This window comes from Acetobacter ascendens (assembly GCF_001766235.1).
Taxonomy (GTDB): Bacteria; Pseudomonadota; Alphaproteobacteria; order Acetobacterales; family Acetobacteraceae; genus Acetobacter; species Acetobacter ascendens.
Map to the genome: position 1 here is coordinate 2,049,964 of NZ_CP015164.1, position 115,343 is coordinate 2,165,306.

The 115,343-nt window shown below is 55.2% G+C and carries 103 protein-coding genes, 6 pseudogenes and 1 riboswitch (2 of these 110 only partly in view); of the genes and pseudogenes, 42 read left to right on the forward strand and 67 right to left on the reverse strand.

Going from position 1 to position 115,343, the window contains the following annotated elements:
• The 3 genes and pseudogenes from A4S02_RS09935 to A4S02_RS09950 all read left to right on the forward strand — a co-directional run.
• Window positions 1-30, forward strand: the 3' end of a protein-coding gene (locus A4S02_RS09935; RefSeq protein WP_070323664.1) for a hypothetical protein. Its footprint begins 405 nt before the window's first position; 30 of the gene's 435 nt are visible here — the last part of the coding sequence; the start codon falls outside the window, past its left edge; it ends in the stop codon at window positions 28-30.
• 81 nt (window positions 31-111) lie between these two features.
• Window positions 112-866 (forward strand): IS5 family transposase gene (locus tag A4S02_RS15215; RefSeq protein WP_087651418.1). Its coding sequence is split into 2 segments (ribosomal slippage): window positions 112-451 and window positions 451-866, totalling 756 coding nucleotides; the frame shifts between segments, so codons are not numbered across the junction.
• 9 nt (window positions 867-875) lie between these two features.
• Window positions 876-2,363, forward strand: a pseudogene (locus A4S02_RS09950) (Hint domain-containing protein); the annotation flags it as partial.
• Window positions 2,364-2,444: 81 nt separating this feature from the next.
• Here A4S02_RS09950 and A4S02_RS09955 read toward each other — a convergent pair.
• From A4S02_RS09955 to msrB, 5 genes are all read right to left on the reverse strand, one after another.
• On the reverse strand, window positions 2,445-3,218 hold the full coding sequence (locus A4S02_RS09955; RefSeq protein ID WP_157885544.1) for an FkbM family methyltransferase: 774 nt from the start codon (window positions 3,216-3,218) through the stop codon (window positions 2,445-2,447).
• Between the two features lie 303 nt (window positions 3,219-3,521).
• Window positions 3,522-5,138: a bifunctional aspartate transaminase/aspartate 4-decarboxylase gene (locus A4S02_RS09960; RefSeq protein ID WP_070323667.1), complete on the reverse strand. Its 1,617-nt coding sequence runs from the start codon at window positions 5,136-5,138 to the stop codon at window positions 3,522-3,524.
• 116 nt (window positions 5,139-5,254) lie between these two features.
• Window positions 5,255-6,463, reverse strand: coding sequence for an AI-2E family transporter (locus A4S02_RS09965; protein WP_019088095.1), 1,209 nt, complete (start codon window positions 6,461-6,463; stop codon window positions 5,255-5,257).
• A gap of 196 nt (window positions 6,464-6,659) precedes the next feature.
• Window positions 6,660-7,097: a DUF4112 domain-containing protein gene (locus tag A4S02_RS09970; protein ID WP_070324239.1), complete on the reverse strand. Its 438-nt coding sequence runs from the start codon at window positions 7,095-7,097 to the stop codon at window positions 6,660-6,662.
• Window positions 7,098-7,128: 31 nt separating this feature from the next.
• Entirely contained in the window at window positions 7,129-7,596 is a 468-nt protein-coding gene (gene msrB, locus A4S02_RS09975; RefSeq protein ID WP_070323668.1) for a peptide-methionine (R)-S-oxide reductase MsrB, read from the reverse strand.
• A gap of 168 nt (window positions 7,597-7,764) precedes the next feature.
• On the opposite strand from msrB, the gene A4S02_RS09980 reads away from it, so the two are divergent.
• Complete coding sequence (locus A4S02_RS09980; protein WP_228142362.1) at window positions 7,765-8,634, forward strand: deoxyribodipyrimidine photo-lyase; 870 nt, start codon at window positions 7,765-7,767, stop codon at window positions 8,632-8,634.
• Here A4S02_RS09980 and A4S02_RS15225 read toward each other — a convergent pair.
• A protein-coding gene (locus tag A4S02_RS15225; protein WP_099046877.1) for an IS5 family transposase occupies window positions 8,627-9,381 on the reverse strand; the annotation gives its coding sequence in 2 pieces (ribosomal slippage) (window positions 8,627-9,042 and window positions 9,042-9,381; 756 coding nt in all). The two genes, A4S02_RS09980 and A4S02_RS15225, sit on opposite strands and share 8 nt — an antisense overlap.
• A gap of 98 nt (window positions 9,382-9,479) precedes the next feature.
• Between A4S02_RS15225 and A4S02_RS09995 the strand changes: the two are divergent.
• Window positions 9,480-10,052, forward strand: a pseudogene (locus tag A4S02_RS09995) (FAD-binding domain-containing protein); the annotation flags it as partial.
• A gap of 69 nt (window positions 10,053-10,121) precedes the next feature.
• Here the strand turns inward: A4S02_RS09995 and A4S02_RS10000 are convergent.
• Window positions 10,122-12,047: a Hint domain-containing protein gene (locus A4S02_RS10000; protein WP_228142363.1), complete on the reverse strand. Its 1,926-nt coding sequence runs from the start codon at window positions 12,045-12,047 to the stop codon at window positions 10,122-10,124.
• A 137-nt stretch (window positions 12,048-12,184) separates the two neighbouring features.
• Between A4S02_RS10000 and A4S02_RS10005 the strand changes: the two genes are divergently transcribed.
• On the forward strand, window positions 12,185-13,009 hold the full coding sequence (locus A4S02_RS10005) for an IS5-like element IS12528 family transposase (RefSeq protein WP_082246712.1): 825 nt from the start codon (window positions 12,185-12,187) through the stop codon (window positions 13,007-13,009).
• Here A4S02_RS10005 and A4S02_RS15950 read toward each other — a convergent pair.
• The gene (locus tag A4S02_RS15950; RefSeq protein WP_228142364.1) at window positions 13,000-13,854 is read right to left on the reverse strand and encodes a hypothetical protein; all 855 of its coding nucleotides are present in this window, start codon (window positions 13,852-13,854) and stop codon (window positions 13,000-13,002) included. The two genes, A4S02_RS10005 and A4S02_RS15950, sit on opposite strands and share 10 nt — an antisense overlap.
• Window positions 13,855-13,859: 5 nt before the next feature.
• Window positions 13,860-15,070, reverse strand: a pseudogene (locus A4S02_RS10015) (autotransporter strand-loop-strand O-heptosyltransferase).
• A 449-nt stretch (window positions 15,071-15,519) separates the two neighbouring features.
• On the opposite strand from A4S02_RS10015, the gene A4S02_RS10020 reads away from it, so the two are divergent.
• The 4 genes from A4S02_RS10020 to A4S02_RS10035 are packed head-to-tail and all read left to right on the forward strand — an operon-like array spanning window position 15,520 to window position 21,168.
• A complete protein-coding gene (locus A4S02_RS10020) occupies window positions 15,520-16,986 on the forward strand; it encodes a sodium:solute symporter (RefSeq protein WP_070324241.1) in 1,467 nt (488 codons plus the stop codon).
• Between the two features lie 20 nt (window positions 16,987-17,006).
• Entirely contained in the window at window positions 17,007-17,939 is a 933-nt protein-coding gene (locus tag A4S02_RS10025; protein WP_070323669.1) for an N-acetylmuramic acid 6-phosphate etherase, read from the forward strand.
• Window positions 17,939-18,925 carry an N-acetylglucosamine kinase gene (locus tag A4S02_RS10030; protein ID WP_070323670.1) on the forward strand — a complete coding sequence of 329 codons (987 nt, stop codon included), beginning with the start codon at window positions 17,939-17,941 and terminating at the stop codon, window positions 18,923-18,925. The genes A4S02_RS10025 and A4S02_RS10030 overlap by 1 nt, the downstream gene beginning before the upstream one ends.
• Window positions 18,922-21,168 carry a beta-N-acetylhexosaminidase gene (locus A4S02_RS10035; protein WP_070323671.1) on the forward strand — a complete coding sequence of 749 codons (2,247 nt, stop codon included), beginning with the start codon at window positions 18,922-18,924 and terminating at the stop codon, window positions 21,166-21,168. The genes A4S02_RS10030 and A4S02_RS10035 overlap by 4 nt, the downstream gene beginning before the upstream one ends.
• 46 nt (window positions 21,169-21,214) lie before the next feature.
• On the opposite strand, the gene A4S02_RS10040 is transcribed toward A4S02_RS10035, so the two are convergent.
• From A4S02_RS10040 to A4S02_RS10065, 7 genes are all read right to left on the reverse strand, one after another.
• Entirely contained in the window at window positions 21,215-21,976 is a 762-nt protein-coding gene (locus tag A4S02_RS10040) for an ABC transporter ATP-binding protein (RefSeq protein WP_070323672.1), read from the reverse strand.
• The gene (locus A4S02_RS10045; protein WP_070323673.1) at window positions 21,970-22,983 is read right to left on the reverse strand and encodes a FecCD family ABC transporter permease; all 1,014 of its coding nucleotides are present in this window, start codon (window positions 22,981-22,983) and stop codon (window positions 21,970-21,972) included. The genes A4S02_RS10040 and A4S02_RS10045 overlap by 7 nt, the downstream gene beginning before the upstream one ends.
• Entirely contained in the window at window positions 22,980-23,891 is a 912-nt protein-coding gene (locus tag A4S02_RS10050) for an ABC transporter substrate-binding protein (RefSeq protein ID WP_070323674.1), read from the reverse strand. Before A4S02_RS10050 ends, A4S02_RS10045 begins: the two co-directional genes overlap by 4 nt.
• Window positions 23,891-26,062, reverse strand: coding sequence for a TonB-dependent receptor plug domain-containing protein (locus A4S02_RS10055; protein ID WP_070323675.1), 2,172 nt, complete (start codon window positions 26,060-26,062; stop codon window positions 23,891-23,893). Before A4S02_RS10055 ends, A4S02_RS10050 begins: the two co-directional genes overlap by 1 nt.
• A complete protein-coding gene (locus A4S02_RS15695) occupies window positions 26,052-26,189 on the reverse strand; it encodes a hypothetical protein (RefSeq protein WP_157885545.1) in 138 nt (45 codons plus the stop codon). Before A4S02_RS15695 ends, A4S02_RS10055 begins: the two co-directional genes overlap by 11 nt.
• Before the next feature lie 8 nt (window positions 26,190-26,197).
• A riboswitch (cobalamin riboswitch) is annotated at window positions 26,198-26,431 on the reverse strand.
• Between the two features lie 52 nt (window positions 26,432-26,483).
• Window positions 26,484-28,196: a Na+/H+ antiporter gene (locus A4S02_RS10060; RefSeq protein ID WP_070323676.1), complete on the reverse strand. Its 1,713-nt coding sequence runs from the start codon at window positions 28,194-28,196 to the stop codon at window positions 26,484-26,486.
• Window positions 28,197-28,261: 65 nt separating this feature from the next.
• A complete protein-coding gene (locus tag A4S02_RS10065; protein ID WP_019088077.1) occupies window positions 28,262-29,185 on the reverse strand; it encodes a LysR family transcriptional regulator in 924 nt (307 codons plus the stop codon).
• Window positions 29,186-29,341: 156 nt separating this feature from the next.
• On the opposite strand from A4S02_RS10065, the gene A4S02_RS10070 reads away from it, so the two are divergent.
• The 3 genes from A4S02_RS10070 (at window position 29,342) to A4S02_RS10080 (ending at window position 33,226) form a co-directional block, all read left to right on the forward strand.
• On the forward strand, window positions 29,342-30,115 hold the full coding sequence (locus tag A4S02_RS10070; protein WP_070323677.1) for an SDR family oxidoreductase: 774 nt from the start codon (window positions 29,342-29,344) through the stop codon (window positions 30,113-30,115).
• Window positions 30,116-30,334: 219 nt separating this feature from the next.
• A complete protein-coding gene (locus tag A4S02_RS10075; protein WP_019088075.1) occupies window positions 30,335-32,584 on the forward strand; it encodes a TonB-dependent receptor in 2,250 nt (749 codons plus the stop codon).
• Window positions 32,585-32,713: 129 nt separating this feature from the next.
• On the forward strand, window positions 32,714-33,226 hold the full coding sequence (locus A4S02_RS10080) for a hypothetical protein (RefSeq protein WP_019088074.1): 513 nt from the start codon (window positions 32,714-32,716) through the stop codon (window positions 33,224-33,226).
• 103 nt (window positions 33,227-33,329) lie between these two features.
• On the opposite strand, the gene A4S02_RS10085 is transcribed toward A4S02_RS10080, so the two are convergent.
• Window positions 33,330-33,866: a DUF1269 domain-containing protein gene (locus A4S02_RS10085; RefSeq protein ID WP_070323678.1), complete on the reverse strand. Its 537-nt coding sequence runs from the start codon at window positions 33,864-33,866 to the stop codon at window positions 33,330-33,332.
• Between the two features lie 379 nt (window positions 33,867-34,245).
• On the opposite strand from A4S02_RS10085, the gene A4S02_RS10090 reads away from it, so the two are divergent.
• The 3 genes from A4S02_RS10090 (at window position 34,246) to A4S02_RS10100 (ending at window position 36,910) form a co-directional block, all read left to right on the forward strand.
• Window positions 34,246-34,713, forward strand: coding sequence for a hypothetical protein (locus A4S02_RS10090; RefSeq protein WP_208858881.1), 468 nt, complete (start codon window positions 34,246-34,248; stop codon window positions 34,711-34,713).
• A 194-nt stretch (window positions 34,714-34,907) separates the two neighbouring features.
• On the forward strand, window positions 34,908-35,327 hold the full coding sequence (locus A4S02_RS10095; RefSeq protein ID WP_019088071.1) for a hypothetical protein: 420 nt from the start codon (window positions 34,908-34,910) through the stop codon (window positions 35,325-35,327).
• Between the two features lie 143 nt (window positions 35,328-35,470).
• Window positions 35,471-36,910, forward strand: coding sequence for a hypothetical protein (locus A4S02_RS10100; RefSeq protein ID WP_070323680.1), 1,440 nt, complete (start codon window positions 35,471-35,473; stop codon window positions 36,908-36,910).
• A 3-nt stretch (window positions 36,911-36,913) separates the two neighbouring features.
• On the opposite strand, the gene A4S02_RS10105 is transcribed toward A4S02_RS10100, so the two are convergent.
• Together A4S02_RS10105 and A4S02_RS10110 are read right to left on the reverse strand one after the other, a co-directional pair.
• Entirely contained in the window at window positions 36,914-37,516 is a 603-nt protein-coding gene (locus tag A4S02_RS10105; protein WP_070323681.1) for a histidine phosphatase family protein, read from the reverse strand.
• A gap of 12 nt (window positions 37,517-37,528) precedes the next feature.
• Complete coding sequence (locus A4S02_RS10110; protein WP_026019222.1) at window positions 37,529-38,461, reverse strand: ribose-phosphate pyrophosphokinase; 933 nt, start codon at window positions 38,459-38,461, stop codon at window positions 37,529-37,531.
• Between the two features lie 123 nt (window positions 38,462-38,584).
• On the opposite strand from A4S02_RS10110, the gene A4S02_RS10115 reads away from it, so the two are divergent.
• From A4S02_RS10115 to A4S02_RS10140, 6 genes and pseudogenes are all read left to right on the forward strand, one after another.
• The gene (locus tag A4S02_RS10115) at window positions 38,585-39,616 is read left to right on the forward strand and encodes an ABC transporter permease (RefSeq protein WP_019088099.1); all 1,032 of its coding nucleotides are present in this window, start codon (window positions 38,585-38,587) and stop codon (window positions 39,614-39,616) included.
• Between the two features lie 170 nt (window positions 39,617-39,786).
• Window positions 39,787-40,428: pseudogene (locus A4S02_RS10120) on the forward strand (ABC transporter ATP-binding protein); the annotation flags it as partial.
• A gap of 144 nt (window positions 40,429-40,572) precedes the next feature.
• Window positions 40,573-42,069: an MATE family efflux transporter gene (locus A4S02_RS10125; RefSeq protein WP_019088067.1), complete on the forward strand. Its 1,497-nt coding sequence runs from the start codon at window positions 40,573-40,575 to the stop codon at window positions 42,067-42,069.
• Window positions 42,062-42,271, forward strand: coding sequence for a hypothetical protein (locus A4S02_RS10130; RefSeq protein ID WP_019088066.1), 210 nt, complete (start codon window positions 42,062-42,064; stop codon window positions 42,269-42,271). Before A4S02_RS10125 ends, A4S02_RS10130 begins: the two co-directional genes overlap by 8 nt.
• Window positions 42,272-42,284: 13 nt before the next feature.
• The gene (locus A4S02_RS10135; RefSeq protein ID WP_070323683.1) at window positions 42,285-42,863 is read left to right on the forward strand and encodes a YqaA family protein; all 579 of its coding nucleotides are present in this window, start codon (window positions 42,285-42,287) and stop codon (window positions 42,861-42,863) included.
• Between the two features lie 134 nt (window positions 42,864-42,997).
• The gene (locus A4S02_RS10140; RefSeq protein WP_070323684.1) at window positions 42,998-44,005 is read left to right on the forward strand and encodes an SDR family oxidoreductase; all 1,008 of its coding nucleotides are present in this window, start codon (window positions 42,998-43,000) and stop codon (window positions 44,003-44,005) included.
• Between the two features lie 202 nt (window positions 44,006-44,207).
• Here A4S02_RS10140 and A4S02_RS10145 read toward each other — a convergent pair whose 3' ends face one another.
• From A4S02_RS10145 to A4S02_RS10155, 3 genes are all read right to left on the reverse strand, one after another.
• The gene (locus A4S02_RS10145) at window positions 44,208-44,603 is read right to left on the reverse strand and encodes a hypothetical protein (protein WP_070324242.1); all 396 of its coding nucleotides are present in this window, start codon (window positions 44,601-44,603) and stop codon (window positions 44,208-44,210) included.
• Between the two features lie 89 nt (window positions 44,604-44,692).
• Complete coding sequence (locus tag A4S02_RS10150; protein WP_070323685.1) at window positions 44,693-45,598, reverse strand: 4-(cytidine 5'-diphospho)-2-C-methyl-D-erythritol kinase; 906 nt, start codon at window positions 45,596-45,598, stop codon at window positions 44,693-44,695.
• The gene (locus tag A4S02_RS10155; RefSeq protein ID WP_070323686.1) at window positions 45,595-47,457 is read right to left on the reverse strand and encodes a tetratricopeptide repeat protein; all 1,863 of its coding nucleotides are present in this window, start codon (window positions 47,455-47,457) and stop codon (window positions 45,595-45,597) included. The genes A4S02_RS10150 and A4S02_RS10155 overlap by 4 nt, the downstream gene beginning before the upstream one ends.
• Before the next feature lie 156 nt (window positions 47,458-47,613).
• On the opposite strand from A4S02_RS10155, the gene A4S02_RS10160 reads away from it, so the two are divergent.
• Together A4S02_RS10160 and A4S02_RS10165 are read left to right on the forward strand one after the other, a co-directional pair.
• Entirely contained in the window at window positions 47,614-48,468 is an 855-nt protein-coding gene (locus A4S02_RS10160; protein ID WP_070323687.1) for a uracil-DNA glycosylase, read from the forward strand.
• A gap of 224 nt (window positions 48,469-48,692) precedes the next feature.
• Window positions 48,693-50,654, forward strand: coding sequence for a lytic transglycosylase domain-containing protein (locus A4S02_RS10165; RefSeq protein ID WP_070323688.1), 1,962 nt, complete (start codon window positions 48,693-48,695; stop codon window positions 50,652-50,654).
• A 142-nt stretch (window positions 50,655-50,796) separates the two neighbouring features.
• On the opposite strand, the gene A4S02_RS10170 is transcribed toward A4S02_RS10165, so the two are convergent.
• Both A4S02_RS10170 and hpnH read right to left on the reverse strand, forming a co-directional pair.
• Complete coding sequence (locus tag A4S02_RS10170; protein WP_082246815.1) at window positions 50,797-52,179, reverse strand: hemolysin family protein; 1,383 nt, start codon at window positions 52,177-52,179, stop codon at window positions 50,797-50,799.
• A 160-nt stretch (window positions 52,180-52,339) separates the two neighbouring features.
• The gene (hpnH, locus tag A4S02_RS10175) at window positions 52,340-53,551 is read right to left on the reverse strand and encodes an adenosyl-hopene transferase HpnH (RefSeq protein ID WP_070323689.1); all 1,212 of its coding nucleotides are present in this window, start codon (window positions 53,549-53,551) and stop codon (window positions 52,340-52,342) included.
• Between the two features lie 423 nt (window positions 53,552-53,974).
• On the opposite strand from hpnH, the gene dxs reads away from it, so the two are divergent.
• From dxs to murA, 9 genes and pseudogenes are all read left to right on the forward strand, one after another.
• Window positions 53,975-56,002 (forward strand): 1-deoxy-D-xylulose-5-phosphate synthase, encoded by a 2,028-nt coding sequence (gene dxs / locus A4S02_RS10180; protein ID WP_070323690.1) that lies wholly within the window; start codon window positions 53,975-53,977, stop codon window positions 56,000-56,002.
• 3 nt (window positions 56,003-56,005) lie between these two features.
• Window positions 56,006-56,659 carry an ABC transporter substrate-binding protein gene (locus A4S02_RS10185; protein WP_070323691.1) on the forward strand — a complete coding sequence of 218 codons (654 nt, stop codon included), beginning with the start codon at window positions 56,006-56,008 and terminating at the stop codon, window positions 56,657-56,659.
• Between the two features lie 76 nt (window positions 56,660-56,735).
• Window positions 56,736-57,905 (forward strand): bacteriohopanetetrol glucosamine biosynthesis glycosyltransferase HpnI, encoded by a 1,170-nt coding sequence (hpnI, locus tag A4S02_RS10190; protein ID WP_019088454.1) that lies wholly within the window; start codon window positions 56,736-56,738, stop codon window positions 57,903-57,905.
• Between the two features lie 132 nt (window positions 57,906-58,037).
• Window positions 58,038-59,468, forward strand: a complete 1,431-nt coding sequence (hpnJ, locus tag A4S02_RS10195; protein WP_019088455.1) for a hopanoid biosynthesis associated radical SAM protein HpnJ — start codon at window positions 58,038-58,040, stop codon at window positions 59,466-59,468.
• A gap of 99 nt (window positions 59,469-59,567) precedes the next feature.
• The gene (gene hpnK / locus A4S02_RS10200) at window positions 59,568-60,455 is read left to right on the forward strand and encodes a hopanoid biosynthesis-associated protein HpnK (RefSeq protein ID WP_003624956.1); all 888 of its coding nucleotides are present in this window, start codon (window positions 59,568-59,570) and stop codon (window positions 60,453-60,455) included.
• Window positions 60,456-60,743: 288 nt separating this feature from the next.
• Window positions 60,744-62,550: pseudogene (locus tag A4S02_RS10205) on the forward strand (carbohydrate porin).
• Window positions 62,551-62,656: 106 nt separating this feature from the next.
• Window positions 62,657-62,887: a hypothetical protein gene (locus A4S02_RS10210; protein ID WP_019088457.1), complete on the forward strand. Its 231-nt coding sequence runs from the start codon at window positions 62,657-62,659 to the stop codon at window positions 62,885-62,887.
• Window positions 62,878-63,432, forward strand: a complete 555-nt coding sequence (gene dcd, locus A4S02_RS10215; RefSeq protein ID WP_012812446.1) for a dCTP deaminase — start codon at window positions 62,878-62,880, stop codon at window positions 63,430-63,432. The genes A4S02_RS10210 and dcd overlap by 10 nt, the downstream gene beginning before the upstream one ends.
• Window positions 63,433-63,440: 8 nt before the next feature.
• Complete coding sequence (gene murA / locus A4S02_RS10220) at window positions 63,441-64,703, forward strand: UDP-N-acetylglucosamine 1-carboxyvinyltransferase (protein ID WP_070323692.1); 1,263 nt, start codon at window positions 63,441-63,443, stop codon at window positions 64,701-64,703.
• Window positions 64,704-64,769: 66 nt separating this feature from the next.
• Here murA and A4S02_RS10225 read toward each other — a convergent pair whose 3' ends face one another.
• The 7 genes from A4S02_RS10225 to budA all read right to left on the reverse strand — a co-directional run bounded on the left by A4S02_RS10225 (window position 64,770) and on the right by budA (window position 73,332).
• Window positions 64,770-65,774, reverse strand: coding sequence for a multidrug resistance efflux transporter family protein (locus tag A4S02_RS10225; protein ID WP_070324244.1), 1,005 nt, complete (start codon window positions 65,772-65,774; stop codon window positions 64,770-64,772).
• A 195-nt stretch (window positions 65,775-65,969) separates the two neighbouring features.
• Window positions 65,970-66,560, reverse strand: coding sequence for a LutC/YkgG family protein (locus tag A4S02_RS10230; RefSeq protein WP_070323693.1), 591 nt, complete (start codon window positions 66,558-66,560; stop codon window positions 65,970-65,972).
• Window positions 66,557-67,960, reverse strand: a complete 1,404-nt coding sequence (locus A4S02_RS10235; RefSeq protein ID WP_019088461.1) for a lactate utilization protein B — start codon at window positions 67,958-67,960, stop codon at window positions 66,557-66,559. The genes A4S02_RS10230 and A4S02_RS10235 overlap by 4 nt, the downstream gene beginning before the upstream one ends.
• Window positions 67,957-68,700, reverse strand: a complete 744-nt coding sequence (locus A4S02_RS10240; RefSeq protein ID WP_019088462.1) for a (Fe-S)-binding protein — start codon at window positions 68,698-68,700, stop codon at window positions 67,957-67,959. Before A4S02_RS10240 ends, A4S02_RS10235 begins: the two co-directional genes overlap by 4 nt.
• 31 nt (window positions 68,701-68,731) lie before the next feature.
• Entirely contained in the window at window positions 68,732-70,426 is a 1,695-nt protein-coding gene (locus A4S02_RS10245; protein ID WP_070323694.1) for a thiamine pyrophosphate-dependent enzyme, read from the reverse strand.
• A gap of 329 nt (window positions 70,427-70,755) precedes the next feature.
• A complete protein-coding gene (alsS, locus tag A4S02_RS10255; RefSeq protein WP_070324245.1) occupies window positions 70,756-72,444 on the reverse strand; it encodes an acetolactate synthase AlsS in 1,689 nt (562 codons plus the stop codon).
• An 81-nt stretch (window positions 72,445-72,525) separates the two neighbouring features.
• Window positions 72,526-73,332, reverse strand: coding sequence for an acetolactate decarboxylase (gene budA, locus A4S02_RS10260; protein ID WP_019088466.1), 807 nt, complete (start codon window positions 73,330-73,332; stop codon window positions 72,526-72,528).
• Between the two features lie 96 nt (window positions 73,333-73,428).
• Between budA and A4S02_RS10265 the strand changes: the two genes are divergently transcribed.
• Window positions 73,429-74,370: a LysR family transcriptional regulator gene (locus A4S02_RS10265; RefSeq protein WP_070324246.1), complete on the forward strand. Its 942-nt coding sequence runs from the start codon at window positions 73,429-73,431 to the stop codon at window positions 74,368-74,370.
• A 5-nt stretch (window positions 74,371-74,375) separates the two neighbouring features.
• Here the strand turns inward: A4S02_RS10265 and A4S02_RS10270 are convergent, their stop codons facing one another.
• From A4S02_RS10270 to A4S02_RS10305, 8 genes are all read right to left on the reverse strand, one after another.
• Window positions 74,376-75,254 carry a sulfurtransferase gene (locus A4S02_RS10270; protein ID WP_019088468.1) on the reverse strand — a complete coding sequence of 293 codons (879 nt, stop codon included), beginning with the start codon at window positions 75,252-75,254 and terminating at the stop codon, window positions 74,376-74,378.
• Window positions 75,255-75,365: 111 nt separating this feature from the next.
• Entirely contained in the window at window positions 75,366-75,821 is a 456-nt protein-coding gene (locus A4S02_RS10275; protein ID WP_070323695.1) for a 23S rRNA (pseudouridine(1915)-N(3))-methyltransferase RlmH, read from the reverse strand.
• A 55-nt stretch (window positions 75,822-75,876) separates the two neighbouring features.
• Window positions 75,877-76,338, reverse strand: a complete 462-nt coding sequence (gene rsfS / locus A4S02_RS10280; protein WP_003624991.1) for a ribosome silencing factor — start codon at window positions 76,336-76,338, stop codon at window positions 75,877-75,879.
• A 95-nt stretch (window positions 76,339-76,433) separates the two neighbouring features.
• Complete coding sequence (locus tag A4S02_RS10285) at window positions 76,434-77,153, reverse strand: nicotinate-nucleotide adenylyltransferase (RefSeq protein ID WP_070323696.1); 720 nt, start codon at window positions 77,151-77,153, stop codon at window positions 76,434-76,436.
• An 11-nt stretch (window positions 77,154-77,164) separates the two neighbouring features.
• Window positions 77,165-78,490 carry a glutamate-5-semialdehyde dehydrogenase gene (locus A4S02_RS10290; RefSeq protein WP_070323697.1) on the reverse strand — a complete coding sequence of 442 codons (1,326 nt, stop codon included), beginning with the start codon at window positions 78,488-78,490 and terminating at the stop codon, window positions 77,165-77,167.
• An 89-nt stretch (window positions 78,491-78,579) separates the two neighbouring features.
• Complete coding sequence (gene ychF, locus A4S02_RS10295; RefSeq protein ID WP_070323698.1) at window positions 78,580-79,674, reverse strand: redox-regulated ATPase YchF; 1,095 nt, start codon at window positions 79,672-79,674, stop codon at window positions 78,580-78,582.
• On the reverse strand, window positions 79,674-80,255 hold the full coding sequence (gene pth, locus A4S02_RS10300; RefSeq protein WP_070323699.1) for an aminoacyl-tRNA hydrolase: 582 nt from the start codon (window positions 80,253-80,255) through the stop codon (window positions 79,674-79,676). Before pth ends, ychF begins: the two co-directional genes overlap by 1 nt.
• 96 nt (window positions 80,256-80,351) lie before the next feature.
• A complete protein-coding gene (locus A4S02_RS10305) occupies window positions 80,352-80,969 on the reverse strand; it encodes a 50S ribosomal protein L25/general stress protein Ctc (RefSeq protein WP_019088473.1) in 618 nt (205 codons plus the stop codon).
• 159 nt (window positions 80,970-81,128) lie between these two features.
• Between A4S02_RS10305 and A4S02_RS10310 the strand changes: the two genes are divergently transcribed.
• From A4S02_RS10310 to A4S02_RS10320, 3 genes are all read left to right on the forward strand, one after another.
• Window positions 81,129-82,196, forward strand: coding sequence for a threonine aldolase family protein (locus tag A4S02_RS10310; RefSeq protein WP_070324247.1), 1,068 nt, complete (start codon window positions 81,129-81,131; stop codon window positions 82,194-82,196).
• Window positions 82,197-82,318: 122 nt separating this feature from the next.
• On the forward strand, window positions 82,319-84,106 hold the full coding sequence (gene aspS, locus A4S02_RS10315; RefSeq protein WP_070323700.1) for an aspartate--tRNA ligase: 1,788 nt from the start codon (window positions 82,319-82,321) through the stop codon (window positions 84,104-84,106).
• Between the two features lie 96 nt (window positions 84,107-84,202).
• Window positions 84,203-85,219 carry a cell envelope integrity EipB family protein gene (locus tag A4S02_RS10320; RefSeq protein ID WP_070323701.1) on the forward strand — a complete coding sequence of 339 codons (1,017 nt, stop codon included), beginning with the start codon at window positions 84,203-84,205 and terminating at the stop codon, window positions 85,217-85,219.
• Between the two features lie 64 nt (window positions 85,220-85,283).
• Here the strand turns inward: A4S02_RS10320 and A4S02_RS10325 are convergent, their stop codons facing one another.
• The 10 genes from A4S02_RS10325 to A4S02_RS10365 form a co-directional block, all read right to left on the reverse strand.
• Window positions 85,284-85,832 carry a hypothetical protein gene (locus A4S02_RS10325; protein WP_070324248.1) on the reverse strand — a complete coding sequence of 183 codons (549 nt, stop codon included), beginning with the start codon at window positions 85,830-85,832 and terminating at the stop codon, window positions 85,284-85,286.
• Entirely contained in the window at window positions 85,829-87,121 is a 1,293-nt protein-coding gene (locus tag A4S02_RS10330) for an aminopeptidase (RefSeq protein ID WP_070323702.1), read from the reverse strand. Before A4S02_RS10330 ends, A4S02_RS10325 begins: the two co-directional genes overlap by 4 nt.
• A 150-nt stretch (window positions 87,122-87,271) precedes the next feature.
• Complete coding sequence (locus A4S02_RS10335) at window positions 87,272-87,838, reverse strand: DUF1643 domain-containing protein (RefSeq protein ID WP_070323703.1); 567 nt, start codon at window positions 87,836-87,838, stop codon at window positions 87,272-87,274.
• A 96-nt stretch (window positions 87,839-87,934) separates the two neighbouring features.
• Entirely contained in the window at window positions 87,935-88,897 is a 963-nt protein-coding gene (locus tag A4S02_RS10340; protein WP_228142366.1) for a thylakoid lumen protein, read from the reverse strand.
• A 30-nt stretch (window positions 88,898-88,927) separates the two neighbouring features.
• A complete protein-coding gene (locus A4S02_RS16180; protein WP_228142367.1) occupies window positions 88,928-89,083 on the reverse strand; it encodes a hypothetical protein in 156 nt (51 codons plus the stop codon).
• Between the two features lie 41 nt (window positions 89,084-89,124).
• Window positions 89,125-90,387 carry an MFS transporter gene (locus tag A4S02_RS10345; RefSeq protein ID WP_070323704.1) on the reverse strand — a complete coding sequence of 421 codons (1,263 nt, stop codon included), beginning with the start codon at window positions 90,385-90,387 and terminating at the stop codon, window positions 89,125-89,127.
• A gap of 227 nt (window positions 90,388-90,614) precedes the next feature.
• Complete coding sequence (gene acs, locus A4S02_RS10350; RefSeq protein WP_070323705.1) at window positions 90,615-92,603, reverse strand: acetate--CoA ligase; 1,989 nt, start codon at window positions 92,601-92,603, stop codon at window positions 90,615-90,617.
• A gap of 55 nt (window positions 92,604-92,658) precedes the next feature.
• A complete protein-coding gene (prpB, locus tag A4S02_RS10355; RefSeq protein WP_070323706.1) occupies window positions 92,659-93,591 on the reverse strand; it encodes a methylisocitrate lyase in 933 nt (310 codons plus the stop codon).
• Window positions 93,588-94,754 carry a bifunctional 2-methylcitrate synthase/citrate synthase gene (prpC, locus tag A4S02_RS10360; protein ID WP_070323707.1) on the reverse strand — a complete coding sequence of 389 codons (1,167 nt, stop codon included), beginning with the start codon at window positions 94,752-94,754 and terminating at the stop codon, window positions 93,588-93,590. Before prpC ends, prpB begins: the two co-directional genes overlap by 4 nt.
• 32 nt (window positions 94,755-94,786) lie before the next feature.
• Window positions 94,787-96,349: an MmgE/PrpD family protein gene (locus A4S02_RS10365; protein ID WP_070323708.1), complete on the reverse strand. Its 1,563-nt coding sequence runs from the start codon at window positions 96,347-96,349 to the stop codon at window positions 94,787-94,789.
• Window positions 96,350-96,479: 130 nt separating this feature from the next.
• Between A4S02_RS10365 and A4S02_RS10370 the strand changes: the two genes are divergently transcribed.
• A complete protein-coding gene (locus A4S02_RS10370; RefSeq protein WP_070323709.1) occupies window positions 96,480-97,895 on the forward strand; it encodes a helix-turn-helix domain-containing protein in 1,416 nt (471 codons plus the stop codon).
• 288 nt (window positions 97,896-98,183) lie between these two features.
• On the opposite strand, the gene A4S02_RS10375 is transcribed toward A4S02_RS10370, so the two are convergent.
• The gene (locus A4S02_RS10375) at window positions 98,184-98,864 is read right to left on the reverse strand and encodes a YfdX family protein (RefSeq protein WP_070323710.1); all 681 of its coding nucleotides are present in this window, start codon (window positions 98,862-98,864) and stop codon (window positions 98,184-98,186) included.
• A gap of 206 nt (window positions 98,865-99,070) precedes the next feature.
• On the opposite strand from A4S02_RS10375, the gene A4S02_RS10380 reads away from it, so the two are divergent.
• Both A4S02_RS10380 and A4S02_RS10385 read left to right on the forward strand, forming a co-directional pair.
• Window positions 99,071-99,895 (forward strand): IS5-like element IS12528 family transposase, encoded by an 825-nt coding sequence (locus A4S02_RS10380; RefSeq protein WP_082246712.1) that lies wholly within the window; start codon window positions 99,071-99,073, stop codon window positions 99,893-99,895.
• Complete coding sequence (locus A4S02_RS10385) at window positions 99,896-100,390, forward strand: DUF2501 domain-containing protein (protein WP_070323711.1); 495 nt, start codon at window positions 99,896-99,898, stop codon at window positions 100,388-100,390.
• 76 nt (window positions 100,391-100,466) lie between these two features.
• On the opposite strand, the pseudogene mazG reads toward A4S02_RS10385, so the two are convergent.
• The 3 genes and pseudogenes from mazG to A4S02_RS10400 all read right to left on the reverse strand — a co-directional run.
• Window positions 100,467-101,171 (reverse strand): annotated as a pseudogene (gene mazG / locus A4S02_RS10390) (nucleoside triphosphate pyrophosphohydrolase); the annotation flags it as partial.
• 501 nt (window positions 101,172-101,672) lie between these two features.
• Window positions 101,673-102,044, reverse strand: coding sequence for a hypothetical protein (locus A4S02_RS10395; RefSeq protein WP_070323712.1), 372 nt, complete (start codon window positions 102,042-102,044; stop codon window positions 101,673-101,675).
• A gap of 327 nt (window positions 102,045-102,371) precedes the next feature.
• Window positions 102,372-102,773 carry a hypothetical protein gene (locus A4S02_RS10400; RefSeq protein ID WP_070323713.1) on the reverse strand — a complete coding sequence of 134 codons (402 nt, stop codon included), beginning with the start codon at window positions 102,771-102,773 and terminating at the stop codon, window positions 102,372-102,374.
• A 204-nt stretch (window positions 102,774-102,977) separates the two neighbouring features.
• Between A4S02_RS10400 and A4S02_RS10405 the strand changes: the two genes are divergently transcribed.
• Window positions 102,978-104,363: an IS1380 family transposase gene (locus A4S02_RS10405; protein ID WP_082246816.1), complete on the forward strand. Its 1,386-nt coding sequence runs from the start codon at window positions 102,978-102,980 to the stop codon at window positions 104,361-104,363.
• 142 nt (window positions 104,364-104,505) lie between these two features.
• Here the strand turns inward: A4S02_RS10405 and A4S02_RS10410 are convergent, their stop codons facing one another.
• Window positions 104,506-104,856 (reverse strand): hypothetical protein, encoded by a 351-nt coding sequence (locus tag A4S02_RS10410; protein WP_070323714.1) that lies wholly within the window; start codon window positions 104,854-104,856, stop codon window positions 104,506-104,508.
• Between the two features lie 69 nt (window positions 104,857-104,925).
• Here A4S02_RS10410 and A4S02_RS15260 point away from each other — a divergent pair, with 69 nt between their 5' ends.
• Entirely contained in the window at window positions 104,926-105,141 is a 216-nt protein-coding gene (locus A4S02_RS15260; RefSeq protein ID WP_082246817.1) for a ribbon-helix-helix protein, CopG family, read from the forward strand.
• A 57-nt stretch (window positions 105,142-105,198) separates the two neighbouring features.
• Here A4S02_RS15260 and A4S02_RS16415 read toward each other — a convergent pair whose 3' ends face one another.
• The 13 genes from A4S02_RS16415 to A4S02_RS10475 all read right to left on the reverse strand — a co-directional run.
• A complete protein-coding gene (locus A4S02_RS16415; RefSeq protein ID WP_408736033.1) occupies window positions 105,199-105,324 on the reverse strand; it encodes a hypothetical protein in 126 nt (41 codons plus the stop codon).
• A 231-nt stretch (window positions 105,325-105,555) separates the two neighbouring features.
• Entirely contained in the window at window positions 105,556-106,140 is a 585-nt protein-coding gene (locus tag A4S02_RS10415; RefSeq protein ID WP_208858882.1) for a hypothetical protein, read from the reverse strand.
• Entirely contained in the window at window positions 106,127-106,525 is a 399-nt protein-coding gene (locus A4S02_RS10420; protein ID WP_070323715.1) for a hypothetical protein, read from the reverse strand. Before A4S02_RS10420 ends, A4S02_RS10415 begins: the two co-directional genes overlap by 14 nt.
• Window positions 106,525-107,115 carry a hypothetical protein gene (locus A4S02_RS10425; protein ID WP_070323716.1) on the reverse strand — a complete coding sequence of 197 codons (591 nt, stop codon included), beginning with the start codon at window positions 107,113-107,115 and terminating at the stop codon, window positions 106,525-106,527. Before A4S02_RS10425 ends, A4S02_RS10420 begins: the two co-directional genes overlap by 1 nt.
• A 53-nt stretch (window positions 107,116-107,168) precedes the next feature.
• Window positions 107,169-107,516: a hypothetical protein gene (locus tag A4S02_RS10430; protein ID WP_070323717.1), complete on the reverse strand. Its 348-nt coding sequence runs from the start codon at window positions 107,514-107,516 to the stop codon at window positions 107,169-107,171.
• Between the two features lie 4 nt (window positions 107,517-107,520).
• A complete protein-coding gene (locus A4S02_RS10435; RefSeq protein ID WP_070323718.1) occupies window positions 107,521-107,952 on the reverse strand; it encodes a cell wall hydrolase in 432 nt (143 codons plus the stop codon).
• Window positions 107,949-108,455: a hypothetical protein gene (locus A4S02_RS10440; RefSeq protein WP_070323719.1), complete on the reverse strand. Its 507-nt coding sequence runs from the start codon at window positions 108,453-108,455 to the stop codon at window positions 107,949-107,951. Before A4S02_RS10440 ends, A4S02_RS10435 begins: the two co-directional genes overlap by 4 nt.
• Window positions 108,456-108,492: 37 nt before the next feature.
• On the reverse strand, window positions 108,493-108,831 hold the full coding sequence (locus tag A4S02_RS10445) for a hypothetical protein (protein ID WP_070323720.1): 339 nt from the start codon (window positions 108,829-108,831) through the stop codon (window positions 108,493-108,495).
• 187 nt (window positions 108,832-109,018) lie between these two features.
• Window positions 109,019-111,613: an SGNH/GDSL hydrolase family protein gene (locus A4S02_RS10450; protein ID WP_070323721.1), complete on the reverse strand. Its 2,595-nt coding sequence runs from the start codon at window positions 111,611-111,613 to the stop codon at window positions 109,019-109,021.
• Window positions 111,614-111,658: 45 nt separating this feature from the next.
• Window positions 111,659-111,979, reverse strand: coding sequence for a hypothetical protein (locus A4S02_RS15700; protein ID WP_157885546.1), 321 nt, complete (start codon window positions 111,977-111,979; stop codon window positions 111,659-111,661).
• A 76-nt stretch (window positions 111,980-112,055) separates the two neighbouring features.
• Window positions 112,056-113,242 (reverse strand): IS3 family transposase gene (locus tag A4S02_RS10460; RefSeq protein WP_099046895.1). Its coding sequence is split into 2 segments (ribosomal slippage): window positions 112,056-112,984 and window positions 112,984-113,242, totalling 1,188 coding nucleotides; the frame shifts between segments, so codons are not numbered across the junction.
• Window positions 113,243-113,683: 441 nt separating this feature from the next.
• Complete coding sequence (locus tag A4S02_RS10470) at window positions 113,684-114,964, reverse strand: hypothetical protein (RefSeq protein WP_070323724.1); 1,281 nt, start codon at window positions 114,962-114,964, stop codon at window positions 113,684-113,686.
• Window positions 114,964-115,343 carry the 3' portion of a hypothetical protein gene (locus A4S02_RS10475; RefSeq protein ID WP_070323725.1) on the reverse strand. 232 nt of this gene lie beyond the right edge of the window, so the window shows 380 of its 612 coding nt (coding positions 233-612); its start codon lies beyond the right edge, outside the window; the stop codon is at window positions 114,964-114,966. Before A4S02_RS10475 ends, A4S02_RS10470 begins: the two co-directional genes overlap by 1 nt.

Genomic DNA, 115,343 nt, shown 5'->3' on the forward strand with positions numbered 1-115,343 from the left:
GGTGGCGTGCTACGGCGTGTCGTCAGTTAAGCCCTGAGAGTGGCACGTGAGGGTTGTACTTTGTGTCTGCGTGTGCTGACTGTTTTCCCGTTTTTTTGGGGAGACAGACAGATGCGGCGCTATAGTTTACGCGATGACCAGTGGGAGCGGATAAAGGATCTTCTTCCTGGTCGAGAAGGCTATGTCGGCGGCACTGCGGTGAACAACCGTCTGTTCGTGGAGGCGGTGTTGTATCGCTATCGCGCGGGTATTCCATGGCGCGACCTTCCTGCCCGTTTCGGTGACTGGAAAAACGTGCACCGGCGTCTGCGCCGCTGGTGTGAAAGCGGCGTCATCGAACGGATATTTCGTTATCTGGCCGCTGATTACGACAACGAATACATGATGATCGACAGCACAATTGTCCGAGCGCATCAGCATAGTGCCGGAGCTCTCAAAAAAGGGGCACGGATCAGGCCATCGGACGATCACGAGGCGGGCTAACTACAAAGATCCATGCCATCTGCGACGCTCTGGGCAATCCAGTGGAACTCGGCATCACACCGGGACAGGATGCCGATATCACCCAGGCAGAACCACTTCTGGAAAACATCGAACCGGATGCTTTCCTTGCTGACAAGGCGTATGACGCGGACAGGTTGATCGATCGGCTGATACAGCGCGGGATTACCCCGGTCATCCCGCCAAAACGCAACAGAACGACACGACGGAAAACCGATTTTTCTCTCTACCGCGAACGGAACCTTGTTGAGAGGTTCTTCAATAAACTCAAGCAGTTTCGCGCTATCGCAACCCGCTACGATAAACTGAAATCGACCTTCCTCGCAGCCGTGCAGTTCGCCTCAATCATCATCCTGCTTAACTGACGACACGCCGTAGATGCCGGCACCAATTACTCCAACATCAATGCTGGGCGCTTTAATATTGAAGGCGGCACGGTTATATTTTCTGACATTGCCAATATTGATGGCGGCAACAAGATTGATTTCCATAACATCCCCGGTGGGCAGCTTGTTATTGGCAGCACATCTTTAAGCGATCTTTCAGGGGATTCCCTGAATGTCGAAAACTTTGTGCATGGAGATCAGATTAAAATTGCCTCCAGCACATCTTATAGTGATGATGCGCTGTCCACTGCCATCAGTGGGAATGACCTGCTTATCCAGTCCACCGTGGATGGTAAAACCACCACGGTTGTCACCATTAAAGGGTATGCAACATCTTCCGCCGCCAATGTAGACCCCGCCCCTACCGTAACCTACAGCGATGGCTACATTCTGTTTGGTGAACAAAGCGATACAGGCGCATGTTTTCTGGCAGGCAGCATGGTGCGCACCCCGCAGGGTTCTGTTGCTGTAGAAGACATTCAGGCAGGCACACATATTTTTGTATATGACTGGAAAAACAAGACAGAAACCACACAGCCAGTTAGCTGGGCTGGGCAGGCTTTTACGGTTGTAAATTCCAGCCTGCCGGATGATGAAGCCGGATACCCCGTACGTATTTTAAAAGATGCTCTGGCAGACGGCGTGCCTTACAAGGATATGCTGGTAACGGCAGAACATTGCCTGTTCTTTAACGGGCAGTTTGTGCCTGCGCGTATGCTGGTAAACGGTGCTTCCATTTTTTACGATAAGTCCATCACCTCTTATCCGTATTACCATGTGGAAACAGCAGAACATGCCGTTATCTCTGTGGATGGCGTGCTAACAGAAAGCTATCTGGATACAGGTAACCGCCGCAACTTCCGCCAGAACAGCAAGGTTGTGCAGTTGCACGGCAAAACACGCACATGGGAAGAAGATGCCGCAGCCCCATTGTGTGTAGATGTTGCTTTTGTAAAACCGCTTTTTGATAACCTCAAAAACCGTGCAAGCCATGTGGCTGGCAGCCAAACACCCGCCGCGCCCAGCACACTGACAACAGACCCCAACCTGCATCTGGTTACGCAAACAGGTGCAGTTATTCGGCCTGTGCGCTGCGCCAACCAGCATTACAGCTTTATGCTGCCACCGGGCACACTGTCTGTTCAGATTGTTTCACGCGCAAGCCGCCCGGCAGATGTCATTGGGTCTTTTGTGGATGATCGCCGACAGTTGGGGGTTGCTGTGGCTGATATTCAGCTTGTAACTGCCCGTAAGCGCGCAACCCTCATTACGGCGCATCTTCAGCCTAACAAACCGGCTGGCTGGCATAATATGGGTTGGGCCGAATGCGCATGGACAAACGGTAACGCCACGCTGCCGCTAGGTGCACAAACAAAGCATAACGAAATTGCCATGCTTTCCATCACCCTTCAGGCAACGGGTTCCTATCCGCTTGCGCCAGAAGCACAGGAAAACGCGCAGATACGTTCTGCCTGATAGGTTCTTAAACCTTTCAGATACAAAAAGAGGCCCTGCTTTTATAAACAGGGCCTCTTTTATTTTGTAATCTTTCTATAATTACACTGTTGGAATGACTTTTTCCTGCGGTACCCACATATGGTTCCATGCCTGTGCTTCGTACACCACACGGTTACCGGGTTGAGAAGCCCCGTTGGGAAGCAGGGCAACATCCTGATACCCACACCGTTGCAGCAGGTCTGTCAGCCCGGTTTGATCTGCGCGCGGAAGCACTTCAACAAAAACTATAGGCCTATCGCGCTTTATCAGGGTTTCTGCACCTAGCAGAACATCCAGATCATGCCCTTCTGCATCCACCTTCACAATGGCCACCTTAGAACCCCGTGGGTGCAAATCATCCAGTTTGCGCACAGTAACACTCTGATGGCCGCCGATATGCTCCTTGAATTCCGCATTCAGCGAGGCACTGGTTTCTACCAGCCCATGCCCTGCATCTGGCACATACAGGGTAGAAACCGCATTGGCGTTGCTGACTGCGAAAGGGGAAATCGTGACCCTTTTTGAAAAACCATTTTGAATAATATTTTCTTGCAGGATCTTAAAAACAGGAGGGAAAGGTTCATACGCACAAACCTTCATACGCCGAGAAACACAGAGTGAAAGCAGGCTGTAAAAGCCGGTATTGGCCCCCACATCTACAATCAGCCCTTTTTGCGCCTGCTTTACAGCCGCGGCAAAATACTGAGGCATTGGGGTTTCAAAATGTTTCCACCCCCCTGCCTGCACGGCATTTACCACTTGGTCCCGGCCTGCGCAGGGGTCCATAAAAAAGGTGGGAATGTCCCAATCCTTATCCCCACGAATTTCAACCATACCTTCCTTAGAGCCCTTTTGGAAATTCGTAATCTGACGCCAAATCAGCCTCACTGAGCGCACATATAGCATCAGGAAATAACGGATTTCCGTCATTCTCGTGTTAATGTAGAGGTCTCGTCCATACTTATTTCGGCGTCATCGGCCTTTTCCAAAAGGGCTCTTAGGCTTTGGCCGAAAAACATCTTGCAGGCGATTTATAAGTGCGCGCACTTTTTAACGCTCCCACGCATAGTAAAGAATTCCGCAAACACAACACATTTTCCACCTGCAAGACGTAACACAGTTTTACAGGGGAACAGCCTATTCCCCTTTGCTGTTCAGCCCTTTTTCCTGTCGGTAGCGGTCATAATACTCACCGGCCATGCGGCGTAAGGCGGCCCCTATGGCGGCGTATTGATACTCGTTCAGATTAGCCAATGAGGCACGGGCCGAGGGGCGTTTAACGGCAAAGCCATCACCCGGCAGCAGCACAACGCCTGTTTCCTCTGCAATACGGAACAGGATTGTCTGGTAATCCATGCGCGTCATCAACCAGCGGGCAAAGCGGGTGCCGTAAAGCTGGGTAACCACATTTACCAAATCTATCAGCGTATAATAATGCGTGCTGCCAGCATCATCCGGGGCTTTTACGCCTAAGTCACGATACAGGGCGAGTTCGCGCCGGTGCAGCAGGCGTTTGAGGGCGTTTTTATACGCATCGCGCCCATCTATCAGCGCAAACAGGGCAAACAGCACCATCTGCACCTGCTGCGGGGTAGAAAGCCCTGCCGTGTGGTTTAATGCCACGGTGCGGCTATCTGCCACCAGCCTGTCCAGAAATTTCAGGCCACGCACATCTGGCGTGAGCGAGGCATAGCGTTTGTCCAGCTCAACTTTTTCGGCTTCTGGCAATGCGGCCAAGGCCTCATCCAGCACGTTCTGCTCGTGCATGGCAATAACGCCCAGCCGCCAGCCCGTAGAACCAAAATACTTGGAGAAGGAATACACCAAAATGGTGTTGTGCGGGCAGATGGCATAAATGGAGCGGAAATCATCTGCAAACGTGCCATATACATCATCTGTTACGATAATGAGGTCTGGCCGCTTTTTAACAATCTCGGCAATGCGGGCCAGCCCTTCATCACTTATCCGCACGGATGGCGGATTGCTGGGGTTGACCACCAAAAAGATCTTAACGGAGGGATCAAGCAGCTTATCCAGCTCTTCATCCGGGTATTGCCACCCCTGTTCCGGGCTGGCGTTAATGGCCACTTCCTGCAACTGGTAATCACGCAGTTCGGGAATTTCCACATACGGGGTAAATACCGGCATACCAATGGCCGCTTTATCACCCGGTTTAATCAGCCCGTTTTCACGCAGTGATGCAAAAATATAGCTAATGGCCGCCGTGCCACCTTCCAGCGCAAACAGGTTTGTTGTGCTTTCTGGCATGGTGCCGCCTGCCATTTCGTGCAGCAGGTAATGGCGTACCACTTTTTCCGTATAACGCAGCACGCGCGGCGGTGTGGGGTAATCACACCCTAAGATACCGGATGTAATTTCCAGCAAAAATTCATCTGCTGGCAGGCCAAGCTGGTCTCGCACATAAGATACGGCGCGGCGCAAAAAGGAAATGCCCGGCACATTCTGGTTATCTGCCAAAAAGGCCTCAAACCGTGCCTCTATGCCCTCACGCCGGGGCACACCGCCCACGCCTTCTGCCATATAGGAAAAGGTAAGCGCAGAATCTGCCGCAGCAAACATGCCAAGCTGAAAAAACCCTTGCCGGGGCAATGTTGCCAGAAAATTGGGGTTGCCACGCCCGGCGTCCAACATGGCGCGCTGGGCACGGCCAGAGGCCAGTTTTATCAGTTCATCTTTCAATTCAAACGGGCTGAGATGACGAAATTTTTGATACGCATCCGGCGTGGTAGACATGCGGGGTTTCCTTCCTGCGGAACTTCTTGCCACCATCAGCTTGCATGTCCTGTTCTATTATGACCAGTGGGGGAGTGTAAAAAAAACAGCGGTTTTGCCCCGCGCATAGGGCAAAATCATACTTCCTCGTTCGGGGGGAGAGGTGCGGAAAGGCGGCTGGCCACAGCCAAAAGCACCGCCGTAATGGGGGAGGCAAAAATAAAGCCCCACATGCCCAAAAACGCACCAAAAATTGTTTGCGAAAGAATGGTGAGCGCAGGCGGCATCCGCACCGCACGTTTTTGAATGAAGGGAGACATCACATACCCTTCAAACGTCTGGATAGCGGCATACAGCCCCGCCACCATCATGGCTTCACGCGGGCCAACGGAAAGCGCAATCAGCAACGCAGGCACGGCCCCAATAAACGTGCCCAGATACGGCACAAAATTGGCCAGTCCGGCCACCAGCCCCAAAGGCAGCGCTAGAGGCATACCCAACAGAGAAAGGCCGCTCCATGTCAAGCACCCCACAACCGTCATATCCAGCATCTGCCCCGCCACCCAAGCGGTAAGGGCGTGGCCGGTTGTTAGCAACACGGTGCGCATGGTGCTGCGGTAAGCCACAGGCGTTATGCGCAAAATGCCATTGGCATACAGGTGGGGAGAAAGCGCAAAATATACCCCAGCAATAATAATTACCACCATGGTGCCAACCGAACCAAAGGTGGAGGTGAGCACGTTGGTCATGGACCCTGCAAAATCCATGCCGTTATCTGTGCCGGCATGGCCATCGGGCACCATGTTGCCACCCAGAAAACGCGGGAAGTGGTCTAGCACCGCATGGCCCAGCGGGTTGCTGTCCAGCATATTGTGCAGGGCATCGCGCTCACTGGTTAAAGCCTCATGCAAGTGCGAAAGCTGCACCATCAGTTCTGGGCCAGACACATGCACCACAAGGGAAAGCGCGCCCACAAGCACCAGCACAAACAGCATGACAGAAAGCCACTGCGGAATATGCAGTAAGCGAGAAATAATGCGGGCCGCAGCATGTAGCACCACTGCCACCAAGGCAGAGGCAAACACCACCATCACCACCGCCCCGCCGGAGCTGACAAACAGCCCTGCCGCTGTAACCGTTACCACCATAACGGCCAGCCGGTAACAACGGCGCACCGTGCTTTCCAGCTTGTGAACAGATGCCTCTAGCCCGGCAAGCTGCGGTGCCTCTGGCACATGGGGCGCAGAAGCTGCTGGCGTTGTAATGGATGGGGTTGGGGCGCTGCTATCTGGCGGTTGCACGGCGTGTTTTCTCCTGCCTGCGGGGCGGAAGAACGGAGGGCGCATTGCACCTTCTGCCTACCACCGGCATTTGTGCCGTTGTGCTGCAAAATGGCGCCGCCCACACCCTTTTTTCTTGCAACGCAGGCTAAACGTGGCGGGCCACCCTGCCTGTTTTACCTGTTAACGTGCCAGACGCATAAAAGGGCCACCCACCGGGCAGTCCTTATTATGATCAGACATATTTTTTATAAAATAATGCTTATTTTTTGCGTGTGGCAGCAGAGGACGGCACACCCAGCCAGTTTTCCATAACGGCCACGTTACGCATGTTGGCCTTAAAGGCAATGTCCAGCAGATCACCCGCCACGGGCACCACATCCACTGCGGCTTCTATGGCAATATTGCCCACCATGCGCAGTAACAGTTTGAGCGGCAGGCCCATGCGCCAGGCCTCCCACACCACATAAAAGGAAAGCAGGCCCATAACCGTGCTGCCACCGCCGGGCACTAGCCCCACAATAGCATCCGCCCCTACGCGCACGCGAGTGCCAGGCAGCCTGATGGCGGCATCCAGCAGCCACGCAAAACGCCGCGCCCTTTTAAGGCGGCGCAGCGCATCCGCAGAGGGCTGCCCGTTAGCAGACTGCCCACTTTGAAAAGAGGAAAACCCGGTATGAGCCAGAGCGTGTGTTGTCATGCCTTTTACGTAAGCAGGAGGCATGACGCTTTCAAGATGCCCAGCCGCTTGTATGATCCATAGCGGTGGCGCCACCAGCAGAAGTAGCCCGCTGTGGATCTGGCCTAAAATCCAGCGCCAGACCATTCATGCAGTAGCGCTGGCCTGTGGGGGGTGGGCCATCGGGAAATACATGGCCCAGATGCCCTTCACACTGTGCACAATGGGCTTCTGTCCGCACCATGCCGTGGCTGGTATCTTTGTGTGTGGCCACGGCGTTGGGTTCCGCCGCCCAGAAGGAAGGCCAGCCGCTCCCGCTTTCATACTTGGTAGTAGAACGGAACAGCAATGCCCCACAGGCCGCACAATGATACGCACCCTCGCGCTTTTCATGGTTTAGTGGGCTGGAACCGGGATACTCCGTTCCGTGGCCAAACAGAATCTGCTCCTGCTCTGGAGTAAGCGGGCCACGCGGGCCGCACCCACCGGCACCGCAGCTGCCTGATAAAGAATCTGACATGGCTAATCGCCTTTCCTGCCGTGTTTACAGTGACACATTATGGCACCAACAACGTGCATGGCCATAGTTTGGTACCTTCACACTCTAGCGACCATCAGAATAAGCGCCGTTACAAAAATATAGCCCGCCCCATTGCATGTGCATCTCTATACCGGCACCACATTGCATATGGTTGATGCACCCTCCCCCGCCCCTGTTCTGGTTTTGCTACGAGATGATTACCGCGTGGCCGATAACCCTGCCCTGCACGCAGCTTGCGCAACTGGGCAGCCCGTACTGTGCGCATATGTGCAAGATACCGCTTTGCAGGATGCCCCTATCACCCGCATTGCAGATTGGGCACAGGCGGCTTGTGCGCAACTGGCCGCCAGTTTGCACACACAAGGGCTGGCTTTATTTATGCTATCCGGCCCAACGCGGCTTGCTGTTCCCGCATTGGCGCACGCCGTAAATGCCACAGATGTGTTCTGGAACCGCAGGTACGATGCCCCCGGCATTGCCGTAGATACGGATGTACATGCCAGCCTGAAACAACTGGGGGTGACCGTACATTCCTGCACCGGCCGCCTGTTGTTTGAACCCTGGGCCATATGCACGCAGGCGGGCCAGCCTTACCGTGTGTTTACTGCATGGTGGCGCGCCGCGCGGGATTTGCCGGAGCCACCGCCTCCATTACCTGCGCCAGACATACGCGGGAAAGACTATGTGCCAGCACGCGCCCTCAACTTGCCAGACGGCGTGCGCCTTGGCCGTGTTGGCACGCAGTTGCCAGCTTTACCGCCCGGCTGGACAAGTGGAGAAAAAGCCGCCCACGCCAATCTGCACCTGTTTATAGAAAACGCACTAGAGAATTACGAAACACAGCGGGACAGAGCAGATGCCACGCATGGCACATCGCTGCTTTCACCTTATATTCGGGTGGGGCAAATTTCTGTGCGGCAAATCTGGCACGCCATCCGCCACGCTGCCGACCAGAACCCGCAAATGGCCACCGATACCGAAAAGTTTTTAGCAGAACTACGGCGTGTCGTCAGTTAAGCAGGATGATGATTGAGGCGAACTGCACGGCTGCGAGGAAGGTCGATTTCAGTTTATCGTAGCGGGTTGCGATAGCGCGAAACTGCTTGAGTTTATTGAAGAACCTCTCAACAAGGTTCCGTTCGCGGTAGAGAGAAAAATCGGTTTTCCGTCGTGTCGTTCTGTTGCATTTTGGCGGGATGACCGGGGTAATCCCGCGCTGTATCAGCCGATCGATCAACCTGTCCGCGTCATACGCCTTGTCAGCAAGGAAAGCATCCGGTTCGATGTTTTCCAGAAGTGGTTCTGCCTGGGTGATATCGGCATCCTGTCCCGGTGTGATGCCGAGTTCCACTGGATTGCCCAGAGCGTCGCAGATGGCATGGATCTTTGTAGTTAGCCCGCCTCGTGATCGTCCGATGGCCTGATCCGTGCCCCTTTTTTGAGAGCTCCGGCACTATGCTGATGCGCTCGGACAATTGTGCTGTCGATCATCATGTATTCGTTGTCGTAATCAGCGGCCAGATAACGAAATATCCGTTCGATGACGCCGCTTTCACACCAGCGGCGCAGACGCCGGTGCACGTTTTTCCAGTCACCGAAACGGGCAGGAAGGTCGCGCCATGGAATACCCGCGCGATAGCGATACAGCACCGCCTCCACGAACAGACGGTTGTTCACCGCAGTGCCGCCGACATAGCCTTCTCGACCAGGAAGAAGATCCTTTATCCGCTCCCACTGGTCATCGCGTAAACTATAGCGCCGCATCTGTCTGTCTCCCCAAAAAAACGGGAAAACAGTCAGCACACGCAGACACAAAGTACAACCCTCACGTGCCACTCTCAGGGCTTAACTGACGACACGCCGTAGGTTGGCGTGATTTTGCATGGATGCAGATGTTTACCACGCCAGATATAACCACCCGCAACCTGCGCGCAGAATTTGACCACATGCCATGGCGCACAGATGCCGCAGATTTGGCCGCATGGCAGCAAGGGCAAACGGGGTTTCCACTAGTAGATGCCGGAATGCGCCAACTGGCCCGCACAGGCTGGATGCACAACCGCGTGCGCATGGTTGTGGCATCCTTTTTAACCAAACATCTGCTTATAGATTGGCGAGAAGGCGAACGTTGGTTTTACGCACAGCTTTTGGATGCAGATGCCGCCGTAAACGCCATGAACTGGCAATGGGGCGCTGGCACGGGCATTGATGCGGCACCGTGGTTTCGTATTTTTAACCCGGTGGGGCAATCTGAAAAATGTGATCCACTCGGCCAGTATATCCGCACATGGGTGCTAGAACTGGCGACGCTGGATAACAAAACCATTCATACACCGTGGAAAAGCACAAAATATTTAAAGTACCCAGCCCCCATTGTAGACCTTAAACTGGGCCGCCTACGTGCATTGGAGTGTTGGAAAAACCTACCCAAATAATATGGGACCATTATAAACAGGCCCTACCCCGATAGAGGTAGAGCCCGTTATTGCCGTTAACTTTTAGAATCAGGCAGAAAGAACCTGTACCTGTTTGTCTGCTTCATGCAGCAGGTATGGGCCAGCGGCACGAATGGTCATGGACAGAAGGCCCATTTTACCTTTGGTGAAATTACCCATGGGCAGCACGGCGTTACCGTTTGTCCATGCGCAATCTGTCCAATCTGTATCATGCCAGCCTTCGGGCTTTTCTGCCTGAAGATGTGCTGTAATAGCATGCAGGTGTTTAGCTGTGATGAAATGTACATCTGCCACAGCAACACCCATCTGGCGCCGATCATCCACAAACGGTCCGATAACATCAGCCGGGCGGCTTGTGCGGGAGACAATGCGCACAGACTGCGTATTGGCTGGCAGCATAAAGCTATAACGCTGGCCATCCTGCCGCACTGGGCGAATAACTGCCCCTGCCTGCGTAACCAGATGCAGGTTGGAATCTGTAACCATAACGGCCTGATCTGCAGAAATCTGGCAGCCTGTTACGCTGTTTTCACGCGCTTCCAGCTTGTGGAACAGAGGTTCAACAAAAGCGCGGTCCACACAAAGTGGTGCACCTGCATCTTCCACCCAGCTTTGCACTGCACCACGCAGCGTTGCCACTTTACCTTCCTGACGGAAAGCGCGGCGGTTGCCGGTATCCAGATAGCTTTCTGTTAGCATGCCATCAGCCGTGATAACGGAATGCTGTGCTGTTTCCACATGGTAGTAATCATAGGAGAGGAAGGATTTGTCGTAAAAAATGGAGACACCATTTACCAACATCCGCACCGGCACAAACTTGCCATCAAAGAACAGGCAATGTTCTGCGGTAATCAGCATATCCTTGTAGGGCACGCCATCTGCAATGGCATCTTTAAGAATACGCACCGGGTAGCCTGCCTCATCATCCGGCAGACCAGCGCGCACCATGGCATGCGCTTTGCCAACCCATACAACCGGACGTGTGATTTCCTTGTTGTTTTTCCAATCGAACGTAACAACCTGATCACCAATCTGGATATCTTCAACAGCCACATCACCATTGGGCGTGCAGATCATACTGTCCGCCAGGAAGCAGGTCACGATTGTAATACCGCCCTGGTTATCATTAACCAGATTGAAACCCGTTTCTTCAACATTCGGTATGTTCAGCGTGACAGTATATGTATCACCTGTTGTGGCATCTTTTGTTGTGATCGCAACAGTATTTTTGTCAGAATATACCCATTTTGCATTATCAAATGTCACATACTGCAGATCAATCTGGCTGTCCTTGGTCCAACCGTTAATAGTTGTCGTAACATTTGTATCTGTAGAGGTATTCAGCCCGGTAATTGTTAAACCACTTGTATAGCCGTCTCCCAGATCAACCGTGCCGCCTGTATTGCCCGTGATAGAAGCCGTGGCACCACTTGAGAGTGTGAGTGTGTCCGTTAATGTCGCGCCGGAACTAAAATTAACCGTGCCACCGGATGAGACAGTAACATCAGCAACAGATCCGCCCGTAATCGCCCCGGAACCACCAGAGGCAATGTTGATATCGGAAACTGTTCCGCCGCTTACGTTGGCATGTCCATTATTATTAATGTTAATAATGCCATCTACTGTGCCAGCAGACACAGTCATGGTAGCGCCACTCTGGAACGTGCCACCAGACAGTGTGCCGCCGGTCATTGTAATACCACCGCCTGTTGCGGAAAGGTTATTTACAGTACCGCTAATAAGGGTGACGTTACCGTAATCGTGCGTTGTGGCATCTGTAACCGTGCCGCCATCAACCTCAATGGTACCTTGTGTGCCGTAATCAGTACCTGAAGCAAATACACCAGAAGCTGTAGCGTCAGAATCAATCTGGATTTTTCCATCATAGATGGAGCCGCCAGAAATATATCCATCAACCTGCGTGAAACCCGATACGATTGTTGTATCGTAAGCAGAGCCCCAGCAGAAACCCACAGGCTGCCATCCGTTGCGTTTATGCTGGAAATAACACCGCCACTAGAAACCCGTATCTGACCGCCATTGCTTAGAGCCCTTTTGGAAATTCGCTATGATAGGTTTTCAAGAGGTTTTGAGCGTGATTCAAAGGCAGGATGTGGACGCCAGCACAACGAGGCCGCATGGCCGGAATTACACGCAAGACGAAACGCTATCCGTCTGATCTGACAGATGAGGAATGGGAGCGCATAGCGCCTCTGATGCCCCCTGCGAACCGGCGTGGTCGGAAACGGACAACCGATTTCCGTGAGATCATCAATGCTCTGCGCTATCTCGTGCGCTCAGGCTGCGGTTGGGAGATGCTTCCGGTTCATTTTGGCCCATGGCAAACGGTTTACTGGTGGTTCCGCAGGCTGATGCGCCGTTTCCTGTTCCAGACCATTCATGATGTCTGTCTGATGCTCGATCGTGAAGCGACAGGACGCGAAACCAGTCCATCGGGTGGTGTCATTGATAGCCAGAGTATCAAGGCACCCCACGCAAAGACACGTGGTTATGACGCAGGCAAGAAGATCGTCGGTCGGAAACGTCACATCGCAGTTGATACGGATGGCCGCCTTCTCCTGGTCCAGCTGACAACAGCCGATATTTCGGACAGTGCAGGAGGACAGATGATCCTTGATGCCATTCGTAAACGCTGGCCTTGGGTGAAGCACCTGTTTGCCGATGGAGCCTATGACCGTCTCCAGTTGATGGATAAGGCCACGTTTCTCGACTTCACAGTCGAGATCATCCGGCGGTCAGAGACAGCAAAAGGGTTTGAAATCCTGCCGCGTCGGTGGGTTGTGGAACGGACCTTCGGTTGGATGATCCGCTGGCGTCGCCTTGTGAAGGACTACGAACAGCGGATCGACGTCGCAGAGGCCATGATCCACATCGCCATGGGAAGCCTCATGCTACGCCGAAACGCTCATCCGTGAATTTCCAAAAGGGCTCTTAGCGTTCCGCCTGAAAAAATGCCATCTACAAAAACACTGCCACCATCAATGGTGTTTCCGTAAGCACTTGCATTGCTATTCACATACAATGATGCACTTGTACCGTTAACGGTCGTGCCTGAGGCCGTTCCACCATCAAGAACTGTCAGCTTACCATCGTTAAGAGTGGTTCCAGAAACATACCCGCCTGCAGACATGTCCCCACCAGATGCAACCGTGGTGGTTGTGGCACTCCCGTTGGCATCGACATAAAATGCGCCACCATTGATTATTGTATTCGTTGCACTTGCTGGGCCACCACTTAGAGCAACTTCAAATGTAGCCCCGCTTTCCACGGTGGCATGGTCAACAGTTCCCTGTTCTGCCAAAATTTTACCACCGGATGAGGCAGTAATTCCGCTGGCAATAGCGTTGGTGCCCTTGGCATCAATTGTGCCTCCAGAATCAACTGTACCACCATTTACGGTGCCATCATTAATGATAAGGTAACCCTTGCCATCAAGATTGCTGGTATTGGAAACGTCTGCCGTATTAACGGTAGCGCCGTCATTTACATCAACGTATCCGCCATCTAATGTCAGCCCGTTAAGGGTGGCGCCACTATCTACCGCAATATATCCACCGCTATTGGCTGTCCAATTTGAGGCCGTGCCACCATAGACATACCCATTGCCACCTGCGGCACTAATGTTTGTGGCCGTTCCACCAGCATCTACTTCAATACTATCGCTGCCGGTTACGTAAACATTACTGATAGAGTCACCATATGTATCGCTGGGGATTTTTGCATTCCCAGTAATCTGAGATGGATTTGTTGTATCACTCATTTTCATTAGGCTTTCTGTGTCAGGATATGCTTGCACTGCTCAATCACCTGTTGCGCCGTGATCAGTCGGGGGCATTCGAACTGCCTTGGCGTTCCCGCATGACGCGGGCACCACAGGAAATCTTGGTGATTGAAGCGTTCTTTGGGATCATTCCAGCACGAATTGCAGGTGTGCCAGCTGACCACGCAAGCCATGACAGGCCAGAACCAAGGCCAATAAAAAACGCAGCGTGCTTGAGCCAACGGGCACGTTCTGCCAACGGGCGGTTGCCTGTCTGGTCTTCCACCCCATAGGGAATGTGGTTCCAGACAATACCTGCACCGTGGACTTTTTCCCGATCAATGCAGATAACCCGATAGCCCTGCGCCTTTAACCAGGAAACAACTTCCCCCCACCCATTCGGATTATTCCAGTATTTGGCCTGAGATGAAGCCTGCGCAGCAATACAGACATAAGGCTCTGCAATGGGGTGGCCTTCATCCGGAAAGCTGATACGCGCTGGTTCTTCATCCGGGTTCACACCCAAGATGTAAGCTGCTGTTTTATGCAGCCCAACCAACCTGAAATCTGTGGGTTGCCAATCACAGGCTACATCATCGAAAAACAGGCCCAGATAATAGGTAGCGTAAGCGTTTTGCGTGAGCGCTTGCTGTGTGACCTCTTCTGGCGTGAAAAATTCAATATCTGGATACGCCTCTTTAAAAAGAGGTCTGATCAGATCTGAAAGAGCGCAGGTTACGCGGGCCTGATGCTTGGTTGCAAAGCGGGCCGCGTATGGCATCCATGCCAGGGTATCTCCCAGCGTGCCAACCGGGAAAAGAATGAGAACGTTTTGCCCCGTCACATCCATTTCATGCGAGAAAACAAGCTGTTCCTCAGCCTGTGTTTCTTTCCAAACCTGTATGCCAAAACGCACAAACCAACGCTTGGCAGAACGGACAAAGGCATCTGCCAGACCACCTTTTTCAAAAAGGATATTGCCCGTATCCAAATCTGTTAAACGGATATGCCATGTTCCGTTATCGGGTTTGGGCAACAAAACCCGGCACCCCTCATTAAAATCATACAAAATGCCTTCGGGGCCTGCCTGTGTCGGGGTTGTGGCCACGGGAGGATAAGGTGATTTTGCTGGTTTTGGATTTTCGGCTTTTGGTGCGGAAGACGCAATTTGTTCTGCATTAGAAATAGAAATTACATCCGAATTTTCCCTCATCATAAATTATGCCTGCTTCCAAAACTATTATGTGCGCAAAAGCCCGCGAAAAATCAGGCACTTCGTTAAAATATCTTTGCACCCTAGAATCTAAATTCTTGTTAGACAAACAAAAACCACAATGCAACCAAAAAACAAACACATTTCCTGATATTAATAACGTACCAAAATAGTCCAATATAACTTTGCTGTTCTTAACTATAAAAAATAAGGAAGGGTGTGTTCTGCAGTAGAATCACCTATCAACATATCACCTAAATATTACGTACAATAATGCGCAACACCCCTTGGTTTGTCTGCATGGCAGATATGGTGCCCAACATTACTGACTGCCACCACACAACAACATGCGCCTAAGCGGTTGATCTTTTACAGCGGCAAAACTACGCTTACCTTGTTTTTCCAAAACAGCTTTAGTGCAGCTACATCATGCCAAAACCCTTACGCCTGATATGACATTTTCCGATCTGCTGGTCATGCTGGCGTATCTGACTGCCCTGCCCCTTCTGGCGCTGGGGCTTGCTGGCCGCCAAACCTCCGCCACCGCATACCTTGAAGGACATGGTGATCTGCCATGGTGGGCACTGTGCCTTTCCCTTGTGGCAACAGAAACCTCTACCCTTACACTTATCAGCGTGCCGGGCATTGCTTACGGCAGCGGCATGGTTTTTGTGGGGTTGGCACTGGGGTATCTGATAGGCCGCGCCATTGTGGCATGGAAGTTTTTGCCCCTGTATCAATCTGGCAAGATGCTGAGCGCGTATGATTGGCTGGGCCAGCGCTTTGGCGCTTCCATGCAGCGTATGGCGTCCTCCACGTTTCTCATAACGCGTTTGCTGGCCGAGGCTGTGCGTCTGTTTGCAGGCATGTTGCCTATAGCCGCTATGCTGGATGCCGCACATATGGGCCTGCCCCATGCCGTGCTGCTGGGCGGCATTATGCTTGTCACGCTGTTTTATACGCTGTGCGGTGGCCTGCGCGCTGTTGTGTGGTCAGACAGTATTCAGTTCGGGCTGTATCTGTTTGGCTCTGCGGCCTGCCTTGCGCTGCTGTGGCACGCAGCTCCTGCTGGCGTGCTGCACACACTGCATGCTGCTGGGCGGTTTGATTTGTTTGTTATCCACACGTCACCTTTCACAAGTTCCTTTACACCTCTGGCTGCACTTTTGGGCGGCACGGTGCTTTCCGTGGCCTCACACGGAACAGATCAGCTTATGGTGCAGCGCGTGCTGGCCGCCCGCTGCCTGCGTGATGCACGGCTGGCCCTTATGAGCAGTGCTGTGGGTGTGGGCCTTTTGTTTGCGCTGCTTTCTGGCGTGGGTGTGCTGGTATGGGTGCATCATGGTGGCGCCACCTTGCATCAGGCCGGATTTGCCACGCCGGATGCTATTTTCCCCGCCTATATCGTGCAGGAACTTCCCTCCGGCTTGCGGGGGCTGATGCTGGCTGGTGTTCTGGCAGCCACTATGGGCTCTCTCTCCGCCACACTTTCCGCCATGACAGCCGCCACAATGGGAGACTTTGCGGCCCCCTGCGCATGGGTTGCCCGCAAACTTGGCCTTTCTGGTCTTGGGTTTGCACGGGTTGTCACTTTGGTTTGGGCCGGTGCGTTAGTGCTTTGCGCAGGCATGTTTGCACAGGGCAGCCAGTCTGCCGTGCTGGTGGGGCTTTCCATTGCCGCATGTGGGTATGGCCCCATGCTGGCCAGCTTTATAGCGGGTATGGCGTGGCCGGGGCTGAAGGCCCGTACACTGGCCCCCGCCTTTGGCCTGAGCGTACCGCTTATGGTGCTGGCCATGATGTATCTGCACCCCTACGGCAAACCGCTGGCCTTTGTCTGGCTGATTGTGCTGGGCATGATCACACTGTTTGGGCTGGTCGGCCTGCACTATGTGATACAGAAGAAAAATCACCGTTAGCTTTATAAAGGTTTCCGCTTATGCTCCAGCCTGCCTCTGTTCCACTTACCCACACAGAAATGCTGGATGCCCGCTACACGGATCTGGACATATGGCCCACAGGCACAGTGCTGGAAGCCCTGCTGGAAAGCCAGCTTGGAGCCGTGGCGGCTGTAAAATCCGCCCTGGCCCAACTGGAGGCCGCCATTACAGCCGCCGTGCCGCGGTTAGAAGCCGGAGGCCGCCTGTTTTACGTAGGTGCAGGCACATCGGGTCGTATTGGATTGCAAGATGGGGTAGAGCTTATTCCCACCTATGGCTGGCCTGCCGCACGGCTGGTGTTGATGCTAGCTGGGGGCGATGCCGCGCTGTTCAACCCCGTTGAAGGCGCTGAGGATGATGAGGCCGAAGCCCGCCGCGCCATAAGTGCCCACGCGCCCACAGCGCAGGATGTTGTCATAGGTGTGGCCGCCAGCGGGGGCACGCCTTACACCTGCGCCGCGCTGGAAACCGCGAAGGAAGCAGGCAGCCTATGCATTGGCATGTCGTGCAGCCCCAACACACGCCTTTTGAATGCTGAATACCCGATACTGATCCAAACAGGGCCAGAAGTGGTGGCAGGTTCTACCCGCATGAAGGCCGGCACAGCGCAAAAAGTAACCCTCAACCTGCTTTCCACTACATTGATGATCCGCCTTGGCCATACGTGGCGGGGGCAAATGGTGGATATGCGCATTGTTAACGCCAAGCTGGTGCGGCGTGCGCACCGCATGTTGCGCCATCTTACGGGCTGCACTCAGGCGCAGGCGGAAGACGCCCTGCAACAGGCCAATGGCAGCATTAAACTGGCTGTGCTGCTGCGCCACGGGTTGGATGTTGCGCAGGCTCGGCAACTTTTAGCTTTGTGTGGTGGGCATTTGCGCAAGGCTCTGGCCCGTATTGCGGCAAAAACACCCGCAAAGGCCCATGCCTGATGCCCGCCCAACCCACCATTCTGGCGCTGGATGGCGGCGGCACCCATACGCGTGCGGTGGTGATAGCGCCAGATGCCACAGTGCTGGCACACGCCACCGGCCCCGGTTGTAACCCGTTTGACCGGCCAGAATGGGCCGAAAACCTGCGCCACCTTTTAGAACAGATGCCACGCACCACGTTGCAATCCGCCGTGCTGGGCATGGCGGGGTATGATGCCGCCCGCCCTTCCTCCGCCCAGCAGGAACAGGTGGCGCAGGCTGCCCTTGACCCTGATGTGCAGCTCTGGTTAGAAAACGATGTAGAAACCGCACACCGCGCCGCCTTTGCGGGGCAAGCTGGTGTTTTTGTGCTGGCAGGCACTGGGTCTGTCGCCATGGCGGTGGGGGCAAACGGGCACACAGCACGCGCTGGTGGCTGGGGCTGGCTTTTGGGGGATGAAGGCGGCGGATACTGGATAGGCCGCAAAGCTCTAGGCTGTGCCACGCGATATCTGGATGATCCTTCCGTACCCTTTGCCGCTTTTGCGCAAGAACTGCTGCACAGTCTAAACCTCCCCACCACAGGCCCCACCGCGCCAGATGCCCTGCGAGAATGGCTACGCACCCGCATACACCCGCGTTCTGCCGTGGGCGATGTAGCCGCAACCGTGCACATGCTAGCCCAGAATGAAGAAGCTTACGCCATAGCCCTACTGCGTGCCGCTGGCGGGCACTTGGCAGAACTGGCCCACACAACGGCCAAACAGGTCAGCAACCTGCCGGCTTCTCCTCTCCCCTTGGCATGGAGCTACGGCGGCAGCGTGATGCACAACCCCGTTGTGCTGCAAACCGTTACATCCCTGTTGGGTGCAGAACCGCACCTCGCCACGCTGCCCCCTATTGGTGGGGCGGTATTAAAAGCAGCAAAACTGGCCGGATGGCACAGTGATGCCACATGGATCTGCCAACTTGCCCGCAATCTCACGCACGGAAAGGCGATTGCATGATAACGGGGTTTTCCATCCGCACTGGCTTACGTGTTCTGGCTGCCGGGTGCGCCATTGGTGTGCTGGCAGGTTTGGGTGCACATCTTGCCCCTGCCAAAGCAGATACCGCACCACCCGCAGCATTTAATGCGCCGCAGCCTCCGGTTATCATGCCGGCCCCCAGCACCCTGCAAACGGATGGATCTGCCTTTGCCTTACCCGCCAAGTGGCAGGTTATCTGGCAAAGCCCGCCCACCCCGCTTTTAAGCCGTGCCACACAACGCTTTGCAAACCGCATGAGCGTAGTGGCCGGGCAGGCTGTTTCTGTCGAAAGCGCGGAAAAGGACAAAGATACCTTCTCCCTCCACATTCAGTATGCGCATGAGGCCAGTTTTCCCGCCCCCACTATGCGGGAGGATTATACGCTGGATGTAAAGCCAGATGGCATAACCCTTACCGCGCAAGGCCCTGCCGGTGTGCTGCACGGCTTGGCCAGTATTGTGCAGCTTGTCCGGCGTGAAGCCGCAGGCCCCGTTATGGCGCAAGCGCATATTGAGGATAGCCCGCGTTTTGCATGGCGAGGGCTGATGCTGGATGTAAGCCGCCACTTTATGTCCATTCCCACCATTCAGCGGCAACTTGATGCCATGGAAATGGTAAAACTGAACGTGCTGCATCTGCATCTTTCAGATGGCGCAGCGTTTCGGGTAGAAAGCAGACACTACCCACGCCTGCAAAAAATCAGCAGCCATGGGCAGTATTACACGCAGGCCGAAATCCGTAATCTGGTGCAATATGCGGCAGAAAGGGGCATTCGCATTGTACCGGAGTTTGATACGCCGGGGCACAGCTTTGCCATGCTGCTGGCCTACCCTCAATACGCCTCTGTCCTGCCCATGAACACAACAGACCGCGCCGAGATCAACCGCGCAGCGTTGGACCCCACAAACCCTGCCACCTACAGTTTTGTGCGCGGCCTGTATGCTGAAATGTCTGCCTTGTTCCCAGATCCCGTGTTCCATATTGGTGGAGATGAGGTGGTAGCCAAACAGTGGACACTCACACCCCGCATCGCGCACTACATGCAAGCACACCATTTTGCCACACCGGCTGATCTGCAAGCCAGTTTTACAAACCGCGTGGCACAGATGCTCAAAGCCGATGGCAAAACCGTTATGGGGTGGGATGAAGTTCTGGCCGCCAGCGTGCCGCCCCACACCATTATAGAAAGCTGGCGCGGCCCGGCCAACACGGCAAAAGCGGCAGAGGCTGGCCTGCCTGTAGTCATATCCGGCCCCTATTATCTGGACAGGCTGCTCCCGGCCTCTGCCTATTATGAAACAGACCCGCTAGACATTCGCAAAGATGCTGCAGAGGCACAGGCCGCAGCCCAAACAACCGGCCCCGGCGGCACCATTCCCCCCCCAACGGATACCAAGCCCGAAGCCCCCATACCCCCGCTAACAAAGCAGCAAAAAACTCTGATACTGGGGGCTGAAGGCGCGTTATGGACAGAGGTGGTGGATGAAGACATGCTGGATGCTCGCCTATGGCCCCGCATGGCCGCTGTAGCGGAGCGTTTTTGGTCCATCCCGCAAAACTGCGTGCCCCAAACCCTGTATGGCAGGCTGGCCGTAACACAGGACAAGCTGAACCTTCTGGGCCTGAAAAGCCAAGAAGATGCAGATGCCCTGCTAGACCGCTTGGCAGCAGGTGAAACACAAGCCCCGCATGTGCTGCTAAGTGCTGTTTCCCCCATCCGCAATTACGCCCATAATCACGAGTTTTTACAAATTCGCCATAAACAGACGGCTACGGAGCAGGATTTAAACACTCCATCAGACATTGCCAGCCCAGATAGCTTTGAGGCTGAAAAGTTTAATGCCGAGGCCATTGCTTTTGTAAACGGCAAGGTGGTGCTTAAGCCGGAACTGGAGCGGCAGCTTACCATTTGGGCGGATAATGATGCCGCTTTTAATCAGGTTGCAGCCCGCCATGCCGCCCTTACCCCGGCACTGGCTGCATCTGCCCGGCTGGCTGCTTTGGCCCGTGCCGGACTGGCCGCCTTGGGTGCAGAACGCACACCCGGCTGGCGTGAACAGGCACGGCAAACATTGGATGCCGCGCGCAAGGAAATTGCGGCTTCATCCTCTATCCATGTTGTCACCAACACTCCCCAACCCGCAGGAGATCTGATCCAGCGTATTGTGCCGGGTGTGGACGCTCTGGTTGCGCATGAGGGCACACTCACATTACTGCCCTAAGCGCGATTTTTTACAAATCAGGCACAGAGCGCCACGCCTGATAATGCTACTCTGGTTGTGCCGTGCATAAATCCCACGGCACAACAGCGTTTTCTACCCGGCGGGTGGTTACACCGTAAGTTTGGCGCACCATCTCATCCGTTAAACTAACAGGCGGGATGGTGTGGCGGATACGCCCCTGCTGCATCAGCACCAATGTTTTGCAAAAACGTGTGGCCAAAAGCAGATCATGCAGCACCACCACAACACACGTGCCCTGCGCTGCCAGTTTGCAAAACACCTGCATAACGGCCAAGGCATGCGCTGGGTCTAGCGCTGCTACGGGTTCATCCGCCAGCAAGATGGGGGCCTGCACTGCCAAGGCGCGCGCCAGCATTAGCCGTGCACGCTCCCCGCCAGAAAGATGGCTGGCCGGGCGATCTGCCAAATCCTGCAAGCCCACTTCTGCCAAGGCCCGTGCCACCGCCGGATGATGCAAGGCTTGCGCTGAAGATTCCCCATAAGGCAGACGCCCCAGTGATGCCACCTCCCTTACTGGCATGGGTGGAAACGGTGGCACATCCTGCGGCATATACGCCATAAACCGCGCACGCTGGACCAATGTAAGCTGCTGCAACGGTGCGCCATCACACATCACCTGCCCCTGCGTGGCGGGTAACAAGCCCGCCATAATGCGCAACAATGTGCTTTTACCTGCACCATTTGGGCCTATCAGCGCCGTAACACTCCCAGCCTCAAACCGCACATTGGCGGATTGAAGAAGCTGTGCGCCTTCTATGCTGAAACCAACATTTTGCACATTCAGCATGACAGCATATTCCGTTTTCTAAACAGGATAACGCGGTGGAAAAACACAGGTGCACCCACCAACGCCGTAACCACGCCCAACTGCAATTCTGTACGCCCAGCCATAAGCCGCACGGCCAAGTCTGCCGCTAGCAAAAGCGCAGCACCGCCAAAAAATGCAGGCAACATCAGCCGAGATGGCCGATGCCCCGCCAAAGGCCGCAACAAATGTGGCACCACCAACCCTACAAACCCGATAGCGCCAGAAACCGCAACACAAGAACCCACAGCCAACGCCGTACCCACAACCACGCGCATTTGCACGCCCCTTACACCACCCAGCCGAAAGCCGAGGCTCTGGGCTACGTCTTCCCCCATTGTTAGGGCATCTAATGCGCGGCCACTGCCCATAAGCAGGGCACAGCCCGCCACCACACCGGGCAAGGCCAGCAGCACATCATTAAGTGTGCGATCTGTTAAAGACCCCATAAGCCAGTGCATAATTTCAAACGTGGCATAGGGGCTGGGCACCAGGTTGAGCACCAATGCCGTAAGGGCTGCGGTAAAACTGCTTACCGCCGCACCAGCCAGCAGCAACACCAATGCACCACCACGCCCTACCAATGCTACCAACAACATGGCTGTTATCAGCGCACCGGCCAAACCACCCAAAGGCAGCAAAGCCGAGGCAATTTGAAAAAGCCCTGTATAAAACACGCAAACAGCCCCAAGGGCGGCCCCGCCAGAAACACCTAAAAGCCCCGGATCTGCCAGCGGATTGCGCAAATAACCTTGCAGCACCGCACCACTTAGCCCCAACGTGCCGCCCACCATAAGGGCTAGCAACATGCGTGGCAGGCGCAACTGCCCCATAATCACCGCGCCTATGGAATGTGCACCGGCCCACCAATCTGCCAGCGCCGCGGGCACGTTAATGCTGCTTTCCCCCCACCACAAAGAGGCCACAGCCATAACAACCACCAGCAGCGCCAGCAGCGTGTTCAGCACAACGGGGCGCAGGAGCTTCATGGTTGGGTGTCCTTTACAATGGGCTGCAAGATAGGTGTGTTTTGAACATGCCTTGCAGCATCAGGCACAACACCATCGCGCGCATGGCGTAATGTGGCCACGGCATCCAGCGTTTGCGGCAGCCCACATAGCCACAGGCGGGCTGGCACATCCACAACATGCGGCGGCGCAAACATGGCCAGCATAACCGGGTTGGCCAGCATAGCCTGCGCAAGGGAATGGCCGGGACCGGAGGGGTCTCTCACCAGTAAATCCGGGTGATAGGCCAAAAGCACCTCCAGCGGCACGCGCCCACCTAAAGGGGATGTGCCTGCCGTGGTGGCAAAGTTGCGCAAACCGGCATGGGCCAGCACATCATCTGGCAAGCTATGGGCATGCACTACAAAACCATTGGCCTCATACACCACGGCTATGGGGTCTGATACTTGGCGGGTTGTGGCTATTTCTGCCAACCGGGCCTGAAAAGCCGCCACAAGTTGCCGCCCGCGTTCTGGGTGCCCCACTGCATTGGCAACTTGCATGATCTGGTCAGGAATATCCGCCAAAGAGGATGCAGGTGGCAACGTAAGCACCTTGGCCCCTACCTCCTTGGCGGCACGCACAGCCAAGCGGGCTGTAAAGCGGCCTGCCAGCACCACATCTGGTTTGGCGGCCAGCACTGTTTCTGCTGTGGATTGCAACACCGGCACATCCTGCGCCTGCAGGCACAACACGGATTCCGTACAATCCCGCGCAAGGGTGGATACGCCAATAATATCCTTGTGGTCTGCCAACATAAGGGCAAGCTGATCTGTGCACAGGTTGAGCGATGCCACACGCTCTGCCCATGCGGCATTGGGTGCAGGCACCGCAAAGGCTGCCCCCAATGCCCACACAACCACCCGGCGAAGGAATACGGAAAAGCGCATCAGTAATTCAGTGTAAAGCCGCCATAGCCTGCACGGCCGGGCTGAAGGTAGCCTATGGGGCTTTCATACTGGCGGTTGAGCAAGTTATCCGCCCGTGCAAACACCGTAACATAACGATTGATTTTATAACTGGCCGCCAGATCTATGGTGAAATATCCATGATCTTTGCCGCATGTGCTGCAATACTGGTACGTATCGGAAATAACCGGCGTATCGCGCGAACCGCTGACATACAGAATATTGCCCGAAAGCGAGAGCCCATCCACCGGCTGCCATGTGGTGTTGAAGTTGAACTTGTGCTGCGGGCGGCGCTGGAGCGCCTGCCCGGTAGAGGCATCTCGCGCGTGGGTCCATGTATAGTTCAGGTTGAAATCCAGCGTATCCAGCGCTTTCCAGTCCAGATACGCTTCCACGCCATACATGCGGGCACGGGCTACGTTATTGTAGGAATAAGTGGAATAGTAATTTTCGTAGGAACTGACAGACTGAATAAGATTGCGCACGTGGTTTTCATACCATGTGGCCCCAAAATGCAATTTGTCATGCGCCAAGGTTTGTTCCACGCCCACATCATACCCTATCAGACGTTCGGCCCGCAGGTTGGGGTTGCCCTTTTCCGCATAGCTGGTGGAAATCTGGTTGGCAAAAAGCTGATACAATGAAGGGCCATGAAAACCACTGCCCGCACTGGCCTTGATAACCGTGCCGCTGTGCGGAATATGAATGGCCGGGGCCACGCGCCATGTGACGTAATTGCCGTAGCGAGAATTGGCATCATACCGGATATTGGCTGCTCCATATAAAATCTTGTTCCAGTTACCCTGATACTGCCCGTAGCCTGCCGTGGTATCCATGCCCGCGCTGGTGCTGAAGGGCGTGGATGATGCCGCGCTATTTCCTTGGCTAGAATTAAACGTATCATGAAAATGCTCTGCCCCCACAAGCAGAGATCCGTATTTGTCCAGATTAACAGTGCCGTGCCAATCTATTTTAATGCGACTGGTGCGGTAATATGTGGGATCATACTGCAAGGCATCGCCTTCCAGCGTGGTGCCAGTTTCTGTCCAGCTTCTGCGGCCTGCCATATACCCCAGACCAATCACCTGATCGAACTTACCCCCGAATGAGGACAAATGCGCTGTGCCCCGCACAATGGCCTGATTTTGCGTGGTATGTTCGCGCTCGCTCCCCACGTCACCGTAATATCCCAAGCGGCTGTAATATTCATCTTCCATATTATAGGCACTGTAGGTGTGCAGGTTGCTCTGGATTAGCCGGGCCGTGAGCCCCAGATCAAAATTATGGGTGACATCATAGCCAAGGCGAATGTTGGCAGAGCGGTTATCGTTTCTGTCCCCCCGATGGCGCTGTTCCTTGTCCGCGCCAAAATAGCGACCGATATAACGCGGGATTTCATGAAAGCCATCCTGCCGGTAATGGGAAAGTTCAACATTATAATGGAACTTTCCCTTACTGCCACGCGCGCCCATAACCTGATTGAACGTGCCGTAAGATCCTCCTTCCACCCGCACAAAAGACGTAAACCTGCCCTGCCCCTGTGCTGTGGTCATATCAATAACCCCAGCCATGGCATCTGCCCCGTACAGGCCGCTTTGTGGCCCACGCAGAATTTCTATGCGGCCCATACCATCGGTTACAAACTGCGCAGCATCAAACGCGCCGGAGGTGGAACTGCCATCGTTAATATCCATGCCATCCAGCCGCACCTTGACCTCGTTGGCATTGTTGCCGCGCATGAAAATGGAGGTGGTGCCGCCAAAGCCGCCTGAACGCACCACATTAAGCCCCGGTTGGCGGGCCAGAATATCTGTAAGCGTGCGGCGCTGCTGGGTGAGGATCTGCTTTTCTGTCACGATCGTCATGGCTGTGCCAATTTCATCCGCCCGCATGGGGCGCCGTGCGGCACTTACCGTAACGTAATCCGGGTAGGCCTGCGTGCTGCGGGCCTGCACAGGCTGCGCGCCCTCCGCCCCGATAGAGATAGGTGCATTTTGTGCCGGAACAGTAGCGGCAGGCGTGGGTGCCAGTTTGGTGGCAACGGTGTTTTTACCCGTTGATGTATGGGGGTTTGCGGCATCGGCTGCCATAGCGGCAGTGGTTTCTACCAGCAGCAGGGAAGAACCGGTAAGCAAAAGGGTTTTAAGACGCATGGGTTAAGGCAATCTCGCGGTTTAACAGCGTTGCCACGAGACTTGGCCCGGCTTTTTCCACCACAGGGCACAAACCACCCCATTGGCTGACCGCTAGCCCAGCCTGCCAGCACACCCCGGCTGACATGCCCCGTCTGCAACTGTGTGCTGATGGCAGGTCTCCTGGCTTGCGGTTTTTCGGTTGTGGCACCCCTTCCCGGAAAGGTTTGTTCCAGTGGGCCAGCGCCTTAGCGCTGTGCGTGCACATCCATGCCGCTTACAGTTGCGGGGACAGCCCGGGAATACCGCTTGATCCATTGCTGGCAATGGCGCGGGCACCCGGTTCCCTTTTCATTCCCCTAGGGGGAAACCATCATGCGGTGTGGTTTACAGGCTGGGGGTGGCTTGTCAACAAAAGCACACCCCAGCGCGGCGGCTGCCTTTAGGCTTCACGCGGGAGGCGTTGAGACTGGGAGCGAATAACCTGCTCCTCATAATCCAGTTCCTGCTGGAGCTTCCATTCTGTTTGATCGTTAATCTCGCTGCGTGATGTCATATCCCGCATAGCCTGCCGCTCTGCCCGCAGCAGTTGCAGGCGCAGGGCTAGTTCCGTACGGGCGTGGCGTAGCGCACGGCTGCGGTCCAGCGGCGTGATGCGCGGCGTTTCATCCTCTTCTTCCAACCGGCTATGATAAAGCTGATACAGGCGGTCTATTACCTCCTGCCGCAGGGCTTCATCTGCGGCACTTTGCCCCTCCGGCTTGGCAAGTGCTGTGCCCTTGGGGTTGGGGGCTGGCGGTTGCGCCCGCGCTTTTGTCAGCACCGCAAGGGCTACGCGTATCAGCTTCTGGCGGGCCATATTTTCTTCCTGCGCGTTCTTGTCCACCGTCTCCTGCGGCAAAAAGCGCAGGCACAGCGGAATGAACACACTGGCCGCCAGCAGCGAGAGCACAATCACGCCTGTAGCTGCCACCACCACGGCATCCCGCATGGGAAAGGCATCTGTGCCATCTGTGCCTTCGGGCAGGGAAAGCACAGCCGCCAGCGTAACAGCCCCGCGCACCCCGGCAAATGTCAGCAACATGCTGCCTGCAAAACCTGTGGGTTCAAACGGCAGGCTGCCAATGCGCGCCACCACCCAACGGCCAAAAACGGATGTCCACACACCTGCAAAGCGCATGGCCAGCATAATGGCGTATATCTGCACCACAAACAGACCAACCTGCCACAAGGCCACATCGTATTTATGGCCCAACGCCACACCATGTTGCAGCAGTTCTGGCAACTGCATACCCAGAAACAAAAAGATAAGCGCGTTAAAAACGTAGCTGACAATGTTCCAGACCGTTGTGGCCTGTAAGCGGGTAAAAGTGGCGGTGTCCTCTATCATGCCGGAGAGCTTGAGCACCATGCAGCCTGCTACGGCGGCCAAAATGCCCGAACACTCCACCGCTTCTGCCGCGGCATACATTAAAAACGGCAAGAGCAGCACAAAGATAATTTGGGATTGCGGATCATCATACCCACGGCGCACCAGCACGCGGTTGAGCTTAACGGCCAGCCATGCCACCGCAGCCCCCACCAGCAAGCCACCCAAGGCTACCATTAAAAATGTGCCAAAAGCCTGCCTGTAGGAGAACTCCCCCGTAAGGGCATCGGCCATGGCAAAACGAAAGCACACAAGGCCGGAGGCATCGTTAAACAGTGCCTCGCCCGATAAAATCTGCAACAGCCGGTTGGGCACTTTGCGCCCTTCAATAAGGCTGGAAACCGCCACCGTATCTGTGGGGGAAAGTGCGGCCGCCAGTGTGAAGCAGATGGGCAGGCCCAGCTCTGGCACAATCCAGTGGATGGCATAGCCACATACCAGCGTGCTGAGTGCCACAAGCCCAAAGGCCAAAAACAGAATAGGGCCGCGCAGTTCTGCAAACTCACGCAATGGCATGCGGAATGAATCTGCAAACAACAAAGGCGGCAGAAACACAAACATGAACATATCTGGCTGCAAGCTGACATGCATGCCCGCCATCGCAGCAAACACACCCAGAATGATAAGAATAACCGGCTGCGGCACCTTCTGTTTAAACAGGGCAACAAGCAGGCTGCTTACTGCCGCCAACAAAAGCAGCAGCAGAATGTTTTCTATGGTTAACATGGCCTGCGCTCTTTGGGCGTGTTTAGGCGTTTATGCAACGAACATTCTGCATATACACGCCCGCTTTACGGAACGGCACAAACAGGGCGTAAAACCTGCTGGCGCACCAGTTTTTCCAACCATGCCGCAAATACCTGCACCCGCATGGAAAGATGCCGCCTGTGCGGATAAAGCAGCGCCATAGGCAACGGTGCCGCACGCCACTGGGGCAGTATTTCCACCAATTGGCCGGTATGCAGGTAAGAGCGCACATCATAAGCGGGTATCTGAATAGCCCCCAGCCCAGCCAGTGTGCAGGCTATTAAGGCCTCTGCACTGTTTACCGTTACGCGGCCCGGCACATCCAGCGTGTGGGTGTGGCCGTTTTCTTCCCACTCCCACTGCTCTACCCGGCCATTCTGGGGGGAGGCATAACGCACAGCCTCGTGCCCTTTCATCAGGTCTGTGGGGCATTGGGGCATACCATGTTGCTTAAGGTATGTGGGGCTGGCCACGTTTATGAGTTCAAGCTCCCCCATACGGCGGGCAATCAGGCCGGAATCCTGCAAAGGGCCAACACGCAGCACGCAATCCAATCCATCTTCCACCAGATTAACCGCTCTATCCGTTACCCCCAATTCTACCGAAAGACCGGGATATGTGGCCAGAAAATCTGGCAATGCCGGGGCCACAATCAGCCGCCCAATGCGGCCGGGCATATTCACGCGCAGCACACCTTGCACAGCGCTTTCGCTCTGGCGGAACAGATTTTCCGCTTCCTCCACATCTGCCACAAGGCGCAGGCAGTGTTCGTAAAACGCGGCACCATCTGGCGTGGGGGTAACAGAGCGTGTTGTGCGCGTAAGCAAACGTGCACCCACGCGGCTTTCAAGCTGCTGCACGGCGGCAGATACGCTGGAACGCGGCATACCTAAGGTTTCTGCCGCGTGGGTAAAACTGGCAGCCTCCACCACGCGGGCAAAAATGCGAAAAAGATCTATCCTGTCCATACGCGTTAGCCTTTAGGGCTGCACCCTATTGTTCGGGAAATCTGGCAAGTGTTGTCAGAACAAGCAGCTTTATCCGCCTACTGTAGCTGATACGGTAGCAATAGAAAACGGGAGCCACATCTATTGGCCCCCGATACACGCAAGGGAGCAACCGACATGGTAGACCTCAGCATTAAAGGCAAAACCGTTCTGATAGCCGGCGGGGCCAAAAATCTGGGCGGGCTGATTGCGCGGGATCTGGCAGAACATGGCGCCAAGGCCATTGCGATCCATTACCATAGCGCAGCCAGCAAGGCGGAAGCAGATGCCACAGTGGCCGCTGTAAAAGCAGCAGGCGCGCAGGCGGAGGCTTTTCAGGCCGATCTTACACAGCCGGGCGCTGTTGCCAAACTGTTCGCAGATGCAAAATCTGCTTTTGGCGCACCAGATATTGCCATTAACACCGTGGGCAAAGTGCTAAAAAAGCCGATTGCAGACACCACGGATGAAGAATTTGATTCCATGTTCGCCATCAACACCAAGGTGGCGTATCAGTTTATCCGTGAAGCCGGAAAACATCTGGCCGATAACGGCAAGCTGCTTACACTGGTAACATCTCTATTGGGGGCATACACGCCGTTCTATTCCACCTATGCGGGTTCCAAGGTAGCGGTGGAACACTTCACCCGTGCGGCCTCCAAGGAATATGGCGCACGTGGCATTTCTGTTAACGCCATTGGCCCCGGCCCCATGGATACACCGTTCTTTTACGGCCAAGAAGGTGCAGATGCCGTGGCTTACCACAAAACGGCTGCGGCACTTTCTCCCTTTAGCAAAACAGGCCTGACAGATATTGAAGATATTGCACCATATGTGCGCTTTATTGTTTCTGAAGGCTGGTGGATGACAGGCCAGACCATTCTGGTAAACGGTGGTTACACCACAAAATAAAACTGACTTTGTGCCCATTACGGTACAACGCCATGTGCAAGGAGGCCACGTGCAGAACGTGGCCTCCTTTTTTGTGCCCTGCTCTAGATGCAAAGCTGTTGCGCGCGTGCAACAGCCCACAAAAAGCTGAGCGCACGCGGCTCATTCTTATTGTAATGTTATAGTGTTACATAATACATGCTGCGTCCTCCGCCACACTCAACCAAGGCAGCGCACAGCATGATGGTTCGATCAGCCGCTCTTCTTCTCTGCTCCACTGTTTTTACTGCTCTGGGCAGCAGCATGGCCCTGGCTGAAACCACAACGTCCACGACAGAAACGAAGCAGCAGCAGAAGCCCTCTGAAACAAAGCCGCAAACCGTAAAAGTACTTGCGCATGACAAGAACGATGCCGAACAGGTGATTGTAACCGCGCATCTGGACCGCATGCGTTCAGAACTTTCGCCCTCCACCGGGGCCACGGTGCATAAGTTCAGCCGGCAGGCGCTGGAAACCATTCCGGGGGGTGATAACGCACCGCTTAATCAGGTTCTTCTGCAAGCTCCCGGCGTAGCGCAGGACAGTTACGGGCAGATCCATGTACGTGGGGACCATAACGAGGTGCAGTTCCGCCTAGATGGCGTGCAGTTGCCGGAGGGGCTTAGCGTGTTTGGGCAAGCGTTGATGACACGCTTTGCCGATAACATGTCCCTCACCACAGGGGCGTTGCCTAGCCAGTTTGGGTTTTTGCAGGCGGCTGTGGTGGATATCAACACCAAGAACGGCACCACCAATTCTGGCGGCAATCTCTCGCTTTACGGCGGGGCGCGGGATTACTTCTTTCCTTCCCTGCAATATGGTTTTCATAAAGGGAAGTGGGATTTCTTTGCCACGGCAGATTATGTGCATGACCGCACGGGCATTGAAAACACAACATCATCCTTTAACGCCATTCATGATTTAAGCGAGCAGTATCACTTTTTGGGCCATCTGCGGTACACCGCGGATGAAGATACGCGTATCAGCTTTATTGCCGGTGTTTCTAACGCAGAATACCAACTGCCCAACAACCCCGGCCAGCAAACCCAGTTTGCCATGCCCGCCTATTCTGGCAGCAATCTGGCGCAGCAGTTGAATGGCAGTGTGGACAGCGCACATCTGGATGAACACCAAAAGCAGATTACAGACTTTGCCATTCTGGCATTGCAGAAGGAGATGGGAGACTTCAGCCTGCAAAGCTCTGTGTTCTCCCGCTACAGCAGCTTGCGCTATTCGCCCGACTGGTTGGGGGATCTGGTTTACAACGGTATTGCCCAGCAGGCCGCGCGCTCTGTTTTTTCCATGGGCACACAGCATGATGTTACATGGCGTGCTGCCAAAGATCACACAGTGCGCTTTGGCTTTCAGCTTTTTGTGGAACGCAATACCTCCAAATCCCTCTCTCGCGTGTTTGCGCAGGATGGTGAGGATGCAGATGGCAACGCCACCTTTGGCACCACACCGCTAAGCATTTATGATGGCGGCGGCAAAACCGGCACGGTTTACGGCTTGTACGCACAGGATGAATGGCGGCCACTCAATAACCTAACCATCAATTATGGCCTGCGCTTTGATGGGGTAAGCGAATACACGGCAGAAAAACAGGTAAGCCCACGCGTGAATATTGTGTGGAAGCCGTGGAAAGGCGGTGTGATCCATGCCGGATATTCACGCTACTTCACGCCCCCGCCGTTTGAAGTAGTGAGTTCCTCCTCGCTTTACAAATTTGCGGGCACCAGTGCTGCGCCCTCCGTTTACCAGAACAACAAGGTGCGGGCCGAGCGCGACCATTACTTTGATGCCGGTATCGAACAAACCATCCTGCCGGGCTGGCGTGTCTCGTTCGATGCCTATTACAAGCTGGCGCATAACCTGATTGATGAAGGCCAGTTTGGTGCGCCTATTATCCTGAGCGGCTTTAACTATCGCCGTGGGCAGGTGAACGGGTACGAGGTTAGCACCTCTTATGATCGTGGCCCGCTTTCCCTGTATGGCAACTTTGCGTGGTCTCGCGCCATTGGCAAGGATATCACCAGCGCCCAATTTAACATGAGCCCGGATGATCTGGCTTACATTCAGCACCGCTGGATCCATCTGGACCATGATCAGCGTTGGACGGCTTCTGCCGGGGCAGCATATTCCTTCTTCCACAAAACGCGCTTTCCGCTGCGGCTATCTGCCACCATGGTATATGGCAGCGGGCTGCGGGCCGATGGCCTTGTACCAAACGGGGTGGCACTTACGCCCTACGCCACAGTCAACTTCTCTGCCGTGGAAACCATCCACAATACATTCGGCAGTGCATGGCCGGGGGATACGCAGTTCCGCATAGATGTGATCAATCTGGGGGACCACACCTACAAGCTGCGTGATGGTTCTGGCATTGGCGTGGGTGCCCCGCAATACGGGCTGCGCCGCACCATTCTGGGTGGGATTTCCCAAGGTTTCTAACCGCGTTTCCGGCTGTGGCGCTGCCCACGCGCCACAGCCCCCACATTGGTGTGGATTGATTTTACCGACATTTTGCCCCAGAAAACGGCTCCAATACGAGGATATCCAGCCCGTGGAGGAGCCAGACCAATGGATATGACATGGGGCAACTTTCAGGCCATTGTTCAGCTTTCCGCCGGGTTGAATGTTGCCATTTTAAGTTTTGTGGATATCAGCCTGCCCGCCATTCAGGAACGGCGGAAGGTTTTTGCCAAGGCCCGGCAGGAGCTGGAGATCCACCGCAAGAACCCCCACAAGCGCACAGAAGCCGAAAAAGCAGACCACGCTGAAAACGTGGGAGACATTGACCGCCGCCTGTTTGACCTATGGCGTGAAACTGCCGCCTTTGAACTGGTGGAAGATTCCCTTATGCGGCTTACGGGTGTTTCCGGCTTTATTGGCGCGGTGCTGAGCCTGATTTTGCTGTGGTATTCCGCCCTGCATTATGATGAGAAAATCTATCTGACAGGCCAGTTGCTGACTGCGGCCTCGTTCCTCTCATTAGCAGCGGCGTTTATTATCAACTGGATTACCGCCACGCGGGCCGCAAAATATACCCAGCGCTGCAACACCCTGCGGCAGGAAATGGGCAAACGGTTGTGAACTTTTTTCGCTCTCTGCGTTAAGATACTAAAAAACCCCCGGTGTGCTTCTGCCACCGGGGGTTCTTCATGCACAACGTGCAGACTGTTGCCTAAAGTGTGGCTCAGGCCTTGGCTTGCGCCGCAGCAACCTGACCCAAAGCAGCCTTGAGTTTTTCTTCTGCCTCTGGGGAAAGAGAGGTTTGCAGAATACGGGCATGGCCCTTGAACTGGCTGAGATCGGCCAGAACTTTTTCCGGCTGAGACTTACGCACCAGAATAAACAGAGCAGAGGTGTTGGGCGGAATAGTGTCGCTTAGCTGTTTGATGAAGCCATCATCAATCCCGTAATCAGAGAACTTGCCAGACAGTGCGCCAGCACCGGCACCCACAGCACTCCCAATCAGGAAACCAGCCAGCGGGTTCAGGCACAAAAGGCCAACCAGTGCGCCCCAGAACCCACCAGAAAGCAGGCCCCAGGAAGCCCCAGCTTTTTCAAGGTTCACGCTCTGGTGCAGGTGCACCTTGCCCTGTGCATCCCGCGTAACAACCACGGCATCTTCCAGATCCAGCAGGTATTCCTTCTGCAAGACGCGGCATTCTGTCAGCACCTTGGCGGCATCATCAACGTGGTCAAAACCCAGAACAATCAGATCAGACATTCAAATCGGCTCCCTGCTTTATATCTTACATGCCATCTGGCGCACCGGCGGCAAACAGCATGTACATTAGTATGTATTCGATCTTGGATATGGGAAGCCCACCCCACACATGCCAGTGGGCAAGATTGCGCAGGCACCACAAAAATACAGAAATACCATTATAGAGTATTCGTATAAGAGGCATGAATATCCACGCCCCACCTTGCCAATACAGGCACAGCATCCGCATGCTCACACTTGTGTGATAATACGGACTATTATTGTCCGATTAGATCACGAAACTTCACAAATCATGCAGGATTTTTGATAACAAACCAATATTTTCTGCATAACAGACCGGCAACCAAGGCCCTTGCCGCATATCCGGGCCGGTTCGATAGTGAGCCTCATCAAACTTGTTCACAAAGGAGGTTCACCCATGAACACACTGCGCAAAGCGGCCCTTGCTGTCGTATGTGGCCTGGCTTTGGCTGCCGGGGTTGCACCTGCCCATGCTGCCAATGTTGGCGTGGCTTCTGTGCCAGAAGCACCTGTTGGCCCCGGCCCCACGGTAGATAACGCATCTGTGGGCAACATTGCCGGGCTGATGTACTACTGTTACGCCCACAACATTGATGATGATACAACGGTGCGCTCACTCGGCCGCTCCCTTGCAAAACGCAGCGATGTGAAAAGTGATGCCGCATACCCCGCTGGTGGTGCAGGGCAGTTGATGGTTGGCTCCGGCCAAATGATTGACCTGAACACGGTGGATGACAAAGACATCCGCACCGCAACCTGCGCCCATGCTGCCCAGCGTGGTATCCAACTGGATGATGGCACCTTTATGCTGCCGCTGCAGGACTAATACAGAAAAAGGCGGCTATTTCCGCCCCGCATTGCCACACCACATGGCTTAAAGCCGCGGGTTATGGCAGATGCCCTGCTTGTAAAAACCGCCCTTGGTTTGGGGGCGGTTTTTATTTTTTCAGCATATGGAAACTCTCTCTGCCTACGCGCCGTTGGCGGTATGCACCCCTTTTATAAATACGGGAGGTTTTCATGACATTCCTGAACTCCGTTTCCAACGCCATTTCCAGCGTGGGAGACTTTGTAACTGCCGCATGGTTTAACAAATCCGGCCTGTTAAGTGCTTTGAATGAGGTTCTTGGCCCTGTTCCCATGCCAGATCAGCCCAGTAAGCTGGAACAGCGGGCAGAAGCTATGGGCATGCTTTCCACCATCCGCCGTTGGCAGACCGCCCCCCACAGCCCACCGGCATCTGAAGCAGAAGTGCGCGGCTTTTTCCTACAGGAAGAACTGGATTGGTTTTCTGAACAGACAGGGCTTTCCGATACTGCCACCATGCACATTATCCGCAGGCTTCTGCCCCGGTGCGTGCGCCTGCGTGCCCTGCATGATCCGGCCCTGTTCCCGCAAAGAAGCCGCATTTCCCCACAGGAACACACGCCTGCGGTATGATGCATTTAACACCGTTAAGATAAACATGGCAGAAGATGCCAACTGGCTATTCTGCCATGCTTTTTAGAAAATTATTTAACTTATTTTCCCTTTACTTCTTTTCCCCTGCATGAATATCCAGACATTCAAGCAGGAGAGGGGTAATGTCTGATTTACAAAAGATTTTAAAAAGTAAGGTATTCATTTTTATTATAACTTTATACAGTATCTTTTATATTTTTTCTTACCTAATCCTGCCTTTTTCCACGGCTGATACAACATTTTACGCACTTATTGGCCGTAGCCTGCTGCAAGAGCATATGCTGCCTTACCAGTATGTGTTCGATCATAAACCTGTTGGCGTTTATGCACTTTACGGTGTGTGGGATGCACTTACTGCCCCGTTGCCTGTTGGCAAATTTACGGTTCTGGCTCTGCTTTCCCTTGCCGCATTTGCTGCCATGGCACGTAGTATCTGGCACACACGCTGGCTATGGGTTTTTGCTGCACTGGTGGTGCTGGGCGCACCGTTTGAACTGCTGGCCGGAAATACGGAAACACTTCTGATAACAACAGAACTGGCCGTGCTCTGGCTTACGCGCAAAAGCACACTTGCAACCACACAGCATACTGCCCGTACTCTGTGGCTTTTGGCTGCCGGGGTTACATTTGGCCTTACGGTTAACATAAACTATCTGGAAGGCATTTGCCTGTTTTTGCCAGTGTGTTTTCTGTTGCTGACCAACACACGCCCTTTTTTCAACGTAGCTTTGTTTGCCCTTGGCACCTGTGGCGGTTTGGCGGTTTTGTTCTCGCCTTATCTGGCAGAAGGGCATCATGCGCTGGCAGATTACTTTACCCAGCAACATCAATTTTTACATGCCTACAGCGCCAAGCTTTCAAAACGCATAAAGGCTGTGCTGCTGCTTGCCGCTTATCTGGCGGTTTTTTCGCCCATCCTCATCAAATGGTTCGGGCAAAAATCCATTCTTAAAACAGCCCCTGCGCCAGATACCACGTTGCTTACGCTGTGGTTTGTGTCCTCTGTGCCTGCGGCTTTACTTTCCGGGCATCCGTTCAGCCATTATTCCGGGCTGTGGTTTGCGCCTGTTAGCATCATGCTGGTGCTTTTAAGCCAACAGAAACTTTCTTTTTCAGGCTGGGCATTGGCCCCGCTTGCTACGGTAGTTTTGCTTAGCAGTGTGGATGAAACCCATAAAAATCTGAAAGATTATATCAATTTCAAACAGATTGATTACACCCGGCTGTCTGATCTGGTTCGGCAACAAAAAGTTCTCAATATCCGTACACCGCACACCCATTTTTACATGGCCCATCTGCACAGTTTTGATCGCTACCTTTTCTGCGATCATATCGATATTGTTTATGGCAAGAACGCAGGCCAGCATTATTTGCAGGATCTATCACAGCGTCCGGCTTTTGTTATGTTACCGTATGAAGGGTGCACAACAGGCAAAGTAGAACAACCTGTATGTGCCTATATTCAACAACATTACCAACAGGCTTATAGTGCACGTATAGGCAAGCCCGGCAGAAAAAAGCCCAACCGTTTCTCGTTCGAGCTCTACAAGATCAAGAACTAACGCTTACGCGCTGGCGAGTTCCTGCAACTTCCACCGGTCATCTGCTTCTGGCTCCAAGCTTAACGGAATAGCGTTGGGCAGGCGCACATTAGCGGGCAGAGACATAGCCGCACGCAAAGCACGGAACAACGCCCCATGCGCCACCACCAAGGGTCGGCCGGGGGCCTGTGTGGCACGGTTTACGGCATCTGTGGCGCGCTGGCGCAGGGCAGCAAATGTTTCTGCCCCCGGTGGCGTATACTCACCGGCAATCCAATTATTATACCAATCCCCAATCGGCTGGCCTTCCTGCTCACCAAAGCAGACTTCCTCCAGCCCTGCATCCACATCCAGCGGCAAAGCTGGCAGACCGTGGGTGATAAGGGCATCTCGCACAATGGTGGCTGTGCGCAAAGCACGCTCCAGCGGAGAACACACAATGCGCGTAACCCCATTTTCCCCTGCTTCACGCAGGGCAACCTCAAGCAGCTTTCCCGCCGCCACAGCTTGGTCAATGCCGGTTTCGTTCAAGGGCACATCTGTGCGCCCCTGAGAAAGACCAGCCCGGTTCCAGTCTGTCTGGCCGTGGCGCAAATACCAGTATGGGCGGGGGAGAAGCGTGCTCATAGGGCCTCGGGATCAATCGAACAGAGAGGAAACGGAGCTTTCATCCGCCACGGCATGAATGGCGCGTGCCAGCAGGCCAGAAATGGTGATCTGGCGGATATTGCGCGCAGCCATAACCTGCTCCGTAGCGCGGATGCTGTCTGTAAGTGTCAGCATTTCGATGGGCGAATCGGCAATACGTTCCACAGCATGCCCAGTAAGCACACCATGCGTAACGTATGCGCCCACAGATGCAGCACCCTGTTCGGCAATAGCGCGGGCTGCGTTGCACAGTGAGCCACCGCTATCCACAATATCATCTACCAGCAGGCAGTGGCGGCCGCGCACATCACCAATCACGTTCATCACTTCGGAAACGCCTGCGCGTTCACGCCGCTTGTCAATAATGGCCAGATCTGTGTTCAGGCGCTGGGCCAACTGGCGCGCACGCACCACGCCACCCACATCGGGGGAGACGATCATCAGATCACGATCCCCGTAATGGGAGCGAATGTCGCGCACAAACAGCGGTGCAGCGTACAGATTGTCCACCGGAATATCAAAAAAGCCCTGAATTTGCATGGCGTGCAGATCCAGCGTGAGCACGCGGCTTGCACCGGCTTCCACCAGCAGATTCGCTACCAGCTTGGCGCTAATAGGCGTGCGCGGGCCGGATTTACGATCCTGCCGAGCATAACCAAAATAGGGCATCACTGCGGTAATACGCTTGGCCGAACCACGGCGCAGCGCATCCAGCATAATCAGCAGCTCCATCAGGTTATCATTGGTGGGGGTGCAGGTGCTCTGGATAACGAACACGTCCTCACCACGTACATTTTCGTGGATTTCTACAAACACCTCCATGTCCGCAAAGCGGCGCACGGTGGCGTTGCAAAGGGGGAGGTTCAGCTCCGCGGCAACGGCTTCGGCAAGTGGGAGGTTGCTGTTACAGGCGACGATTTTCATGACAAGGACGGTTCCCGGCCTTAGGTGTGGAACGAAATAAAGGGCTCTCCGGCGGGCCGGGTGTAGCAACCACGGGGCCTGTTGTCATCTCTGTGGAATGTTTTCCTGCCAATCGTTGCGCAAATAGCGCGTTGCTTTGGGGCTAAATGGCCCTGTGGTGCAGGTAATAATGGCAGCATAAAAAGCATGCCAACCTTGCACAAACATGCAGGGTTCTCTATCGCGTTAAACACCATGAACAGCACGCCCACCTTGCCGGATACGCAGGAAGAACGCGCCGCAAAAAAACAGCCCCCTCTTTCGGCTGTGCCGCAGCACGCCCCTCCACCTGGGGGGCAGCCTGTGCTGCATTTGGTGCCAGAACGTGGTTTTTCCTACTTTGTGCATGCCGCCCAAGATTTTGCGCGCGGCTTCCACCATGCGCGGTTGGGGCTTACGCTGGCTTGGCTGGATATTCGGCTGCGGTATCGTGGTTCCATTCTGGGGCCGTTCTGGCTTACGGCCACCACGGCCATCATGGTGGCAGCCATGGGCGTGCTGTATGCGTATCTGCTCAACACGGATGTGCATACCTATCTGCCCTTCCTTACCCTTTCCTTGGTGTTGTGGGGCTTTGTAGGCGGCACCATGCAGGAAGGTTGCGGCACCTTTACGGGGGCTGCACGGCTTATTCATGCAGCCCGTATGCCATATTCCCTGCATGTGCTGCGTGTGGCTGTACGCAACATTTTGGTGTTTGCGCATAACGTGCCCGTGGTGGCCGGAGTGTTTTTGTGGTTTCACGTCGCACCCAAATGGACATGGACTCTACTACCCGCCACGGGCCTATGGCTGGTAGACTGCTTTTTTGCCGTGCTTTTGCTGGGCATTCTGGGCGCACGCTTTAGGGATGTGCCCCCCATTATTGCCAGCCTGACGCAGGTAATGTTCTTTGTAACGCCCATTTTGTGGTCTCCCCAGTTGATGAAAACCGGGCAGGCATGGCTGCTGCTAGATCCTTTCTTTCCGTTGATTGAAATTTTGCGCGCGCCCTTTACGGGGGATGTGATGCAAACTGCCGTATGGCCTGCGGCCCTTGGGTGGTCTGCCGCACTGATAATTGCAACCTTCTGCCTGTTCGCCCGTATGCGCACACGGCTGGCATACTGGGTGTAAGGCGCATGACGGATATTGCGGTTGAAAACCTGCAAATCACCTTTCCGCTGTATCATGGCAATGCCCGCAGCCTGCGTAAATCGCTTAGCAAAACGCTGGGGCGCACGCTTAACACGCGCTTCATGCACGATAACCGAGACCGCGTGGTGGTACAGGCGCTTAAGGGCGTGAGCTTCACCCTGCAACCGGGAGACAGGCTGGGCCTTGTAGGTGGCAACGGTGCAGGCAAAACCACGCTGTTGCGGGCACTAGCCGGTATTTATGAACCCGTAGGGGGCAGCGTTACGGTGCGCGGTAGCATTGGCACGTTGCTAGACCCCGAACTGGGCATGAACATGGACCTGACGGGGCGGGAGAATATTCGCCTGCGTGGCATGTTCTCTGGCCTGAGCAAGGAACAGACAGCGCAGGTTGAAGCGGATGTAGAAAACTTTGCCAGCCTTGGTGCTTTTATGGACCTACCCGTAAACACCTATAGCTCCGGCATGATGGTGCGCCTTTCCTTTGGGCTGGCCACGGCTATCATGCCCGATGTGCTGCTGATGGATGAATGGTTTATGGCGGGAGATGCCTCCTTCCGTAACCGTGCCCGCGCCCGGCTTGAAAATCTTGTTTCCCGCGCCGATATTCTGGTGCTGTCCAGCCATATGGCAGATGTGATGGCCGATTGGTGCAACCGTCTGATCTGGCTGGATCAGGGGCAGGTACGTATGGATGGCCCCACCGAGCAAGTGCTGGAAGCGTATTTAGGCCGCCCGCTGGAACGCAAGGCAGACGAAGAAAAGCCGGAAGAAGCACCGCCAACCTTCTAACCCCGGCTCTTGCGGCATATTATTCGGGCTTGCACGCCTTTCAGGGCAGATGTTCCGTGTTCTCCCTGTTCGCAGGGGGCGCAAGTCATGACATACTCAACACCCATATTGGCACGCGCACAGCACAGCCCACACGGAGCATGAATGAACCGGCCCTCCCCGCCTGGCGGACGTCACAAGGCCTGCTTTACCACCGGCAGCATCATGCGCCACGTGCTGGTTATGGCTGGCACCGGGGCCATTGGCCTTATGGCGGTGTTTGCGGTGGATATGCTCAACATGGTGTATATCAGCCACTTGGGTAACACCGCCCTTACGGCAGCCATTGGCTTTGCCGGGGCCGTTATTGGCTTGCAAATTGCCGTTTCCATCGGGCTGACCATTGGCATAAGCGCCGCCACCGCGCGTGAAATTGGCGCAGGCCGCGCTGATGAAGCCCGTGGCATTGCCTCCTCCGCCCTTACTGTCATGATCGGGCTGGCAACCGTGCTGGGTGTGGGCACCATGATATTTGCCCACCCCATTCTGGAACTGTTTGGTGCGCGGGGTGAGGCCTTGGCCAACGCCACCACATTCCTACGCACCGTTAGCCCTGCATTACCGCTTATCTGCGCAGGCATGGGGGCATCTTCCCTTATGCGTGTGGTGGGGGATGCCAAGGGCTCCATGCACATTACGTTGCTAGGGGCTGTTGTCGCGGCGGTGCTGGACCCGCTGTTTATTTTCGGGCTGCATGAAGGACTTACCGGGGCTGCTATCAGCACTGTGCTTTCACGCACGGTTGTGGCCACAGTGGGCCTGCGTGGCGCATTGCGGCACGATATGCTGGCCATGCCGCAGCTTCATCGGATTTTGCCTGATACCAAGCGTGTGGCCACGGTGGCTTTTCCGGCCATTCTCACCAATCTGGCCACACCGGTTGGCGGTGTGTACGTCACACAAGCTATGGCGCGCTTTGGCCTGGCTGCTGTTGCGGGGCAAGCCTCTATTGAGCGCACAGTGCCTGTACTGTTTGCGTTGGTTTTTGCGCTTACCGGTTCTGTTGGCCCCATTATGGGGCAAAACCTTGGCGCCGGGCTGTGTGACCGCGTGCGTGAAACCCTGCGCGCGGCCCTCAAGTTGGTTATTTTAAGTGTGGGTGCCACATGGATATTCCTGTTCTGCGTGCAGAATGGGGTTGTGGCCATGTATAATGCACAGGGTGATGCCGCAGCTCTTATCCATCTGTTCTGCACATGGACAATCGGCAGTTACCTGTTTGTAGGTATGTTGTTTGTGGCCAACGCCGCCTTCAATAACCTTGGGTTTCCGCTGTATTCCACTGCCTTTAACTGGGGCCGGGCCACGCTGGGCACCATTCCGTTTGTGATGATGGGCGCACGCTTTGGCCCACTTGGCGTGCAGGCCGGGCAGGCACTGGGGGCTGTAGTGTTTGGATCTTGTGCGGTCTTGACGGCGTTCCGTGTGACACAAACATTAGAAGTCTCTCCCGCACAGCATCCTCTGGCAGCGGGAGTGCGGAGCAGCACGCCGGTTTCCGACGTTCCCACCACCAGCGCAGAAGCTGCCATGGCGGAACTGGACGAACTGGAGAGTGCCTCTGAACTGTGTGAGGAAGACAGGAAGACCAACCATGTCTAAGCTGACAACTGAAGAACGTAATGCCCTGCCGGATAATGCCTTTGCCCTGCCCGGCCGCCGTTACCCCATACCCGATGCCACCCACGCGCGTGATGCGCTGGCCCGTGCCAGTGAAATGCTGCACCGGGGTAACCTCACGCAGGAAGAATATGATACCATCCACGCCAAGGCGGAGGATGTTCTGCGCCGTGAACGGATGTAGTATTTAAACCCATATGCTAAACCGCCTTTATGCCCGCGTTTTGCGGCACGCTGCCAGCCCCTACGCACCTTTATGGCTGGTGGCGCTGGCTTTTGCAGAAGCCAGTTTTTTCCCCCTTCCGCCAGAAACGCTGCTGGTGCCTATGGTGCTGGCACATAGGCAAAAGGCATGGGTTTATGCCGCCATCTGCACCATTGCCAGCGTGGCCGGTGGCTTGCTGGGCTGGCTAATTGGCGCGGCTTTGGTGGATACGGTAGCCCGCCCGATTGTGCATTTTTACCATGCCGAGAGCACGCTGCTGACCTTGCAGGAAAAATTCCGCCAATGGGGTGTATGGATTATTCTGCTTAAGGGGCTCACACCCATCCCCTACAAGTTTGTAACCATTGCCAGCGGCATGGCGCATTTTGCCATTCTGCCCTTTATGCTGGCCAGCCTTGTAACGCGTGGCGTGCGGTTTATGCTGGTGGCTGGGCTTTTGTGGCGCTTTGGGGCGCCTATTCAGGATTTTCTGGAAAAACGCCTGCCGCTGGTGGCCGGGGCTTTTGCCGTGGTGTTTTTAGGCGGTATTATTGCGCTGAAATATCTGTAAATCTGGCACCTGCATTCAAGCCCACGCGGGGCAGAACCCCTGCCCTGTGGCTTGTGCCCGGCCCGATTGCGGCGCAAAATGGCAACCAGATTTTGAACATCTTGCTTGAGTGATAACCGGGAGAAAAAACGCGGATGCCAACCCAGATAGCTGTGATTACAGGCGCAGGCGCCGGTATTGGCCGTGCGGCGGCACGTGCGCTGGGCCGCGCCGGGTTTGATATTGCCCTGCTGGGCCGGAATGAAGACCGGCTGAAGGAAACAGCAGAAAATCTGGCCAAACACTCTGTGCGGTCATTGGTCATCCCGCTGGATGTTTCAGATGCCAAAGCTGTGCAGGATGCAGCAGAGCGTATTGAAACAGAACTTGGCCCCATTTCGGTTTGGGCCAACTGCGCTGGAGCCACAGTGGTTGGGCAGGTTGCCGCCCTTTCTGCCGATGATATCCGCCGTGCTACAGAAGTAACTTATCTGGGCAGCGTAAACGGCACATTGGCCGCCCTTGGCGTTATGCGCCGGCGCGGGCAAGGCGCCATTATCAATCTGGATCTGGCCCCCAACCTGCGCGGCATGCCGCTTCAGGCTGCGGAAAACGGAGCGCGTTCTGCCCTACGTGGTTTTTGTGAAAGCCTACGGCCAGAACTGCTGCATGATGCCGATAATATCCGCGTGGTCATGGTGGATCTGCCTGCCATCAACACTCCCCATTATGGCTGGACACGCAACCTCACAGGCAAACGCTTAAAACCTGTTGGCCCGGTGTATGAACCCGAAGTGGCGGCAGAGGCCATTTACCGTGCTGCCTTTAGCACCAGCCGCTCCATTTCCATTGGGGCTACCAACAGCTTTGCCGCCCTATGGCACATGGTTGCCCCCGGCTGCCGTGAAGCCCGCCTGGCAGAAAAAGGCTACAAGGCCCAGATGGAGCATGATTGGGCAGAAGGCCAGCAGCCGGATGATTTATACAAATCCGTGCCCGGTTCCTTTGGGGCGCAAGGCCCGTTTGATGAACATTCCCGCAGGCTGGATAGCCCACTAACCTTCTTTGTTCCCAGCAGCTTACGGGCCGGTATTTTTGGCGCGCTGACAGCCATGGGGTTAACCGCCCTAATGGCGCATATCCGCAACTGCCGGAAATCCTAAAGGCGCGCGCCATCCTGTTCAGCACATTATTTCTGCTGAATGGGATGGTGTTTTTGGCCTTGCCATATGTTGCTTCACGCAACGCGCCTGTACACTCGGCATGAAGCCATAACGTGTTGAACGCATGCCATGGCATAACATGGCAACAACGCATCCGTGCCTATGCCCGGATGCGCTTAAAAATACCCCAATATAGAAAAATTCAGTTCAAACGCCCGCGTGGTTTAACAGGCTGCTGGCGCATTTGCTGGTGCATGTGCAAACCATGCATCAGGCGGTCTGCATCGGCAGGTGGCAGCACAAGCCCTACCGAGCCAAAAGCCGGGTGCTGAAAAGCCAGAACAGATCCATCCGTACTGGCTTCGGGTTGAAGCGCCCATTTGGTGCGCGTAACGGGCGTAAAGGTGGCGCCTTCTATGGGCGGCAGTTCCTTACCTTCCAGCATCGTTTCCCGACACTGGCCCAAAATCTGAATCAGCCGTGTAATGTCTTCTACCGAAAGCGCAACATCTACAGCAGGCTGATCTTCCTGCTCTAGCACTTTGAGATGTACTTCTGTGTGGTCTGCTGAAAGAGACAGATCAAGCTTGGAAGACATAAAACCTCCTACACCCAGCCACACCGGAACAGGCTTGCGCCCTCCGGCCCGCTGAAAGAACTGATGCTGATATAAGGTGGCAAAACCCCTTAAACCAGAGCCCCGCCCCACACCCACCATGCGGCGTGTGCATCTGCCAACCTGCCTGCTGCTTCCCGCGCAGCTTCAACAGTGGGGAACACGCCAAAGCATGTAGCGCCAGAGCCGCTCACGCGGGCCAACTGACATTCTGGCTGGGCCACAATATCGGCCAATACACGCTTAACCGGCGGACACACATTGCAGGCCGGAGCCTCCAGGCTGTTTTCCTGCGCCTTAAGGGTTGCCACCATAGCGGCACTATTAGGCCAGCTTTGCGGTAAATCAGCCCGTGGCACAAAATCGCCCGTTCTTTTACGGAACACATCCGGGGTGGAAACAGCCTGCCCGCAATTTACCAGCACAAGGCCACATTCTGGCAAACGCGGCGCGGGGGTAAGGGTTTCACCAATCCCTTCCATTCGCACAGTCTGGCTGAGCAGGCATACCGGTACATCCGCCCCCAATGTTTCCGCCACACGGAACAAGGTGGGTTCATCCACCTGTACGTTCCATGCCCGGTTTAGCAGGCGCAAAGCGGCAGCAGCATCTGCCGAACCTCCGCCAATGCCAGAAGCCACGGGCAGGTTTTTTTCCAGCACAAGGCACCCACCCTGCACATTGGCATCTGGCCCGGCCAGATCACGCAGCACGGCGGCGGCTTTTATTACCAGATTATCAGCCCCAGCGGCATCTGCCCCAAGGGCGCGGCCAAAACGGCCTTCCAGCTTAAGGTGCAGCGGTTCTGTGCCCGGCTCGTAATGCAGCACATCTCCTGCACCAGCAAACACCACAAGGCTATCCAGCAGGTGGTATCCATCTGGCCTGCGGCCCGTAACGTGCAAATACAGATTGATTTTTGCTGGTGCGATTTCTGTCAGGGTTGTGGTTGCAACATCCAGAACATCAACTGTCATGGCGTGTGTGTTCCTTTATCCTGCGGCGCAGCTTTAGCGGGGGCGGCCTGATCTGCCTTTTTGGCATCCGGCTCTACACCAGCACGCTTGAGCGCAGCACGTATCAATACTTCATCCGACGGAATGGGGTGCAGCCCCAAAGCCACGTTCCACTGATCTATGGCTTCGGTCTTGCGGCCCTGCCGCCAGTAAACCTCACCCAGATGATAATTCACTTCCGGGTCTTCGGGTGTTTTTTCTGCGGCTTTTTCTAAAAGGTCCAGCGCCTCGTTCAGGTCTCCGCGCTCAGCACGCACCCAGCCTAGGCTGTCTGTAATAGCGGCATCATCGGGGGAAAGCTGGTGCGCCTTGCGCAAAAGTTTTTCGGCTTCGGGCAGATTTTCATGCCGTTCCACCATGGAATACCCCAGAAAGTTCAGCAGCATGGATTCGTCTGGCGCATAGGCCAGTGCGGCACGGGCATCATCCCGCGCATGGGGCCAATCCCCCATTTCATGGTACACCATGGCACGCAGGAAAAGCAGCGTCCAATCCACATCCTTCTGGGCGGTGGCAAGGTCTATGGCTTTGGTATAAGCGGCTATCGCGCCCTTCCAGTCTCTCTGCTGCACCAGTGCATTGCCTAAAACACGCTGAAGTAGAATCTGATCTGGCAACTGGGCCACAAGCGGGCGCAACAGGCTGACAGCCTCGGTAGCCTGATCGGGCGTGGAATCCAGCACAGCCAACCGCAACCGTGCCACGGGGGACATGGGATCAGACTGCGGCACGCGCAGCAATGTTTCTCGCGCGGCGGCCCCGTGGTCTTCATCAATCTGGATTTCGGCCAGCATCAGCCGGGCTTCGGCCAATGTGGGGTCCATGGCCAAGGCAAAGCCCAGCATCAGGCGTGCGGCCTCGTTAAACTGGTAGAGGTTGGCATCATTCCCCACCATGCCACCGGTGGCTGCGGCCTGCTGGGCCTGTTCCCGCCCCTGTTGGCGCAGCAAAAACGCCGTAAGAATATAAGCGCGTGCAATCCCGCCTCGTGCCGATGAGACCGGGAAGTGTGAAATTGTAGCCTGAAGCTGCGGGCCAGCCAGCAGCAGAACCGGATCATCCCCTTCCAGCTTGCGTAACTCGGCGCGGGCTTTTTCCTTCTGCCCATGCTCCCACAACCATGCGGCATAGGAACGGGTAAGCAGCAGGTCCCCCCCCGGCATGATCTTGCGCGTTTCATCAAAAAGCTGGCCCGCGCGGTCTGTCTGGCCTGCGACCTGCGCAATGAGGGCGGCGTGCAGTGTGTAAAACGGCACCAGCACAGATTTCTGAATATGGGTCAGGCTTTCCACGGCTTCATCAGCATGGCCCTGCGCCTGCTCACACCATGCCAGCAACAGCGGCATAATAAGATGTGTCAGCGGGTCTGTGCGGGCTTGATGATAATAGGTGAGCGCCTCACCCCATTCACCGCGCACGGCGGCATCGTTCCCCAGCACAAGGGCGGAAATTACGCTTTGCGCGCCGGGCAACTTATCTAGCTTGTGGGCCAGTGGCACGGCATCGGCATCACCCGCCATCACACTGCGCACAAAAGCCTGCTTCAGCAGTTCCATATTCTGTGGGTCTGCGGCTGCGGCTTGGCGGAAAGAGCGTGCGGCCTGAAGGTCATCCCCCCTGCGGACGGCAATCACGGCGCTCAGAAACGCCCCCGAATCGACATGCCCAACAGGCGCATGCATAACCGCAGTATCTGCTTTGGGTTCGGCCCCTTTAAGGGCTGCGCCAGATGTATCCGGCTGGGCCGCATAAAGCGGAGAAGCCAGCACAGTGGCGGAAAGCAGCATGAAAACCGTAGGCAGAAGGCGACAAAACAGCATAAGAACCCTATCTACAGGATACGGTGGCAACCGGGCAGGCCGCCCACGGATGCCCCACCCCTTCTGGCAGAGCGGAAAGGAACGACATGAACGACTGGTTTTGTCTAACGCGCCCGCGCCAAACCACCAAACCGTCCGCTTTATGATACGGTTTATATGATGGAAGCTGCTCTGTCTCTCCTGCGCCTTTATACGGAATGGGGCGTGGATGTTGCTGTAACCGATGCCCCGGCCGATCATCGGCACGCTGGGGCCGGGCTTGTGCTGCCTCCACTACGGGGCAAAATGCCCCAGCAGGCACCACCGTACATTCCTCCGCAGCCCGGAACAGGCAGAACGCCGGCACCTGCCACGGTTACGCAAAACCAACCGCAGCAACCGCCTACCCCCACCAGCTTTGCAGATACGGTAGAACAGGCACAGCGCCTTGCCGCAGCCGCCAACACGCCAGAAGAGCTGTTTCAGGCGATGGATTCCTTCGTGGCATGCCCGTTGCGCGGCGCTGCCATGCACACCCTTATGCCATCCGGCCCCCACAACGCCCCCCTAATGCTGATTGGGGAAGCCCCAGATGAGGATGAGGATAGAAGCGGGCAGGTGTTTGCGGGCCTATGCGGCACCCTGCTGGACACCATGCTGGCCCCACTACCGCTGGAACGCAGCCAACTGGCCCTTGCTACGGCCCTACCGTGGCGGCCTGCTGGTGGTACCGCACCAACAGATATGGACCAGCGCATCTGCCGCCTCTTTCTGGAACGCGCCATAACTTTGTTCGCCCCCAAGCGTCTGCTGCTGTGTGGGCGGCTGCCTGCGCGTATGCTGCTTGGCAAAACCACAGATCTGCCCCGCCGTAACTGGCAGGATATTACCCTGCCGGGGCTGCCTCCGTTGCCCGTTATGTTCATGCGTCATCCGCTCCAGCTTCGGGCCAGCCCTGCTGCACGGCGTGAAATATGGGCAACACTGATGACGGTGATGGATACCCTGCGCCAAGACAGCCAAAGCATGTAATGAACGCGCGCATGTAAGCACAAAAGCTGCGCCAGATGTTACAGAATATGTCAGCAAGAAATACATTGCATAAACCATGGGAATACCTGCGCAAATCATAGAAATTATTCCGGTTTGACCAGCGCTTCACCACAGGGAATGCAACAATTTTTGAAGAACCTTTCCCTTTTCTCACAGACAGGAAACTTGCCTTTTAGGCTGGAAGGGCCTAGACCCCGCCAGCCATGCGAGCGATAGGTCAAATTCCTCATCAGATCGCGGCAAAAGCCATTCTGGCTGGTGCCGCCCTTTTGGCCAGCGCTTCCGTCGTTGTGACGAGAGCCCATGCCAAGCCCCCGGAAGCCGGGCCCGAACCGTACAGCGAAGAGCTGGCTATGGTTCTGCCACGCCAGGCTTTCCCTGAAGGTGATGATGTTACACTTCCCAAACCTCTTCCCCCAGAAGTTGCCACTCAGGTGCGCGCTATCCTGCGCCTGCAACAGCAGGGGGCGTTCACGGAAGCCATTAGCAGCACCACGCATCTGACAGATTCCACCCTGTTGGGTGAGCTACAGGCAGACCGTTACCTGAACCCGAATTACCACCCCAATGCGACCGAGCTGCGGAACTGGCTGAAACAATACACCAGCTATGCCGATGCTCCGGCCATATGGGCGCGCCTTGCCGCGTTGCCCGAACGGGGTGGCCCGTTGCCTCCTGCCCCACCGGCAGACCATCTGGCCCCAGCCCATGCCGCCCTTGCGGCTGGCCCACTGGCGCAGGAATTTACCCGCAACCCCCTGCTGGATCGCACCTTGCGAGAACGCACTACATGGGGGCTGAAGGGCGTGCACAGTGCGTTGCACCTTATCAGCATTACACCGGGCATGACGCCCGCCTACGCGGCCCAGCTACAAGCTGAAACCGCACAGGCCATGCTGGTTTCTGGTGAAACGGATATGGCGCTGGATATTGGCCGCACAGCCGTAAATATTTCGCGCGAGCGCAATGCACTGGCCAGCTACATTACAGGGCTGGCCCTGTGGCAGAAGCAGGCTTACGCCGAGGCTATTCCGTTTTTTGAAAAAGCCTCCCACGCGCCGCGCGCCATGCCGGAAATGCGGGCCGCCTGCGCCTTCTGGGCTGCCCGTGGGCACGAAAAAACCGGCAATGCCCATGCCCGGCATATCTGGCTCCAGCATGCAGCGGCCTTCCCCCGTAGCTTCTACGGGCTGTTGGCCTATCGTATGCTGCGTCCAGACCCGGCAGACCATGCGGCCTCTAGCGCCCATACGCATCCTGTTGGCTTTAAACCGCTCGAAAACAGCCCCGTGCCAGATAACGGTGCTTCCTCCGCCCCGGTGCTGACGGAAATTGATATTGAAGCCGTAGGCGCCACCGATGTAGGCCGCCGCGTGTTTGCCCTGCTGCAAGTTGGTGAGCCAGAAATGGCAGAAAACGCCATCCGCCGCGCATGGCCAGACCTGCGGGATGTAACACTGGCACGGGCCTTTCAGCTTGTGGCGCAAACAGCCGGACTGCATGATTTGGCCACAGAAATGGCAGATGCCTTGAACACCCATGCCGCCACAGCCCAGAATGCAGAGGATACACCCCTGCCCCTTCTGCGCCCCCGGCATGGTTTTACCATGGACCCCGCCCTTGTTTACGCACTGGCCCGTGTGGAATCGAACTTCGACCCACGCGCTGTTTCTGGCGCAGGGGCACATGGCCTGATGCAAATCCGCCCCCTTACGGCCGATTTTGTAACCAGTGAGTCCCCTACCAATCTCAACCACCACTTCGTGCATTCTGCCGAAGCCCTGCATGACCCCAGCATCAATCTGGAAATCGGGCAGCGCTATGTACAGTATCTGGCCGGCCTAACACGCCAGACCAGCCATACAGAGGCACGTGGCGGAGATATTATCCGCCTACTGGCAAGCTATAACGCAGGGCCTTCCGCCCTTGCGCATTGGGAAAGCTCCACCGGCCCAGCAGCCAATGACCCGCTGCTGTTCATGGAACTGCTGCCCAACACAGAAACGCGGGATTACGTGCACCACACCCTCGCCTATCTGTGGATGTATGCCGCTAAAATGAAGCTACCCACACCATCCCTTACAGCCTTGGCCCAAAGCACATGGCCGGACTTTGAGGATGAAAAGGCACTGGCGCATACGCTTAACACCCGCACCCTTCACTAAGGCTCTGCGGCGCATATTTAGTCGGCTTATCGCATACAAAAAGGGGCGCAGCTTTAACCGGCTGCGCCCCTTTTTTATGGCCTATTGGAAGGCCGCATAATGCCCCTTAGGGCAGACCAATGCCTGCCCGTGTAGCTTAACTTTAGTTCTCTGCCAGAGGCTGCCTGCTGGCCCGCACGCGGGAAACGCGGCGGCCTTCCATTTCCAGCACCTCAAACAGCCAACCTTCGTAAGCCACCTTATCACCCACCGCTGGCACACGGCGCAGAAGGGCCAGAATAAGCCCGCCCAACGTATGGTAGCTGCCTTCTTCGGGCAGGGTTTTGATAGCCAGTTGATCTTTCACTTCATCGGCGGATTCTGTGCCATCCAGCAGCAGCACGGCATCTGGGGCGGGTTCTGTATTCAGGCGGGTGAGTTTTTGGGGCTCGTGCGAGGTTTCGCCCACAATCGCGTCAAACAGGTCAGACGCCGTCACAATGCCTTCAAACGCTCCGTATTCATCAAACACAAAAGCCATGCCCAGCGGGATGCTGCGCATGCGTTCCAGCATATCCAGCGCAGAAATACTGTCTGGCACCACCATCATTGGGCGCAGACCTGCCTCTATAGAGGCAGGCATGCCGTCTAGAACGCGGTCCAGCATATCCTTAGCCAGAACCACACCCACCGGGTTGTCCACCCCTCCCTCGCACACCACAAGGCGGGCATAGGTGGTTTGCTTAAGCGCCTGCACCAGTGCCTCGCGCCCAGCATGGCGGTCTATCCACACCAGTTCGTTTCTGGGGGTCATGATGGCACGCACGGGCCTGTCTGCAAGGCGCAGCAGGCGTTCGATCATGGTGCGTTCTTCATGTTCCAGCACGCCCAGCCTTGCACCTTCGGCAATGTAGGCTTTCAGTTCTTCTTCCGTCAGCGTCTGGTTTACGGCATCTGCCGCACCCATCAGGCGCAGAACCACGTTGGAAGATTGGCGGAGCAGCCACACCACCGGGCGGGTAGCATTGGCCAGAACTTCCAGCGGCGCAGCCAGACGGGCGGCCACTCTTTCCGGCTCCCGCAGGGCCAACTGCTTGGGCACAAGCTCACCCAGCACCAGCATGATGGCCGTAATCAGCACCACCACCACAATCATGGAAAGCTGCGAGGCAATGGGTTTAATGGCCGGAATACGCTCCAGCATGGGGGTAAGGTGCGCTTCTATCTGCACCCCACCAAATGTGCCTTCCAGAATGGAAACAAGTGTCATGCCCACTTGCACCGTGGGCAGGAAAATCTGCGGATCTTCCGCCAGCCGCAAGGCCCGTTCGGCCCCACGCACGCCTTGTTCCTGCAACATGACCAACCGGGGTTTACGCACGGAAATAAGTGCAAGTTCCCCCATGGCGAACACGGCGTTCAGCAACACCAGAAAGAAAATGACAAGAATGGAAAGTGCCATGAAAAACGATATGCCCTCTGTGTAGGGTACCCGCGTGGCGGGTTTCTGGCGGGCAGAATAGGGGATGATTTCCCCCAAAGCCACAGCTAGGCCATACAGGAAGGCGGATTGCCTTATGCGGCGGCAGTATGCCTGCCTTCCGGATAAAGCGGACCAATTCGGTATGTTTTGAGCATTCAGAGCAAAAAAAGAGCGGCCCCTTGCGGGTACCGCTCCTTTTTAAAATCCGATTCGGAAAGCCCGATCAGTCTGCCGCAGTGGCTTCTACTGCTGGCTTTGCTGCCGGAGCATCGTTCGCGCCTTCGGCTGTACGAATCACCTTCACACGTGGGGCCTTCGCAGGCTTGCGTGCGGCAATGGCGTCCATCTGTTCTTCTACCTGTTTGGAGAAGACGTACTGGGCCGGACGCTGGTTTGCCAGTGAGATTTCCGGTGCCATTGGCTTTTCTATTTCCGGTCCAAACAGCGCCACTTTGGCAATGTGCCAAGGGCGACGCACGGCATCCATAACAGCGGTGGATTCGTAACCGGAATGCACCATGCAGTCAGCGCATTTTTCGTAGTTACCGGTGCCGTAATCATCCCACTTCGTGTCGTCCATCAGCTCACGGAAGGACTTGGCGTAGCCTTCACCCAACAGATAGCACGGGCGCTGCCAGCCAAACACGTTACGCAGCGGCTTACCCCACGGCGTGCAGTGGTACTGCTCATTCCCCGCCAGGAAGTTCAGGAACAGCGGAGACTGCGTAAACCGCCATTTGTGGCCTTTGCCCAAACGGAAGATATCACGGAACAGTTGCTTGGTTTTCTGGCGGTTCAGGAAGTGTTCCTGATCCGGTGCGCGTTCGTAAGCATAACCCGGTGCGGTCATGATTCCGTCCACGCCCATTGCCATCACTTCATCAAAGAAGCTGGCAACGCGCTGTGGGTCTGCGCCATCAAACAGGGTGCAGTTGATGGAAACGCGGAAGCCACGTTCCTTAGCTTTTTTAATAGCTGCCACGGCACGTTCATACACCCCATCCTGACAGACGGAGGAATCGTGCATGGTTTTGTCACCATCCAGATGCACATCCCAGGAGAAGAAGGGGGATGGCTCATATTCATCCATCTTCTTTTCAAGCAGCAGGGCATTTGTGCACAGATAGACGTATTTTTTACGTGCAATCAAACCGCGAATAATCTGCGGCATTTCCTTGTGCAACAGCGGTTCACCGCCGGCCACAGCCACAACTGGCGCGCCTGCCTCGGCATCCGCATCCATGCATTCCTGCACAGTCATGCGCTGGTTGAGAATAGCAGCCGGGTAGTCGATCTTCCCGCAACCTGCACATGCCAGATTGCAGCGGAAAAGCGGCTCAAGCATCAGCACAAGCGGATAGCGCTTCCGCTTCTTGAGATGCTGTGTGACGACATATTTGCCGACCCTGACGGCCTGCATTATCGGTACGGCCATAAACCCCCGCTCCGGCGCATCACTTACGCCCGTATCGTGACTGGAAAGAACTTGTTCAGTTCAGTGTGTAACAAGAAACGCGGCCGTGCTACCCGCGGCAAGTATTTCCGCCCTGAGCCATCAGGTGGTCAGACAGAATACTGAATACACGCGTTACGCGGCCACGCATGAAAGAAGACATTGGCCTGCATATATGTTGTGTGGTTTGTCAAGCTCAAGTGTTTTCACACTCATGTTGCAAAAAGGCCACAATCGCCGGCTTGTTTTGTTTCAATACTTGCGTTCTTGCGTGAAACATTAAACCACATGCCATCGGATCGCGATGTCTGTCGGCATGCAAACGCGGCGTAAGACACACTCCGGGTTGCGTCATTCGCCCAGATATCAGACAGCAGCCCGCAACAAAAAGATGGAAACGATCGCATGGACAGTTCTCAGGACAAGGACGCGCCTTCACCGATTCCGACGTTAGGGCGTTTTCCTGCGCTGGACCGGGTTGAGTATCCGGCGGATCTGCGCAATCTCTCGGTTGAGCAGCTTAAGCAGGTTGCGGATGAACTGCGGGCCGAAACGGTGGACGCGGTTTCCACCACGGGGGGGCACCTTGGGGCCTCCTTGGGTGTTGTGGAGCTGACGGTTGCCCTGCATGCGGTGTTTGACACCCCGGATGACAAGGTGATCTGGGATGTGGGCCATCAGGCCTACCCTCACAAGATTTTGACCGGGCGGCGTGACCGTATCCGCACCCTGCGCCAGCCAGGTGGCCTTTCAGGCTTTACCCGCCGTGCAGAAAGCAAATACGATCCGTTTGGGGCGGCCCATTCCTCCACCTCCATTTCCGCCGGACTCGGCATGGCCGTGGCCCACCACTTGCGGGCGGAGGAAGACCCCAGCTACCGCGAACGCAATGTGATTGCCGTAATTGGCGATGGCTCCATTTCCGCCGGTATGGCGTATGAGGCCATGAACAACGCCGCCGTGGCTGGCCCGGGTGCTGAACGGCTGATTGTCATCCTGAACGACAACGAGATGTCCATTGCCCCACCTGTGGGCGCAATGTCGAACTACCTGTCGCGCCTGATGTCTTCACGCAAGTTCATGGGCCTGCGTGAACTGGCTGGCAAGTTTGTCAAAAAGCTGCCTGCCCCTGTGGAACGCACAGCCCGCAAAGCCGATGAATATGCCCGCGGCATGATTACCGGCGGCACGCTGTTTGAAGAACTGGGCTTTTACTACGTTGGCCCCGTAGATGGGCATGATCTGCCGCAGTTGGTCTCTATCCTGCGCAACCTGCGCGATACGGATAACGGCCCCATCATGCTGCATGTCATCACGGAAAAAGGCCATGGCTATCAGCCAGCCGAAAAAGCCGGGGACAAGTATCACGCTGTTGCCAAGTTCAACGTTGTCACCGGTGAGCAGAAAAAAGGCCCCGCAGGGCCGCCGAGCTACACTTCCGTGTTCTCCCGCGAGCTCACGCGCCGTGCCGCCACCGACAACAAGATTGCCGCCATCACCGCCGCCATGCCGTCTGGCACGGGGCTGGATGCCTTCGCCAAAGCATATCCGGACCGGTTTTTTGATGTGGGCATTGCCGAGCAGCATGCCGTCACCTTTGCCGCAGGTATGGCTACGGAAGGGCTGCGCCCGTTCTGCGCCATTTATTCCACCTTCCTCCAGCGCGCCTATGATCAGGTGATGCACGATGTAGTGCTGCAAAAGCTGCCCGTGCGCTTTGCCATTGACCGCGCCGGTCTGGTGGGGGCCGATGGCGCCACCCATGCTGGCTCGTTTGACATTGCCTATCTGGGCTGCCTGCCGGGCATGACCATTATGGCCCCATCCGATGAGGTGGAACTGCTGCACATGACAGCAACCGCCGCTCTGTTTGATGAAGGCCCGCTTGCCCTGCGCTACCCGCGTGGCAGTGGCCTTGGGCTGGACCTGCCTGCCGAGGGCACACCGCTGGAAATTGGCAAGGGCCGTATCATCCGTGAAATGGGTGGGCAGTCCAGGCCGGAAAAAGGTGGCGTGGCCATTCTCTCGCTTGGCCCGCGTCTGGCTGAGTGCCTGAAAGCCGCAGACATGCTGGCCGCCCGTGGCCTGCCGCCCACCGTGGCGGATGCCCGCTTTGCCAAGCCCTTTGATACGGAACTGGTGGAAAACCTGGCCCGCAACCATGCGGTACTGATTACGATTGAGGAAGGTTCGGAAGGTGGCTTTGGCTCCCTTGTCGGGCACCATCTGGCCCGCACAGGCCTTTTGGACAACGTGCGTTTCCGCCCCCTTACCCTGCCAGACCGCTTCATTGACCATAATACTCAAGCCGCCCAATATGCCGAAGCCGGGCTCTCCGCTCCGCACATCGTCGGAACCGCTCTAAGCGCATTGGGCATCGGTGACATGCTTGAAGCGATCTTGCCAAACCGCGCAACCGGGACAAAATCTTAAGCCATGAAACGCTTTTCAATTCGTGCAGGCCTTGTGTTTGGTATGACCATGGCCCTTCTTCCGGTTGCTGGCGCTGGCATTTCCGCTCCGGCAGCTTTTGCCCAGTCTGCTCCGGCAAGTGCCGTAAGCGCGCCTATCCAGTCGCTGTACAAAGCGTTGGATCAGGTTCAGAACGCTCACAGCAGCTTTGCTGAACGCAGCCAGATGATTTCTGGCGCGGTGGATCAGGCTTATGACCTTGAAGCTGTGCTGAAAGCCTCTGTTGGCTTGCGCTATGATAGCCTGAGCCCGAGCGACAAGCAGAACCTGCTGGCAGCTTTCCGTAACTTTACGGTGGCACGCTATGTCTCCAGCTTTAAGTCGGGTTCTGGCGCACGTTTCACCATCTCTCCGTCTGTAACGGATGCCCCTGCTGGCGGCGGCAAGATTGTAGAAACCCACATTGGGTCTGATGACAGCATGCCCGGCACGGCTGTGAGCTACATCATGCACAACGAAGGTGGTGCATGGAAAATTACCGATGTGCTGCTGAGCGATTCCCGCATCAGTCAGGCAGCCGCCCAGCGGTCTGACTTCAGCTCCACGCTGAACTCTGGCGGTGTGCAGGGTCTGATCAACGTGCTGAACCGCAAGGTTCAGAATTACTCCAAAGATTAAGAGCGAGAAGCAGCATCGTGCCCCGCAGCGGAAAGAAAACAGCGCCCCGACGGGGCCATAAAACGGTTGAGGTGTAATGTCCGCCTTTCCGTTTCTAGCTGCGGCCAGCGCGGTACTGGCTGTTACTGGCTGCGTGCAATCTGCTTTGGGGGCGGGCCTTCTGGCCCGTTTCCGGCGCAAGGAGCATAAGCCGGTTGTTCTTGAAAACAGCCCACCGGTTACCGTTTTAAAGCCTCTTTACGGCTCTGAACCTCTGCTGGAAGAAGCACTAGAAAGCTTTTGCACGCAGGATTACCCGCAGGTTCAGATTCTGTTTGGTGTGCGAGATGCAGATGATCCGGCCATAGCTATTGTGCGCCGCCTGCAGGAACGCCACCCGGAACTGGATATGGATTTGGTGGTGAACCCCGTACTGCACGGGCTGAACCGCAAAATCAGCAACCTTATGAATATCCTGCCACAGGCTAAGCACGATATTCTGGTTATTTCCGATTCTGATATTCATGTCAGCCCGGATTATCTTCAACATATCGTGGCTGGGCTGAGCAAACCCAACACCGGGTTGGTAACTACCCTGTATGCAGGGCTACCCGCCGTGCATTCTGTGGTGCAAATGTTGGCGGCCTGCCAGATCAACCACAATTTTCTGCCCGGCGTAATTCTCTCGCGCTATCTGGGGCGGCAGGATTGTCTGGGCGCCACTATGGCCCTGCGGCGTGCAACATTGGAACAGGTGGGTGGGCTGGAAGCCCTGCTGCCGCATGTGGCGGATGATGCCCTGCTGGGCCGTCTTGTACGCCAGTTGGGCATGGATATTACTATTGCCGACTGCCTGACATGGACCACTATTGCCGAATCCAATTTTACAGAATTGTTAAAGCATGAGCTCAGATGGGGCCGCACAGTCTGCACGCTTGCACCGGCGGGCTATGCGGCCTCTTCAATCCAGCTTCCACTGTTCTGGGCTACGTTGGTGGTGCTGTTCCAGCCCCATGCAGCGTGGACACTTCCTTTTTTCTGGGGGGTATGGGGCTTTCGCTGCCTTACCGCGTTGGTAATAGACCGCACTGTAGGGTCTCGCCCGTTATGGCCGCTTCTGCTTTTGCCTGTGCGGGACTGGCTTTCCGCCGCCATTATGGTGGGCAGCGCCAGCGGCACAGAAGTGCATTGGCGGGGGCAGACCATGCATGTGGCGCCGCACCCGGTTGGGCCACCTTCATCTGATGGTCTCTCCGCCAGACAGTAAAGCCCGTGCACGCAAAACTTGCCTTCTCCTTACAGCCCAGAGTAAATCCCTCAGCTAAATGACCATGGAAGCCTTGCAGACCGCTTTTTTGCCGGCTCCAACCGCTTCACGCCCTTGTCAGGATAAAAACCGATGACGATGAGAACACTTTTCCTGCAGCCCCCGACTTTTGACGGTTTTGATGGTGGCGCAGGCTCGCGCTATCAGGCTCGGCGCGAAATCAAGTCCTTTTGGTATCCGACATGGCTGGCCCAGCCCGCAGCAATGGTTGAAGGCAGCCGCCTGATTGATGCCCCGCCCGCAGGCATCGGCATGGAACCGATTCTGGAAGACGTTAAAAACCGCGATCTGGTCATTCTGCACACCTCCACCCCATCCTTTGCAAAGGATGTAGAAGTGGCGCAGATGCTTAAAGACGTGAACCCCAACCTGAAAATCGGGATGGTGGGTGCAAAGGTTGCCGTTCAGCCAGAAGAAAGCCTGCTGAAAGGCGCGCCGATTGATTTTGTGGCCCGCAATGAATTTGATTACACAATCAAGGAAATTGCCGAAGGCCGTGACTTCAAGGACGTAGACGGCATTACATGGCGCAACAAGGATGGTGAAATTATTGCCAACCGTGACCGCGCCATGATTGAAGACATGGACAGCCTGCCCTTCGTAACCGAAGTGTACAAGCGGGACCTGCGCATTGAGGACTACTTTATTGGGTACCTCATGCACCCCTACATTTCCATCTACACGGGCCGTGGCTGTAAATCTCGTTGCACATTCTGCCTGTGGCCGCAGACAGTGGGGGGCCATCGCTACCGCACACGCAGCCCGCAGCACGTTGCGGCTGAAATCCGTCTGGCCAAGCAGTACTTCCCGCAGGTGAAAGAGTTCTTCTTTGACGATGACACCTTCACCGATGATCTGCCCCGTGCAGAAGCCATTGCGCGTGAACTGGGTAAGCTGGGTGTAACGTGGTCCTGTAACGCAAAGGCCAATGTGCCGCGCGAAACATTGAAAGTGCTGCGTGACAACGGCCTGCGCCTGCTTCTGGTTGGGTATGAAAGCGGCAACCAGCAGATCCTTCATAACATCAAGAAGGGTATGCGCGTTGAAGTGGCGCGTGAGTTCACCAAGAACTGCCACGAGCTTGGTATTAAAATCCACGGCACCTTCATTCTGGGCCTGCCGGGTGAAACCAAGGAAACCATTCAGGAAACCATCCGCTTCGCGCAGGAAATCAACCCGCACACGTTGCAGGTTTCCTTGGCTGCACCGTATCCGGGCACGGCTCTGCACAAGCAGGCCACGGAAAACGGCTGGCTGGATGAAAACAACGCAGAACTGCTGGATGATAACGGCGTGCAGATTGCACCGCTGCATTACCCGCACCTGTCCCACACGGAAATCTTCAACAGCGTGGAAGACTTCTACAAGAAGTTCTATTTCCGCGCGCCCAAGATTGCCTCCATCCTGGGTGAAATGGTGCGTTCTCCGCAGATGATGAAGCGCCGCCTGCGTGAAGGCGTGGAATTCTTCCAGTTCCTTAAGAACCGTAAGGACGCTGCGTAACCTACGCATGCCACATGGGCGGGGGCAAAATGCCTCTGCCCATGACATGTGCCCCCTGCCGGTGCTAGATACAGCCGGAGCAAGATCAGGGGTTCTGTTATGAAACGCGCCATTATCTCTGCCGATGATTTCGGCATGTCTGTTGAAGTGAATGAGGCAATCGAGCTTGCCCATCGCAATGGCCTGCTTTCAACAGCCAGCCTCATGGTTGCGGGTGAGGCTGTGGATGACGCCATAGAACGCGCCAAACGCCTGCCTACCCTAAATGTTGGCCTGCACCTTGTGGTGATAGAAGGCCCTGCTGTTCTGCCCCACACCAGCCTGCCACTTATTACCCAGCCCGATGGATGGTTTTCATCCTCTCAATTTGGCTTAGGGGTTGATTACTTTTTCCGCCCTGAAGGACGGAGAGAACTGGAAGCCGAAATTACCGCCCAGTTTGAAGCCTTCCGCCGCACCGGCTTGCGGCTAGACCACGCCAATGCCCACAAACATATGCACCTGCACCCCACAGTGGGGCACCTGCTTGTAACTATTGGCAAACGCTATGGGCTGAATGCCGTGCGTGTACCGTTGGAACCGCCCGAACCCCTTTACGCCGCAGGCACCTATACAGATACGCTGGGTGATGCTGCCCTCCGCCGCTGGACAAGCCTTTTGCGCCATCAAGCCCATGCCGCTGGCATGAAAACAAATGACTGGTGCTTTGGGCTGGCATGGAGCGGCCACATGACAACAGACCGCGTGGCCGCACTGGCCGCGCATCTGCCCGAAGGTGTTTCTGAAATCTACTTCCACCCTGCCACACATAAAAACGCCCTGCTGAAAAGGCTGATGCCAACTTATGAGCAGGAAGCCGAGTTCAAAGCTTTGTGTTCTCCCGGCTTTCGGGCCGGGCTGGAACATGCCCATGCGCAGCTTTGCGGCTGGCAGGATTTAAAGATGCCGCAGGACAATGTACCACCTGTTGCAAAATTACCGTTATAACAAAAAATACATCCTGATATTGGCTTTTATTTCATTACTCCTGTGATTTAGGAAATATTATTACAAATACCAACTTGACCACACAGATTGCTTCTGTTTGTGATGAGGGGCCAACAACCAAAAACAACAATAATGGTTTGTCCCATGTCTTTCATCTTAAGCTCTCGTGCTTTGCGTTCATCCGCTGCCTTTGCGCTAAAAGGTGAATTGTCCACCTATCTGCGCTGGCCCACCATGCTGCCTTAAACAGACAGGCAGGCTCTGCGGAGCTTTTTCCTTACCAGCATTGTGGTCAACATTTCCGACACTCATGATTTTGCGGAAAGCGGAATGACTTTTTTAAAAACATGCCGCCATAAAGCGGAGCATGATATGCCCGGGCGTGCATTTTCTACCGCCCTTTCTGCGCTGTTTGCAGGTTGCGCGGCTGTTGTATGGCCTGTTGGCGCACACAATGCGGCACAGGCGCAAAGCACCACCACATCTCCGCTTACGGCCCAAACCGCCGTAGCGCCTGTATCCGATGCCATTATTACGCCGGGGAATAACAAGGTACACGCCGCCCCGGCAAAGGCGGCTCGCCCACTGGATGCAGAATCCCTCGGCCCGGACCTTAACGCCATCCGTCGGCCACCCAACACACCTATTCCCTCCAGCGGTGTGCCTGTTCTGCCGTTTCCCGGTATGGCCACCATGAGCGTGCAGCCTGTTGGGCCATCGGGAGATGCCTCGGCCTTTCATAAGGTGGAACTGGATTCCATTCTGTCCACAGAAGGCCCTTCCCGCATATTGCCCCCCAATCTGGATGCGCTGCGAGAAACGGATCTGAACGATCCGTACTACGTACCCACGGCAGGGTCTGGCGCGCTTATTCCGCAGCTTGGCCCGTTCCGAAACCGGCTGCGTGAAAAAGGCTTTACCTTTTCCTTCACCTATAAAGGAGAAGCCAATGGCCTGTTTGCCGGTGGCCGACCGGGGGAAAAAGGCACCAGCTACGTGCACGAACTCACCCTTCAGACCATTTTTGATCTGGGCAAAATGGACCCCAGACTAGGCGGGTGGTCTGTGCATACACTGGTGATGGAACGTGCCGGTAAGGCTATTCAGGGCCCACGTGTGGGCGAATCCTATGTTGGCTTGCAGGAAGTGTATTCTCTTTCCGGCAACGTAGTGGCCCACTTGGTGGACCTGTATGCTGAAAAGAAATTCCGCAACAATACGCTGGATGTTATTTTCGGGCGTATGTCGCTTACCCATGTGTTTGCCACATCGCCTTTGCTCTGCTCGTTCATGGTCACCTGTTCTGCACCTGTGGCCATCAAACAGAATCCGGGCATGAGCGTGTATCCAAAAGCCACATGGGGCGCACGTATTCGCTTCCGCCCTACATGGGATACGGCCATCCAAATTGGCGCGTATTCTGTGGGCGCACTGAACGAAAACCCCTCTGGTTGGGCTTGGGGGGCGGAACATGCCACCGGTATTTCCCTGCCGATTGAATTTACGTGGCAGCCCTTTTTAACGCGCAACCGCCTACCGGGGCATTACGTACTGGGCTACGCGCATGACACCACGCGCTATGCCGATAAAATTGGCTCGGCCCTGCCTAGTGCTGTTGCCGCACAGGTGCCCGGCGCACGCTCTGCCCCGTCTGACATGTTCTGGCTGGAAGCGGACCAGATGGTGTACCGCCTTGGTGGGCGTAATATGATGGCCGGTGGCTACCTGATGGGTGGCTACATCCACGTTACCCCGCGCGCAGTAAATGTGTCTGACCAGTTATATGGCGGCATTTCCCTTGTGGGGGTGATTCCCTCCCGCATGACAGACCGTCTGGGCATGATGTTTTCATGGTACAAAGTTAGCAACCGGCGGCGGCAAAGCGAACAACTTGCGCTGGATGGCGGATACGACCTGCCAAGTGGTGTGTACGGCGTGCAGCATTCGTCTGACGTGATTGAGGCCTATTACGGCATTGATGCCCTGCCCGGCCTGCTGGTGCAGCCCGGATTCCAGTATATGATTCACCCCGGTGAAACGCACAAAATCCGCAATGCGCGGCATGATGGGCCTTAAGGTTATTGCCAACCTCTAGCAGGTTTTGTCCATCCGTATGCAGTCTGCCCTAGTCAGGGCGGGCTGCCTCTGCTAGTCAGCCTGTCGAACGTTTAACCTACGCGACTGGCCTGCTGCATACCGGCATGACTGATACGCCCGAAAACACATCTTCCGGCACCCGCCTTTCCTCTAAAGCGGAAGCTGCCCGCGCCGAGCGCATGGCCCGGCAGGCTGCGGCGCTGCGTGCAAACTTGCGCCGCCGCAAGGAACAGGCACGTACCCGGCAGGACTCAACAGATTCTGCCACCCCCACCAGTTCTGAACCCGGCGCACAAAACCGCCACCCTACCGGAGAAGACAAGACATGCCCGTGATGCCAGATACATGGATCCGCCAGATGGCTCAGGACCACGGCATGATTGAACCGTTTGTGGAAAACCAGAAGCGCGAAGGCGTTATTTCCTACGGTCTTTCCTCCTACGGGTATGATGCCCGTGTGGCGGATGATTTCCGTATTTTTACGGATGTAAACAACGCCATTGTGGACCCCAAAAACTTCAGCCCGGATGGCTTTGTTTCCCGCCGGGCCGATGTATGCATTATTCCGCCCAATAGCTTTGTGCTGGCACATACTATTGAATACTTCCGTATCCCGCGTGATGTACTGGTGGTGTGCTTAGGCAAATCCACCTATGCGCGCTGCGGTATTATCGTCAACGTCACCCCTTTAGAGCCAGAATGGGAAGGACAGGTGACGATCGAGATCAGCAACACCACACCGTTGCCCGCACGCATTTATGCCAATGAGGGCATCTGCCAGTTCCTGTTCTTTAAGGGTGAAAGCCCGTGTGAAGTGAGCTACGCAGACCGTGCCGGTAAGTATATGGGCCAGCGTGGCGTTGCCACCCCGCGGATGTAAGAAAGACCATGGATCGTTTCATCATCCGGGGCGGACGCCCCCTGCACGGCGAAATTACCATTGGCGGCGCCAAGAACGCAGGCCTGAAACTGTTGGTAGCCGGGCTGCTGACATCTGAACGGCTGGTACTTTCCAACGTGCCGCGTATTGCCGATATTGGCACCATGCGCGCCCTGCTGCGCCAGCATGGGTTGGAAGTGGAAGACGTAAACGGTGATGGCTCTACCATTTCCGTTGGCGGTGACATTACCAATACCGAAGCACCGTATGACATAGTTTCCAAAATGCGTGCTTCCATTTTGGTGCTCGGCCCGCTGTTGGCCCGCTGCCATGAAGCCCGCGTTTCCCTCCCCGGTGGGTGCGCCATTGGCACGCGCCCGGTGGATATGCACCTGAAGGGGCTGGAAACTCTGGGTGCGGAAATTACGCTGGAAAACGGCTATATTCACGCCCGTGCCCCCAAGGGGCTTAAAGGCGAGCGGGTTATTCTGCCATTTGCCTCTGTTGGGGCTACAGAAAACATCATGATGGCCGCCACCCTTGCCAAAGGGCGCACGGAAATTGTGAATGCCGCGCGTGAGCCGGAAATGGTGGATCTGGCCAACTGCCTGAACGCCATGGGCGCACGTATTTCCGGCGCTGGCACCGGTACCATTACCATTGAGGGTGTAGAAGCCCTGCACGGTGCCCACCACCGCATTATGCCAGACCGTATTGAATGCGGCACCTATGCCTGCGCCGCCGCCATTACGGGTGGTGACTTGCGCCTGATTGATGGGCATGTGGATCATCTGGGGGCTGTGGTGCGCGCGCTGGAAGAAACCGGCGTGGAAGTAACGCAGGAAGGCAATGTTATGCGTGTGCGCCGCACCGGTGCACTGCGTGGCATTGATATCATGACGGAACCCTACCCCGGCTTCCCCACAGATATGCAGGCCCAGTTTATGGCGCTGCTTTCTGTAGCCGAAGGGGCCTCCATGATTACGGAAACCATTTTTGAAAACCGTTTCATGCATGTGCCAGAGCTTAACCGCATGGGCGCACGCATTAACGTGCATGGATCTTCCGCCATTATCCGGGGGGTGCACAGCCTTTCTGGCGCACCTGTTATGGCGACAGATTTGCGGGCATCTTTCTCTCTCATTCTGGCAGGACTTGCCGCGCATGGGGAAACCATCCTTAGACGCGTGTATCACCTAGACCGGGGGTATGAGGCTGTGGAACGCAAACTGGCAGCCTGTGGCGCGCAGATTGAGCGCGTGCGGGACTAAAACCTGCTAACAGCAGAGCGTTTTAAAAACGGGTGGCGGCAGCAATGCTTCCACCCGTTTTTGTATTCAGGCTTCGGGCGCGGTTTCCTCGCTTACAGCAAAGCCAATCAGGCCGCCCATAACGGCAATTAGGCCCACGTAATCTGCCATTCCTAATGAAACACTGCCCAGCAGCAGGGCTTCCCCCGCCAATGTAAAACCCACTTCTCCCGCTTGTGTGGCATCCACAGCAGCAATCAGATACGGATCTGATGAAAGATTGCGGGCATAGGTAAACAGTGGCGTAGCCAAACAACCTGCAAACAGCGCAATAAGACCCGTAGATGTTATCTGCCCCATATCTGGCAATGGGGGGTGCACCAATAACAAAAGCCCCGCAAAAAACGGCAGAGCGCCGAGTGTCATCAACAAAACAGCAGCTAATGGGTCTCGCAGCACTGCGGCGTGTGGGCCCGCCTGATGCCGAAAGCGATTAAGCAACTGGTTGCCAATAGGGTAACAAAACGCCGCCACCAGCAATGGTACCACACCAGAGGCAATTTGTGCCAATGGCACACCAGCTTCCAGCCGCCCTGCATTTAGAATAACGATACCAGCAAAAATCAGCACCAGAAACGCCACACCGCGTAAGGGCACCTTGCCACCAAAGGCCCATAGCACCACAGGTGTGGCCAGAATGGTGCTTTGCCACGTGGCCGCAACTATCCAGCCGGGCGCATGATTGGCCGCAAAGCAGCAACACGCGTAAAAGACACCATATCCGATGCCTCCTGCCACCAGCCAGAAGCGCAGCTTTTGCCAAAACAGGTGCCAGATTGCCGCCACCCAGCGCGGACCTTTGGCAACAAAGCCCCACGCTAACAGCAGAAAAGCGGTTTCAATATACCGGAGTGCAGCACTCCACACCCAGTCCCCACCATGCAGGCTGATAGACCGATTGAGTACAAAAGTAACAGAAAACAGCGCCGAAGCCACCAACCCCAGCCCAATAAGGCGGGGTGCCCCTGTGCCACCATGCCGTACATCTGCGCCTGCCAAAATGGGCGCTACCGCTGTGTTTTTATCCGCCATATCTGCGCCACCCGTTTTATAACCACACAGCACTCTTCAACCATGAGCAGACCAGAACCTGCCCTTATATTCTGTGCGATGTGTTAACGAATAATACAAGAGCGCAATGATGAGCCTTTGCATACAAAAAAGCCGGAGCAGGCGAATACCCGCTCCGGCTTTTTAAGAAATGCTGTTTTTTCCGGTCGGTAGGATTCACTCTTCCCACCATACAGAAAGCGTGCGCACGCCCTGCGCCCCACGCACCAGAACACCCTGAATATCAGCCGTGGCGGAAGGCCCGCTCATCAGCACACCATAATTGGCGGTGTGGAATTCGGGGCGGTCCATATAGGCCGTGTGCATGTTTGCGGTCAGATTCTTGGGGGAAAGAATGACCACAATATGCTGCGTCAGATGCGCTGCGGAGTTCAGGTTATTCAACTGCGCTTCGCTCAGATAGATAGAGCCCATTTCAGCAATACCGAAAGGTGAGCGCACCACCAGCACATCCACAGAGGCCGCCTGCTGTGGGGAATCCAGATCTTCAATCCGGATTGTGCCTTCAAAATCCGGCACAGCAGAGCAGATGATCTTAGAATCCGGAAAAGTGCGGGCAATGGCTGTTGCCAGCGTATCGTTTTCCTGCCGTTCCAGAACCTGGCCGCCAATAATTTGCAGGCTGTTTTCAAAACGTGCCTTACCTGCATCCATATCCCCTAGCTTGGCAACGGGGGGCAGCGGATGGGCGTTGGGGTCTGGGCGGTTATCCCGCAAACGGCTTAAGATGGCATCACGCGAGCTCATGCTTTTTCCCCTTCCTTCTGCTTGTTCAGGCGGTTTTTCTTGTACCAACTGTTGAAGGTGGTTTTTACGGGGTGCGGCAGTTCACGGTGCTTGCCCCACGGGTTCAGCCAGTTATACAGCACAAAACGCGGCATGGTGCTCAGCGCCACTTCCGTTCCGTTAATGGCTGCACGGTACAGCTTGGGCTGGCCCATAAGCTTACCGGCCATATGCATGATCTCACGTTTTACAAACGGCAGTTCATGATGTTCAGCCAGCACACGCCGCCATTTGTAAAGCTGCTCGTGAATGTTGATCTTAACAGGGCACACATTGGTGCAGCTTCCGTTCATGGTGGAAGCAAACGGCAGCGTGCTGTATTTGCGCTCGTTAAAGGTGGGGTCAATAATTGCGCCAATCGGGCCGGAATATACGGCACCGTAAGACAGGCCACCGGAACGACGATACACTGGGCAAGTGTTCATACAGGCACCGCAGCGAATACACTTCAGCGATGTCCAGAAATCCTGCATGCCAAGGCGATGTGAGCGGCCATTATCCACCAGCACCACATGCATTTCGCTGCCCTTTTGTGGGCCACGGAAGTGCGTGGTGTACTGCGTAATGGGAGAACCCAACGCACTGCGCGAAAGCAGACGAATGAACACACCCATATCCGCCATACGCGGCACAAGGCGTTCGATCCCGATAGTGGCAATATGCAGCCCCGGCACCGTGGCGCTTAGATCCGCATTACCTTCATTGGTGCAGACAACGAAGGACCCCGTTTCTGCCACAACAAAGTTGCCGCCTGTCATCCCTGCATCGGCAGACAGAATAACCGGACGTGCCGCCAGACGCTGCTGCCATGCCAAAGACTGCGCGCTGTTGTCGTTCGGGTCTGTGTGATAGTGCTCGGCAAAAATCTTGGCCACGTCTGGTATCAGCTTATGCACGGCTGGCACCACAATGTGGCTGGGCATCTGGTTATCAAGCTGCTGAATACGTTCACCAAGATCTGTCTCGGTTACCGTAACGCCGCGTGGTTCCAGATATTCGCGCATCTGGCATTCTTCGGTTACCATCGACTTACTTTTGATAAGCGATTTGGCGCCGTGTTTTTCCAGAATTTCGCCAACTATACGGTTATGTTCCGCACCATCGGCTGCCCAATGAACGTGAATGCCGTTCTTTTTGGCGTTGGCTTCAAACTGCTCCAGATATTCGGGCAGGTTGGCCAGCGTGTGTTCCTTAATCTGAGAGGCACGGGTGCGCAGTTCCTGCCATTCTGGCAGAATGTGCATCTGCTCATCACGCTTTTGGCGCAGGTCCCACAGGCGTTCGTCATGAAAGCTTTCATGCGCAACGTCATCAATGAACTCTTCAGCCGCCTTGGCGTGGTTAACTGGTTTGACCTTCATTCCCGTGCTCCATTCAGAATTTCAGCAATGTGAATGAAGCGGATGGGAACCCCGGCCCGTTCCGCACACCCTTGCTGGTGCATCATGCAGGACGTATCGGCAGAAACAATGTATTCCGCCCCGGCATTGTGATGATCTGTTACCTTATCCACCCCCATTTTGGCGGAAACGGCTTCTTCCGTCACAGAAAAGGTGCCACCAAAACCGCAGCATTCATCTGGCCGTTTGGGATGGGCAAAGGAAATGCCTTTAACCTTGGAAAGCAGGTCCATCGGTTTGGAGAAGAAAGGCTCACCCAGTTCAGACATGCTGGCCGTACGCAGGGCGCGCAGGGTGCCGCAACTGTTGTGCAAACCCACTTTATGCGGAAATTCCGCCCAAGGGAAATTATCTACCTTCAGCACGTCATGCAGAAATTCCACCAGTTCAAAGGTGTTTTCACGCACATGCCGCACTTCATCCGTTTGCGGAATGGCATCAAAATTGTCCCGCACATGGTGGGTGCAACTGCCAGATGGCATAACAATGGCATCGTATTTGGCAAAGAGTTTGACAAACAGCGCCTCAGCAGAGGCAGCATCCCGGTTACAGCCTGAATTGGCCATTGGCTGGCCGCAGCAGGTTTGTTCCATGGGGTATTCTACATCCTGGCCCAGCTTTTCCAGCAGCTCCAGCGTAGCAACCCCTGCGTTTGGATAAAACGCATCTATGTAACAGGGAATAAACAACCCGATTTTCATACGCACCCCCGGTTTTTGCAGCCTGACACTCTCAGCCCGCTGCAATCATAATTTCAACAAGCGTGGGGCCATCGGTCGCTAATGCTGCTTCCAGCGTGGGCGCAATATCCGCAGCCCGCGTTACTCTGCTGGAAGGCACCCCCATGGACCGGGCCAGAGCCTGATAGTCTATTTGTGGATCAACAATATCCATGGCGGGATATTTCCCCTCCTGCGCAGAGATATAGTTGTTTTGCTGCCGCATGAAGTTCTTGAGCACGTTGTACTCGCGATTGTTCATCACAACAAAAGTAACGGGCAGCTTTTCGTGTGCGGCTGTCCACAAAGCCTGTGGGGAATACAGGGCTGCCCCATCCCCCACCAGTGAGACAACTCTATCCCGCCCAAGGCCAAGTGAGGCCCCAACAGCCGCAGGCATGCCCCAGCCCAGTGCGCCACCCCGCAGGAAGGAATACTGTGCAGACCATGCACTTTCTAAAAACAACCGAACATCGGATGAAGTCGCAATGGCTTCATCCACAATGGCAACATCCGGGCCAATGGCACGCACCGTTTCCCACGCAGCAACACGAGGAGAAATAACGGCATCTGCCGGATGAGCCAGCACCTCTGCCACAGCCTGCGCACGCTGTGCGCGGCGGGTTTCTGCCACTTTCTGGCCCGATGCCGCATAGGCGGCACGCTGCGGGGCTGCCGCCTTTTGCAACATGGGCAACAGCGCCTGCAAGGATGCGCGAATATCCCCTACTACAGAAAGCGGCGTCCAGAACGTACGCCCCAGATCCCGCACATCGGAAGACATCTGATACACTGCACAAGATGGCGGCAGGGCCGGGCCTTCTGTGTACAAAATAGTGATGAGGGATTTGCCACCTAGTGCGAAAATGGCATCGTATCCACTCAGCTTTTCCGCAATACCGGTGGCTTGTGTGGGCAGATTACCGCACCACAACGGATGCGCCGTAGCAAACGGAATACGTGATGGCCATGATGAGCCATAAACCGGCGCACCCAAACACTCTGCCACAGCCGCAACTTCATCTGCGGCATCCGAGGCATACACCTCATCCCCCGCAATAATGGCCACCTTGCCGGGGCGCAGGGCTGTAAGGGCGCGCGCCAGTTCTGGCAGCCCACCCGCCACGGCCTGACGGTTGATAACGGAAGGTTCACCAATATCCACGCTGCTCATTTCTTCCATCACATCCATGGGAAGTGACAGAAACACTGGCCCTGTGGGGGCTGCTGTGGAATCATGAAAAGCGCGGCGCAGCAAAACAGGAAGCTGATCTGCATGGGCCACTTCCTGCGCCCATTTTACGGCGGGGCGGGCAATCTGCACCAGATCACCAAATAGAAGTGGATCAGAAATTGTGTGGCGGGAATCCTGCTGCCCGGCAGTAACCACCAATGGGGTTTGGGAAACACTGGCATTAAGCAGATTGCCCATGCCGTGGCCCAAGCCACCTGCTGTATGCAGGTTTAAAAAAGCCGGTTTGCGGGCGGCCTGTGCGTAACCATCGGCCATGGCCACCACGCTGGCTTCCTGAAGCCCCAGCACGTAATGCACGTTGGGCACTTCCAGCAACGCATCTATCAGCGGAAGTTCTGTGGTGCCAGGGTTGCCGAATATATATTCAACCCCTTCACTCCGCAGCACTTCCAACAAAACCGCTGCACCGCGCCGGGTTTTGCCGCCTGCTGTTTCTACAGATGTTACTGCCATTACGCCTGCCCCCTATTCTGCCGTTTTGGCAAATGTGCCACAGCCTGCGCATTGGCACACTTGCCATTGCCCAACTGTATATACACTTTGCACGACTGAAAGGATTTGTTCATTCCCCTACCCTGATAGACTGACAGAAATATGCAGGGGAATTCACAATAAGGCAGAACGTTAACATCTGCTTTGCCGGCCCGGATTTCTGTCATGCTGAGCTGCCCTTTCTGGCAGCCTGAACTGCTACGCCGCTTGTTATAACAAAATATGGCATTTTGCAAAACAGGCGGCGCGCACATCAGCAAAAAAATCTGGCCTGCGTTTTTTGCGCAGCTTTACGCTGCGGCACTCGTTTCACCCAACTGAGCCAGCGGCTGCATGAGCAGATGGTTGTGGGAATAATCAACCGGCACAGCAATAACCACTGGGCCTTCTACATCCATGGCCGTACGCAGGGCCTGACGCACTTCATCTTCCGTAGTGACGTTAATGCCCGTTGCGCCGCAGGCTTCTGCATATTTTGCAAAATCAATGGGGCCAAAGTTCACGCCGGAACCACGGCCATATTTCTTCTGCTCCTGCATTTCCACCATGTTGTAGGCTTCATCAATCCAAACCATGTGGATCAGGTTGCACTTCAGGCGCACAGCCGTTTCCAGCTCCATACTGGACATCATGAAGCCACCATCACCAGAGATGGACAGCACTTTCTGCGCCGGGTTCAGCAGGCTAGCGGCAATACCCCACGGCAGGCCCACACCCATTGTCTGCTGACCATTGCTGATAAGCACCTGACGTGCCCGGAAGGACAGCAGATAACGTGCCAGCCAGATATGGAAGGTGCCCATATCCAGGCACAGTGTCATATCAGGGGTTACAAACTGTTCCAGCTCACGCACGATCTGGAGCGGATGCACGGCATTGTTGCTAGTGCTCCGGGCTTCTAGCAGAGCGGTGGTGCGGGCTTTTTTGTAGCCTTCCAGAACAGCTTCCAGCTCTGGTGCACGGGTCAGCTTGCCTGCATCTTTTGCCAGCACTGTTAGCGTTGGTGCAATTTCACCAATCAGCTCAATGGCCGGAACGTAGGCGTTATCCAGCTCTGCAGGAACGATGTCTACGTTGATGATCTTGCGGTCATCATTCACGTTCCACAGCCACGGATCATATTCCACCGGGTTGTAGCCAACAGCCACAACAACATCGGCTTCGTGCAGAAGCTGATCACCATGCTGGTTGCGGAACAGGCCAACGCGGCCACCAAAACGATCCACCAGATCTTCAGAAACCGCACCCGCAGCCTGATAGGTGCCCACAACCGGCACACCTGTTGCTTTTACAAAAGCGCGCACGCCATCTGCCACATCTGGGCGGCTGGCCAGCATACCCAGCAGAACCACAGGGCGCTTGGCATTTTTCAGCATAGTTGCGGCTTCTGCAATCACATCAGCCGGAGCACCACCAACACGTGGCAACGGGCGACCAGCCAGAACCGGCGCATGTGCTGGCATGGAAAGCACATCCATAGGCGTGCTTACAAAAGCTGCACCGGGGCGGCCACCTTCTGCAAAGCGGAAAGCGTTGGCCATCACTTCAGAAATCGCAACCGGGGTTGTCAGCTCAACACTGTATTTGGTGATGGGCTTGAACAGGTTGACCGTATCCATGGTCTGGTGCGTCAGCTTCAGGCGGTCTGCCAGTTTTACGGCACCACCAATAGCCAGCACCGGGTCGCCTTCAGAATTGGCGGTAGCAAGGCCGGTTACAAAGTTGGAAGCACCGGGGCCGGATGTGGCAATGCACACGCCTGCCTTACCTGTAAGACGGCCAAGGCCACCTGCAATAAAGGCTGCGTTCTGTTCATGCCGCGTAACAACGGTTGTGATGGAGGAATCCACCAGCGCATCAAACAGACGGTCTACCTTGGCGCCCGGAATACCGAACACGTGCTTGACGCCGTGGGCTTCCAGATTTTTGACAATAAGCTCCGCACCGCACTGAGCGGCGTTGTCTGCCGGATTGGTCATTTCAGTTCTGTCCTGCAAAAACTGGGCTGCCATAAAGCTGTTTTTCAGCAGCCCCGTTAAAAATATTCAGCGAATGGAGGCTCAGCCGCCTTCAGCAATACGGATGGCTTCGCTCAGGCTTTCGGGGTTCAGATCTGCCTTGGCGAACTGTTCCGTACGGGGCAGTTGAATTTCCAGATCGGAAATGGAAGCCACTTCAAGCTTACCGCGCACAAGGCGATATTCCGTAACGTGCCCACCACGTTTACTGTCTTCAGACAGGAAGTGCAGATGGTAGCCCGCAACATTCACGCCCTGCATGTAAACCGGGGTGCGGAAACCGATCATTGTTCCCATCACGTTTTCCATGGTGCAGGTGGGCTGCTTTTTCACCACTTCCAACATGTGCGGATACGGCTTGCACTGGCAGAACACCGTGCGGGTATCAACGCGCTGGAATTCACCCGTAAAGCGCACGGCACCAAACAGGTTGGGGTTGCCAAGCAGGCTATCCACCAATTCCTCAAACGTTTCCTTGGTTTTTGGGGAATCGATGGTAACCGTTTTTTCCGGCTCAAAATAAGTCACGCACGCAAAAGGCGTTTTAAGAGAACCGGGCACTTCTGCGGCCAGACCTTCTGCACGGAACTGGCGCACAACGCCGTCCGTCACAATCATTTCGCCATCTAGAGCATTAAAGGTGCCAAGGCCAAAGTTACCGTGCTGGAGCAGTTCGTCCAGCGTGGTTTCACCATCGTACACCGCATCCAGCAGGGCTGCCATGGTGGAGGTCTGGTACAAACGGTTTGTAACAGGCTTTTTCAGCACGCCGTTACCAAGGGCAGAAGAGCGGACATCCATGTCCATCACCGACTGTTTTTTCATGCTGCAATACTCCCACAAACGCATGGTGGTTTAAGTTCGTTTCGCACGCACGTTATAACAGTGGAAGCCAGTCTTCCAATATATATTGAACACGTTATCCATATGTATTACATATACCATATGGATATCAGGCACCTGCGCTACTTCGTGACCGTTGCTGAACATGGCAGCATTACCCGTGCTGCAGAGGCACTGGGTATTGAGCAACCTCCACTCAGCCAGCAAATCCGCCAGCTTGAGCGCAATTTGGGCGTTACGCTGTTTGAGCGGCAGACTCGGGGCATGAAGTTGACAGAAATTGGCGAAGTGCTTTTGCCCCGCGCCCTCACCATTCTGGATTTGCAGGCACAGTTTCTTTCCACAGCAGAAGGTCTGGCACGGGGGGAAAGAGGGCATATTCGCGTAGGGCTGGCTGGGGCTGTGCCACTGTTGCCGGTTATTCCGCTCACCATCCGCCGGTTTCGGGAAATGGCGCCCGATGTCACGCTCTCTTTGGAAGAAAGCAACACCCCTGCCCTTTGCGCGGCATTGCACGAACCCAGCGTGGATATTGCCATTATCCGCCCGCCATTTACCGATCCCTCACGCCTATCGGTTTTTCACCTGCTGGATGAACCCACGGTTATCGCCCTGCCCCGTGGGCACAGGCTGGCGAAGGAACCGGTTATCAGTTTGGATATGGTAGCGGATGACCCACTGATTATCTTCCCGCGTGAGCTGGGGCCGGGCTTTCATGATGCCATTTTATCGGCTTATCAGCTTGCGGGCGTTACCCCCACAATGGGGCAGCAGGCCCCGCAAATTGCCGGCACCGTGCCTTTAGTGGCTGCGGGGCTTGGTGTTTCTGTTGTGCCACGCTCGCTCAGCCAGATTCATGCAGGCGGGGTTACGTTTCATGCCATCAGCGCGCCTGCACCCCACGCCACATTGGCTGTTGCCATCCGCACCGGGCAGAACATGCCGCTGGTTACGCGGTTTGTAACAGTGTTGCGCACGGCCTGCCGCAAGTGGGAGCAGCGCCAGCATGACACCGCCCTCTTTGCAGATTCGGAAAACCTCTAACTGTCTCAGCCCTGCTGCGGGCGATACGGCACAGAAGCCCGTGGCACACCGTCTTCTATAGGCATATCCGCATGGCGAGACCACTCGTTCCATGATCCCATATAGATGCGCAGTTTGGTAAACCCGGCAGAAGCCAGCGCCACATAGGTGTTGGCTGCGCGTGCCCCCTTGAAGCAATAGATGATGATATCATCATCCGGGTACAGGTTGCGCGTGGCTGCCAGAGCCCGAATTTCTTCTGGTGTTTTAAAGCGTGCTTCCTGATCCTGCGTGTGCATGAAGCTATACCACTCAATCCACACAGCACCGGGAATACGCCCTTTGCGCGGCGCAAAATCCACCCCGTAAGGTGATGAACTTTCACCCAACCATTCTACCTTATCGCGGTTATCCAGCAGCTTGATGGATGAGTTGGTAAGGGCCGCAAACACATCTTCCCGCGTGGCCATAAGCGCATGGTTGATAGCCAGCGGAAACTGCGTGGGGGCTGGGTGCGTAACATCCTGCGTGAGCGTGCCGCCAGAGGCCTGCCAAGCCCGCAGCCCGCCATCCAGAATACCTACCTTGGGGTAGCCCAGATACTGCAAAATCCAGTATCCACGGCAGGAAGCACCATAACGTGTATGCAGGGCATCTTCATACACAACCGCTGTTTTGCTACCATCCAGACCGTATTGCGCAAACAGCGATGAAAACTTCTGTTGCAGGCTGGCCAGCCCGCTTTCTGATGTTTCTGCCAGATAAGTAAAAATATCCGGCATATTCACCGCACCGGGAATATGCCCTTTGGCAAAATCTTCTTCCGAACGCACATCTATCAGAACGGCGCTGCCATTCTGCTGCAACTGCCGCAGGGCATCCGGAGTGTAGAGAACGTCTGTCATATATCTTCAGTCCGGTCTGTTCAGGAAAGGCCGGACGCTATCAGGTCTGCACCCATGCAGGCAGACCCCGTATATCACTGCCGCCATGCCATAAAAGCAGCCAACAGCCCCTTATGGCCGCCCGGAACGATGGTACGGATGCCCCGCCGCAATGGCCTGCGCGCGGTAGATTTGTTCCACCAGCATAATCCGCACCAACATATGCGGCCATGTGAGTGTGCCAAAGGACATGGAAGCATCAGCCCGCTGGATAATTGAGGCATCTAGCCCCTCCGCCCCGCCAATAACAAAGCAGGGGGCGCGGCCAGCCGTTATCCAGCCTTGTACGGCATTGGAAAAATCCGGGCTGCTGAAATTGCGCCCGGCTTCATCCAGCACCACAACGTGGCTTTGCGCGGGGCAGGCTGCCAAAATGGCTTGTGCCTCGCGCCGCTTGATTTCATCCGGGCTACCGCGCCCATCTGGCAGTTCTATAATATCCAGCTTGGGGCGCAGGCGCTTGAGGTACCGTTCCACCAGCGCCCGCTCGGATTTATCCTTCATACGCCCGATAGCCACCAGCCTCATGCCGGTGTGCCCATACGTACTGAAAAATCAGAGAACAACATCATGAACGCGTCAATTACAGGCGGGTCACGTTGCCTTCTGCGCCTTCATCCAGTTCCTTGCCCCACATTTTTTCCAGCCCATACAGCGTGCGTGCTTCTGGCTTGAACAGGTGCACCACAATATCACCCGTATCCAGCAGCACCCAGTCAGACCCGTTTGCGCCTTCCACCATCACGCGCTTGATGCCGATATCACGCAGCTTGCGTTCAATATGCTGCGCCATGGCGGAAATCTGACGGTCTGCCAAACCCGTGGCAATCACCATCCGATCTGCAAAAGAGGCGCGGCCTGCAAGATCGATCACCACAATATCTTCGGCCTTGTCATCTTCAAGGCTAGCGGTGATGAGAGCCAGAGATTGCTCCAGCATATCCGGGGCTACGGCTTCGCGCTTTGTGGTGGCCTTGGGGCCTGCCGCAGCAGCTTTTTTACGCACAGAACCGGGTGCAGCAGCCCCGGCAGTGGTGGCACGCACAGGTGCTGCCCGCCCTGTGGTGGAGGTGGTGGCCGTGCGGGAACGTGCTGATGTTTCGGCGGGGGGCTTGGTAGGAATGACCGTTCTCCTGATCTTTAAAGCGTATCGGGGGTATGGGGTTGGCCTGCAGCGGCATTGAATCCGCCCTGCTGACGAATAGCTGTTGCAGATATACTGTTTTGTGCCCCCGAAAGAAAAGCCCACACGGGGGGAGAAAGTTCCGCAAGTGCATGCGCACGCCATGCAGGCACCCGCCAGCGGGCCAGATACCGCCCGGCAAGCCCATGCAAGGCCCGCGCATTTTGCCACGGACGGGGGAAAACCGCCACTGGCACGCTGCGCACAAGCTGCCGCCAGTTTTTCCAACGCGGTAAGGTGGCCAGACCATCTGCGCCCATCAGCCACACAAACCGTGCGCGCGGAAAGCGCGTTTGCAGCACCCGCACTGTATCCACCGTGTAACGTGTGCCGATTCGGCTTTCGATATCCGTGGCTATAATGCGCCGCCCATCTGCCAGTTGGCGCGCTGTAGCCAAGCGTGCGGGCAAGGCCGCCATATCTGACCGCCTGGCTTTAAGCGGGTTACCGGGTGAAACCATAAGCCACACCTGATCTAACCCCAACACCGCCAGCGCACGCTGCGCAATGGCCTGGTGCCCTTTGTGGCCGGGATTAAAAGACCCACCCAAAAGCCCAATACGCAGGCATCTGTTATCCCCCCAAGTGGGAATAACAGTACCACGTACGCAGGGCTTTGCAGCCAGATATGGTTGGGAAGTTACCGGCACCTGCGCGCCCTGTGCCGTTGGCTGCATGGCCGAAAAAATCAGGGACGTACCTGCCCGGTGCCAATCACTTCGTAACGGAAGGTTGTCAGTTGCTCCACACCCACTGGGCCGCGGGCATGGAAGCGGCCAGTGGCAATGCCAATTTCCGCACCAAAGCCAAACTCACCGCCATCACAGAACTGGGTGGAGGCATTCCACATCACCACGGCGCTGGAAACACCGTTCATGAACCGTATGGCCATGTTTTCATCCGCTGTCACAATGGCTTCTGTATGGGAAGAACCATACTGCGCGATATGGTCTAGCGCTTCATCCACACCATCCACTACGGCAATGTTCAGAACCGCATCCAGCCATTCTGTTGCAAAGTCTTTTTGCGTTGCAGCAGGTAGATCGGGCACAATAGCGCGCGCTGCGGCATCGGCCTTAAAGGTGCAGCCTTTTTCTGCCAGATCTGCAACAATTTGCGGCAGCAGTGCAGATGCAATGGCAGCATCCATCAGCAGCGTTTCGGTGGAACCGCAAATGCCGGGGCGGCGCATTTTGGCGTTGAGCACAATGCGGCGGGCCATAGCAAAATCTGCGGCGGAATGAATATAGGTGTGGCACAACCCTTCAGCATGGGCCAACACAGGCACGCGGGCCTCACGCTGCACACGCTCCACCAATGAACGCCCACCACGCGGAATGATTAGATCAATCAGGCCAGAAGCCGTGAGCATTTCCGCCACATGGGCACGGTTGGCATCCGGGGCAATCAGCACGGCATCTTCTGGCAAACCGGCAGAGCGTAAACCGGCCTGCATAGCCGCATGAATGGCGCGTGCACTGTTTAAGCTTTCTGAGCCACCACGCAGCAACACGGCATTGCCGGATTTAATGCACAACCCAGCAGCATCCGCCCCCACATTGGGCCGGCTTTCATAAATCATGCCGATAACACCCACAGGGGTGGCAACGCGGCGAATGCGCAAGCCATTGGGGCGTGTCCATTCCTCCAGCACACGGCCTACAGGGTCTGGCAGATCTGCAATTTCTTCCAGACCACGGGCCATGGCTTCCACCCGTTCGGGTGTGAGGGTAAGCCGATCACGGAACGCATCATTGGCGGTGGAAGCAGCTAGATCCTGCGCGTTGGCTTCCAGAATGGCTGGAGTAGCCTCACGCAACGCCGCAGCGGCAGCCCACAAGGTTTTATCCCGCGTGGCGGAAGAACTTTGCGCCAGTGTGCGGACCGCCAGCCGGGCACGGTGGGCTAAAGCGGCCATTGGCCCCTGCCCCTGTGCCTGCGCTGGAACATCCTGCACGGGATTGGCCGAAGCCGTTGTAACCCCTTGCAGCTTACTCTCACCCTCCGCGTTCATAACGGCGTTCCTATCTCCATCTTTCTATCTGGCCTGCCTGTGTGTTGGCAGGCCATCAAGTTCTTATTTATGTGGTTGTGCGCAGACTGTTAGACGTTAAAGCGGAACAGCAGCACATCACCATCTTTTACCACGTAATCACGCCCTTCAATACGTAGGCGTCCAGCTTCCTTGGCACCGGCTTCTCCACCATACTGAACGTAATCATCATACGCGACAGTTTCACACGCAATGAAGCCGCGTTCAAAATCATTGTGAATAACGGCGGCAGCCTGCGGGGCCTTGGTGCCTGCGGTAATTGTCCAGGCGCGGGCTTCCTTGGGGCCTACGGTAAAGTAGGTGCACAGGCCCAAAAGCTTGTAGCCAGCGGCAATAACCCTATCCAGCCCGCTATCATTCAGGCCCAGACCTTCCAGAAATTCGCGCCGTTCTTCATTTTCAAGCTGGCTGACTTCGGCTTCAATCGCGGCAGATACAATAACAGCAGCGGCACCTTCCGCCGCGGCTTTGGCCTGCACCTGTTCTGAGAAGTTGTTGCCAGTTGCTGCTGAGTCTTCATCCACATTGCACACATATAGCACTGGCTTAGTGGTAAGGAGTTGCAGGCGGCGTACGGCTTCTTCTTCCCCTGCCGGAATGGCGGTGCGGGCCGGACGGCCTTCACGCAGCGCTTCCATCAGCGGTTCCATAACGGCAAGCTGGGCTGTAGCTTCCGCATCCCGATTACGGGCGCGCTTTTCTAGATTAGGCAGACGTTTTTCCAGCGAATCCAGATCCGCCAGCATCAGCTCCGTTTCAATAATGTCGGCATCACGCACGGGGTCCACGCCGCCTTCAACGTGGGTGATGTCATCATCTTCAAAGCAGCGCAGCACATGAATAATGGCATCCACTTCACGGATATTGGCCAAAAACTGGTTGCCCAGCCCTTCCCCCTTGGAAGCACCACGCACAAGGCCAGCAATATCTACAAATTCAAGGCTGGTGGGTACTTCGCGTTGCGATTTGCCAATTTCCACCAGCTTGTCCAGCCGGGGGTCTGGCACAGCCACGCGGCCTGTATTGGGCTCGATCGTGCAGAACGGATAATTGGCTGCCTGCGCCGTGGCCGTGGCCGTAAGCGCATTGAACAGCGTGGATTTACCCACATTGGGTAGCCCGACAATACCGCAGTCAAAACCCATCAGCCCTTGCTCCCTTCCGGCAGTGCAACCTTTGTCATGAACTGGTCTGCCCACCCATCTGCCAACAGGGGGGCGGCATCGGCCATGCGATCAAGCAGCCGTTCCAGCCATTCCTGCCGGTCTGTTTCCGTAAAATTGCCCAGCACCCAGCCGTGCACCCGTTCCTTGGCGCCGGGGTGGCCAATGCCTATGCGCACACGCCAATATTCTGGCGTGCCCAACATTTTATCTGTAGAGCGCAAACCATTATGCCCCGCAGCCCCTCCCCCACGCTTTATGCGCAGGCGGCCCGGTGCCAGATCCAGCTCATCATGAAAAACGGTAATATTTTCAGGTGCAATTTTGTAAAAAGCGGCGGCTTCCTGCACGCTTTCACCCGATTTGTTCATGTAGGTCATGGGCAGCAGCAGCAGAACTTTCTGCCCGCCTATGCGGCCTTCTGCAACCTCGCCCTTAAAGCGGTTGCGCCATGGCGTAAACCCGTACTTACGGGCTATGGCTTCTACTGCCATAAAGCCAACATTGTGCCGGTGCCGACGCATGGAGGATTCGGGATTGCCCAACCCGACCCAGAGCAGCATTGCTGATTCCACCTAACGTTATGAACAGCACAGGGGGCACGCGCATTTGCACGCACCCCCATGCCTAATAAACAACCCGAATAAACCGGCTTCCGATCAGGAAGCGGCTTCTTCCGTAGCGGTTTCTGCTGCGCCTTCGGTGGTATCCACGCTTGGTGCTGCAATGGAAGCCACAACAAAGTTTTCTTCGTGGGTCAGCGGGGTTACGCCTGCGGTGCCCTGCACATCTTCCCAACGCACGTTGTCCGCAATGTCCAGCTTGGACAGGTCAACCGTGAAGAATTCCGGAATGTTGTCTGCGGGCACGTCCACTTCAATGGTGTGGCGCACAACGTTCAGCACGCCACCGCGCTTGATACCGGGGCATGTTTCTTCGTTTTCGAAGTGAACAGACACTTCAACGTGCACGCGAGAGCCAGCGGCCAGACGCAGGAAGTCAACGTGAACAGGGGTGTCCTTCACGGGGTGCAGCTGCACATCACGCACCAGAGCGCGTTCTGCCTTGCCATCAACCTTGATTTCATACACGCGAGAGCGCCAGCCAGAAGCCTGAATGCCCTTAATGATAATGCGCGGGTCGATGGAAATAAGGGTGGGTTCCTGCTTGCCGCCGTAGATAACGCCGGGCACTTGCCCTGCACGCCTCGTTGCCCGCGCTGCCCCCTTACCAGCCTTCGCGCGCGCCGAAGCTTCGATAGATGTAATCTTGGACACGTTGACTTCTCCATAAAAAACTAATCACGCAGGCCTCCAGGGGTGCCCACGCAGTAGCAGCGCCTTACAGCAAAAGCTGTGCATGAGCAAGGTATAGCTTGTGCTATAGGGCTGGCTTTGGCACCTGTTGCCCCACAGCCCTTGCCGGAGAAGCCGCTTATGTCCCTGCCGCAAACCACCACGCCCCCGCAACAGTTTGGCAGTGATAACTATGCCGGCCTGTGCCCGCAGGCGCTGGAAGCCATAAGCCGCGCGGCCAAGGGGTCTACCCCCGCATATGGGGATGACGCATGGACGCGCCTTGCGGCCAAAGCCGTAGCAGATATGTTTGAAACACCTGATGCCGCAGTGTTTTTTGTACTGACAGGCACCGCAGCCAATGCGCTCACACTGGCAACATTGTGCCCACCTTATTGCAGCATTATTGCCTCGGAAGTGGCGCATGCCGAAACATCCGAACGCGGGGCACCAGAGTTTTTTACCGGTGGTGCCAAACTCATAACGCCCCCCACTCCAGACGGTAAGCTCACACCAGAAGCCATCAAACTGGCAGCCCGCCGCGCCAGCAGCCCGCGGGCTTCTGCCCCCGCAGTGGTGACCATAACGCAACCCACAGAAAACGGGCTTGTGTATTCAATTGATGAGATTCGGGCCATTGCCAATGCCTGCCACGATCATGGCTTGCGACTGCACATGGATGGCGCACGTTTTGCCAACGCCATTGCCACATTGGGCTGCACACCAGCCGCCATGACATGGCAATCTGGCGTAGATGCCTTGAGCTTTGGTGGCACCAAAAACGGCATGGCCATGGGGGAAGCTGTGGTGTTTTTTAAACGCAGCATGGCCCAAGGTTTTGCCGAACGCGCCAGACAGAGCGGGCAAACGGCCTCTAAAATGCGTTTTCTGTCTGCCCCGTGGTTGGCCATGATCCATAGTGGCGCATGGCTGGATAACGCGCGTCACGCCAATGCCAGCGCACGCCAATTTGCACAGGTGGTAGAGGATATTCCCTCCGTTAAACTGGCATGGCCCGTGCAATCCAACGCTGTATTTTTGCTGATGCCCGAACCTGTCATGAACGAATTGCGGGCCCGTGGCTGGCGCTTTTACACGTTTTTTGGGGGTATCTGCCGCTTTATGTTTGCGTGGGACGCACGGCCAGAAGCCATTGCCGCTCTGGCAGCAGATTTACGTAGCTGCGTGCGCGGGCAAGGTGCCTTATAAGACGCAAGATATACAGTGTGGCCTTGACATAAGCGCTGCTCCCCTGCTTCCTCCGGGCACAACGGAATCATTGCCAAAAACCGCCCCTGCTGCAACGCCGGGCCAGATTTCAGGACAAGACCATGCATCCTTACCGTTCCCACAGCTGTTCGGCCCTTCGCGCCAGCGATGCCGGCACCACCGCGCGCCTGTCCGGCTGGGTGCATAGCAAGCGGGACCACGGCGGGCTGCTGTTTATTGACCTGCGCGATGAAACAGGCCTGACGCAAATTGTTATTCCCGCCGGTTCCCCCGTTATGGAAACAGCCGAGCACCTGCGCGTAGAAAGCGTGATAACCGTAACCGGTGAAGTGGTGCTGCGTGATGAAACCACCCGCAACCCAGATCTTGCCACGGGTGATATTGAGCTGCGCGCGCGTGAGCTGATTGTTCAGTCCTCCGCCGCTGTGCTGCCACTACAGGTTGCCGGGCAGGAACATTATTCGGACGAACTGCGCCTGCGTTACCGCTATATTGATCTGCGGCGCGAACAGGTGCACGCCAACATCCGCCTGCGCTCCGCCATTATTGCCAGCATGCGCCGCCGCATGACGGATCTGGGCTTTACCGAGTTCCAGACCCCTATCCTGACAGCATCCTCTCCCGAAGGTGCGCGCGACTTTTTGGTACCTTCCCGCACCCATGCCGGTAAGTTTTACGCACTGCCGCAGGCCCCGCAGCAGTTCAAACAGCTTGCCATGGTGGCCGGGGTTGACCGCTACTTCCAAATTGCTCCGTGCTTCCGTGATGAAGCCTCCCGCGCGGACCGCTCCCCCGGTGAGTTCTACCAGCTCGACTTTGAAATGGCTTTTGCCACGCAGGACGAAATTTTTGCCGTTCTGGAAGAAGTGATGTCTGGCCTGTTTACGGAATTCGGCAAAGGCCGGGCCGTTAGCACCGCGCCGTTTGAGCGTATCCCCTACGCCCGCGCCATGAAGGTGTATGGTTCTGATAAGCCAGATCTGCGCAACCCGCTGCTGATTACCGATGTAACGGAAGATTTTGCTGGTTCCGGCTTTGGCCTGTTTGCCCGCATTGCTGCCGATGGCGGTGAAGTACGCGCTATTCCGGCCCCCGGTGCTGGTGGCCGCCCCCGCTCCTTCTATGACAAGCTGAACGCTTGGGCGCGTGAAAACGGGGCCGGTGGCTTGGGCTACATCACCTTTGCAGAAGAAGGTGGCCAAGGCCCAATTGCCAAAAACCTTGAAGCCGACCGTGTAGAAGCCATTCGCACCAAACTGGGGCTGAAGCCCGGTGATGCGGTGTTCTTTGCTGCGGGCAAGGGGCATGATGTAGCCAAGTTCTCTGGTCTTGTGCGCACACGCATTGCTGAAGAGCTGGATCTGATTGAAAAGGATGCCTTCCGTTTCTGCTGGATCACGGACTTCCCGATGTATGAGCTGAATGAAGAAACGGGGCTGATTGACTTCTCGCACAACCCGTTCTCCATGCCGCAGGGTGGTCTGGAAGCGCTGAATACCAAGAACCCACTGGATATTCTGGCTTACCAGTATGACATTGTGTGTAACGGCATTGAGCTTTCCTCCGGCGCTATCCGTAACCATCTGCCGGATGTGATGATCCGCGCCTTTGAAATTGCTGGTTACCCGGAAAGCGAAGTGGAAGCCCGCTTTGGCGGTATGCTCAACGCCTTCCGCTACGGTGCGCCGCCGCATGGTGGTTCCGCCCCGGGTGTGGACCGTATTGTGATGCTGCTGGCAGATGAACCGAACATTCGCGAAGTTATTCTGTTCCCGCTGAACCAGCAGGGCGAAGACCTGATGATGGGTGCCCCGGCCCCTGTGCCACCCGAACGCCTGAAGGAACTCTCCCTTGCGCTGAACCTGAAGCCCGCTGTCAAGAAAGACTGATCGGGCCTTCACATGTGCATGTAAAAGGGCCACACCACGGCCCTTTTGGCATCCGGGTGGTTGCAAGACCGCGCCGGATGTTTTTTTGTACCGTGTATGAGACGTTCACGCTGCCTGCCACTTCCTCTACCCCTTGCCCAAGGTTTTTGCTTTACGCTGGGGCATAACGCCCGTGCGGTAGGCAAGGCTATTGCATCTGTCATGCTTGGTGGCGTGATCGCCCTACCCTTCTTACATATGGCACATGCACAAACAGCCGGTGCTGTGGTGCCTTCCGGCACTGTCTCGCAAAGCACAACCCCGGCCGAGACACGCCCCAGTGTTACGCCCAACACTGCGCGCTCTTTTTCCGAAACAGATATCAACCAGATTGCCTCGCAACGCGCGGTTTATAATCTTACACTCATAGAAGCCTCTGGCGGTAAAACATTATCGGCCACGGGCACCATGCTTTACAGCGTGCGGCATGGGTGTAGCGGATGGTCCACCCAACAGCGGCTGGATATTCAAAGCGTGACACGCCAAAACGGCGTGGAACACTTGGTATCTGACTATTCTACGTTTGAAAGTGCAGATGGGCGCACTTTGATCTTTCGCACCATGGAAACATCCAACGGCAAATTGCTACAAAATCTGCGGGGGGAAGCCACATTGCACCCGGATGGCTCTGGCACAGCGCATTATGAAAAACCTTTAGCCAAAACACTTTCGCTTCCGGCTGGCACGTTGTTCCCCATCCAGCATACAGTTTCCATTCTGGATGCCGCCCGAAGTGGAAAAACCGAGATTTCATCGCCCATCTTTGATGGCACATCACCAGATGGCGCAGCAGATACCTATATAACCCTTTTAGGCTGGGGCAATACAACGCCCACCACGGATTTTACTGCCCTGAATGTTCTGCAATCTGGCCGTGTGCATGTGGCCTTTTTTGCACGCACACCACCGAACATGATGCCAGAATATGAAATTGGCATGCGTTATTTTGCCAACGGTGTTTCTGACAATTTAACGCTGGATTTTGGAGATTTCCGCATGAAAGGCACATTGCATGCGCTTGATCTGCCCAAGCCGGAAACATGCCACGCAAAACCGCACCAGAAGAAAAATTAAAACACTACAAACAAAAAATGGCAGGGAAAACCTGCCATTTTCTTACACACCAATATGTATGAGATTAGTGTGAAAGCGCACCACCAGACTGATGGGCCGAACGCAGAACTGTAACCAGATTTTGCAAATCCTGCGGGTTGGATTTGAGAATAGCCACATTGGCGGGTTCAGGCTGTGGCATCTTGGTGTTGCCGGGGTTAGCTGGCACATTCATCAGGCTGCCTGTCAGCCCCACACAGGTTAGGCTCATGACAAAATCATGTGCTGAAAAGCCATTCTTTTGCAAAATTGGGTCCAAACCGGGCACCTGCTGCACAAGGGCAATCTGCTGATCCAGAGACATGCCAAAGCGTGAGGGCGGCTGAATGCCTGCTGCCTGAATTTCCTTCAGGGCTGTGGTCAAGCGTGGCAGCACGTTTGGAGCCAGATGGTAATGCAGCGCGGTATCCATGTCATGCTGCAAAGTGGCCACCTGCTCTGGCGTTAAATTAGGCGCACCATTGCCCGCGGTAGAAACTGTTTGCGCCTGTGCTGCTGTGCCAGCCACAACAGCCGCAGCCCCCATTACACCCAACAGAGCAGAGCGGAAGGAAAGTTTTAGAGTATTTATCATGCTTTTATCACCCATTCACCTTTGCGCATCAATGCCACGTGTTCACCTTTGGCATCCACGCCGTCTACATCAATTTCACCAGAACCAATCATCCAGTCTATATGGATCATGCTGCTATTGGCCCCGCGTGCGGCCAATGCGGCCTCATCTTGCCCAGCCGTATCACGCATGCATTTGGTGTAAGATTGCCCCAATGCGATATGGCTGGCGGCGTTTTCATCAAACAATGTGTTCTGGAACAAAATACCGCTGCGCGAAATGGGGGAAGAATTGGGCACAAGAGCCACTTCCCCCAAACGGCGCGCGCCTTCATCTGTATCCAGCACGCGGGCCAGCACATCCTCACCCTTGCTGGCGTGCATTTCCACAATGCGTCCGGCCTCAAACCTTACGCGAATATCCTCAATCAGCGTACCTTGGTGAGAAAGCGGCTTGGTGGCTGCCACCGTACCATCCACTTTAAGGCGATGCGGTGTTGTAAACACTTCCTCGGTGGGGATGTTGGGGTTGCACACAATGCCGTTTCCGGCTTTTTCCGCCCCGGCGGCCCATTCATGCCCATCTGCCAGCCCCACCATCAGGTCTGTGCCAGGGCCTTTAAAATGCAGCGCGCTATAACGGGCATCATTCAAGAACGTGGCGCGGCGATGCAGAACCGCATTATGGGCCTCCCAATCCGCTACCGGGTTTTCCCCCGTAATGCGCGAAACAGAAAAAATAGCCTGCCACAGTTTTTCCACCGCCTGATCAACCGGCAGATCAGGGAACACCTGTGCCGCCCATGCCGGAGAAGCCGCAGCCACAATGCACCAGTTCACATCAAAATTGGTGATAATTTCCATAGCAGGCCGGTTCACGCGGGAATTGGCCCTACTGGCGCGGGAAATATGCTCCGGGTTCTGCCCTGCCAGCAATGCCGGGTTAGACCCCGTAATGGCCATACGGGCGGCACCATTACGGAAGGCTTCTGTCATCCCACCAGCAAGCCAGCCTGCTGCGGTATCAAACGTATCTTCCGCCGCATATTTGTAACGGGCCAGCGTTGTTTCCTCATCCGAATAAAATGTGCTGACGAGCGAAGCCCCGGCCTTGTACGCGTGTTCCGTAATGCGGCGCACCAGCGGCACCGCATGAAGGGGGGCCGTAATAATAACCTGCTGCCCGTGGGCCACGTTCAGGCCCGTACGTGCTGCCACTTCACCCAGCCTGTCCAGCATGGTGGCAAATTCGGCAGATGCCAGATAACCGCCTGCGGCACCCTGCGTGTTCTGTAAGGCCATAATATGCATGTTTCCCTTAACTTTGCTGCATAGCACGCCTGATTTTGCAATGTGGCAGGCATGATATGCAGAACTCAAACACCTCTGTGTGTATCGGATACCGAACAAGGCCGGGCGTCAATACACATGGGCAGAAAGCTGCTTTCCGTTATGTGCCTGTTAGCTTTGCACCAAATGGGTTGGCAAAGGCTCGGGCAACAAGCTTGCTGGCAAATAAAGAGGATGGCACGGGCGGCCTGTTTTACTTAGCCGCAACGCATCCACCGTAATGCCGTGTTGCTGGAGCATATGCACCACCTCCGGCCCTCGTGCCAAAAGGGCCTTGTGGTGCGGCGTGCCATAGGCGGCAATCACCTTGTTGGCTTCCTGCGCCATTTCCAACAGGGCTTTATCATTTTCCGGGCCAACCGGGTCTGGCGTTTCTAGCAGCCGAAGCTGATCCGTGCAGCGATACGCAAAGGTGTTGCCCACCAAAATACCGCCATAACCCCATGCGCGGGCATAACGCTGGCATTTGGCCACGGTGCGGTCATCCCCATATTCAGTGGCGACGGAGGGGTTCATCATCAGCCACATAACCAGCGGGCGTGTTGCGTCCCACACGCGTTTAAGCCGATAACGGTAGCATTTGTCTGGCCCGCCATAGGTGGCGGTACTGACAACATCTTCTGAAAGTTTCAGAGGGCGGGCGGTGCCGACATTATGCCCTTCAAACAGATCTTCCATTACACTCCCGCTGGCAGAACATGGCAAAACAGACCCAAGTTTTAGGCTGTGTTCCGTTCTGGCACAAATTTCGCCGCCAGCAGGGCTGCAATGTAACTAGTGTGCGGCGCGCCATGCCTTGGTGGTGGCCGCAATAACCTGCTGCTGGTTCTGCTTTATTTTGTCCACATCATAGCCAAGGGCGGCACTCTGCTGGGGCGTCATGTACCCCCACTGCACCAGAGATTGCGCCAGAGTTTGCGGAAACGGCACAGTTTTTACAAACTGCTTGGGGCAGGAAGCACCATCCTTGTTCTGGGGCCATGCGGCTTTATCCAGCGCGCACCATGTTTCTGCAAAATCAGAGTGCGTATCATACCGCGCCATCATATAGCGCCAGCCTGCGTTCAGTTCCCCAATATTCGCGCTGGTGGCCACATAGGCAGCCAGATAGCCGTTTACTTCCGTTACACCCGTTTTGCGCCACTGTGCAGAATCCTGCGCAAGCTGGTTGCGCAAATAGGCTGCAAACCGAGGTTGCGCCGTAACATTCTGCAACTGGCCATCCTGATACTGATACAGCACCACCGGCATGGCTGAACCTGCGTGAGAGGCAAAGGCGTAATCAAACCGCTCATCCGTATACACAAGCTGGCGGGTGCCATCTCGCGCAATATCCTGCACGATAGGCTCCCCTCCGCCATTTTGTGCGGGTAGTGACAGCACGCGCCATTGGCCTTGCGCGGCGGCCTCTACAATAGCGGCAGCCTGGCAACAATGCGCCCCACCTGTGTAGCCCGAAACCACAACTTGCGGCAGCGCATCCTTCTGCCCGTTTGGCGTAAGCTGATACAGGGAAATGTTTAAATCCATCAGCCCGGCGCTATCTTCCGCCATCAGGCTGCCTAAGGTTTGGATAAATGCGGGATGATCTGGCGCATTTACCTCTAAAGTAGCCACACGGCATGTTTGCCCGGCTGTTGGGTTTTCATCCTTCCCCAAAAGCAGGCTATTGGCTGGGCATGGCTGTTTGTCTGCCACTTTTACAGCAGCTTTTACGCTTAAGGCAGACAAGGCCACCGGTTGAGCTTTTGCGTGCAGATCATCCCCCTACACCTGCCCGGTTGCTAGTGGGGGCACCGTGCGCGGTTGCGCATTGCGCGTGATAATCCGCTGTTCTGCTGGACTTGCTGCATGTGCCTGCACATATGGCAGCCCTGTGCCAGCCAACACCATACATGCGCCCAGATACCGTATAAAAGCCAAACCGTTTTTTCCTTCCTGCGCGTTGCCACCTGCCTGCTGTTTTATATCCGTTGTGGATACAGCCGGGCATTCAGGAGTGTAAGCACCAGCACAACCACTGCGCCACCCCCAACAGCCAACATAAGCGCAGGCGCCAACCCCATACCCAATTGGGTAGCAAACCATGTTTGAAGCAAAGCGTTACTGGCAGCAATAAGGTTCCCGCACTGATAGGCAAGGCCGGGGAAGGTGGCCCGCACAGATGGGGGCGAAAGCTCGCTTAAATAGGCAGGTACCACGCCCCACGCGCCCTGAATACAGAACTGGATACACACAGCCCCAAGCCCCAGCCAGAGCAGAGAATGCGGGAGTGTCCATAATGGCAGCAAAGGCAGTGTTAAGGCCGCGGCAAAAATAATGGCATATTGCCGCCCGATTTTTTGCGATAGAAACCCAAAAAACAACCCACCCGCAATTGCAGCCAGATTATATAGCACCACAACGGTTGTAATGGACGTAGGCGGCACATGCCGTTCCAGCGCCAGAAACACCTTGGGGTAGAGATCCTGAGAACCGTGGCTCATGAAATTGAAAGCAGCCATCAGCACCACAGCAAAAACACATAATGCCGCATTGCCTTTTATAATGGCCAACAAACCAAGATGCGCTTCTGCTTGTCCGTGCTGTGTATCGGCCTTCTGCCGGGCCAGCCAATCTGGGCTTTCTGGCACACGCAGCCAGATATACAGGGCAGAAAAAATAGCGCCACTGCCCAGCACAAATAGCCCACGCCACCCCAGAACTGGCAATAGCAAAAATACCAAGGATGCCAGCAAATACCCCGCAGGATACCCCGCCTGCAAAATACCCGAAGCCGTGCCACGCCAGCTTTTGGGCACGCTTTCCATAATCAGGGATGTGCCCACCCCCCATTCACCCCCAAGCGCAATACCAAACAGAGTGCGCAGCGCCAAAAATATAACAAGGGTTGGCGCAAAGGCCGATGCCAATTCTATTAAGGAATAAATAATAATTGTTAAAATAAGCACGGGCTTGCGGCCATATTTATCTGCCGCGCGCCCACATAAAAAGGCGCCTAGTGGCCGCGTCATCAACGTAAGTGTGGGCGCAAGCAGCACACTTTGCAGGGAAACGTTAAAACTGCGTGCCACATCATCAAGTGTGAACAACACAATAAAAAAATCGCACGCATCCAACATCCATGCCAAAAAGGATGCCAACACAACATGGCGCGCTGTTGCTTTATCTACCGACTGATCAGGCAGAGTAGACGGTGTTACAGACGAAAAAGAAGGCTCGGTCATTCACAGCTCCGGTTCTACAACCTGTTTTTACCGTGATGGTGCCACGCAAGCCCTTGCAGCAGCCAGTGAATCTCAGATCACGACCCCGCCAGTACGCCCATTTTTGCGTGATAAGCCAACATAAACCCGTTTGTTAGGAACAGAACACACAACAGGGCCGAGGAGTTCCTCCCCGGCCCTGAAGCATCTTGCCGCGCGAAGCAAATTTGTAAAATCTCGTCTTGGGATCAGGCCCTTGTCTGCGTGCGAGGTGAAGAATCCTCATCAAAGGCCATGTGACTCCATACTCTGTCACACAGCATACGCACGATAGAGGGATCATTCAGGGATGAAAGATCTCCCAGATTATCCACTTCCCCGCTGGCAATTTTGCGCAGCAGACGGCGCACGATTTTGCCAGAGCGGGTGCGGGGCAAATCTGGCACCAGATAAACGGCCTCTGGCGTAGCATAGCGCCCCAGCATACCAGAGATAAGGCGGCTTATGCCCTTTTCTGTGAGTTCTGTGGCCACGTTCTGACGTTGGATAACAAATACCGCCAGCGCCTGCCCCTTTACCGGGTGCGGGATGCCCACTGCAGCAGATTCCACAATACGATGATCTGATGCCAACGCATCTTCCACCTCTGCCGTGCCCAAACGGTGCCCTGCAATATTGATAACATCGTCCATGCGCCCCGTAATCCAGTAATAGCCATCGGCATCTCGCCGTGCGCCATCACCCGTGAAATAATGCCCCGGAACCATACTAAAATATGTCTGGCAAAAGCGAGCATGATCTTTCCAGATTGTGCGCGCCTGTCCCGGCCATGAACGGGCAATGCACAGGCTGCCTTCCGCAGGCCCCTGCACCGGCCTGCCCTGTGTATCGGCTATCACCATTTCCAGCCCTGGCAGCGGCGTACTGGCAGAACCGGGTTTAAGCGGCTGCACACCCGGCACTGGCCCTAACACAATGCCGGCGGTTTCTGTCTGCCACCATGTATCCACCACAGGGCAACGCTTTTTGCCCACAACATCATGATACCACAACCATGCATCCGGGCTTATGGGTTCCCCTGCAACACCCAACAGACGCAGGGACTCCAACTTGCGGGCATTCACGACATTATCGCCATCAGCCATCATGGCGCGCACGGCTGTGGGGGCCGTAAAAAGCATGGTTACCTTGTGTTCATCCACCAAATCCAGCCACCTGCCCGGAGCGGGGTATGAGGGCAGGCTATCGGAAATCATGGTGGTGCCGCCATTGGCCAATGGCCCATACACAACGGATGTATGCCCGGTTATCCATGCCACATCTGCCGTGCACCACAGCACATCACCGGGTTGATGATGATACACCATGCCCATGGTGTAAGCTGCCCACACCATATAGCCACCAGTGGCGTGCACCACTGCTTTGGGCTTGCCCGTGCTGCCAGAAGTGTAGAGCATAAACAGTGGCGCTTCTGCCCGCATAACAACGGGCACAAAATCTGCCTCAAACGAATCTACAAAATCATGAAAATCGTAATCTCTCCCCGGTAGCATGGGAACAGGTGCATCTGACGTGCGCACAACCAGAACAGCCCGCACGCCACTATCTGCACCTGCCTTGCACAGGGCCTCATCCATAATAGCCTTGAAAGGTACAATCTTGTTGCCACGCATGCTCTCGCTGGCGGTAATAACCGCAACTGCACCGCTATCTATAATACGTTCTGCAATACCTTCGGCCGAAAAACCACCAAACAGCACCACATGCACAGCACCAATACGCGCACAGGCCAGCATGGCCACCACGGCTTCTGAAATCATGGGCAGGCAAATGGCAACACGGTGCCCTTCTTCCACCCCCAAATGCACCAGCGCGTTAGACAGGCGGCAAACCCGTTCATGCAGCATGGCATATGTAATTTTTTCTGCCTCGGCCTGCCCTTCACGGTGGCTGATAAGGGCAACCTGATCGGCTTTGTCTGTCAGGTGTTTATCAATACAGCACACAGATGCATTGATAAGGCCATCTTCAAACCAGCTTATGGATACATCATCCGTAAAGCTACCCGTAAAACCCCGTCTGGGTTTGCGGTGCCAGTGCACACGCTTGGCCTGTTGCAGCCAAAAACCATCCGGGTCTCGCCGTGCATAGCGCTGCATGGCGGCCAGTTCCGCAGGTGGCATTAAGGCTGGGTAATCTGCATACTGTGTATGCGGAATAGTGATGTTTTCCGACATTGTTCCGTCTCCCTTACTTTTTTGTTTTTTGTTGCTCGGGATAGAAAGAGAATGTTCAGGCGGCGTTGCGATCGGCCTGACCGATGTGCGGCAGAACCGTGGCCACAATGCCTGCGTCCAATGATTCATAATCGTAATACCGGATTGTTTTGTACAGTTCCTCTCGCGTTTGCATACGGGGCAGCATTTCTTGCGTACCGCCTGTACGCGCAATGGTTTTGTACAAATCATCCTGCGCCTTATTAGCTGCCCGCAAGGAACTGACAGGCCAGATGACCATACGGTACCCCATATCTTCAAACTGAGATGCCGTGAAATAAGGGGATCGCCCAAATTCCGTCATGTTGGCAAGCAGGGGCACATCGAGCATACGGCGCACAAACTCCCTGAACATATCTTCAGAAATCAGTGCTTCAGGGAAAATAGCATCTGCTCCGGCTTCGTAATACAAACGGGCGCGAGCTACTGCACCATCCAGCCCTTCTGAGCTGGCGGCATCTGTGCGGGCAATAATTACCATATCACGTCGGGCCTTGGCTGCGGCGGCCACCTTTTGCGCCATCTCCTGCGGGGTGGCGAGCTTTTTGTTATTCAGGTGCCCGCATTTTTTGGGCAGAATCTGGTCCTCAATATGCACGGCAGCGGCACCGGCATCTTCAAAAGCCCTGACCATGTGCATGACATTCAGAACTTCACCATATCCGGTATCACCATCCACCAAAAGCGGCAGACCAGAGGCCCGTGCAATCTGGCGGATAAAGAAACACGCATCCTCAATAGTGATAATACCCAGATCAGGCAGCCCCATGCTGGCAGACATGGCCGCACCTGAAAGATAAAGAGCCTGAAAGCCGTTATCCTTGGCCTGCAATGCCGCCTGCCCGTTATGCGCGCCGGGAATTTGCATAATGTCCGGTTTGTTCAGCAGAGCGCGAAACCGCTGCCCGGCTGGTGTTTGCGGCAGATCCTTGCCAACCAGATATGTCATGCTGCATGCTCCAGGCCATCGCGTTCACGCAGGGGCACAAAAGGCCGATTATCCGGCCCCACATAATTGGCAGACGGGCGAATGATTTTTCCATCCTGCCGCTGTTCCATAATGTGGGCGCACCACCCTGTTACGCGGGCAATTACAAAAATGGGTGTAAACATGGCCGTGGGAATACCCATGGCGTTGTAGGAAACCGCGCTGAACCAATCCAGATTAGGGAACATCTTTTTCTGTTCATCCATAATCCGTTCAATCCGCTCGGCAACATGATACAGCCGCATGTTGCCATTACGGCACGAAAGGTTGCGCGCTGTTTCCTTGATAATCTCGTTGCGCGGGTCTGCTATGGTATAAACCGGGGGCCCAAAACCAATGATAACTTCACGGTTTTCCAAGCGCCTGAGAATATCCTCCTCTGCTTCCTCCGCCGTGCGATAGCGTTGCTGAATATCCAGCGCCACTTCATTCGCACCACCATGCTTGGGGCCACGCAGGGCACCTATGGCGGCTGTTACAGCGGAATACATATCCGAGCCCGTGCCAGCTACCACTCTGGCCGTAAATGTGGAGGCATTGAATTCGTGCTCGGCATACAGAATAAGGGATGTGTGCATGGCCTGCACCCAGTCCTCCGATGGCACTTTTCCATGCAGAAGATGCAAAAAGTGCCCGCCTACGCTTTCATCATCCGTATTGGTATCTATCCGCCGTCCGTGGTTGGAGAAATGATACCAATACAGCAACATGGACCCTAGCGAGGCCACAAGCCTATCTGCAATATCTCGTGCGCCTGCGGTTGGGCAATCGCTCCGTTCTGGCAGCGCACAACCCAAAACGGAAACGGCCGTGCGCATAACATCCATAGGATGTGTGGCGGCTGGCAGACGTTCTAAAGTGGCACGCACAATGGCAGGAATATCCCGCATACTGGCCAGATGCCGCCTGTAGGCCCCCAATTCTGCACTATTGGGCAGATACCCGTGGATAAGAAGGTGTGCGACCTCCTCAAACGTGCTGGCACGTGCAAGATCTTTGATATCGTACCCACGATAATGCAGATCATTCTCGCTCTGCCCCACAGTGCTGAGCGCCGTGTTGCCCGCAACCGTGCCTGACAGCGCAACAGATTTTTTGGGTTTTCTGTGCAAATGCGTTGTCATTGTTCTATTCCTTCCTGTGTGTTATCGCCTGTTTAGGAAGCCAGAGCTGTAGAGGCGGCGGCCGTAACCGCAGTAGGTTTGGCCTGCCCGAAATTGAAAATGCCTTCCGCAGTGTTTTGGCGGATATCCCGCTCCGGAATGGCAATTTCCAGCATGTGCAGTTCTCCCGCTTTCAGGTTTGGTAGGTTCTGAACAACTTCCAAAAACCTGTCTGCTTCCTTATGGGGCACAATGCCTTCTGAAAGTGTCTGAAATTTACCGATATAATCAGCCCGCTGCCACGGTGTGGCCTCTAGGGTATGGGCATTGGCAACAGCTAGCTCATCCGCAATAACTGAACCATTTTTCATGCGGATGACAATGCGGCCACCAAAGGCTTTTTTATCCGGATCTGTTTCGTGATACCGTTTTGTCCACTCGGGTTTTTCTATTGTATGAATCTTGCGCCAGAGCCGCACGGTATCTGGCCTGCGGGCGCGTTCTGGTGCATAGGAATACACATGGTGCCAGCTACCATCCTGCAAGGCCACGGCCACAATATACATAATGGAATGATCCAACGTTTCCCGCGAGGCTTGCGGATCAAACTTTTGCGGATCATTCGAGCCCGTGCCAATAACGTAATGTGTGTGATGGCTGGTTTCTATTAACACATCATCAACATCATCCCAGTTTTTGATTTTCTGGCCCATACGAAAGGCAAGATCAATAAGCGCCTGGCTTTGATATTCTGCTGAATGTTCCTTAGTGAAGGAAGACAGAATGGCACGTTTGGGCTCGCCCATTTCTGGCAATGGCACACGGTAATGCGCATTTTTGCCATCCAGCATCCAGGCAATAACACCATCCTCCCCTTCATAAATCGGGGTGGGGGATGTTTCGCCCATCATAGCGCGGTCAACGGCCTCTACCGCCATTTTGCTGGCATGGGCAGGCGCATAGGCTTTCCATGATGAAATTTCGCCCTTGCGGCTCTGGCGCGTGGCTGTGGTCACATGCAAAGCCTGCCCAATGGCCTGATAAATAACCGCTGGTGGCAAGCGCATAAGCGTGCCAATACCCGCAGCCACAGATGGGCCAAGATGCGCTACATGATCTATCTTGTGTTTGTGCAAACAAATGGCACGGGCAAGATCTATCTGAATTTCATACCCTGTGGCAGCACCACGGATCAGATCCGCACCGCTACGCTGGCACTGCTGGGCAACTGCTAGAATGCCGGGAATATTATCACCCGGATGAGAATATTCTGCTGCCAAAAATGTATCGTGAAAATCTAGCTCACGCACGGCTGTGCCATTGGCCCATGCGGCCCATTCTGCATGCACACGCACATTTGGCCCCATGCCAAACACCGTAGCGCCACCTTCCCGCCGGTGGGCCAGAGCCTCGGCTCGTGCGCTCATCACGGAATGACGGTTCACAGAGGCCATGCCTACAGATGCGTTATCTATCAGCCGGTTGATAATCATATCCGTAACTGCGGTCTCCACCGGCACCGGGTCTGCCGCCACTTGCGCAATTTTCCACGCAAGTTGTTCGGGCCGTGGCAGACGGTCGCTTTCTGGATGAACACGCACATCATGATACTGCATTGTTTTACCTCATGATCGGAATTTGATCGTGAGGGGAGTGTTGCAGAGTGTTGTTTTGAGCGGCAGAGAGATAAGAGTAAAAAGAGGCGAAGGGAATGTTCCCGTTTGCGAAGTTTGCGAAGTTCGTACCATGCCACAAACCAGAACCAAGCTTTTTGCTGGCCCGCGCTTGCGGCAGTTGCGCCAACGCGAAACCCTAACCCAAGCAAACTTGGCAGACATGCTTGACATATCACCAAGTTATCTTAACCAGTTAGAACGCAACCACCGGCCTGTTCCGCACCGCCTGCTGCAAAAGCTATGTGAACGCTTTGGCCTGACACCGGCATGGTTCAGCAACACCAAAGAAGCCCATACCGTACAGGCCATGCGCGAAACCATGGCAGACCCTGTATTTAAAAACGCATCCTTACCTTTGGCCAAAATGGCAGATGCCGTACACACCAACCCGGATTTATGCGCTGCATTTTTAACCCTTTACCGTGCCTACAAATTTGAACAGGAATGTGAAAGCAACACTCTTTTTCCCTCCCCTCCGCTGGAGCCGTATGAAACAGTAGGGGATTGGGTGCAGCATCACCACAACTATTTTCATGAACTCGATTGTGCAGCCGAAAAATTTTACGAAAATCTGGATCTCAAAAACGGCTTGGCCGCAGCCTTAAAAAGCCATCTGCTTAATCAACATGGCTTGCACACGCAGCAAGACCCGGCGCTGGAAGAAGGCGGGTTGGTGTGGCGGATAGACCGGCACCGCCGCACCATTTTTCTGCCCCCAGACCAACCACCAGAAAGCACGCTATTCTATCTGGCACAGATTATCGGCCAACGTGACCATACCCGCCTGATAAGCAGTATTTTACGACGTGAAGGCCCCAAAGAGAAAAACGCACAGGAGCTAGGCCGCGTTTATCTGGGTAACTACTTTGCCGGGGCCTTGCTGTTACCCTATACGCGCTTCCTGCACGCAGCACAGACCATGCGTTATGATATTGAGCGCCTACGCCGCCATTTTAGCACCAGTTTTGAACAGATAAGTCACAGATTAAGCACGTTGCAGCGCCCCGGTATGGAGGGCATTCCTTTTTATTTTCTTAAACTGGATATTGCGGGCAATATTCTTAAAAGTTTTTCTGCCAACCGTTTTTCTCAGGCACGGTTTGGTGGCCCCTGCCCATTGTGGAACATCTTTCGGGCTTTTGCCACGCCCGGCCAAGTGCAGGTGCAGCTTTCTCAAACCACGGATGATTCCATTTACCTCAATGTTGCCCGCACTGTGGGGCATGAAGGTGTCACCTATACAGACCGCCCACGGCAGATTGCCATTGTGCTGGGCTGCACCATAAGCGATGCCGCAAAAACGGTTTATGCAGATGGTTTAAACCTAAGTGACCACAGATTGGTTGTGCCCATTGGCCCCGGCTGCCGCGCCTGTGTGCGGGATAATTGCAGCCACAGATCTTTGCCTGTTTCGGGCCGGATGCTGGATACAGGAAGCGATGCCAGAGGTGTTGTACCCTATCGGGCGCTGCCTGAAAAACCCTGATATTTTATGAGGAAGAAGATAGTCTGGTGGGGCAAGGGGAATTTAAAAGACCTATCTGGAATGACCGGGGATGCAAAAACATTCCAGATAGGAACCGGGGATTGAACGGGATAAATCAAGACGAACCAAGAGTTGTCGCGACGATGCCCCTTGCCCCACCAGCAGAAACGCCTTCATCGCCGCGACAAGATTGATAATAAGAACCATTCTCAATAAACGCAACATAAAAAAGCAGGGGTGAAGAACTTTTTTGCTCTCCCCCCCTGCCTCACAATGCAGTGTGTTGTTTTAGTTCGATTTTTTAGCCGGTGTGGAAGGAGCAACTTTTTCCACCACATCGTCAGAAACAAATACAATGCCATCCAGAAGCTGGTTAAGTGCTTCTACAGCCTGCTGCGGCTGGCGGCCTTCTGTAAACACTTTTGCGCGGTACAGGGCGCCTTCGCTTTGTTCCAGCGGAGCAAGAGCCAGAATGAAATCTGCATCTTCACCCACAACCTGTAGGCTCTGCTGTGCCTGCTGGGTCTGCCCAGCTTGGAACTGCTTGTTGGCATTTGCCAACGCAGCCTGTTTTTCTGGCGCCAGTGTTTCGCTTACAATAAATTCACCACCAACAGGTACCCATGTTGTGGGGTTAGCAACCGGCGTATGGGTTGCAGAAACCGGATGCTGCGGTGCTGGCTGAAGCTGGCTTTCTGCCGCAAAGAACTTTTTGTTATCTGCACTGGCAGCCTTGAAACACTTTTGCGCATCGTACAGCGGCGGAATGGCGGCATCGGTTTTGCCCTGAGCCAGCAGATCACGCGCCTGAAACACGTCCATCATGGCTTTCTGGCCATCAACAGAAAGACGGTGCATGGAGTGACCAGCCTTAAACTTTTCCCATGTGGTATGCACTGTACCTGCCTGAGCCACAGAAAAAGTGGTGAGCATTACAGCAGACGCTGCAAAAAGAGCTTTTAAACGCATAAAAACTAATCCAAACTGATTTAAATATTCAGAAGATAACGGACGATATCCTGAAAATTAATTTAATGCGCCAAGTGGGGTGATACAATTCATCTATATTAAAAAATATATTATAATCAGACGTTTTTTATTTATTGTCTGAGAGCCCTTTTGGAAATTCGCTATGATAGGTTTTCAAGAGGTTTTGAGCGTGATTCAAAGGCAGGATGTGGACGCCAGCACAACGAGGCCGCATGGCCGGAATTACACGCAAGACGAAACGCTATCCGTCTGATCTGACAGATGAGGAATGGGAGCGCATAGCGCCTCTGATGCCCCCTGCGAACCGGCGTGGTCGGAAACGGACAACCGATTTCCGTGAGATCATCAATGCTCTGCGCTATCTCGTGCGCTCAGGCTGCGGTTGGGAGATGCTTCCGGTTCATTTTGGCCCATGGCAAACGGTTTACTGGTGGTTCCGCAGGCTGATGCGCCGTTTCCTGTTCCAGACCATTCATGATGTCTGTCTGATGCTCGATCGTGAAGCGACAGGACGCGAAACCAGTCCATCGGGTGGTGTCATTGATAGCCAGAGTATCAAGGCACCCCACGCAAAGACACGTGGTTATGACGCAGGCAAGAAGATCGTCGGTCGGAAACGTCACATCGCAGTTGATACGGATGGCCGCCTTCTCCTGGTCCAGCTGACAACAGCCGATATTTCGGACAGTGCAGGAGGACAGATGATCCTTGATGCCATTCGCAAACGCTGGCCTTGGGTGAAGCACCTGTTTGCCGATGGAGCCTATGACCGCCTCCAGTTGATGGATAAGGCCACTTTTCTCGACTTCACAGTCGAGATCATCCGGCGGTCAGAGACAGCAAAAGGGTTTGAAATCCTGCCGCGTCGGTGGGTTGTGGAACGGACCTTCGGTTGGATGATCCGCTGGCGTCGCCTTGTGAAGGACTACGAACAGCGGATCGACGTCGCAGAGGCCATGATCCACATCGCCATGGGAAGCCTCATGCTACGCCGAAACGCTCATCCGTGAATTTCCAAAAGGGCTCTAAGTGCTGCAGGTATGGCACAAGCACAGAACACGCCTTCCCACCTTCCAGCAGGCACCACATTTCCGACCGCTCCTGCAGATGCCCTTCCGGTAACAGATCCGGCTCATCCGGCTTCTGCCCCTACTTATGGCGCACAGGTTGTGGGGAATGTTTCGGGCACCTCTACCACAGCCACCCCCGGCGTTTTGGGAGAAGGCGGCCTGCCATCAATAGAAAACGCAAGCACTGGCAATGTGGCTGGTCTACTTTCCTATTGCGTGCATAAAAATTATGCCTCTGGCACAACACCACGCAGTGTAGCCCGCAATCTTTCCAAACGCCCAGATGTGCGGAACGATCAGGGATATTCTTTAGGGGGGCAAGGGTTGCTACAAAACAGCACATCCAAACCCTTTGATATTGCCACGCTTGAGCTTTCCAAGCGTGTAAAGTTGTGCAGCGACCTTACAAAAAAAGGCCAAAGCCTGACAGACTAACATCCTTCCATGCTTGGGGGCAGGTATAACTGCTTGCCCCACTTTGATGGATACGCCAGGCGTTTCCTCGCTGGCGTTACTTTTTGTTTTCTACTTTTTTGATATCCTTCCAAATACCATCAAGCATTTCCACGCTTTGGTCTGGCATGGAAAGTCCCTGTTCCGCCAGAACGGCCTCTACCCCTTCAAACCTGCGGGTGAATTTGTCACACGCTTGGCGCAAGCAGGCTTCCGGGTCTAGCTTCAGCCGCCGTGCCAGACTGGCAATAGAAAACAGAACATCACCCAGTTCATCCTGCATGCGCTCACGGTTGCCAGCTTCCAGTTCAACAGAAAACTCTTCAATCTCTTCATGAACCTTGGCTACCACACCAGAAAGATCTGGCCAGTCAAACCCCACGCGTGCAGCGCGCGCTGCCAATTTGGAGGCACGCAATAATGCAGGCAATGCTGGCGGCACACCCGCCAAGGCACCCGGCACTGCTGCCCCTTTGCCATTTTGCCCGACATTACGCTGCCGTTCCTTCTCCTTCAACGTTTCCCACAGGCCGGGAATGTCCTGCTTTGGTTGCTGCGCATCCGCTACGGCATGATCTTCCAGAACATCGGCACCAAACACCACATGAGGGTGGCGGCGGATCATCTTTCCCGTAATCATGCGGGCTACGGTTGCAAAATCAAACCGCCCCTCTTCCTGCGCAAGCTGGGCTTGATACACAACCTGTAGCAGCAGGTCCCCCAATTCATCGGGAAACGCATTCCAATCCTTTTTCTGAATGGCCCTCTTGACCAGCCAATCGCTTATTCTTGGATTCCTGCACACGGGACTGTTCCGGCTGGCTGGCTGCGCGTTGATTCTTCCATGACCGGTCGTGCGGGATATTCGCCACAAGCCGCGGCAGAGGAATTATACTTCCGGGGCCCTGCACGGTAACTGGTGGCACTCAGTTATTGCGCCACTCGCATCCAGAAACCGGCCACCCTACCAATTCGTATCATTTTGGAAATAGAACAGAATAAAAACGCAATATGACAAATTTTTGTCGCTTATCTTGTCTTCTGCTGAAACGTACGTTTACCATTACGACAGATACGAGAAAGGGACGGGATTCGGCCCCCGCCCCTTTCAATTCCGCAGCGATTGAGCCGCTCGCGGAAATGCTGCTATGTGAATAGCGCGGGCATCTAGCCCTCGCAAGCAGTATCGGTCAAGGGCGGCTTTCTTTACTTTCTTTTAATGAAAGACCGTTCATTATGGCTAAAAAAGAAACTATCAAGCCTCCTACGAAAAAAGACCTATCACCCGCCTCAAAGGATTTGAGAAACGGTGACCCAGCAGGCGGTCGCGTACTGTCTGACAAATCTGTTGCAGTCCGGCAGGGCGTGGCGAAGGGTAAGCCAAAAAAGTAATATTCTGCACGCAGCTTTTTGGGAATTCCATAATCCCATTAAACTGCTGGCGGTCTGAGTGAACATCACCAGCACTCAGAGCAACCATGTAGGCACGTTCACTTTCTTTAATCAGAAACCCACATGTCACACATGGTTGCCCTGTTGGGGCTGGAACTTCATCAGACCATTTCCAACCCGCTTCATAATGCGCGCTATCTTCCCATTCTACGAAAACTACGGGAAAAGGATGCAAATTGGTCATTCACTCCACTTAGTACGACTAGATAGGAAAGTACAGCCTTATTTTTAAATGATCTAGGAGGAAGGCAGCCCACAGGCCGCCTCCCCTCAAGCCAAAGCCTTCCGCCCCACACCAGCCCGCTCTTCTTCCTCAAGATCGTGCCAGAGTTGCATGATTGCTCGCGCCGCCTTCCTTAAAGCCTGCTTACCTTTCTCTGGCTCACCCCATATCTCTTTCTGTATTCTGGGAATGCTTGAGGTACATTGATTATGGCGTTGGCAATTTGCTGTTCACTCATTCTCACACCAGCGTCGCCACCCTCGAAAGGGTGGCTGGCCTTTACGGCGCTTACGCTGGTGGATTTGCAAAAGGGCGCAAGAACTCAATAGCTGATGGCTTCCACTTGAGTTGTTGCTGAGAACCTTTGCCGCCCTTCCGGGTGCTGTCGAACATTTTCCCGAAAGCAAGGCCCTTCTCGGTCATGCTCCAGCCGCTCCCAGAAGATGATCCCGGAGTATGCACTTGCAGATGGGCTTCCTCACAAAGGATCTGGTTTACGCGCCGACCCGATAACCCGACCTGATGGCCCAGCTCCGTTGGCGTCAAATAGTTATCCTGGGTTGCGGCGGGAATGGCTGTGTATCCCATCACCTCAAGCGGATTGATGCCGCAAAGCGCATGTGTCCCGCGGGCCGCCATAAGCAGCTTCTGGTTTTCATCAACATTCGGCAGCAGTGCCACCACGTTCATGCAGCGTGTGAAAGCTGTGTCAAATGCTGGTTTGCGGGTGCGTTTGGGTTTTGGGGAAGTATGAGCAATCTCACCGCGTTCATAAGCATCAAAGCGATGGATAATCTCGACGCGGAAATCTCACAGAAGGGTTGTACATCGGGTTAGATTATGAAAAAGTCTGTTTTGCACAAAAGAAATTTTCGTAAGCTATAAGAAAACCCGATGCAGACAGAGTGTAGCGCAGGCGCGTATGAGTTTCCAGCCTCCTGTGGACGGCGTGTTGTGGCCCGTTTTGACGGGGGTCGCATGAGTTCGGATGGGGGCGTCATTCTGGTGAAGCAGGCTGATGACATTCTGGGTCTCAGCCGCCGCTTTGCTGCCTGTTTTCGCGATGAACGGCATCCCGGCTTTGTGGAATACCGGGTTGAAGACCTTGTCCGTCAGCGGATCATGGGCCTGGCACTGGGCTATGAAGATCTCAATGATCACGATGCCCTGCGGCATGACCTGATCTTTGGTCTGGCCTCGGGCCGTCTGTCAGGAGGCCGGGCAAACTGCGCAGCATTGGCTGGCAAATCTACACTGAACCGGTTGGAGCGCAGTGGGCACAAGGCAGATCGTTACTGTCGGATCATTGCTGATCATGAGGCCCTGGCTACCCTGTTCGTCACGCTCTACATGGACCGGCATGATCGGGCTCCTGCCCGGATCGTTCTGGACGTGGACGCGACCGATGACCGTATCCATGGCCATCAGGAAGGCCGTGCCTTTCATGGGTATTACGGCCATAACTGCTATCTGCCACTATACATCTTTTGCGGGGATCATCTCCTCAGCGCTACCCTGCGCACGGCAGACAGGGACCCGGGGAAGGAAGCACTGGCAGACATCCGCCGGATCGTGGAGCAGATCAGGAGCCGCTGGCCCCGGGTGCGTATCTTGGTGCGTGGGGACAGCGGTTTCGCCCGGGACAGTCTGATGACATGGTGCGAAGACAACCACGTTGACTTCCTGTTCGGGCTTGCAGGCAACACCCGCCTGTATGACCGGATTGCCTCTTTGTCCGCTGAGGTTCGTGACGAAGCCGCCACGACAGGCAGAGCTGCGCGCGGTTTCGCCTCCTTTGACTGGATCACAAAGGACAGCTGGACGCGCCGCAGGCGGGTGGTGGCCAAGGCCGAATGGCGCCACGGCAACCGCTATCATCGCTTTATTGTCACCACGCTACCGCAGGGAATGTCCGACCCCCGCCATCTCTACGAACAGATTTACTGCGCACGCGGGGATATGGAAAACCGCATCAAGGAATGCCAGCTGGATCTGTTCTCAGACAGGACATCCTCCCATACCATCCGCGCCAACCAGCTCCGGCTGTGGTTCTCGGCCGCAGCCTATGTCCTGCTCACCGCTCTGCAAAAGATGGCCCTTGGGCAGACCTCTCTGGAGAAGGCGACCTGTGGCACCATCCGCGCACGACTGCTCAAAATCGCGACACGTGTCACGCTCAGCGTCCGTCGGATTGTCCTGTCCATGCCGGACATGTTCCCCTGTCAGCATGAATTCGCCCTCGCTCATGCACGATTGCGAAGGCTCCGGCAGGCCGTCTGAAGAAACAGACAGTGCACAGACCACATAGCTTCCACCAACACTGCCTTCTCAGGCCGTGACACCCTCACTGCGTTCAGAACCCGCCGCCAGAAGCAGAATATCGTCAATATTCCAGATCGGGCTCCTGTGGGATGACTGAATTCTACAAAATGACCCGAAATTGCCTCAAGTGTGAGAAATCCGCGTCGATCGTAATATCAGTCGCTTCTGCTGTTTCAGATTTGGCCGTGATGAAGATCGCCTGCTTGCGGTTGAGGTAATATTCCGTGGCATCCTGCCCGCGCTTGACTGTCCCCACGGTGGGGACAGTGCCCATTTGCTCCAAAGAAGACAGGTGGCGCTTAATCAGTTCACGGATTTTTACCGGTTTTGCAAATCCAAGACGTTTGCCCAGATCAATGTCCAAAATACGCAGTTCGCCATTCATGGGCTGCGGATTTATTTGAGATGTGCTATTAGCCGCGATAGCTGTTGTCATGATGGTTGTGCCCATTTGATTTCAGTTAGGGCCGGTTGGAAGTTGCCCCTTCCTTCCGGCCTGTTTTTTTGGTAACCGATAAATATGAGCAAGTCAATAACTGGTAACCAGAAAAAGAGAGGTCGCCCGAAAACAGGGGAACGCTCTCATATCGCCGCCCGTGTTACGGATGATGAAGCGCAGGCCATTGACGCATGGGCAGAAGCTAACGGCGTAACGCGGGCAGAGGCTATTCGCCGCCTGCTTTCCAAGGCGCTTGAGACCGAGAGGCAAGCAACCGCCAGCCCACAGCAAAAATGACGGTGGCGAGGAAAACTCCCCCGCCACCAACAATCATGCCGCATTCAAAATCCGGCGTCATAGCGCCACCATCGCGTTCTGCGCTTTCAGGTCAGCCAGATCAGAACCGCTGGGATACAAACCGTTCGCCAGCGTGAGTTGTGGCCAGATCAGACCGTGCGCCTCCATGATGCGGGATTTCATCCAGCCCCATGTAGCCTTCTGCACGGTTCCCCATGTCAGCAGGTCAACCGTATCAGCGTCGCTTAGGCCCGTGTAACTCCAGCCTAGAAGACAATGGCCTCCAGCACTTCCGGGCGTTGTATCCCCATAAGCACCATTATCAGGTGTAAGAGCCCTTTTGGAAAATCGTAATCTGACGCCAAATCAGCCTCACTGAGCGCACATATAGCATCAGGAAATAACGGATTTCCGTCATTCTCGTGTTAATGTAGAGGTCTCGTCCATACTTATTTCGGCGTCATCGGCCTTTTCCAAAAGGGCTCTAAGCACACATGCACCGTTGGTTGCCTCAATCTGGTTCATGTCAGACACAGAAAGCTGTACGCCAAGATAGGCCGCACCAAACCCGGCCATCAGAAGTGCTAGGCTGTTTCTGTCCTGCGGATCAATGCTGCCCCAGAGCGGGAAATATGGCCCACTGCCTAGCGTGTAGCCTTCCCGGCCTGCCGTTGCCAGAACATCAACCTCAACGCCGCCTTGATCTGTGCCCTCATCTCCCGGCACGTAACCCGTGCTCTGGGCATAGAACTGCACGGCATCTGCTTCGGTCACAGCAACCTGATAACCGCCCAATGCGGCCACAGCTCGAATGTAGTTACCAATGCCCGCAGAGGTACAATCCCCCAGCGTGTCGTTCCCCAGCATAAGAGGCTGCGGGTTGATATGATCCCGCACCAACTTGGCTGGGGCCTGCCGCGCCATCATGCGCAACTTGTCCAGATGTGGCTGATTGGGAATCCGCCGCGCAGGCAGGCAACCTAACTTACGTGTGATCATGTAAAATCCATTTCTCGCATGCCAGCACCAAGGGCCTGCATGCAGCATACGGGCCGCCCAGCGTGGCACTTGGCCCAGTATATTCAATCTGTGCCACCCGGCCCTGTCGCAATCGCGCGACCATGTGGCAGGTGTCGTGTCCACCAATGTCCAGTTCAAAGCTGAATGGGGCCTTAAGAGTGAGCGGCCCCTGCACTTCCTGATCCTGCCGCCATTCCAGCACCTCGCCATCTGGTAATGGCGTGCTGTTATCTGGCACACCTGCGCAGGCAATCATGTCAGCGCGATGCACGCCGATCAGATCATGCTTGGCCTGCATGGGGGCAACAGAGCATGCCCCCATCAGTAACAGCGGCAGGACAGCCAGCGCTTTCTTCCAGTGCATTACCGGGCTGCGATAGGCCGCAGGCCATGACGTGCCAGCAGCACATTCACCCGTTCACAGCGCCACTGCACCGGCGTCTCGCCGCGGGAATTCAGTGCAACGGAATCCGCCACCGTGCCGATTGCGCTATTCAGCACAGCAGCAACAGAGGCCACATCAGCAGAAACGGCCTGAATTTTGGCAATCAGACCCGTGCTCAGCGTTCCGGCCTCGGACTGCACCACATTGCCAACAGTTGTGGCCGTGTTCTGAATAGCCGTAATCACGCTGGTAAATTCAGCCGGCACGCTGTTCTTGTCGAACGTGATGGAGGCCTTGCCCTGGCTAAATGTGTTCCAGGCGGAAAGCGCAGCCTGAATACCCGTGATGCCAGTATCCGCCACAGCAACAACCGTGGATGGAACGCCTGTGAACGCCAGAATAGTTTTGACGATATTCAGGGCTGCGTTCCCGTCTGCCGTCACTTCCGCAACATTCAGCGTGTAGGTGGTCACGCCATTCGCGGTTGTTTTGGTGCATGCGGCCAGACCGGCTGCCGTCAGGCCGAGCGCAGTCGTCCGCAGGAATCCACGGCGAGAGAGTGATTTCATTTTGTGATGCCTTTCGTTTTTCAGATCATTTTCCCGATGTCAGGAAAATGATCTCACTTGCTGTCCTGCTGGATATGAACAACAGATCCGGGACCTGCTTGTGGTGCTACAGTTTTGGAAGACATGCTGCCGCGCAGCATAACGGCTGCATTGGCAGCCTGCTTCCAGTTGAGAGCAAGGAAGTTGATGATCCGGTACACCAACCAGAGCTTGCCAGACTGATTGGCCGGGAGCGGGATCAGGGTTGCCGCAAATCCTGCCGAGGCAAATACAACACAGGCATACAGAACCCATGTAGCTTCCGGCTGTGGAAGGGCTGTCACCATGGCAGGCAGAGACAGGCCAGCAGCAACGGCCTTGGCGGTCTGGCCAATATTGGTTTTTGTAGGCGTATCAGCCATGAGGTTATCCCTCTCCAAAAGGCCCCACGCGGTAAAACGCGTGATGACCAATCGTGCAGCAGTAGAATTGCGAAGAAGCCCAAGAGGGCCGCAGGGAGCGCGTGTCATAGTAATGATCCGCTCCTTTCGTCATGTCCGTGAGGTGTCCGCCCACAAGCGCCTGCGCCAAGGCCGTAGCCTCACGAAACTGCGCGTCCATGTCAGTGACGGTCAGAAGCTTGGAAAGGTTCACATCCGCCGCATTCCAGCACGAAAACTGCCATGGATGCAGGAACACGCTACACAGATCATGCCCCCACCATGCAGGGCGGATGGCACGGTTGCGGCCAACGCACAGCACTGCGGCCATGCCGTTATTGCCCTCGCCCCGCGCCTCTCCCCATGCCGTGCGCGCACCTACCTGAACGGGGTCAGACATCCATGATGCGGGGATCATACCGCCTCCATGTCGCGCGGCGGCAGAATGAACTGCGTTGTCTGCGGCTGGGGCGCAGGCTGTGTTGGCATGTCCCACGGTTCACGCCAGTGCAGCCATTTTACCCATATGGTGCTGGCCACTTCCTGATCGGACAGCAATGTAGAACCAACCGCAGCCCCAAGCGTGCAGAAAATACCCACAATAACCGCCAGTTTTTTCCAACGGCGCAGTCCATCTTCTGCCAGCCTGTTCCGTTCTTCCTGTGCGCCGGTATGCGCCGCCAGTTGGCGAGTTAGATCGGAAAGCTGAATACCAATCCGGTCCATTCCAGCATTGGTGGCCTGTTGCCGTGCATTGCCCTCAGCTCGCACCGCAGCAATATCCCGGCTGATGCTATCCAGTTTGCCGTCTGTAACGTCCTGCCTTTTTTCTACAGCGGCAAGGCGTTCTTCATGATCATCCAGACGTGCGTGGACGCCATCAGCCACGCAGGGGATGCCCGCGCTCTGTTCATCTGTCATTTAATTTTCCAGAAATAAAAAGCCGTGCAGATCGGCATCAGTTACTCAGTGCCGCCCCATACTGAACAGGGAACCAGCCGCAGGTGGTTGTGGTCGGGCAGCGGTATGTGACTTCCTCATGATCGTCAGTGTCATATACCGTCATGCCCTCAACTGGGCTTGTCGTAGCTAGAATGTCGGCCTTGGTCATCCCATACATCTGCACGATTCCCTTGAGCAGAATTCCGCCCAGAGCATCAATTTCGAGATGGCCTTGCCCCGATTCACCCGCCGTTCCGCCTGATGCGGAGAATTGCACATCATTGTCATTAGTGGATTCAGACGAGTGCATGCTGATGAAAGACTTACTTGTCGCACCACCGCCAACGTCAACCACAGAGGCACTCTGAGACGTGACGCGAAAACCGGACTCGGCTAATCCCGTGCCTGTTAAAAGATTGGGCCGTATCGGAATACAGCCCAATCTTTTGTAGGGTGGGGGCTAATAGCCCCCATTTGATTTCCGATAGCATTTGTTTATTCAGATTTTCTATGCGCTTCTGGCATCAGTTTTTAGAACCCGCTTATGTCCATGACGTATCAAACGCCACACGCCGCCATTTACCGTCCCGATAAATATAGAGATAATTATCGTCCAACCTGAACTCACCCTCAGTTCCTTCATCCGTGGAAGCCGTTGGAGCCGCAGTGGTCGGGTTGAGATAAACAGTTTTTGTCGTCCCGTTGATGGTAACGCCCAGAGAGTTGCACAGATTGGTTGTGGAGTTGAAAACGTGGGGCGTGTACCAATTAAAACTCAAAAAACTATCAGCGGTCATTGCAAAACCGTTAGAGCCTATAGAGCTATCCAGCGCACCGTTTTTATACCCCATCAGATATATACCGGCACTTCCTGAACCCGGCTGAATTGCGATATTCAGCCCACCGTTATCATACCATGCATTTGCACCGGATGCAGTTGTTGGTTTTCCAAGAATAAAATTGCCGTTTGTTCCTGCGACTGAAACCGTTTGTAGAACAGGGTTCTGCTCATAATTCCAGACACGCCAATCTTGGTCACGCACTGCACGCCACTGCGTATCCCGCATCCCTTGGCTATTCATATGGAACGCATTGGAACCGCCAATGAGCTGAACGTTTCCATCAACTTCGGAATACAGGTCGTAGCACGAAGTTGACGGCACATACCGATGCACGTCAGGCCCCGACTGAGAGCGATCACCCACGCAAATGCGGTGGAACTTGATATTTTTCCCGCCAATCCCAGACGCAGTAATTGAGTATTTCTGTGTCTGTAATGTGCGCGGGATTAGCACGTCACAGATTGTTGTCAGACCAGTCCCGTAATAGAATAGCGGGTATCCGGGCGTCCACGTTGGGTTGTTTGTGAACGGGGTAAATACGCGCATACGCACGCGTGCCCCTACAGCCTCCAAGCATAGGCGGAACGGGTTTGTCTGTGAAATATTGGTCGGAACAGGAATAGTCGTTGTGCGTTTTGTCGTATTGGGATTGATAATCCCATCACTATACGACCACGTTACAAACCCGCTGCTGTCGTTAAACCAGACGTAGAGGCCGATATCATAAACGGCTCCCCCAGTCAGAATAATACCGTCAGTTCCCGCAGGTTGCAGTGAAAACACCACCAAACCGGGAGCAGTATCAAAATCACAAACTATAGATGCATCAGTGCATTCGTCTGCATACGTTCCAGTTGCAGACGGAGCATGCGGCATTTCCCACTTGGCATTACTGTAGTTATCAGAAGATAGTGTCAGCCAGCTTTCGTAAGAAGGTAAAGAAGTTCCGGCGGCAGCAGGAACCATAGCCAGCGCCACGTCCTCTGGGTCGTAGCCATCACGCGCTACTGCAACGTAACGGTCAAAATCAATATATCCAAACCCGTTGGCCTGACAGTACGTTTTTAACCACCCAACTGACGCCTGAAACGCACGCTGCCACGCCTCGGTATAATATTGCAGTTCCGTTTCGCCTGCATCAACGTCGTTAGAATAGGACGGGCGATACGTGATGGCAAAAATAATATCAGGGACTTTTGCCTGTGATTCCCAGAAATTAACAGCAGCATAAACTTGGAATGGGTCAAAATTGGGAACATCATTTCCCATCCAGTGCAACACCACGACATCAGGATTTGCACGAGCGCATCGTGCTTGCCAAGACTCTCCGCTTTTTGGGTCAAGCCACGCTGGTGATGCATATGATGTGTCAGCAAAGTTGCCCCATGTTGTTCCACCGATGGCAAAATCTTGGTAATCAATCTCCACGCCGGGGTTGTCACGTTGCAGCATTTCCACAATCGCGTTGGGATATACTGAGATTTCGCACGGGTCGCTGGCTACGGCACCAATACTGTCACCAACATTAATAAATGTCAGCTTCCCGTTTTCGCGTGCAGCTTTTCCTGCCTGCTTCAGGTGTTCCGGACGCACGGTAGGCGAGAAATGATCTGGAGCAGAACCATACGCAGACCAGTGAACATAGTTTCCACGGTTATTAGTCTGCCCATTTACAACAGTTTTATCGTCCGTCACTGGGATGGAATGGTTTGCTGCACTGAGATCGTCAGATCCATCTAAAGCTAAATCAGTGCCAGCAGGAATAGTGATTTTTCCACGCCCCGCTTTATCTGCTGCGATAAACTGATCTGTAACAGTAGTGCCCGAAAAATCAGCAATGGATACAATATCAGCCTGCCGGTCAGACATTACGCGTGATGTCGTAGCACCTTTTGCGATACTGACCGTTTCTGACGCATCACCGCCCGCAGCCTGCACAGCACCTGCGGCCTGAGAAACGGCGTCACCCAGTGTATTGCCCGCATTCCCAACCGTTGCCGTCTCATCGAGCGGCAGCAGGGGCTTGAGCTTTGCGGGGGTAGCAGGTGTTGTGCCAGAAGCGGCGGTAGCGGGGGTGACGCCAAGAGCACTTTTCCCGTGTAAGATTAACTGAGAATCTTGATCAAGTGTAGCTACACCATTTGGTTTACCAATACTTGTTACCGCATCAGCAACATCGCTAAGCGGAACGGAAGTATCCCCAGCACCAATATTGCTTTGTGGGTCAATATTATCCGCTTTTACGGACGAAAAGTACGGACTCCCGTACGGCGTTGACGGAGTTGTGTCAGCCATTTGCGTTCGAGCTTTATGCTCGCCTCTATATGAAGATTTAGAGTTTTACGATTGAGCGGGCATAAGAACGCCACCATTACTGACATATTCATCAGTAATTGGGCGCGTCCATTGCATAATTACGCCGCCATTGCTTAGGTAATAAAATGGGATAGTAGATGATCCCACCATTAGCACTCCGCCGTTATTTACGACATCAGCAGGCAGAACACCGTTCAGTGCTGCGGCTATTTCTTCCAGTGTCATTCCGCCCGCTATTGCCTGGCCGATATCAAGCCCTGCAAACTGACCAGAGACAATTAATGGCGCAACAAGAGCCGCGAGTTGCCGAATAGAAACCGGCGTAAAAGTATCTGCGTCAGTCATAAGCCCTCGCATAAAATGAGGTGGTCTCGTCCGTTCGGACAGTTTTGCGGGCTTGATAAGCTATACCCGGTTGTTGTTATGCCGCCCTTCTGACGGCGTTGCTGTTGGCCATCTGGTCCGGGGTTAACCCCGGACCAGATGGCGTCGGCACGTCATGATACGCCTCATCGGGCGTACGTCCAGCCAGCGCCGTATGCGGACGCCTTTCGTTATAATGGGCGATCCATCTGCCAAGTCCGGCCCTCAGTTCTGATCCGGTCTCGAACGCGTGCAGGTAGACGCATTCATATTTCAGCGACCGCCACAGACGCTCGATGAACACGTTATCCAGCCATCGCCCACGCCCGTCCATACTGATGCGGATCTGACGCTCTTCCAGTATCCCGGTGAAACGGGGTGTCGTAAATTGCGACCCCTGGTCAGTATTGAAAATGTCCGGGGCGCCATAGCGCATGAGGGCATCCTGTAGCGCCTCGATACAGAACTCCACGTCCATCGTGTTCGACAGACGCCAGGACAGGACCTTGCGCGTGAACCAGTCCATGATCGCCACGAGATAGAGAAATCCCCGTTTCATGGGAATATATGTGATATCGGAACACCAGACCTGGTCAGGCCGATTGATGACCAGATTCCGCAGAAGATATGGATATTTCCGATGCTCCGGATGGGGCACGGTCGTGCGCGGCTTCTGGTAGATCGCCCGCAGGCCCATGATCGCCATGAGCCGCCGGACCCGCTTGCGGCCCACTTCATGTCCCAGGCGGCGCAGATGCCATGTCATCTGCCGTGAGCCATAATAGGGCGTTTCCAAGAACTGGGCGTCGATCAGTCGCATCAGCTCCAGATTGTCCTCGCTCTGTGGCACAGGCCGATAGTAGACGCCCGACCGGTTGAGTTGCAGCAGCGTGCATTGCCGGATTATCGGCAGACGCGCTCGCTTCGGGTCAATCATCTGCCGCCTCTGATCACGCCCAACCGAGCAGAGGCATCGCGTAAAAAATCCCGTTCCACGAGAAGTTCGCCTATCTTCGCGTGCAGTTTCTCCACGTCAGCTGGGCTGACCGGGGGCTCAGCCACCGTCTTCCCGGAAAAGGTCGCCGCCATCCCCTCGATCGCCTGCCGTTTCCACTGGGCGATCATCGTCTGATGTACCCCATGTTTCGAAGCCAGTTCCGCCAGCGTCAGTTCCCCACGGATCGCCTCCAGCGCAACCCGTGACTTGAACTCTGCCGCATACCGTTTCCGCGTAACCTTGCCCATAAAACCCGTCCTCGTTCAGGCCAGATGATAGCTTATCGCCCTGTCCGAAAAATGGGGACCACCTCTAAAAAAGCCGCGAGAAGCGGCCTTAAAATAAAAATAGGAAAGAAAAGCTTTAAGAGCCCTTTTGGAAAATCGTAATCTGACGCCAAATCAGCCTCACTGAGCGCACATATAGCATCAGGAAATAACGGATTTCCGTCATTCTCGTGTTAATGTAGAGGTCTCGTCCATACTTATTTCGGCGTCATCGGCCTTTTCCAAAAGGGCTCTAAGAAGCTGGCGTGTAAGTATCGCCAATATTCAAAGTATTATTCTGAATGATGGCCATACCATTTGGTGGCGTCCACGCGGATTCTCCGTCCCATAGAACTGCATTCACTACATACCCTATAGGTTGCGCCCCAGCCGCTATGATGCGGTAAACTATGTACCGCTCCATCATGCGTATTCCTCAATAATCACAACACCAGCAGAGCCAAGGCCGCCTGCATATCCTGACGTTGTATTAGAGCCGCCGCCCGCTCCGCCCGCGCCAAACCCTGACGCAGCAGTACCCGGCCCGTTATCGGTTGTGTAGGTGCCAGCCCCCCACCCTGACGGCGTTCCAATCCCCGGATATACTGTTCCATTAATGGCCCAACCGCCAGCGCCGCCCTGCCCCTGTTTCTGATAGACAACAGATAGAACTTTTGTGCTGTCATGAACGTATGCAGGTCCACCGCCAGCCTGCACACCAATACTAAGAGAAGTATTCCCCGTAGTTACGCCATAACCACCCTCATTCCCGCCTTGGCACTCTACTGCGGCACCAAACCATGAAGAGCCGCTTGTCGATTGAATATTCGTATTCGTGGATTCAGCGGAGGCCCCTACAGTGATTGACTGAGCAGAGCCGTCCGATACGTCGAACCAGAACTCAATTTCGCCGCCAGCACCACCTGAGCCGCCAGCCGAAACATGAGACGTGTCACTATTTGCCTGCGCATAACCGCCAGGGCCACCCGCACCGCACATCCGAACACGCGCCATACGCGCGCGATTGCTTGGGGTATACGTGCCGCTGCTCGTGAATTTCTGCGTCCCCAGATAACGGCCACGCTCTAGTTGCGGTACGGTCGGATAAAACGCTGTAAGGGCTTTAGTCGTGGCTCCAGCGGCAGTTGTTGCGCCAGCGGGAACTGTTACCGTGTAAAGAGGAACGATTGCACCGCCAGATGGTGATGCAGGCGCTTCGGCGGCCAGAACCAATTCCGCTTGCGCCAAACGGGTAACCGGTAAAGACGTGCCTGCATTTCCGGGTCCAGCCTGCGTCTGACTTGGATTATCCGCATTATAGAATGGCAGCACAGTTTCATCTGTATCCGCCTCAGAACACACAGCATATAACGTTGCTGTCTGCCCTGCTGTGAGGGTAATGCTTCCTCCAGCGCATCCGTAAACAACAAACTGCGCGGATGTATCAGCAGAAATACCACCCCCATTCCCGCCGAAAGCTGCTTCATCAATGGCGCCAGAAGATGCCACGACACCAGAGCCTACAGCAATGGTCAGCGCAGAAGCAGATGGCGTAACAGAAAAACCGAAAGCCGCAGAAACTGTAGAAAAATCTCCATAAAGAAGATTTAACGCCTGCCCCAATGCAGTTTTCAGATTGCGTTCACCCCACAACAAATCTGCATCAAGCGGAATCTGCCCTTGATAAACAATCCTGCGCTGCATCAGTTTTCAACCTTCACCCACGCCGTAACACCTTCGGCGCGCACATTATTGATTGCGGCGTAAATTGCCGCCACGGACGCTGCATTGCCCGGCTTTGTCGTCACGAAAAACTGGCCTCCATTCAGGCCACCGTAATATAGTCCCGCCACACCATACCCGTAGCCACCGCCGGCGGCTGGCGTTGCTGTTGAACCAAGTCCCTTGCAATCGCTGGCGCTCGTGGGCTCAACCACGATAGGCGTTTGCCCCGTCAGATCCTGCAATGCTTCCGTAATGGCTGTGCGGGTATTCTTCTGAGCAACAAGTGCTTCTTGGATGCGCTTTCTATAAGCTGCGTCTGTCTCTCCAGAGGCACGAGGCAACGCATCGCCAAAGAAAT

Coding starts and splice junctions, on each gene's coding strand:
- A4S02_RS10145 (WP_070324242.1), bottom strand. CDS start 44,603: ATGTCTTCCAAGCTTGATCTGTCTCTTTCAGCAGACCACACAGAAGTA.
- A4S02_RS10100 (WP_070323680.1), top strand. CDS start 35,471: ATGTCTGATTTACAAAAGATTTTAAAAAGTAAGGTATTCATTTTTATT.
- budA (WP_019088466.1), bottom strand. CDS start 73,332: ATGCGTTTGTGGGAGTATTGCAGCATGAAAAAACAGTCGGTGATGGAC.
- A4S02_RS15700 (WP_157885546.1), bottom strand. CDS start 111,979: ATGACTGACGCAGATACTTTTACGCCGGTTTCTATTCGGCAACTCGCG.
- A4S02_RS10400 (WP_070323713.1), bottom strand. CDS start 102,773: ATGAACGTGGTGGCACTGCTGCCGAATGTTGATGAAAACCAGAAGCTG.
- ychF (WP_070323698.1), bottom strand. CDS start 79,674: ATGGGTTTTGACTGCGGTATTGTCGGGCTACCCAATGTGGGTAAATCC.
- A4S02_RS15950 (WP_228142364.1), bottom strand. CDS start 13,854: ATGAGTGATACAACAAATCCATCTCAGATTACTGGGAATGCAAAAATC.
- A4S02_RS15695 (WP_157885545.1), bottom strand. CDS start 26,189: ATGTCAGCCGGGGTGTGCTGGCAGGCTGGGCTAGCGGTCAGCCAATGG.
- A4S02_RS10425 (WP_070323716.1), bottom strand. CDS start 107,115: ATGAAATCACTCTCTCGCCGTGGATTCCTGCGGACGACTGCGCTCGGC.
- A4S02_RS10375 (WP_070323710.1), bottom strand. CDS start 98,864: ATGCGTTTAAAAGCTCTTTTTGCAGCGTCTGCTGTAATGCTCACCACT.
- A4S02_RS10025 (WP_070323669.1), top strand. CDS start 17,007: ATGCTCCAGCCTGCCTCTGTTCCACTTACCCACACAGAAATGCTGGAT.
- A4S02_RS10050 (WP_070323674.1), bottom strand. CDS start 23,891: ATGCGCTTTTCCGTATTCCTTCGCCGGGTGGTTGTGTGGGCATTGGGG.
- A4S02_RS10410 (WP_070323714.1), bottom strand. CDS start 104,856: ATGGGCACAACCATCATGACAACAGCTATCGCGGCTAATAGCACATCT.
- A4S02_RS10285 (WP_070323696.1), bottom strand. CDS start 77,153: ATGCAGCCAACGGCACAGGGCGCGCAGGTGCCGGTAACTTCCCAACCA.
- A4S02_RS09965 (WP_019088095.1), bottom strand. CDS start 6,463: ATGCGCCCTCCGTTCTTCCGCCCCGCAGGCAGGAGAAAACACGCCGTG.
- A4S02_RS10330 (WP_070323702.1), bottom strand. CDS start 87,121: ATGCATATTATGGCCTTACAGAACACGCAGGGTGCCGCAGGCGGTTAT.
- A4S02_RS09970 (WP_070324239.1), bottom strand. CDS start 7,097: ATGACAACACACGCTCTGGCTCATACCGGGTTTTCCTCTTTTCAAAGT.
- A4S02_RS10075 (WP_019088075.1), top strand. CDS start 30,335: ATGATGGTTCGATCAGCCGCTCTTCTTCTCTGCTCCACTGTTTTTACT.
- A4S02_RS10140 (WP_070323684.1), top strand. CDS start 42,998: ATGCCAACCCAGATAGCTGTGATTACAGGCGCAGGCGCCGGTATTGGC.
- A4S02_RS10130 (WP_019088066.1), top strand. CDS start 42,062: ATGTCTAAGCTGACAACTGAAGAACGTAATGCCCTGCCGGATAATGCC.
- A4S02_RS10440 (WP_070323719.1), bottom strand. CDS start 108,455: ATGACAGATGAACAGAGCGCGGGCATCCCCTGCGTGGCTGATGGCGTC.
- A4S02_RS10105 (WP_070323681.1), bottom strand. CDS start 37,516: ATGAGCACGCTTCTCCCCCGCCCATACTGGTATTTGCGCCACGGCCAG.
- A4S02_RS10135 (WP_070323683.1), top strand. CDS start 42,285: ATGCTAAACCGCCTTTATGCCCGCGTTTTGCGGCACGCTGCCAGCCCC.
- A4S02_RS09980 (WP_228142362.1), top strand. CDS start 7,765: ATGGTTGATGCACCCTCCCCCGCCCCTGTTCTGGTTTTGCTACGAGAT.
- A4S02_RS09960 (WP_070323667.1), bottom strand. CDS start 5,138: ATGTCTACCACGCCGGATGCGTATCAAAAATTTCGTCATCTCAGCCCG.
- A4S02_RS10335 (WP_070323703.1), bottom strand. CDS start 87,838: ATGGAAGATCTGTTTGAAGGGCATAATGTCGGCACCGCCCGCCCTCTG.
- A4S02_RS10150 (WP_070323685.1), bottom strand. CDS start 45,598: ATGACAGTTGATGTTCTGGATGTTGCAACCACAACCCTGACAGAAATC.
- A4S02_RS10230 (WP_070323693.1), bottom strand. CDS start 66,560: ATGAGCTCGCGTGATGCCATCTTAAGCCGTTTGCGGGATAACCGCCCA.
- prpB (WP_070323706.1), bottom strand. CDS start 93,591: ATGACATATCTGGTTGGCAAGGATCTGCCGCAAACACCAGCCGGGCAG.
- A4S02_RS09955 (WP_157885544.1), bottom strand. CDS start 3,218: ATGGTTGAAATTCGTGGGGATAAGGATTGGGACATTCCCACCTTTTTT.
- pth (WP_070323699.1), bottom strand. CDS start 80,255: ATGCTGCTCTGGGTCGGGTTGGGCAATCCCGAATCCTCCATGCGTCGG.
- A4S02_RS10435 (WP_070323718.1), bottom strand. CDS start 107,952: ATGATCCCCGCATCATGGATGTCTGACCCCGTTCAGGTAGGTGCGCGC.
- A4S02_RS10320 (WP_070323701.1), top strand. CDS start 84,203: ATGAGACGTTCACGCTGCCTGCCACTTCCTCTACCCCTTGCCCAAGGT.
- A4S02_RS10415 (WP_208858882.1), bottom strand. CDS start 106,140: ATGATCACACGTAAGTTAGGTTGCCTGCCTGCGCGGCGGATTCCCAAT.
- A4S02_RS10470 (WP_070323724.1), bottom strand. CDS start 114,964: ATGCAGCGCAGGATTGTTTATCAAGGGCAGATTCCGCTTGATGCAGAT.
- murA (WP_070323692.1), top strand. CDS start 63,441: ATGGATCGTTTCATCATCCGGGGCGGACGCCCCCTGCACGGCGAAATT.
- A4S02_RS10370 (WP_070323709.1), top strand. CDS start 96,480: ATGCCACAAACCAGAACCAAGCTTTTTGCTGGCCCGCGCTTGCGGCAG.
- A4S02_RS10310 (WP_070324247.1), top strand. CDS start 81,129: ATGTCCCTGCCGCAAACCACCACGCCCCCGCAACAGTTTGGCAGTGAT.
- A4S02_RS10270 (WP_019088468.1), bottom strand. CDS start 75,254: ATGACAGACGTTCTCTACACTCCGGATGCCCTGCGGCAGTTGCAGCAG.
- hpnK (WP_003624956.1), top strand. CDS start 59,568: ATGAAACGCGCCATTATCTCTGCCGATGATTTCGGCATGTCTGTTGAA.
- A4S02_RS10055 (WP_070323675.1), bottom strand. CDS start 26,062: ATGCGTCTTAAAACCCTTTTGCTTACCGGTTCTTCCCTGCTGCTGGTA.
- A4S02_RS10095 (WP_019088071.1), top strand. CDS start 34,908: ATGACATTCCTGAACTCCGTTTCCAACGCCATTTCCAGCGTGGGAGAC.
- A4S02_RS10080 (WP_019088074.1), top strand. CDS start 32,714: ATGGATATGACATGGGGCAACTTTCAGGCCATTGTTCAGCTTTCCGCC.
- A4S02_RS10020 (WP_070324241.1), top strand. CDS start 15,520: ATGACATTTTCCGATCTGCTGGTCATGCTGGCGTATCTGACTGCCCTG.
- A4S02_RS10005 (WP_082246712.1), top strand. CDS start 12,185: ATGTGGACGCCAGCACAACGAGGCCGCATGGCCGGAATTACACGCAAG.
- alsS (WP_070324245.1), bottom strand. CDS start 72,444: ATGACCAATCCGGCAGACAACGCCGCTCAGTGCGGTGCGGAGCTTATT.
- A4S02_RS10395 (WP_070323712.1), bottom strand. CDS start 102,044: ATGACCAATTTGCATCCTTTTCCCGTAGTTTTCGTAGAATGGGAAGAT.
- dxs (WP_070323690.1), top strand. CDS start 53,975: ATGGACAGTTCTCAGGACAAGGACGCGCCTTCACCGATTCCGACGTTA.
- hpnH (WP_070323689.1), bottom strand. CDS start 53,551: ATGGCCGTACCGATAATGCAGGCCGTCAGGGTCGGCAAATATGTCGTC.
- A4S02_RS10040 (WP_070323672.1), bottom strand. CDS start 21,976: ATGCTGAATGTGCAAAATGTTGGTTTCAGCATAGAAGGCGCACAGCTT.
- A4S02_RS10235 (WP_019088461.1), bottom strand. CDS start 67,960: ATGAAGGTCAAACCAGTTAACCACGCCAAGGCGGCTGAAGAGTTCATT.
- A4S02_RS10365 (WP_070323708.1), bottom strand. CDS start 96,349: ATGCAGTATCATGATGTGCGTGTTCATCCAGAAAGCGACCGTCTGCCA.
- A4S02_RS10035 (WP_070323671.1), top strand. CDS start 18,922: ATGATAACGGGGTTTTCCATCCGCACTGGCTTACGTGTTCTGGCTGCC.
- A4S02_RS10155 (WP_070323686.1), bottom strand. CDS start 47,457: ATGCTGTTTTGTCGCCTTCTGCCTACGGTTTTCATGCTGCTTTCCGCC.
- A4S02_RS10060 (WP_070323676.1), bottom strand. CDS start 28,196: ATGTTAACCATAGAAAACATTCTGCTGCTGCTTTTGTTGGCGGCAGTA.
- A4S02_RS10430 (WP_070323717.1), bottom strand. CDS start 107,516: ATGGCTGATACGCCTACAAAAACCAATATTGGCCAGACCGCCAAGGCC.
- A4S02_RS10240 (WP_019088462.1), bottom strand. CDS start 68,700: ATGAAAATCGGGTTGTTTATTCCCTGTTACATAGATGCGTTTTATCCA.
- A4S02_RS10265 (WP_070324246.1), top strand. CDS start 73,429: ATGGATATCAGGCACCTGCGCTACTTCGTGACCGTTGCTGAACATGGC.
- A4S02_RS10245 (WP_070323694.1), bottom strand. CDS start 70,426: ATGGCAGTAACATCTGTAGAAACAGCAGGCGGCAAAACCCGGCGCGGT.
- hpnJ (WP_019088455.1), top strand. CDS start 58,038: ATGACGATGAGAACACTTTTCCTGCAGCCCCCGACTTTTGACGGTTTT.
- A4S02_RS10045 (WP_070323673.1), bottom strand. CDS start 22,983: ATGAAGCTCCTGCGCCCCGTTGTGCTGAACACGCTGCTGGCGCTGCTG.
- A4S02_RS10030 (WP_070323670.1), top strand. CDS start 17,939: ATGCCCGCCCAACCCACCATTCTGGCGCTGGATGGCGGCGGCACCCAT.
- A4S02_RS10125 (WP_019088067.1), top strand. CDS start 40,573: ATGAACCGGCCCTCCCCGCCTGGCGGACGTCACAAGGCCTGCTTTACC.
- msrB (WP_070323668.1), bottom strand. CDS start 7,596: ATGTCAGATTCTTTATCAGGCAGCTGCGGTGCCGGTGGGTGCGGCCCG.
- A4S02_RS10325 (WP_070324248.1), bottom strand. CDS start 85,832: ATGATAAATACTCTAAAACTTTCCTTCCGCTCTGCTCTGTTGGGTGTA.
- A4S02_RS10450 (WP_070323721.1), bottom strand. CDS start 111,613: ATGGCTGACACAACTCCGTCAACGCCGTACGGGAGTCCGTACTTTTCG.
- A4S02_RS10185 (WP_070323691.1), top strand. CDS start 56,006: ATGAAACGCTTTTCAATTCGTGCAGGCCTTGTGTTTGGTATGACCATG.
- A4S02_RS10420 (WP_070323715.1), bottom strand. CDS start 106,525: ATGCACTGGAAGAAAGCGCTGGCTGTCCTGCCGCTGTTACTGATGGGG.
- A4S02_RS10110 (WP_026019222.1), bottom strand. CDS start 38,461: ATGAAAATCGTCGCCTGTAACAGCAACCTCCCACTTGCCGAAGCCGTT.
- A4S02_RS10070 (WP_070323677.1), top strand. CDS start 29,342: ATGGTAGACCTCAGCATTAAAGGCAAAACCGTTCTGATAGCCGGCGGG.
- A4S02_RS10345 (WP_070323704.1), bottom strand. CDS start 90,387: ATGACCGAGCCTTCTTTTTCGTCTGTAACACCGTCTACTCTGCCTGAT.
- A4S02_RS10165 (WP_070323688.1), top strand. CDS start 48,693: ATGCGAGCGATAGGTCAAATTCCTCATCAGATCGCGGCAAAAGCCATT.
- A4S02_RS16415 (WP_408736033.1), bottom strand. CDS start 105,324: ATGAAATCCCGCATCATGGAGGCGCACGGTCTGATCTGGCCACAACTC.
- hpnI (WP_019088454.1), top strand. CDS start 56,736: ATGTCCGCCTTTCCGTTTCTAGCTGCGGCCAGCGCGGTACTGGCTGTT.
- A4S02_RS10085 (WP_070323678.1), bottom strand. CDS start 33,866: ATGTCTGATCTGATTGTTCTGGGTTTTGACCACGTTGATGATGCCGCC.
- aspS (WP_070323700.1), top strand. CDS start 82,319: ATGCATCCTTACCGTTCCCACAGCTGTTCGGCCCTTCGCGCCAGCGAT.
- A4S02_RS10225 (WP_070324244.1), bottom strand. CDS start 65,774: ATGGCGGATAAAAACACAGCGGTAGCGCCCATTTTGGCAGGCGCAGAT.
- A4S02_RS10210 (WP_019088457.1), top strand. CDS start 62,657: ATGACTGATACGCCCGAAAACACATCTTCCGGCACCCGCCTTTCCTCT.
- prpC (WP_070323707.1), bottom strand. CDS start 94,754: ATGACAACGCATTTGCACAGAAAACCCAAAAAATCTGTTGCGCTGTCA.
- A4S02_RS15260 (WP_082246817.1), top strand. CDS start 104,926: ATGAGCAAGTCAATAACTGGTAACCAGAAAAAGAGAGGTCGCCCGAAA.
- acs (WP_070323705.1), bottom strand. CDS start 92,603: ATGTCGGAAAACATCACTATTCCGCATACACAGTATGCAGATTACCCA.
- A4S02_RS10405 (WP_082246816.1), top strand. CDS start 102,978: ATGCAGACAGAGTGTAGCGCAGGCGCGTATGAGTTTCCAGCCTCCTGT.
- A4S02_RS10290 (WP_070323697.1), bottom strand. CDS start 78,490: ATGAACGCGGAGGGTGAGAGTAAGCTGCAAGGGGTTACAACGGCTTCG.
- A4S02_RS10160 (WP_070323687.1), top strand. CDS start 47,614: ATGATGGAAGCTGCTCTGTCTCTCCTGCGCCTTTATACGGAATGGGGC.
- A4S02_RS10275 (WP_070323695.1), bottom strand. CDS start 75,821: ATGAGGCTGGTGGCTATCGGGCGTATGAAGGATAAATCCGAGCGGGCG.
- A4S02_RS10380 (WP_082246712.1), top strand. CDS start 99,071: ATGTGGACGCCAGCACAACGAGGCCGCATGGCCGGAATTACACGCAAG.
- dcd (WP_012812446.1), top strand. CDS start 62,878: ATGCCCGTGATGCCAGATACATGGATCCGCCAGATGGCTCAGGACCAC.
- A4S02_RS10065 (WP_019088077.1), bottom strand. CDS start 29,185: ATGGACAGGATAGATCTTTTTCGCATTTTTGCCCGCGTGGTGGAGGCT.